Source organism: Amycolatopsis sp. NPDC047767, assembly GCF_040704195.1.
In the GTDB taxonomy this organism is placed as follows: Bacteria; Actinomycetota; Actinomycetes; order Mycobacteriales; family Pseudonocardiaceae; genus Amycolatopsis.
In genome coordinates this window covers 1-112440 of the sequence record NZ_JBEYSJ010000010.1, presented here as the reverse complement: position 1 = coordinate 112440, position 112440 = coordinate 1, and the positions used below count along the sequence as shown (strand labels likewise).

The 112440-nt window shown below is 71.1% G+C and carries 109 protein-coding genes and 5 pseudogenes (1 of these 114 only partly in view); 59 read left to right on the top strand and 55 right to left on the bottom strand.

Annotated elements, in window-relative coordinates:
• On the bottom strand, positions 1-107 hold the 5' portion of the coding sequence (locus tag AB0878_RS20135) for a TIGR03619 family F420-dependent LLM class oxidoreductase (RefSeq protein ID WP_366581752.1). The gene continues 847 nt to the left of window position 1, outside the view; 107 of the gene's 954 nt are visible here — the first part of the coding sequence; the start codon lies at positions 105-107; its stop codon lies off the left edge, out of view.
• 85 nt (positions 108-192) lie between these two features.
• Here AB0878_RS20135 and AB0878_RS20130 point away from each other — a divergent pair, with 85 nt between their 5' ends.
• Complete coding sequence (locus tag AB0878_RS20130) at positions 193-579, top strand: MerR family transcriptional regulator (RefSeq protein WP_366581751.1); 387 nt, start codon at positions 193-195, stop codon at positions 577-579.
• A 19-nt stretch (positions 580-598) separates the two neighbouring features.
• Here the strand turns inward: AB0878_RS20130 and AB0878_RS20125 are convergent, their stop codons facing one another.
• A complete protein-coding gene (locus AB0878_RS20125) occupies positions 599-1378 on the bottom strand; it encodes a FadR/GntR family transcriptional regulator (protein WP_366581750.1) in 780 nt (259 codons plus the stop codon).
• A gap of 145 nt (positions 1379-1523) precedes the next feature.
• Here AB0878_RS20125 and AB0878_RS20120 point away from each other — a divergent pair, with 145 nt between their 5' ends.
• The 4 genes from AB0878_RS20120 to AB0878_RS20105 all read left to right on the top strand — a co-directional run bounded on the left by AB0878_RS20120 (position 1524) and on the right by AB0878_RS20105 (position 4696).
• Positions 1524-2231 carry a class II aldolase/adducin family protein gene (locus tag AB0878_RS20120; RefSeq protein ID WP_366581749.1) on the top strand — a complete coding sequence of 236 codons (708 nt, stop codon included), beginning with the start codon at positions 1524-1526 and terminating at the stop codon, positions 2229-2231.
• 32 nt (positions 2232-2263) lie between these two features.
• Positions 2264-2839 (top strand): cupin domain-containing protein, encoded by a 576-nt coding sequence (locus AB0878_RS20115; protein WP_360605098.1) that lies wholly within the window; start codon positions 2264-2266, stop codon positions 2837-2839.
• An 80-nt stretch (positions 2840-2919) separates the two neighbouring features.
• Positions 2920-3591: a class I SAM-dependent methyltransferase gene (locus tag AB0878_RS20110; protein WP_366581748.1), complete on the top strand. Its 672-nt coding sequence runs from the start codon at positions 2920-2922 to the stop codon at positions 3589-3591.
• A 67-nt stretch (positions 3592-3658) separates the two neighbouring features.
• Positions 3659-4696: a HoxN/HupN/NixA family nickel/cobalt transporter gene (locus AB0878_RS20105; protein ID WP_366581922.1), complete on the top strand. Its 1038-nt coding sequence runs from the start codon at positions 3659-3661 to the stop codon at positions 4694-4696.
• Here the strand turns inward: AB0878_RS20105 and AB0878_RS20100 are convergent.
• The gene (locus AB0878_RS20100) at positions 4693-5508 is read right to left on the bottom strand and encodes an NAD(P)-dependent oxidoreductase (RefSeq protein ID WP_366581747.1); all 816 of its coding nucleotides are present in this window, start codon (positions 5506-5508) and stop codon (positions 4693-4695) included. The genes AB0878_RS20105 and AB0878_RS20100 overlap by 4 nt on opposite strands.
• A 103-nt stretch (positions 5509-5611) precedes the next feature.
• Positions 5612-6637 (bottom strand): cupin domain-containing protein, encoded by a 1026-nt coding sequence (locus AB0878_RS20095; RefSeq protein ID WP_366581746.1) that lies wholly within the window; start codon positions 6635-6637, stop codon positions 5612-5614.
• 139 nt (positions 6638-6776) lie between these two features.
• Between AB0878_RS20095 and AB0878_RS20090 the strand changes: the two genes are divergently transcribed.
• The 7 genes from AB0878_RS20090 (at position 6777) to AB0878_RS20060 (ending at position 16429) form a co-directional block, all read left to right on the top strand.
• Positions 6777-7766 carry a hypothetical protein gene (locus tag AB0878_RS20090; RefSeq protein WP_366581745.1) on the top strand — a complete coding sequence of 330 codons (990 nt, stop codon included), beginning with the start codon at positions 6777-6779 and terminating at the stop codon, positions 7764-7766.
• Positions 7767-8114: 348 nt separating this feature from the next.
• Positions 8115-9206, top strand: coding sequence for an extracellular solute-binding protein (locus AB0878_RS20085; RefSeq protein WP_366581744.1), 1092 nt, complete (start codon positions 8115-8117; stop codon positions 9204-9206).
• Positions 9207-9243: 37 nt separating this feature from the next.
• Positions 9244-11019, top strand: coding sequence for an iron ABC transporter permease (locus AB0878_RS20080; protein ID WP_366581743.1), 1776 nt, complete (start codon positions 9244-9246; stop codon positions 11017-11019).
• A 38-nt stretch (positions 11020-11057) separates the two neighbouring features.
• Positions 11058-12149, top strand: coding sequence for an ABC transporter ATP-binding protein (locus AB0878_RS20075; protein ID WP_366581742.1), 1092 nt, complete (start codon positions 11058-11060; stop codon positions 12147-12149).
• Positions 12150-12171: 22 nt separating this feature from the next.
• Positions 12172-13641, top strand: a complete 1470-nt coding sequence (locus AB0878_RS20070; protein ID WP_366581741.1) for a hypothetical protein — start codon at positions 12172-12174, stop codon at positions 13639-13641.
• Positions 13638-14444, top strand: coding sequence for a CbbQ/NirQ/NorQ/GpvN family protein (locus AB0878_RS20065; RefSeq protein ID WP_366581740.1), 807 nt, complete (start codon positions 13638-13640; stop codon positions 14442-14444). The genes AB0878_RS20070 and AB0878_RS20065 overlap by 4 nt, the downstream gene beginning before the upstream one ends.
• The gene (locus AB0878_RS20060) at positions 14441-16429 is read left to right on the top strand and encodes a VWA domain-containing protein (protein ID WP_366581739.1); all 1989 of its coding nucleotides are present in this window, start codon (positions 14441-14443) and stop codon (positions 16427-16429) included. Before AB0878_RS20065 ends, AB0878_RS20060 begins: the two co-directional genes overlap by 4 nt.
• Positions 16430-16451: 22 nt before the next feature.
• Here the strand turns inward: AB0878_RS20060 and AB0878_RS20055 are convergent, their stop codons facing one another.
• Both AB0878_RS20055 and AB0878_RS20050 read right to left on the bottom strand, forming a co-directional pair.
• Complete coding sequence (locus AB0878_RS20055; protein ID WP_366581738.1) at positions 16452-18758, bottom strand: protein kinase; 2307 nt, start codon at positions 18756-18758, stop codon at positions 16452-16454.
• A 100-nt stretch (positions 18759-18858) separates the two neighbouring features.
• A complete protein-coding gene (locus AB0878_RS20050; RefSeq protein WP_366581737.1) occupies positions 18859-20103 on the bottom strand; it encodes an MFS transporter in 1245 nt (414 codons plus the stop codon).
• Positions 20104-20200: 97 nt separating this feature from the next.
• On the opposite strand from AB0878_RS20050, the gene AB0878_RS20045 reads away from it, so the two are divergent.
• Together AB0878_RS20045 and AB0878_RS20040 are read left to right on the top strand one after the other, a co-directional pair.
• Positions 20201-21271 (top strand): cupin domain-containing protein, encoded by a 1071-nt coding sequence (locus AB0878_RS20045; protein WP_366581736.1) that lies wholly within the window; start codon positions 20201-20203, stop codon positions 21269-21271.
• On the top strand, positions 21268-22146 hold the full coding sequence (locus tag AB0878_RS20040; RefSeq protein WP_366581735.1) for an AAA family ATPase: 879 nt from the start codon (positions 21268-21270) through the stop codon (positions 22144-22146). The genes AB0878_RS20045 and AB0878_RS20040 overlap by 4 nt, the downstream gene beginning before the upstream one ends.
• A gap of 58 nt (positions 22147-22204) precedes the next feature.
• Here AB0878_RS20040 and AB0878_RS20035 read toward each other — a convergent pair whose 3' ends face one another.
• Genes AB0878_RS20035 through AB0878_RS20025 form a run of 3 tightly spaced genes read right to left on the bottom strand, consistent with a single transcriptional unit; the run spans position 22205 to position 24947 of the window.
• The gene (locus tag AB0878_RS20035; RefSeq protein ID WP_366581734.1) at positions 22205-23185 is read right to left on the bottom strand and encodes an ABC transporter substrate-binding protein; all 981 of its coding nucleotides are present in this window, start codon (positions 23183-23185) and stop codon (positions 22205-22207) included.
• 38 nt (positions 23186-23223) lie between these two features.
• The gene (locus AB0878_RS20030) at positions 23224-24078 is read right to left on the bottom strand and encodes an ABC transporter permease (protein ID WP_366581733.1); all 855 of its coding nucleotides are present in this window, start codon (positions 24076-24078) and stop codon (positions 23224-23226) included.
• Positions 24075-24947: an ABC transporter ATP-binding protein gene (locus AB0878_RS20025; protein ID WP_366581732.1), complete on the bottom strand. Its 873-nt coding sequence runs from the start codon at positions 24945-24947 to the stop codon at positions 24075-24077. Before AB0878_RS20025 ends, AB0878_RS20030 begins: the two co-directional genes overlap by 4 nt.
• 178 nt (positions 24948-25125) lie before the next feature.
• Between AB0878_RS20025 and AB0878_RS20020 the strand changes: the two genes are divergently transcribed.
• Positions 25126-25860 (top strand): FadR/GntR family transcriptional regulator, encoded by a 735-nt coding sequence (locus AB0878_RS20020; RefSeq protein ID WP_366581731.1) that lies wholly within the window; start codon positions 25126-25128, stop codon positions 25858-25860.
• Between the two features lie 119 nt (positions 25861-25979).
• Entirely contained in the window at positions 25980-27224 is a 1245-nt protein-coding gene (locus AB0878_RS20015; protein ID WP_366581730.1) for an FAD-dependent oxidoreductase, read from the top strand.
• A 2-nt stretch (positions 27225-27226) separates the two neighbouring features.
• Here AB0878_RS20015 and AB0878_RS20010 read toward each other — a convergent pair whose 3' ends face one another.
• From AB0878_RS20010 to AB0878_RS19995, 4 genes are read right to left on the bottom strand one after another with little or no spacing between them, the layout of a single operon-like run.
• The gene (locus AB0878_RS20010; RefSeq protein WP_366581729.1) at positions 27227-28213 is read right to left on the bottom strand and encodes an ABC transporter substrate-binding protein; all 987 of its coding nucleotides are present in this window, start codon (positions 28211-28213) and stop codon (positions 27227-27229) included.
• A gap of 4 nt (positions 28214-28217) precedes the next feature.
• Complete coding sequence (locus AB0878_RS20005) at positions 28218-29216, bottom strand: amidohydrolase family protein (protein ID WP_366581728.1); 999 nt, start codon at positions 29214-29216, stop codon at positions 28218-28220.
• Complete coding sequence (locus AB0878_RS20000; protein ID WP_366581727.1) at positions 29213-29923, bottom strand: 4-carboxy-4-hydroxy-2-oxoadipate aldolase/oxaloacetate decarboxylase; 711 nt, start codon at positions 29921-29923, stop codon at positions 29213-29215. Before AB0878_RS20000 ends, AB0878_RS20005 begins: the two co-directional genes overlap by 4 nt.
• Positions 29920-31065, bottom strand: a complete 1146-nt coding sequence (locus tag AB0878_RS19995) for a zinc-binding dehydrogenase (RefSeq protein ID WP_366581726.1) — start codon at positions 31063-31065, stop codon at positions 29920-29922. The genes AB0878_RS20000 and AB0878_RS19995 overlap by 4 nt, the downstream gene beginning before the upstream one ends.
• A 122-nt stretch (positions 31066-31187) precedes the next feature.
• On the opposite strand from AB0878_RS19995, the gene AB0878_RS19990 reads away from it, so the two are divergent.
• Together AB0878_RS19990 and AB0878_RS19985 are read left to right on the top strand one after the other, a co-directional pair.
• A complete protein-coding gene (locus AB0878_RS19990; protein ID WP_366581725.1) occupies positions 31188-32129 on the top strand; it encodes a hypothetical protein in 942 nt (313 codons plus the stop codon).
• A 3-nt stretch (positions 32130-32132) separates the two neighbouring features.
• A complete protein-coding gene (locus tag AB0878_RS19985; protein ID WP_366581724.1) occupies positions 32133-32573 on the top strand; it encodes an RpiB/LacA/LacB family sugar-phosphate isomerase in 441 nt (146 codons plus the stop codon).
• Here the strand turns inward: AB0878_RS19985 and AB0878_RS19980 are convergent.
• The 6 genes from AB0878_RS19980 to AB0878_RS19955 all read right to left on the bottom strand — a co-directional run bounded on the left by AB0878_RS19980 (position 32554) and on the right by AB0878_RS19955 (position 37033).
• A complete protein-coding gene (locus AB0878_RS19980; protein ID WP_366581723.1) occupies positions 32554-33135 on the bottom strand; it encodes a 2,3-bisphosphoglycerate-dependent phosphoglycerate mutase in 582 nt (193 codons plus the stop codon). The genes AB0878_RS19985 and AB0878_RS19980 overlap by 20 nt on opposite strands.
• Complete coding sequence (locus tag AB0878_RS19975) at positions 33132-33986, bottom strand: alpha/beta hydrolase (RefSeq protein ID WP_366581722.1); 855 nt, start codon at positions 33984-33986, stop codon at positions 33132-33134. The genes AB0878_RS19980 and AB0878_RS19975 overlap by 4 nt, the downstream gene beginning before the upstream one ends.
• 12 nt (positions 33987-33998) lie before the next feature.
• Positions 33999-34817: a 3-methyl-2-oxobutanoate hydroxymethyltransferase gene (locus AB0878_RS19970; protein WP_366581721.1), complete on the bottom strand. Its 819-nt coding sequence runs from the start codon at positions 34815-34817 to the stop codon at positions 33999-34001.
• 14 nt (positions 34818-34831) lie between these two features.
• On the bottom strand, positions 34832-35293 hold the full coding sequence (locus tag AB0878_RS19965; protein ID WP_366581720.1) for a hypothetical protein: 462 nt from the start codon (positions 35291-35293) through the stop codon (positions 34832-34834).
• A 34-nt stretch (positions 35294-35327) separates the two neighbouring features.
• Entirely contained in the window at positions 35328-36611 is a 1284-nt protein-coding gene (locus tag AB0878_RS19960) for an aromatic ring-hydroxylating dioxygenase subunit alpha (RefSeq protein ID WP_366581719.1), read from the bottom strand.
• Positions 36612-36706: 95 nt separating this feature from the next.
• Positions 36707-37033 carry a 2Fe-2S iron-sulfur cluster-binding protein gene (locus tag AB0878_RS19955; protein WP_360606663.1) on the bottom strand — a complete coding sequence of 109 codons (327 nt, stop codon included), beginning with the start codon at positions 37031-37033 and terminating at the stop codon, positions 36707-36709.
• 116 nt (positions 37034-37149) lie between these two features.
• Here AB0878_RS19955 and AB0878_RS19950 point away from each other — a divergent pair, with 116 nt between their 5' ends.
• Positions 37150-37878: a hypothetical protein gene (locus tag AB0878_RS19950; RefSeq protein ID WP_366581718.1), complete on the top strand. Its 729-nt coding sequence runs from the start codon at positions 37150-37152 to the stop codon at positions 37876-37878.
• A 24-nt stretch (positions 37879-37902) separates the two neighbouring features.
• Here AB0878_RS19950 and AB0878_RS19945 read toward each other — a convergent pair.
• Positions 37903-38726: pseudogene (locus AB0878_RS19945) on the bottom strand (oxidoreductase).
• A 183-nt stretch (positions 38727-38909) separates the two neighbouring features.
• Here AB0878_RS19945 and AB0878_RS19940 point away from each other — a divergent pair.
• The 3 genes from AB0878_RS19940 (at position 38910) to AB0878_RS19930 (ending at position 41646) form a co-directional block, all read left to right on the top strand.
• Complete coding sequence (locus tag AB0878_RS19940; protein ID WP_366581717.1) at positions 38910-39719, top strand: AsnC family transcriptional regulator; 810 nt, start codon at positions 38910-38912, stop codon at positions 39717-39719.
• 302 nt (positions 39720-40021) lie between these two features.
• Entirely contained in the window at positions 40022-40330 is a 309-nt protein-coding gene (locus AB0878_RS19935; RefSeq protein ID WP_366581716.1) for a hypothetical protein, read from the top strand.
• Positions 40327-41646, top strand: coding sequence for a DUF4474 domain-containing protein (locus AB0878_RS19930; protein WP_366581715.1), 1320 nt, complete (start codon positions 40327-40329; stop codon positions 41644-41646). The genes AB0878_RS19935 and AB0878_RS19930 overlap by 4 nt, the downstream gene beginning before the upstream one ends.
• A 9-nt stretch (positions 41647-41655) precedes the next feature.
• On the opposite strand, the gene AB0878_RS19925 is transcribed toward AB0878_RS19930, so the two are convergent.
• Together AB0878_RS19925 and AB0878_RS19920 are read right to left on the bottom strand one after the other, a co-directional pair.
• A complete protein-coding gene (locus tag AB0878_RS19925; RefSeq protein ID WP_366581714.1) occupies positions 41656-41931 on the bottom strand; it encodes a hypothetical protein in 276 nt (91 codons plus the stop codon).
• Between the two features lie 77 nt (positions 41932-42008).
• The gene (locus AB0878_RS19920) at positions 42009-43121 is read right to left on the bottom strand and encodes an NAD(P)-dependent alcohol dehydrogenase (protein ID WP_366581713.1); all 1113 of its coding nucleotides are present in this window, start codon (positions 43119-43121) and stop codon (positions 42009-42011) included.
• Positions 43122-43320: 199 nt separating this feature from the next.
• Here AB0878_RS19920 and AB0878_RS19915 point away from each other — a divergent pair, with 199 nt between their 5' ends.
• From AB0878_RS19915 to AB0878_RS19890, 6 genes are all read left to right on the top strand, one after another.
• Complete coding sequence (locus AB0878_RS19915) at positions 43321-44610, top strand: MFS transporter (RefSeq protein ID WP_366581712.1); 1290 nt, start codon at positions 43321-43323, stop codon at positions 44608-44610.
• Positions 44611-44635: 25 nt separating this feature from the next.
• The gene (locus AB0878_RS19910; protein ID WP_366581711.1) at positions 44636-45589 is read left to right on the top strand and encodes an MBL fold metallo-hydrolase; all 954 of its coding nucleotides are present in this window, start codon (positions 44636-44638) and stop codon (positions 45587-45589) included.
• A gap of 5 nt (positions 45590-45594) precedes the next feature.
• A complete protein-coding gene (locus AB0878_RS19905; protein ID WP_366581710.1) occupies positions 45595-46560 on the top strand; it encodes an amidohydrolase family protein in 966 nt (321 codons plus the stop codon).
• Positions 46557-47666 (top strand): iron-containing alcohol dehydrogenase, encoded by a 1110-nt coding sequence (locus AB0878_RS19900; RefSeq protein ID WP_366581709.1) that lies wholly within the window; start codon positions 46557-46559, stop codon positions 47664-47666. The genes AB0878_RS19905 and AB0878_RS19900 overlap by 4 nt, the downstream gene beginning before the upstream one ends.
• A gap of 27 nt (positions 47667-47693) precedes the next feature.
• Positions 47694-49157 carry an aldehyde dehydrogenase family protein gene (locus AB0878_RS19895; RefSeq protein ID WP_366581708.1) on the top strand — a complete coding sequence of 488 codons (1464 nt, stop codon included), beginning with the start codon at positions 47694-47696 and terminating at the stop codon, positions 49155-49157.
• Between the two features lie 64 nt (positions 49158-49221).
• Positions 49222-50016, top strand: a complete 795-nt coding sequence (locus tag AB0878_RS19890; protein WP_366581707.1) for an IclR family transcriptional regulator — start codon at positions 49222-49224, stop codon at positions 50014-50016.
• Positions 50017-50065: 49 nt separating this feature from the next.
• Here the strand turns inward: AB0878_RS19890 and AB0878_RS19885 are convergent, their stop codons facing one another.
• From AB0878_RS19885 to AB0878_RS19875, 3 genes are all read right to left on the bottom strand, one after another.
• Entirely contained in the window at positions 50066-50920 is an 855-nt protein-coding gene (locus AB0878_RS19885) for a fumarylacetoacetate hydrolase family protein (RefSeq protein ID WP_366581706.1), read from the bottom strand.
• A 1-nt stretch (position 50921) separates the two neighbouring features.
• Positions 50922-51854: a VOC family protein gene (locus AB0878_RS19880; protein WP_366581705.1), complete on the bottom strand. Its 933-nt coding sequence runs from the start codon at positions 51852-51854 to the stop codon at positions 50922-50924.
• Between the two features lie 65 nt (positions 51855-51919).
• Positions 51920-53551: an FAD-dependent monooxygenase gene (locus AB0878_RS19875; protein ID WP_366581704.1), complete on the bottom strand. Its 1632-nt coding sequence runs from the start codon at positions 53549-53551 to the stop codon at positions 51920-51922.
• Positions 53552-53680: 129 nt separating this feature from the next.
• On the opposite strand from AB0878_RS19875, the gene AB0878_RS19870 reads away from it, so the two are divergent.
• From AB0878_RS19870 to AB0878_RS19860, 3 genes are read left to right on the top strand one after another with little or no spacing between them, the layout of a single operon-like run.
• On the top strand, positions 53681-54949 hold the full coding sequence (locus AB0878_RS19870) for an MFS transporter (RefSeq protein WP_366581703.1): 1269 nt from the start codon (positions 53681-53683) through the stop codon (positions 54947-54949).
• The gene (locus AB0878_RS19865; protein ID WP_366581702.1) at positions 54946-55656 is read left to right on the top strand and encodes a class II aldolase/adducin family protein; all 711 of its coding nucleotides are present in this window, start codon (positions 54946-54948) and stop codon (positions 55654-55656) included. The genes AB0878_RS19870 and AB0878_RS19865 overlap by 4 nt, the downstream gene beginning before the upstream one ends.
• On the top strand, positions 55653-57152 hold the full coding sequence (locus AB0878_RS19860) for an aldehyde dehydrogenase family protein (RefSeq protein ID WP_366581701.1): 1500 nt from the start codon (positions 55653-55655) through the stop codon (positions 57150-57152). The genes AB0878_RS19865 and AB0878_RS19860 overlap by 4 nt, the downstream gene beginning before the upstream one ends.
• Before the next feature lie 59 nt (positions 57153-57211).
• Here the strand turns inward: AB0878_RS19860 and AB0878_RS19855 are convergent, their stop codons facing one another.
• From AB0878_RS19855 to AB0878_RS19840, 4 genes are all read right to left on the bottom strand, one after another.
• Positions 57212-57493: a hypothetical protein gene (locus AB0878_RS19855; protein ID WP_366581700.1), complete on the bottom strand. Its 282-nt coding sequence runs from the start codon at positions 57491-57493 to the stop codon at positions 57212-57214.
• A 126-nt stretch (positions 57494-57619) separates the two neighbouring features.
• Complete coding sequence (locus AB0878_RS19850; RefSeq protein ID WP_366581699.1) at positions 57620-58102, bottom strand: hypothetical protein; 483 nt, start codon at positions 58100-58102, stop codon at positions 57620-57622.
• 198 nt (positions 58103-58300) lie between these two features.
• A complete protein-coding gene (locus AB0878_RS19845; RefSeq protein ID WP_366581698.1) occupies positions 58301-58783 on the bottom strand; it encodes a hypothetical protein in 483 nt (160 codons plus the stop codon).
• Complete coding sequence (locus AB0878_RS19840; protein WP_366581697.1) at positions 58780-59328, bottom strand: hypothetical protein; 549 nt, start codon at positions 59326-59328, stop codon at positions 58780-58782. The genes AB0878_RS19845 and AB0878_RS19840 overlap by 4 nt, the downstream gene beginning before the upstream one ends.
• Positions 59329-59645: 317 nt before the next feature.
• On the opposite strand from AB0878_RS19840, the gene AB0878_RS19835 reads away from it, so the two are divergent.
• Entirely contained in the window at positions 59646-62492 is a 2847-nt protein-coding gene (locus tag AB0878_RS19835) for a BTAD domain-containing putative transcriptional regulator (protein WP_366581696.1), read from the top strand.
• On the opposite strand, the gene AB0878_RS19830 is transcribed toward AB0878_RS19835, so the two are convergent.
• From AB0878_RS19830 to AB0878_RS19805, 6 genes are all read right to left on the bottom strand, one after another.
• Positions 62473-63276: a carbohydrate ABC transporter permease gene (locus AB0878_RS19830; protein ID WP_366581695.1), complete on the bottom strand. Its 804-nt coding sequence runs from the start codon at positions 63274-63276 to the stop codon at positions 62473-62475. The two genes, AB0878_RS19835 and AB0878_RS19830, sit on opposite strands and share 20 nt — an antisense overlap.
• On the bottom strand, positions 63276-64091 hold the full coding sequence (locus tag AB0878_RS19825) for a sugar ABC transporter permease (RefSeq protein WP_366581694.1): 816 nt from the start codon (positions 64089-64091) through the stop codon (positions 63276-63278). The genes AB0878_RS19830 and AB0878_RS19825 overlap by 1 nt, the downstream gene beginning before the upstream one ends.
• Complete coding sequence (locus AB0878_RS19820) at positions 64091-65326, bottom strand: extracellular solute-binding protein (protein WP_366581693.1); 1236 nt, start codon at positions 65324-65326, stop codon at positions 64091-64093. Before AB0878_RS19820 ends, AB0878_RS19825 begins: the two co-directional genes overlap by 1 nt.
• Complete coding sequence (locus AB0878_RS19815; protein ID WP_366581692.1) at positions 65323-66069, bottom strand: amidohydrolase family protein; 747 nt, start codon at positions 66067-66069, stop codon at positions 65323-65325. Before AB0878_RS19815 ends, AB0878_RS19820 begins: the two co-directional genes overlap by 4 nt.
• The gene (locus AB0878_RS19810; RefSeq protein ID WP_366581691.1) at positions 66066-66794 is read right to left on the bottom strand and encodes a hypothetical protein; all 729 of its coding nucleotides are present in this window, start codon (positions 66792-66794) and stop codon (positions 66066-66068) included. The genes AB0878_RS19815 and AB0878_RS19810 overlap by 4 nt, the downstream gene beginning before the upstream one ends.
• 103 nt (positions 66795-66897) lie before the next feature.
• Positions 66898-67404, bottom strand: coding sequence for a DUF6630 family protein (locus AB0878_RS19805; RefSeq protein ID WP_366581690.1), 507 nt, complete (start codon positions 67402-67404; stop codon positions 66898-66900).
• A gap of 53 nt (positions 67405-67457) precedes the next feature.
• Between AB0878_RS19805 and AB0878_RS19800 the strand changes: the two are divergent.
• The 3 genes and pseudogenes from AB0878_RS19800 to AB0878_RS19790 all read left to right on the top strand — a co-directional run.
• Positions 67458-68639: pseudogene (locus tag AB0878_RS19800) on the top strand (type III PLP-dependent enzyme); the annotation flags it as partial.
• Between the two features lie 60 nt (positions 68640-68699).
• Positions 68700-69092 (top strand): adenosylmethionine decarboxylase, encoded by a 393-nt coding sequence (speD, locus tag AB0878_RS19795; protein WP_366581921.1) that lies wholly within the window; start codon positions 68700-68702, stop codon positions 69090-69092.
• A complete protein-coding gene (locus tag AB0878_RS19790) occupies positions 69089-69922 on the top strand; it encodes a spermidine synthase (protein ID WP_366581689.1) in 834 nt (277 codons plus the stop codon). Before speD ends, AB0878_RS19790 begins: the two co-directional genes overlap by 4 nt.
• A 57-nt stretch (positions 69923-69979) precedes the next feature.
• Here the strand turns inward: AB0878_RS19790 and AB0878_RS19785 are convergent, their stop codons facing one another.
• Together AB0878_RS19785 and cynR are read right to left on the bottom strand one after the other, a co-directional pair.
• Positions 69980-70201 carry a DUF2180 family protein gene (locus AB0878_RS19785; RefSeq protein ID WP_366581688.1) on the bottom strand — a complete coding sequence of 74 codons (222 nt, stop codon included), beginning with the start codon at positions 70199-70201 and terminating at the stop codon, positions 69980-69982.
• Positions 70202-70344: 143 nt separating this feature from the next.
• A complete protein-coding gene (cynR, locus tag AB0878_RS19780) occupies positions 70345-71211 on the bottom strand; it encodes a transcriptional regulator CynR (protein ID WP_366581687.1) in 867 nt (288 codons plus the stop codon).
• 108 nt (positions 71212-71319) lie between these two features.
• On the opposite strand from cynR, the gene AB0878_RS19775 reads away from it, so the two are divergent.
• Genes AB0878_RS19775 through AB0878_RS19760 form a run of 4 tightly spaced genes read left to right on the top strand, consistent with a single transcriptional unit; the run spans position 71320 to position 75462 of the window.
• The gene (locus AB0878_RS19775; protein ID WP_366581686.1) at positions 71320-71889 is read left to right on the top strand and encodes a carbonic anhydrase; all 570 of its coding nucleotides are present in this window, start codon (positions 71320-71322) and stop codon (positions 71887-71889) included.
• A 28-nt stretch (positions 71890-71917) separates the two neighbouring features.
• A complete protein-coding gene (cynS, locus tag AB0878_RS19770; RefSeq protein ID WP_366581685.1) occupies positions 71918-72388 on the top strand; it encodes a cyanase in 471 nt (156 codons plus the stop codon).
• A gap of 49 nt (positions 72389-72437) precedes the next feature.
• A complete protein-coding gene (locus AB0878_RS19765; RefSeq protein ID WP_366581684.1) occupies positions 72438-73553 on the top strand; it encodes a hypothetical protein in 1116 nt (371 codons plus the stop codon).
• Positions 73462-75462 carry a hypothetical protein gene (locus AB0878_RS19760; RefSeq protein WP_366581683.1) on the top strand — a complete coding sequence of 667 codons (2001 nt, stop codon included), beginning with the start codon at positions 73462-73464 and terminating at the stop codon, positions 75460-75462. Before AB0878_RS19765 ends, AB0878_RS19760 begins: the two co-directional genes overlap by 92 nt.
• A gap of 55 nt (positions 75463-75517) precedes the next feature.
• Here AB0878_RS19760 and AB0878_RS19755 read toward each other — a convergent pair whose 3' ends face one another.
• Together AB0878_RS19755 and AB0878_RS19750 are read right to left on the bottom strand one after the other, a co-directional pair.
• The gene (locus tag AB0878_RS19755) at positions 75518-76771 is read right to left on the bottom strand and encodes an amidohydrolase family protein (protein ID WP_366581682.1); all 1254 of its coding nucleotides are present in this window, start codon (positions 76769-76771) and stop codon (positions 75518-75520) included.
• The gene (locus tag AB0878_RS19750; protein WP_366581681.1) at positions 76768-77904 is read right to left on the bottom strand and encodes an aminotransferase class V-fold PLP-dependent enzyme; all 1137 of its coding nucleotides are present in this window, start codon (positions 77902-77904) and stop codon (positions 76768-76770) included. The genes AB0878_RS19755 and AB0878_RS19750 overlap by 4 nt, the downstream gene beginning before the upstream one ends.
• 164 nt (positions 77905-78068) lie before the next feature.
• Between AB0878_RS19750 and AB0878_RS19745 the strand changes: the two genes are divergently transcribed.
• The 3 genes from AB0878_RS19745 (at position 78069) to AB0878_RS19735 (ending at position 80436) form a co-directional block, all read left to right on the top strand.
• Entirely contained in the window at positions 78069-78296 is a 228-nt protein-coding gene (locus AB0878_RS19745) for a DUF3311 domain-containing protein (protein ID WP_366581680.1), read from the top strand.
• Positions 78297-78305: 9 nt separating this feature from the next.
• The gene (locus tag AB0878_RS19740) at positions 78306-79811 is read left to right on the top strand and encodes a sodium:solute symporter family protein (RefSeq protein ID WP_366581679.1); all 1506 of its coding nucleotides are present in this window, start codon (positions 78306-78308) and stop codon (positions 79809-79811) included.
• An 88-nt stretch (positions 79812-79899) separates the two neighbouring features.
• On the top strand, positions 79900-80436 hold the full coding sequence (locus AB0878_RS19735) for an XRE family transcriptional regulator (RefSeq protein WP_366581678.1): 537 nt from the start codon (positions 79900-79902) through the stop codon (positions 80434-80436).
• A 20-nt stretch (positions 80437-80456) separates the two neighbouring features.
• On the opposite strand, the gene AB0878_RS19730 is transcribed toward AB0878_RS19735, so the two are convergent.
• From AB0878_RS19730 to AB0878_RS19700, 7 genes are all read right to left on the bottom strand, one after another.
• Positions 80457-80807, bottom strand: a complete 351-nt coding sequence (locus tag AB0878_RS19730) for an extradiol dioxygenase (protein WP_366581677.1) — start codon at positions 80805-80807, stop codon at positions 80457-80459.
• A gap of 34 nt (positions 80808-80841) precedes the next feature.
• Positions 80842-81828, bottom strand: a complete 987-nt coding sequence (sbnA, locus tag AB0878_RS19725) for a 2,3-diaminopropionate biosynthesis protein SbnA (protein ID WP_366581676.1) — start codon at positions 81826-81828, stop codon at positions 80842-80844.
• A gap of 24 nt (positions 81829-81852) precedes the next feature.
• Positions 81853-82923, bottom strand: coding sequence for a 2,3-diaminopropionate biosynthesis protein SbnB (gene sbnB / locus AB0878_RS19720; protein ID WP_366581675.1), 1071 nt, complete (start codon positions 82921-82923; stop codon positions 81853-81855).
• Positions 82920-83924 (bottom strand): TauD/TfdA family dioxygenase, encoded by a 1005-nt coding sequence (locus tag AB0878_RS19715; protein ID WP_366581674.1) that lies wholly within the window; start codon positions 83922-83924, stop codon positions 82920-82922. The genes sbnB and AB0878_RS19715 overlap by 4 nt, the downstream gene beginning before the upstream one ends.
• Positions 83925-83946: 22 nt before the next feature.
• A complete protein-coding gene (locus AB0878_RS19710; protein ID WP_366581673.1) occupies positions 83947-87192 on the bottom strand; it encodes an amino acid adenylation domain-containing protein in 3246 nt (1081 codons plus the stop codon).
• Between the two features lie 14 nt (positions 87193-87206).
• Complete coding sequence (locus tag AB0878_RS19705; RefSeq protein WP_366581920.1) at positions 87207-89936, bottom strand: Pls/PosA family non-ribosomal peptide synthetase; 2730 nt, start codon at positions 89934-89936, stop codon at positions 87207-87209.
• A 556-nt stretch (positions 89937-90492) separates the two neighbouring features.
• Positions 90493-90915 (bottom strand): hypothetical protein, encoded by a 423-nt coding sequence (locus tag AB0878_RS19700; protein ID WP_366581672.1) that lies wholly within the window; start codon positions 90913-90915, stop codon positions 90493-90495.
• A gap of 395 nt (positions 90916-91310) precedes the next feature.
• Here AB0878_RS19700 and AB0878_RS19695 point away from each other — a divergent pair, with 395 nt between their 5' ends.
• The 9 genes and pseudogenes from AB0878_RS19695 (at position 91311) to pqqE (ending at position 100723) form a co-directional block, all read left to right on the top strand.
• The gene (locus AB0878_RS19695) at positions 91311-92705 is read left to right on the top strand and encodes a LytTR family transcriptional regulator DNA-binding domain-containing protein (protein ID WP_366581671.1); all 1395 of its coding nucleotides are present in this window, start codon (positions 91311-91313) and stop codon (positions 92703-92705) included.
• A 149-nt stretch (positions 92706-92854) separates the two neighbouring features.
• Positions 92855-94984: pseudogene (gene katG / locus AB0878_RS19690) on the top strand (catalase/peroxidase HPI); the annotation flags it as partial.
• A gap of 354 nt (positions 94985-95338) precedes the next feature.
• Positions 95339-95800: an MSMEG_3727 family PQQ-associated protein gene (locus AB0878_RS19685; RefSeq protein WP_366581670.1), complete on the top strand. Its 462-nt coding sequence runs from the start codon at positions 95339-95341 to the stop codon at positions 95798-95800.
• Between the two features lie 13 nt (positions 95801-95813).
• Entirely contained in the window at positions 95814-97520 is a 1707-nt protein-coding gene (locus tag AB0878_RS19680; protein WP_366581669.1) for a PQQ-dependent dehydrogenase, methanol/ethanol family, read from the top strand.
• A 44-nt stretch (positions 97521-97564) separates the two neighbouring features.
• Positions 97565-97660: a pyrroloquinoline quinone precursor peptide PqqA gene (gene pqqA / locus AB0878_RS19675; protein WP_220239625.1), complete on the top strand. Its 96-nt coding sequence runs from the start codon at positions 97565-97567 to the stop codon at positions 97658-97660.
• A 72-nt stretch (positions 97661-97732) separates the two neighbouring features.
• On the top strand, positions 97733-98617 hold the full coding sequence (pqqB, locus tag AB0878_RS19670) for a pyrroloquinoline quinone biosynthesis protein PqqB (protein ID WP_366581668.1): 885 nt from the start codon (positions 97733-97735) through the stop codon (positions 98615-98617).
• A 3-nt stretch (positions 98618-98620) separates the two neighbouring features.
• Positions 98621-99337 (top strand): pyrroloquinoline-quinone synthase PqqC, encoded by a 717-nt coding sequence (gene pqqC, locus AB0878_RS19665; RefSeq protein WP_366581667.1) that lies wholly within the window; start codon positions 98621-98623, stop codon positions 99335-99337.
• A gap of 5 nt (positions 99338-99342) precedes the next feature.
• Positions 99343-99636, top strand: a complete 294-nt coding sequence (gene pqqD / locus AB0878_RS19660; RefSeq protein ID WP_366581666.1) for a pyrroloquinoline quinone biosynthesis peptide chaperone PqqD — start codon at positions 99343-99345, stop codon at positions 99634-99636.
• On the top strand, positions 99629-100723 hold the full coding sequence (gene pqqE, locus AB0878_RS19655) for a pyrroloquinoline quinone biosynthesis protein PqqE (RefSeq protein ID WP_366581665.1): 1095 nt from the start codon (positions 99629-99631) through the stop codon (positions 100721-100723). Before pqqD ends, pqqE begins: the two co-directional genes overlap by 8 nt.
• A 3-nt stretch (positions 100724-100726) precedes the next feature.
• On the opposite strand, the gene AB0878_RS19650 is transcribed toward pqqE, so the two are convergent.
• Positions 100727-101797 carry a sodium:proton exchanger gene (locus tag AB0878_RS19650; protein WP_366581664.1) on the bottom strand — a complete coding sequence of 357 codons (1071 nt, stop codon included), beginning with the start codon at positions 101795-101797 and terminating at the stop codon, positions 100727-100729.
• A 241-nt stretch (positions 101798-102038) separates the two neighbouring features.
• On the opposite strand from AB0878_RS19650, the gene AB0878_RS19645 reads away from it, so the two are divergent.
• Complete coding sequence (locus AB0878_RS19645) at positions 102039-102794, top strand: hypothetical protein (RefSeq protein WP_366581663.1); 756 nt, start codon at positions 102039-102041, stop codon at positions 102792-102794.
• Here the strand turns inward: AB0878_RS19645 and AB0878_RS19640 are convergent.
• Complete coding sequence (locus AB0878_RS19640; RefSeq protein ID WP_366581662.1) at positions 102791-104176, bottom strand: cytochrome P450; 1386 nt, start codon at positions 104174-104176, stop codon at positions 102791-102793. The two genes, AB0878_RS19645 and AB0878_RS19640, sit on opposite strands and share 4 nt — an antisense overlap.
• A gap of 78 nt (positions 104177-104254) precedes the next feature.
• Between AB0878_RS19640 and AB0878_RS19635 the strand changes: the two genes are divergently transcribed.
• The gene (locus tag AB0878_RS19635; protein ID WP_366581661.1) at positions 104255-104827 is read left to right on the top strand and encodes a TetR/AcrR family transcriptional regulator; all 573 of its coding nucleotides are present in this window, start codon (positions 104255-104257) and stop codon (positions 104825-104827) included.
• A gap of 134 nt (positions 104828-104961) precedes the next feature.
• Here AB0878_RS19635 and AB0878_RS19630 read toward each other — a convergent pair whose 3' ends face one another.
• Positions 104962-105198: a hypothetical protein gene (locus AB0878_RS19630; protein WP_366581660.1), complete on the bottom strand. Its 237-nt coding sequence runs from the start codon at positions 105196-105198 to the stop codon at positions 104962-104964.
• A 33-nt stretch (positions 105199-105231) separates the two neighbouring features.
• On the opposite strand from AB0878_RS19630, the gene AB0878_RS19625 reads away from it, so the two are divergent.
• The gene (locus AB0878_RS19625; RefSeq protein ID WP_366581659.1) at positions 105232-105408 is read left to right on the top strand and encodes a hypothetical protein; all 177 of its coding nucleotides are present in this window, start codon (positions 105232-105234) and stop codon (positions 105406-105408) included.
• Positions 105409-105488: 80 nt separating this feature from the next.
• On the opposite strand, the gene ctaD is transcribed toward AB0878_RS19625, so the two are convergent.
• The 3 genes from ctaD to AB0878_RS19610 are packed head-to-tail and all read right to left on the bottom strand — an operon-like array spanning position 105489 to position 108003.
• The gene (ctaD, locus tag AB0878_RS19620; RefSeq protein ID WP_366581919.1) at positions 105489-107180 is read right to left on the bottom strand and encodes a cytochrome c oxidase subunit I; all 1692 of its coding nucleotides are present in this window, start codon (positions 107178-107180) and stop codon (positions 105489-105491) included.
• A 20-nt stretch (positions 107181-107200) separates the two neighbouring features.
• A complete protein-coding gene (gene hemQ, locus AB0878_RS19615) occupies positions 107201-107866 on the bottom strand; it encodes a hydrogen peroxide-dependent heme synthase (protein ID WP_366581658.1) in 666 nt (221 codons plus the stop codon).
• Complete coding sequence (locus tag AB0878_RS19610; RefSeq protein WP_366581657.1) at positions 107863-108003, bottom strand: hypothetical protein; 141 nt, start codon at positions 108001-108003, stop codon at positions 107863-107865. Before AB0878_RS19610 ends, hemQ begins: the two co-directional genes overlap by 4 nt.
• Before the next feature lie 211 nt (positions 108004-108214).
• Here AB0878_RS19610 and AB0878_RS19605 point away from each other — a divergent pair, with 211 nt between their 5' ends.
• Positions 108215-108505: an amphi-Trp domain-containing protein gene (locus AB0878_RS19605; protein WP_366581656.1), complete on the top strand. Its 291-nt coding sequence runs from the start codon at positions 108215-108217 to the stop codon at positions 108503-108505.
• Between the two features lie 192 nt (positions 108506-108697).
• The gene (locus tag AB0878_RS19600; protein WP_366581655.1) at positions 108698-108952 is read left to right on the top strand and encodes a hypothetical protein; all 255 of its coding nucleotides are present in this window, start codon (positions 108698-108700) and stop codon (positions 108950-108952) included.
• A gap of 35 nt (positions 108953-108987) precedes the next feature.
• Here AB0878_RS19600 and AB0878_RS19595 read toward each other — a convergent pair whose 3' ends face one another.
• Positions 108988-109926, bottom strand: coding sequence for an amidohydrolase family protein (locus AB0878_RS19595; RefSeq protein ID WP_366581654.1), 939 nt, complete (start codon positions 109924-109926; stop codon positions 108988-108990).
• 53 nt (positions 109927-109979) lie between these two features.
• Between AB0878_RS19595 and AB0878_RS19590 the strand changes: the two genes are divergently transcribed.
• Both AB0878_RS19590 and AB0878_RS19585 read left to right on the top strand, forming a co-directional pair.
• Positions 109980-110462: a MarR family transcriptional regulator gene (locus AB0878_RS19590; protein WP_366581653.1), complete on the top strand. Its 483-nt coding sequence runs from the start codon at positions 109980-109982 to the stop codon at positions 110460-110462.
• A gap of 40 nt (positions 110463-110502) precedes the next feature.
• Positions 110503-111207: a class I SAM-dependent methyltransferase gene (locus AB0878_RS19585; RefSeq protein ID WP_366581652.1), complete on the top strand. Its 705-nt coding sequence runs from the start codon at positions 110503-110505 to the stop codon at positions 111205-111207.
• Position 111208: 1 nt separating this feature from the next.
• On the opposite strand, the pseudogene AB0878_RS19580 reads toward AB0878_RS19585, so the two are convergent.
• A pseudogene (locus AB0878_RS19580) lies at positions 111209-111705 on the bottom strand (ATP-binding cassette domain-containing protein); the annotation flags it as partial.
• Between the two features lie 143 nt (positions 111706-111848).
• Here AB0878_RS19580 and AB0878_RS19575 point away from each other — a divergent pair.
• On the top strand, positions 111849-112076 hold the full coding sequence (locus AB0878_RS19575) for a hypothetical protein (protein WP_366581651.1): 228 nt from the start codon (positions 111849-111851) through the stop codon (positions 112074-112076).
• On the opposite strand, the pseudogene AB0878_RS19570 reads toward AB0878_RS19575, so the two are convergent.
• Positions 112069-112440, bottom strand: a pseudogene (locus AB0878_RS19570) (sulfate adenylyltransferase); the annotation flags it as partial. The gene AB0878_RS19575 and the pseudogene AB0878_RS19570 overlap by 8 nt on opposite strands.

Below are 112440 nucleotides of genomic sequence, written 5' to 3'. Positions count from 1 at the left end.
GTCCACAAGCTCGCGTATCCCGCCGCTTCCGCCGTTCTGGCGGCTTCGACCACGTCGCGCTGCAGATCCACTTCCAGCCGCTGGGGCAACCGCAGTCCCAGTTTCATTCGAATCTCCGTTGTAATCGTCACCAGTCCCTACTGCGAGTCTGAACACTCACATCGATGTGAAGGTCAAGGTAGACTGGGTCACATGAGAATCGGAGAGCTCGCTGAGCGCACCGGCGTCTCCCGTCGGCTGCTGCGCTACTACGAGGAGCAGGGCCTGATCACGCCCACCCGCTCCTCCAACGGTTACCGCGAGTACGGCGAGCCGCACGTGGACGTCGTGCAGCAGATCAAGGGACTGCTCGACGCCGGCCTCCCGACCCGCATCATCCAGCAGCTCCTGCCGTGCCTGGACAAGCCGCACACCATCTACGCGCCTTTCGTGACCCCCGAAATGATCGTCACTTTGCAGCGCGAACAAGCCCGGCTTTCCGAACGCATCGAATTCCTGACCCGCAACCGCGACGCCATCACCGACTACCTCGGAACCGTTCTCACCGTCAGCGAACGCCGGGAGCCGGCCGCGTCGTGAATTGACGCGCGGCCCCGTCCTAGACTTCCTCGCCCTTTTCCCGCGACGCCTGCACACGGGCGATGCGCTGGGAGGTGCGGCGGAGGTGCCTGGCCATGATCTCGCGTGCCTTTTCCGTGTCGCGGGCGGCGATGGCCTCGACGAGGTCGCGGTGTTCGGTGGTGCCGCGGTGGCCCATGAGCGGGGCGGCCACCTGGGCCTCGCGCAGGGACATCAGCAGTGGGCCGTGGAACGAGTGGACCAGCATCTCGATGGCGGCGTTGTGGGTGCACTGCGCCACGCGGACGTGGAACGCCGCCGACATCTCCATGTTGTACTCGCCGCGTTTCAGGGCGGCCTGGTGTTCGTGGGTCATCTCGCGTAGTTCGTCGACGTCCGTCTCGGTCGCGCGCTCGATGACGATGTCGAGGATGCCGAGCTCCACCACCTGACGGGCCTCGATGACCTCCGGCCCCGTCATCGGCGAGAGGTTCACGAGGTCGGCGAGGTTCGCGCTGAGCGTGGTCGACGAGGGGGTCGTGACAAACGCGCCGCCGCGGGCGCCGACGCGGATCGCGACGAGGCCGGCGGCCTCGAGGACGCGCAGGGCCTCTCGGACGGTGACGCGGCTGACGCCCATCTGCTCGCACAGGGCGCGCTCGCTCGGCAGCCGGTCGCCGGGACGCAGTTTGTCGGCGCGGATGAGCGAGCGGATCTGCTCGACGATGACCTCCGACATCCGGCTCGACGACACGACGTCGAACAGCCCGCTGTCGGCCCGCGGAGCCGCCGCGGATCCACCCCGCCCTGCTGGTTCCATGCCGCGATCCTCTCACAGGAACGCCGGAACGCCCGCCGTCGCGGCGCCCGCCGAAGGGTTGACCGGCAGCTGGAGGGCGCCTTATGGTCATATCGTCGTTCGGACTAACCAATAGACCAGAGGTTCAGAACAGCCAGGAGGCGCCGTGAGGGAATCCGTCGCACTGGCCTGCCGGGTGCTCGCCGCGACCGGCCTCGTCGAGCACGTGCTCGGCCACATCAGCGTCCGCACGTCGCCGGACGAGCTGCTGGTGCGCTGCCGCGGCCCGCGGGAGTCCGGCCTCCGCTACACGACGGCCGACGACATCCGGCCGGTGCCGCTGTACGGCACACCCGACACCGGTGAGTGGAGCGTGCCCAACGAGCTGCCGATCCACACCGAGGTGCTGCGGCGCCACCCCGAGGTGACGGCCGTGGTCCACGCGCACCCACCCGCCGTGGTCACCATGGCGCTCGCCGGGCTGCCGTGGCTGCCCCTGTTCGGCGCCTACGACATCCCGGCCGCGCGGCTCGCCGCCGACGGAATTCCCGTGTGGCCGCGCTCGGTGCTCGTGAACGACCACGACCTCGCCGGGCAGATGGCCGACGCGCTGGGCGACCGGCCCGTCCTGGTCCTCAGTGGACACGGGCTGGTCAGCGTGGCCGGCGGCGACCCGGAAACGGCGGTGGCCCAGGCCGTGCTGCAGGCCATCGCCGTCGACACGCTCGCCCGGCACACCCTCGCCGTCGCCCAGGCCGGCGGGAAGCCGGTGGCGATCCCCGACGAGGACCTCGCGCGCCTGCCCGACCTGGGCGGGGCGTTCAACGTCACGACCCTGTGGCGGCACGTGGTGCGGCGCACCGAAAACCCCTGAAGTCCCCCGCGAGTACGACAAGGAGAGCAGTAGTGCGTGACGAGTACCTGAAAGGTGTCCTGGCCAGCGAGAAGAAGAACCTCGATTCCTCGGAGATCGCGGCCCGCGACGAGTTCAACCGGCAGCACCCGCCGAACAAGGGCCTGGTCGTGGAGGACGACCTGCGCAAGATGGAGCTGCCGGCCCGGCCGTGGCGCAACAACCGCGGCCACTACTTCGACCTCGCCGACTACGAGGTGCTGAGCGCGCACATCTCGGAGCTCAAGCCGGGCAACAACTCCGTCCGCCACCGTCACACCACCGAGGCCTACCTCTACGTGGTCAAGGGGCACGGTTTCTCGCTCATCAACTACGACGACGAGCCGATCGAGGTCGTCGAGTGGCAGGAGGGCACGCTGTTCGCGCCGCCTCGGTGGGCGTGGCACCAGCACTTCAACCTCGACGGCAACGACACGGCCCGCTACCTCGCGATCCAGGACACGGGGCTGCTGCGCACCATGCGCCTGCACAACATCGAGCGCCACGGCGTGCAGCTCTCCCCCGAGGAGGGCAAGCAGCTGCTCGACGCGGCGGTCGAGGCCGGCACCACGCACGGCGCGCGCAAGTAGCCGGCCCCTCGGCCGTGCTCCCGCACCCCAGGCGGGAGCACGGCCGAGCCACGAACCCATCCGACCTGTGAGGAGTGCCCGTGCCCGAAGGAACACCCGTGTCCGAATGGCTCGACCCGAACGTCGCGACGTCGTGGCTGGAACAGGACAGCCTCGTCGGATTCCTCGTGCTGCCCCGGCGGATCGCCGCCACGCTCGTGGCGGGCGACCGGCCGCGGACGAAGCTGGTGGCCGACATCGGCAGCGGCCCCGGTGACTTCCTGGAGGTCCTGCTCGATCTCTTCCCCGGCGCGCACGGCATCTGGACCGACGTCTCCACCGTGATGGAGGAGGCCGCCCGCGCGCGGCTCGCCCGGTTCGGAGACCGCGTTTCCTACCGGCTCACCGACATGACGGACCTCGCGCAGCTGCCCGGTGACCTCGACGTGGTGATGACGTCGCGGGCCAGCCACCACCTGAACCCGGCGCAGCTGGCGCGCTTCTACACCGAGGCGGCCGAGCACCTGGCGCCCGGCGGCTGGCTGCTCAACCTCGACCACATCGGGCCCGGTCCGGTGTGGGACGCGCGCCTGCGCGCGGCCCGCAAGCAGCTCATCCCGCCGTCCGACAAAGCCGGTGCCCACAAGCACAACGACGCCCTCCCGTCGGTGGCCGACCACTTCGAAGGCCTCGCGAAGGCCGGGTTCACCGACGTCGAGATGCCCTGGCGCGGCCTGTACACCTGCCTGCTGGCGGCTCGTCGTGACGGTTGACGGATCCCGCCGGCTCGCCCGCGTCCGCGTCGCGCTCAGCGGCCGCGAGTGGGCGTCGCTGGGTGGCATGGCCACGGTCGTCCTGCTGCTGAACCTCGTCGGCTGGGGAGTGCTCGGCCTCGTCGTGGCCCCGGAGCACCACGCGCTGGCCGGCGGCGGGTTCTTCGGGGTCGGGCTGGGCGTCACGGCGTTCACGCTGGGGCTGCGCCACGCGTTCGACGCCGACCACATCGCCGCGATCGACAACACCACCCGCAAGCTGATGGCCGACGGCGGACGGCCGCTGTCGGTCGGGTTCTGGTTCTCGCTCGGGCATTCGACCGTCGTGTTCGGACTGTGCCTGCTGCTCTCGGTCGGCGTGCGCGCGCTCGCCGGATCGGTCACGGACGACTCGTCGGCGCTGCACCGGGTGACCGGCCTGATCGGCACGTCGGTGTCCGGGGTGTTCCTCTACATCATCGGGATCGTCAACCTGGTGGTGCTGTTCGGCATCCTGCGGGTGTTCCGCGAGATGCGCCACGGGCGGTTCAGCGAAGCCGAACTCGAGGAGCACCTCGCGAAGCGCGGCGTGCTGAACCGGCTGCTGTCCGGCCTGACGAAGGCGGTCCGCAAGCCCTGGCACATCTATCCGGTGGGTGTCCTCTTCGGACTCGGGTTCGACACCGCGACCGAGGTCGGCCTGCTCGTGCTGGCCGCCGGCGCCGCCACGTTCGCCCTGCCCTGGTACGCCATCCTGGTGCTGCCCGTGCTGTTCGCGGCGGGGATGACGTTGTTCGACACCGCCGACGGCTGCTTCATGAACTTCGCCTACGGGTGGGCGTTCGCGAAGCCGGTGCGGAAAGTCTTCTACAACCTCACCGTGACCGCGCTGTCCGTGGCGGTCGCGCTGGTCATCGGGACGATCGAGCTGCTGTCGATCCTCGCCGACCGGCTCGGGATCGTCTCGGGCCCGCTGGCCGCGATCGCCGGCCTCGACCTGAACAACGTCGGCTTCGCGATCGCCGGGCTGTTCGTCGCGACCTGGCTCGTCGCCGTCCTGGTCTGGCGGATCGGCCGGATCGAGGAGAAGTGGTCGGCCCACCTCTCCCTCGACCCCGACCGTTAAGCGCCCGGCCCGCCGAACAGCTCCGCCACGCCCGCGACGGTGATGCCCTCCATCACCTCGCGGGCGGTGTGCGCCACCGGCAGGTCCTGGCCCACGCCGTCGGCCATGCGGAACGCGTTGGCCAGATCCTTGCGGTACCAGGTGAAGCGCATCAGTTCGAGCTGGGCGAGCGTGGCGCTCGCGGCCACCCCGTCGAGCAGCGCCCGGCGCAGCTTCGCCGGCTCGACGCCGAGGTCACGGCCGAGCCGCATCGCCTCGACGATCGCCGTGATCTGACCCCAGTGGCACAGGTTGTTCACCGTCTTGCCGACCTGGCCGGAGCCGAGCGGACCGAGGTGGTGCACCGCTTTCGTCCACGACGCGAGCGCCGGGCGCACGCGGTCCAGCACGGCTTCCTCCCCGCCGACCAGCAGGACGATCTCACCGTTCTCGGCGCCGCGGACCCCGCCGGTGAGCGCCGCGTCCAGCACGGCCACGCCCGCTCCCCCGGCCTCGGCCTCGACGCGGTGGCAGGTCTCGGGGGTCACCGAGCTGCAGATCAGCAACGTGGACCCGCGCTCGGACCCGGCCAGCACGGCCGACGACACCTCGAGCACGTCCTCATCGGACGGAACGATCACGAGCACCACGTCGCACCCGCCGAGCTCCGCCGGGGACCCGGCCGCCCGCGCACCCGCGGCGACGAGCGTGTCCGCTGTGGATTGATCACGGTCGTACACCACCGTGTCGCGGCCGGCGCCGACGAGGTGCCGGGCGATCGGCGCGCCCATCGCCCCCAGCCCGGCCACACCGACGCTTCCGTGGTTCGACATCAGGACCTTCCTCCCCGCCGGCAGGGCCGCGCCCCGCGGCAGTCGAAGCGAAAGGGCCTGCCTCGTGGTGAGTGCACGAGACAGGCCCCTTCGGACGGACACCTCAGACGGCGCTGGCGGCCTCGGCCAGTTCGCCGGTGTACTCCGGAGCGTTTTCGAAGTAGTGCACCTTGTCGTAACCGAGGTGCTTGAACATGCGGTTCTGCGCGGACAGCAACCGCAGCGGGGTGCCGTCGGCGGCGTAGTGCACGGCGATCGTGTTCTGCGGGACGTAGAGCGTGTCGCCCTTGGTGATCTCGTGCCGGGTCGGCGTCTTCGCGACCCGCGCGTAGTACTTCTCCGCGATCTCCTCCTGGACCTCCCAGTGCAGCGAATAGCCGGAGCCGTCGAGCACGTAGAGGACCTCGTCGGCCATCTTCCAGTGCTTGCCCGAGCGGCTGCCGGCCGGGATGTCGAGCTCGAAGACGTCGACGGAGAACTGGCGCAGGTCCGTCCGATCGGGACTGTTGAGCACGCGGACGCGGCCCATCGGGGTCGTCTCCCAGACCGTGTCCTCCTGGCGCACCACCTTCTTGCGCTCCAGCACACCGTCGGTCCAGATCCGCGACCAGTCCTCGCGCTCGCCGAACTCGTCCGGCCGCTCGATCGGACCGCCGCGGCCCTGCTGCAGCAGGCCCAGGAACATCCAGGTGCACTTGGCCTTCATGACCAGCGCGACGGCTTTTTCGTCGTACGGGTTGTAGTGCCGGTGCACCGAGTCGGTGTGGACGAAGACCAGTTCGCCGGCCTTCCAGTCGTACCGCTGGTCGTCGTGGATCTCGTAGCCGGCACCTTCGAGGATGTAGAAGGACGCCTCGTTCTGGTGTCCGTGTCCCCGGTTGGAGCTGTGCGGCGGCAGCTCGACGAAATGGACCTGCAGCGTCTGGGTCAGGAATTCCTCGTCCCCAGGCCCGATCCGCCACCACGTGCGGGACTTCTCCGAGTCGCCGGAGTGGCCGACCTTCGCGTCGTCGACCACCACCGAGTCGTCGCGGACCCGTTCGGCGGCCAGCTGGGCCTGACGGAACTGACCGAGCCCGTAGGTCTCAGAAGTCAAGCCACGTACGAACACGCGTCCCTTCTTGCCCATGCGTTCCTCGCTTTCCCGCGCCTTGGCGCTTTTCGACGGAGGCAGAACATGTTCCTCCCGGACGCCCGGCCCGGGTACGCTCCGAAGTATAGGCCTAACTGTCCTACCAATCCAGAGCCCGACCGTCCGGGAGGCTTCCTTGAGCGACGTCCACCTCAGCATCGCGACGACCGACTACGACCATTTCCGCGACTTCCGCACCGGCGCCGTGCGCGCCCAGGGCATCGACCACACCTGGTCGACGCTGAGCCACCACGAGATCTTCGCGCGGTTCACCGCGAACCGGGAGTGGGACGTCGCCGAGCTGTCCTTCGCCAAGTTCAGCGCCCAGATCACCCGCGACGAGCCGGACATCGTGGGACTGCCGGTCGTCTGCTCGCGGCTGTTCCGGTTCGGTTCGTTCTACGTCAACCGCAACAGCGGTATTCGTTCCGTGGAAGACCTGCGCGGCAAGAAGGTCGGCTCGCCCGAGTGGGCCCACTCGGCGGCGGTGTACATGCGAGGCTGGCTGCACAACGACATGGGCGTCAAGCTCGACGAGATCGAGTGGTACCAGGCCGGCGCGAACGCCCCGGGCCGCGTCGAGAAGGTGGAGCTGACGCTGCCACCCGGCGTGCGGCTCACCCGCGTGACCGACCGGTCGCTGTCGGACCTGCTCGCCGCAGGCGAGATCGACTGCGCGATCATCGCGCGGCCCCCGACGTGTTTCCTCGAAGGCCACCCCGACGTCGTACGTCTTTTCCCGGACTACCGCGAAAAGGAACAGGAGTACTTCCGCGACACCGGGATCTGGCCGATCATGCACTTGATCGCGATGCGCCGGCAGATCCTCGACGAGCACCCGTGGGTGGCCCGCAACCTCTACAACGCGTTCCTGGAGTCGAAACAACGCAGCGTCGAACGGCTGCTCGACCCCGCCGTCTCGCGTTACCCGCTGCCCTGGCTCGCCACCTACGGCCGCGAGATGCGCGACCTGTTCGCGGGCGACCCGTTCCCGTTCGGCATCGAACCCAACCGCGCCACCTGGGAACAGCTGCTCACCTACGCAGCCCAGCAGGGCATCGCACACCGGCTCGCCACGGCCGACGAGATTTTCCCGGCCGGGATCATGACCGAGGTGGTGGTGTGAACCCGTCGCGGTAATCGGCCATTCGGCCCTACGGTTTCCGCCGGTTTTTGGCAGAATGACTGAACTTCGCCGCTGGGACGCGCCCGTCTGCACGCACCGCACACGGGCCGTCCCGCCCTGCGCTCACCGTCCGAAGTGGATCCGCGCCCCAGGATTTCGATCGGGACCAGCATCGGGTCCAACGGTTGACAAATGGTCATACCATAGGTCCATACTGCTCGGACCGAACGGCCCGCGGCCTCAGGCACCGGGCCCCTCGGCACCCGAAGCTCCGCGACAGTTCCGCACTCACATCGTGGTGAGCCCGCCTTGTTCCCGGCGGCGGTCCGCTCACCGAAGGGAACCGCAATGCTCAAGAGGCGAAGCACCCGACGGACCGTCTCGGCCGTCCTCGCCGGCGGCCTGGCGTTGACGATGGCCGCCGCGTGCGGCTCCGGCGCGGCCAGCTCCACCGACGCGGCCCAGACGACGGCCGACCAGCGCAACCCCCAGCAGCTCGCCGAGGTCGCGGCGAGAGAAGGCGAGGTGGTCTGGTACACCACGTTCGCCGACGCCGACGTCGCGCCGATCATCGCGTCGTTCAACAAGGTCTACCCGAAGGTCAAGGTCAACGCGCTGCGGCTGAGCGCCGACAAGATCCCGCCCCGCGTGATCACCGAACAGCGCGGCGGCAAGTTCAACGCCGACGTGGTCTCCGGTGACTCCCCGCAGATCGCCCAGCTCCTGCAGGCGGGCGCGCTGCAGCCCTACAAGCCGGTCGACGCCGCGCCGCTGCCCGCCGGGCTCAGCCTCCCCGACGGCTACCAGGGTGTCGTGTACGCCGTCACCACCGTGCTCTCCTGGAACCCGCAGGTGCTCGGCCAGAAGGGCCTGACCGCGCCGAAATCCTGGGAGGACCTCACGAAGCCCCAGTGGCGCGGCCAGTTCTCGATCGACCCCGGCGCGGTCAACTGGTACGACAGCCTCATCGCCGCGATGGGCCACGACAAGGCCCTGGCGCTGCTGAAGGGGCTCGGCGACAACTCGCCGGTGTTCGTCGAGAGCCACACCCAGTCGCTGACCAACGTGCAGGCCGGCGAGCCGCTCGCCGCCGCGACCGCGTACGGCTACAAAGCCTCCAGCCTCAAGAAGAAGACGCCGAACACCCTGGACTTCGTCAACGGCACGCCGTTGCCGGCGTCGCTGAACCTCATCGACGTCGTGAAGAACTCGCCGCACCCCAACGCCGCCCGCCTCTTCGACGACTGGATGGTCTCCAAGGCCGGGCAGCAGGAGATCGTCGACGTCACCAACCACACGTCGGTCCGCCCGGACGTCACCAACGACGCACAGGTGTGGGACGAGACGAAGTGGCCGGCCGCCTGGGGCCACCCGAACCTCTCGCAGGCGGACTACAACAACGAGCTCGCGGAAATGAAGTCGGCTCTGAAAGCGCCGTGACCCCCGACGGCGGACACCGCCGGCGAAAGGACCCCCGATGACCCTGCTGGACACCCGACCCCCCGATCCGGCACCCCACGAGACCGTCCGGCCCGCGAAGACCTCGCGGTCCTGGCGCTCCCTGCTGCAGCCGCGCTACCTCACCCTCGCCGTGGCGGCGATCGCGGTGGCCTACCTCGCGCTGGTGCCGGTCGGCACGATGATCTACGCCAGCCTGCAGACGTCGTTCCTCGGCACCGGCGTTTCGACGTGGACCCTGCGCAACTACGCCACGACCTTCACCGCCGACGGGTTCGGCACGCTGGTGCTCAACTCGTTCCTCTACGCGGGGCTCACCGCGATCGTCTGCACGGTGATCGGGTTCGGGCTCGCGTGGCTGGTCAGCCGGACCAACACCCCGTGCAAGACGTTCGCGCAGCTGGCGGCGCTCGTTCCGCTGATCGTGCCGGGGATCCTCAACACGGTGGCGTGGGCGCTGCTGCTCTCCCCCGAACGCGGGCCGCTCAACGGGGTCCTGCGGTCGGTGGGGCTGCCGGCGTTCAACATCTACTCGATCGCCGGCATGGTGTTCGTGCAGTCCATCCACGTCGCGCCGGTCGCGTTCCTCATGGGCACGGCGGCGTTCAGCTCGATGGACTCCTCGCTGGAGGAGGCCTCGCTCGCGTCGGGCGCCTCTCCCGTGCGCACGTTCCGGGTGATCACGCTGCGGATGGCCCGGCCGGCGATCCTGTCGGCCGCGCTGCTGATGTTCATCCAGACCATCTCGACGTTCGAGGTGCCGCAGCTGATCGGCGTGCCGGGCCACACGTACGTGTTCGTCAGCCGGATCTACAGCGCGCTGCAGGCGTTCCCGGCCGACTACGGCACGGTCGGGGTGATCGGGGTGTTCGTGCTGGTGATCGCGTCGATCGGGCTGGCCCTGTCGCAACGGCTGAGCCGGCGCTCGGCCACGCAGACGATCACCGGCAAGGGGTTCCGCTCGACGGTGCAGGACCTGGGCAAGTGGCGCTGGGCGGGGCTGGCCGTGTTCATCCTGTTCTTCGTCATCGCCGTCGTGCTGCCCCTGGCCATGCTGATCTGGTCCTCGCTGCTGCCGGGTTACGAGCCGCCTTCGCTGAAAGCCTTGGGAGACCTGGGATTCGGCAACTACGCCCAGATCTTCCGGCAGCCGGCCCTGATCGAGTCGGTGCGCAACAGCGTCGTCACGGCGGTGAGCTCGGCGGTGATCGTCACCGCGCTGAGCGCCGTGGTCGCCTACCTCACGGTGAAGACGAAGATGTTCGGCCGCGGGCTGCTCGACGGGCTCGCGACGGTGCCGATCGCCGTGCCCAGCATCGTGATGGGCGTCGGCATCCTCTACTGGTACCTCGCCGCGCCGCTGCCCGTGCACCTCTACGGCACGCTGACCATCCTGGTCGTGGCGTTCGTGACGATCAGCCTGCCGTACGCGATGCGCTACCTCGTGCCCGGCATGGCGCAGATCAAGGACGAGCTCGAAGAGGCGGCCACCGCGAGCGGGGCCTCCTGGCTCCAGACGTTCCGGCGGGTGTTCATCCCGCTTCTCATGCCCTCACTGCTGGCGGCGTTCCTGTACACGATGATCGTCGCGTTCCGCGAGATCTCCGCGGCGATCTTCCTCTACTCCTCGGGGTCGGAGGTCGTGTCCGTGAGCATCTACGACCTCTACTCCAACGGGTCGTACCCGGTGGTCGCCGCGCTCGGCGTGGTGATGGTGCTGTTCCTGACGATCCTCGTCGCCGGTGTCCGCCTGCTCGGGCGCCGCTTCGGGATCCAGGGCGCGAATCAGAGCTGAGCAGACCCGACAACCACCGTAGGAGAAGGGATCCGAAGATGATCAGGCTGACCGGACTGACGAAACGGTTCCCGGGCCGGACCGTGGCCGCGAACGCGGTCGACGGGATCGACCTGGAGATCGCCGAGGGCAAGCTGGTGACCCTGCTGGGGCCCAGCGGCTGCGGGAAAACCACGACCCTGCGGCTCATCGCCGGGCTGGAACGCGCCGACGCCGGGTCGATCGAGCTCGACGGCAAGGTGGTCTCCGATCCGCGCAACGGGGTGTTCGCCGGCGCGCACCGCCGTCCGATCGGGATCGTGTTCCAGTCGTACGCGATCTGGCCGCACATGTCGGTGGTGCAGAACGTGATGTTTCCCTTGCGGGTCAACAAGCCGCGGATCCGCGCCGCGGCGGCGCGCAAGAAGGCGCTGGATGCGCTCGACCTCGTGGGCCTGGCCGACTTCGCCGAACGCCCGGCCCCGGCGCTGTCCGGTGGCCAGCAGCAGCGGGTCGCGCTCGCCCGCGCCCTCGTGCGCGAGCCGAAGGTGCTGCTGCTCGACGAGCCGCTGAGCAACCTCGACGCCGGCCTGCGCGACCGGATGCGCGACGAGATCCGCGCCGTGCAGCAACGGCTCGGCATCACCACGGTGTTCGTCACGCACGACCAGGACGAGGCCCTCGCGGTCTCCGACGACGTGGTGGTGATGAACAGCGGCTCGATCGTCGAACGCGGCCGGCCGCAGGAGATCTACACCCGCCCGCAGCAGGAGTTCACCGCGCGCTTCCTCGGGGTCTCCAACACGCTCACCGGCGTGGTCACCGAGGTGTCGGACGCGGGCGTGTGCGTGCAGGTCGGGCCCGGCCGGCTGGTCTGCCGCGCGGGCTCGGGGCTGAGCGCCGGCGACACCGTGAGCGTGTTCATGCGGCCCGAGAGCTTCGGGTTCTCCCGGAAGCAGCACGACGCCGAAGCCTGGAAGGGCACCGTGGAGTTCAGCATCTACCACGGCGACTGCTGGGACTACTACGTCCGGCTCGGCGACGACGTGCTGAAGGTCCGCGTCTACAAGGAGAAGGTCGGTCTCGCCCACGGCGACCCGATCTTCCTGCAGCCCGAGCCCGAGGACGCGATCGTCCTGCCCGCGCACTGACCCGAGAGGAGCACGGCCGCCGATGAGCGCCCCGTACCCCCTGTCCGCCCAAGCCCCCGGTGTCCCCGCCCCGCTGCCCGGGTTCGACTACCCGGCACCGCGGTTCCCGGGCTACCTGCTGCAGGAGCGCACCGACGACCTCGAGGAGCTGATGCCGCTCGCGCGGGCCCACGTGCGGCGCCGGTACGGCCGGTCCGCGCTCGGCGACGTCCGGCCCGGCGACGAGCTGCTCATCGTCACGTTCCCGCACCAGCACGAGCTCGTGTTCCAGGCCATCCGCGAGGCCCTGCTGGAGATCGGCGTCGCGAAGGTCGACCGCATCGACGTGACCGACCTCGGCATGGAGGTGAAGTCCTACAGCGCGGCCGAGGGGTGGCGGGAGATCACCGACCGGCTCCCGCCGATGATCGAGGAGGGCATCGAGTTCAACGTCGCCGCGGCGGCGCTGAAGCGGTTCCTCGACGACCGCCCCGGCTACACCGGCGTCTACGCGGGCGAAGCCGGGCGCTCACACTGGAAACGCGCCGCCGGCAAGCGGATCCGGAACAACTGGGTGTACTCGACCTACGAGGACTTCATCTCCCGCGCCAACGGGATCCCCGACGAGATCTGGCGGACCGTGGACCTCATGGTGGTCGACGCGTTCCGCGACGCCGCCGAGGTCCGCATCACGAGTCCCGAAGGGACGGACCTCGGCTGGCAGGTGAGCGAGCAGCAGGCGGAGCTGTGGCCCAAGGGCGCCTATATCTCCGGGCACATCCTCGGCTCGACGATCCAGGGCATCCGGTTCGGCCACCCGGCGGAGACCTTCCTGCGTGAGGCGAAGACGCTGATGCCCACGCTCAACGGCGTGATCGGCGGGACGAGCAACCACACGGGCTACTTCCCGCACGCGTCGGTGACCATCGAGTCGGGGATGATCACGAAGATCGAGGGCGGCGGCCGCTACGGCGAGCTCTGGCGCGAGGTCGTGGAACGCTACCGGGACACGCACTACCCCGGCTTCCCCTACCCGGGCTGGGCGTACTTCAACGACGCGTCGATCGGCACCAACCCCAAGAGCTACCGCCAGATCGAAACCCTGTGGAACTACAACGACTCCTGGACGAACCTGCCCGAGCGCGCCCAGGCCGGTGTGATCCACTTCGGCTTCGGCGCCGAGCACTGGGACCAGACCTTCCTCTCCTACGCCAAGGAGAACAAGCTGCCGACGATGCACTTCCCGCACGTGCACAACCTGTTCGCCACCTACGAGATCCGGCGGCGCAGCACCGGCGAGTGGGTCAAGCTGATCGACAAGGGCCGGATCACCGCACTCGACTCCGAGCGCGTGGTGCGGCTCGCCAGCAGCCTCGGCGGCACGCACCACCTGGAGTACGACTGGATTCCCGCGGTGCCGGGCATCAACTACCCCGGGGACTACCACCGGGACTACGCACCCGACCCGGTGTCGTGGATCCGCCGCGAGCAGAACGGGGAGTTCGCCCGGTGACCGCGCCCTTCTACCTGCCGGCCGGCGATGAGGTCGACCTCTTCCGCGCTGCCTACGACCAGCGCATCCCGGTGCTGCTCAAGGGACCCACCGGCTGCGGCAAGACCCGGTTCGTCGAGTACATGGCTTGGGAGATCGCGAAACAGCGCACCGGGCCGCCGCCGGACGAGCCGCTGGTGACGATCACCTGTCACGACGACCTCACCGCCGCCGACCTCGTCGGCCGGTACCTGCTCTCGGCCGAGGGCACGACGTGGCTCGACGGGCCGTTGACGCGGGCCGCGCGCACGGGCGCGATCTGCTACCTCGACGAGGTGGTCGAGGCCCGCAAGGACACCACCGTGGTGCTGCACTCGCTGACCGACCACCGGCGGACGCTGCCGCTGGAGCGGCTCGGCACCACCGTGGCGGCGCACCCGGACTTCCTGCTCGTCGTGTCGTACAACCCGGGCTACCAGGTCACGAGCAAGGATCTCAAGCCGAGCACGCGGCAGCGGTTCCTCGCCATCGAGTTCGGCTACCCGGACCCCGATCTGGAGGCCGAGATCATCGCGCACGAAGCCGGGGTGCCCGCGGACGTGGCCGAGGCGCTGGCCGCGCTCGGCGCCCGGATCCGCAACCTCGACGCCGCCGATCTCGTCGACGGCCCGAGCACCCGGCTGCTCGTCCACGCCGGCGCGCTGATCGGCCGCGGCGTCGCACCGCGGCGCGCGTGCGATCTCGCGCTCGTGCTGGCCACCAGCGACGACCGGGACGTGCAGGACGCCGTCCGGCAGGTGACGCACGCCGTGTTCGCGGCATGACGGCGACGCTCGCGCACCTGACCGAACTGACCGGCTCGCTCTCGCTGTACTACCGGGCGTTGTGCGGGCGCGGCTGCGAACTGGTGCCCTACGACGACGAAACCGAGCTCCGCCAGCGGCCCGACACCGCGACGACCGTGCGGCTCCCGTCGCACGTGCACTCGGGACCGTCGTGGTACCAGGTGGCGCTGACGCACCGGGCGCTGCACCACGAGCTCGGCACGTTCGAGCTCGACCTCGCCCGGCCGGAGCCGTTCTTCCGGCGGCTGCGCCCGGCCGGCCTGCGCGGCGGGCTCGACCGCTTCGCCGGCCTGTTCGGCCGGACGGCGCTCGCGGTCGAGGTGTTCACCGTGCTCGAAGACCTGCGAGTGGACGCCGCGGCCCTGCGGCTGTTCCCCGGTCTGGCCCCGGTCTACGAGCGGGTGCGCGACGACGAATTGGCCACGAGACCGGATCCGGCCGAGCTGCCGGCCCGCTCCGCGGCCGCCGAGGCGCTCGTCCGGCTGAGCCTCGGCGCCACCTCGATCCGGCTGCCGCTCTCACTGCACCCGGCGGTCACCCGGATGGCCGCCGTGGCGCGAGTGCTGACCGACCGGGCGTCCACTGTGGAATCGACGGCCGAGGCGGCGATCCGGTGCTACGGCGTGCTGGCGCGGCTGCCCAACCTCGCACCGGCGACGGGCGCGGGCATGGCGGTCGCGTTCACCGAGTCCGAAGTGGACGACGGGTTCACGCTGCCGGGTCAGGAGTTCCGGCTCGAAGGCGACGAGGTGTTCGACGTCCGGTTCGCGCCCGTGCGCTACCGCGACGTGCCCGGTCCCCGGTACCTCGGGTTGTCGGCTTCCGGCATGCCGCTCACGGAGGCAATCCTGCGGATGACCGGCGAGGAAGCGCAGGCGGCCGACGAGTTCACCGAACGCTCGCTGGCGGCCGAGAGCGGACAGGTCGACGTCACGACGGTCGAGCGGCCGCCGGAGCCACTGCCGCACGACCACGGCCCCGACCTGGACGACCACCACCACGGGGGAACCGGCCCCGTCCACGCGAACGGACGGCACGAGTTCACCTACCCGGAGTGGGACCACCGCGCCGGGAAGTACCTGACCGACTGGTGCCTGGTCCGCGAGAAGCGGCCCCGTTCGGGGCGCAGCGGCCGGGCGCACCGCGACGCACTCAAGCGCAACCGCGCGCTGCTGCCCGCGCTGACCGCTCAGCTGGAACGCATGGCGCCGCTCGGACGCCGCCGGCGCACCCGGCTGCGCCACGGCGACGACCTCGACCTCGACGCCTGCGTCGAGGCGATGGCCGACCTGCGGATCGGCCGGACGCCGGGCGAAGCCGTGTACAGCGCGCTCGAACCGGTGGCCCGCGAAGTGGCCGTCGCGTTCGCGCTGGACCTCAGCTCGTCGACGGCCGAACGCCTGCCCGAGCGCGACGACGGGATCCGCCGGATCCTCGACCTGGAGCGGGAATCGGTCGCGTTGCTCCTCGAAGCGGTGGAGCGGGTCGGCGACACCTACGGCATCTACGGCTTCTCCGGCACCGGCCGCGAGGACGTCGTCGTCTCGGTCGTGAAGTCCCTCGACGAGCGCCGCACCCCGGCGACCCTGCGCCGGCTCGACGGGCTCGTGCCGCAGCACACCACCCGGATGGGCCCGGCCATCCGCCACCTCACCCGCCGGCTCGCCGCCCACGGCGCGCCCTCGAAACTGCTCGTGCTCGTTTCCGACGGCCGCCCGTTCGACCTCGACTACGGGCAGCAGTACGGCGAGGACGCCGTGCTCGGCTACGCGCTCGCCGACACCACGCGCGCGCTCGCGGAAGCCCGGCGCGCCGGTGTCCGCCCGTACCTCATCACCGTCGACCCGGCGGGCGGCGACTACCTGCGGACGATGTGCGACCCCGACGAGTACCACGTGATCGCCGATCCGCGTGACCTGCCGGTGGCCCTCGCCCGGCTGTACGTCACCGCCCGGCGCGCGTAGCGGGAATCAGTGCCGCCGGGAATCAGTGCGGCCGGGAGAGGTCGCCGGGCCGGAACCCTTCCACCGTCGAGCTGACGAGCCCGTCGAACTGGTCCTTGTCCTCCCGCGGGTAGACCCAGCGCAACGCGGCCATCGACGCGGATCCCGTGAACCCGCGTTCGTAGAAGATCTTGCCGTCGCCCTGGTAGCCGGAAACCGAGTACCGGTCACCCTCGACCTTCTGGTAGGTCACCTGTCCGCCGTCCGCTTCCACCGCGGCGACCGCGCCGGCCATCGTCTGGGCCGCGGACTGGGTCGAGTTGGCGCCCCAGACCGTCAGCGTCGCGTCGGCGTCGGAGCTGCTGAACGTCATCCCTTCCCCGTTCGGCGGGGCGTACGGGGTGGCGAGGTAGCTCTCGGAAATCAGCGCGGTGAACCCGAACCGCGGGTTCGTGTACGTCGGCCCCTGCGCGGACTGGCCAAGAGAGGGCGTCGTCGGTGTCGGGGAGACCGAGGTCGAAGGCGGCGGCGAAGCGGGAGGCGACGAGGCGGGCGCCGGTTTGCCGAGCATCGTCAGGAACTTCGGCAGCAGCAGGTCGCCGATCCCGTTGTAGGGCAGGGTCACGGTCTCTTTCCCGGACGCCGTGTCGCAGCCGAGGTCGTACCACTGGATCTCGAACTCGGCGCCGGCCGCGGTGAACCCGATGGCCGCGCCCGGTACATGGTCGGTGCCCGAGCCCCGGTCGGCCGCGTCGATGGTGACCTTGTCCCCCGCTCCGTCGATCGTGGGGACCCGGCAGAACCCGTTTTTCGTGACCGGCTCGAGCCGCTGGGTCAGCGTCCGCATCCCGGCCGCGGTCAGCACCTCGGGCCGGAACATGTCCTTCGGGCCGAGCAGCTGTCCCGTGCCGAGGTCGACGTTCACCGTCTCGGGGAACCGCCAGGTCGTGTGCGACAGCACGTCCGAATCCAGATCGTGGTCGTACCGCACGGAAAGCAGGCTCGGCGTCCGCAGCAGGATCCGCGCCGTCGTGTGCGCCGCGGCCGTGTCCCCGCGCTCCTGGAACATCTCGCGATTGCCGGCCACCCCGTCGCGGATCGCCTTCAGCCGCTTGTCGACCGGGGCCCGCAACGCGTCGTTGATCCGTTGCCGGACGGCGGGATCCGGGCCGCCGGACACCTGGGGGAACTGGAGGTCGTAGGTGACGGGCAGCGCCGGATCCCGCCCCGACGTGGTCTGGAGGCCGACGGTGAGCGCCGCCGCCTGCGCGGGCGGATCGTCGTGGTTGGCGAAGATCGCCACTCCCCCGGCGACGAGCGCGCCGACGACCAGCACCGCCGCGGCGATCTTGCCGGCGATCACCGCGGTCGCGCCCACTCCGGACCCGGTGGCCGGCACTCCGCCGCCGACCCCACCCGCGATCCCGGCCGCCGTGCCGGCGCCGACCGGTGCGGCGGCCGTCCCGGCGGTGGCCAGGAGCGCCAACGGCGTCAGCGCCGTGAGCGCGGCGGCCGAGGCGGCCAGCCGCTTCCAGCCGCGCTTCTCCCAGTTCTTCCCGTAGGCCTTGCGCGCCACGGTTTCCAGCTCGCTCACGAACGCGTGCGCCGTGACCGGCCGCCACGCCGGGTCCTTGGCCATCCCCCGCGCGATCAGGGGACGCAACGCCTCGGGCACCGCGTCCACGGGCACGGGCGCCGCCTGGTGCAGCGAGCGCAGCCCTTCGGTCGTGTCCGCCCGGAACGGCGCCTGTCCGGTGACGCACTGGTAGAACACGCAGGTCGCCGCGTACACGTCGGTGGCCGGCATTCCGGGCTGCCCGGACCACTGCTCCGGCGCCATGTACGACGGTGAGCCGGCCGTCAGCCCGTTGTGACCGTCCAAAGTGGCGAGCCCGAAGTCGACCAGCTTCGACTCGCCTTCCCGGGACACCAGCACGTTTCCCGGTTTGTAGTCCCGGTGGACCACCCCGGCCGCGTGGGCGTCGGCGAGGCCGAGCAGCGAGCCCTTCAGGATGGCCAGCGCCGACTCGGGGGCGAGCACGTTCTCCGCCGCCAGCAGCGCGCGCAGCGACACCCCGGGCACGGCCTCCATGACCAGCGCGGCGCCGCCCGGCGTCTCCACGAAGTCGAAGAGCCGGACCACGTGCGGGCTCCGGACGCCGGACAGCAGCCACGCCTCGCGCCGGAAGCCGTCCGCGATCCGCGCGTCGGCGAGGTATTCCGCGCGCAGGTACTTGATCGCCGCCATCCGCCCCGACGCCTCGTGCTTGGCCAGCACGACCCGCCCGAAGCCGCCGGTGCCGAGCACGTCGACCTCGGTGAACCCGGGCACGTGCCAGGTGTCGACCATTCCCCGCCCCCTCCGCGAATCGCGGAGGACATCAGACCACGACCGGCGGTCCGGCACTACCGGAATGTGGCATTCAGTGCGAAACCGTCACACTCGCGGGTCACGCCGGCTCGGGCTCCTCCGCGCGGGCGGCGGCGTACCTGCGCACCGGGTTCGCCCGGCCGAAGTGCCCGACGGCGAAGGCCGCGGTCGCGAGCCCTCCGATCATGAGCGCGAGCACGGGACCGATCGCCGCCGCGACGCCCCCGATCACGGTGTCGCCCAGGGCCGGGCCGCCGCGTGAGGCCATCTGGTAGATCGCGGAAACCCGCCCGCGCAGCGCATCCGGCGTCTCGAGCTGCACCGCCGCCTGCCGGATCGTCGTGGCCATCGCGTCGAACGCGCCGAGCAACAGGCAGGCGACCAGCGCGACCACGAGCCCGGCGGCCCAGGCGAGCAGGACGGCGCTCAGGCCGTAGGCGATCGTCGACGCGAGGAGGACCTTGCCGAGCCGTTTGCTGCGGTCGACGACGCGGAAAACCGTGTACGTCGCGATGAGCGCGCCTGCCGACGGTGCCGCCGAGAGCAGCCCGTACGCCGTGGCTCCCAGGTGGAACCGGTCGATCGCCAGGGAGGGCAGAAGAACCCGGTAGCCCGCGAAGACGGTCGCCACCAGGTCGAGCAGCACCATCTGCCACACGATCCGTCTCCCCAGGACGAACCGGACCCCCTCCGCGAGCTGCTCCCGCAGCGTGATGTGCTCGCCCGCCCCGGGCAGGTGCGGAATCCGCAGCAGCGCCAAGGTGATCATCAGCAGCAGGTAGGTCACCGCGTCGACGGCGTACATCAGGCCCGGCCCGCTGACGGCGATGAGCACCCCGGAGAGTGCGGGGCCGAGGAGCACGGCGAGCTCCCGGGACGGGTTGAGCAACGCGAAGGCCTGCGGCAGCTGGGCCCGCGGGACCAGGGCCGGGATCAGGGCTTGGCGCGCGGGCTGGTCGAAACTGGCGGCCGCGGTGGTGAGCACGACCGAGCCGACCACCTGCACGACGTCGGCGTGGCCGGTGAAGCTCGTCGCCGCGAGCGCGAGCGCCACGACCATGGCCACGGCTTGCGACCACTGGAGGAGCTTGCGCCGGTCCACCCGGTCCGCGTAGACGCCGGCCAAAGGGCTGAGCACCACGAGCGCCACGACCTGGGCGGCACCGACCAGCCCGGTCTGCGCCACCGAGCCGGAGAGTTCGTAGACCTGGTAGAGGTTGGCCGCGATCGTTCCCCGGCTGCCGATCTGCGAGAGGACGACACCGCCCCAGTAGAAGTCGAAGTCGCGGTTGCGCAGGACCTCGGCGACCTTCATGACCGCCATATTGCCTGATGGTATGACCAAAAGTCCATGCTTGCCGCCGCGCGCCCGGCGGACCACAATGCGAAAGGTAAAATGGTCCGCCCAATCAGGAGGCTCGGTGTCGACGAAGACCACGACGAAGACCACCCACTACCACCAGCAGAAAGCCCGGCGGGCGAAGTTCCTCGAGGACTGGCGTGACAACCACCGCACGGTCATCCGGAGCGAGGCCGTCACCCTCCAGCCGACCGCGCGGGGCATGCGCACCGGCGTCTACATGGGCGAGGACGGGGACAACCCGACGCGCTCCATCGACGCCCTCGTGCACGAGGTCGACCACGGCGTGGTCACCACGATCCACCGGCACTCCTGGGACGCCATGGTGCTCGGCGTCGGCGGCCGCGGCTGGATCGAGATCGACGGCGAACGGGTGGCCGTCGCCCCCGGCGACTCGGCCCACATCCCGGCGTGGGCGTGGCACCGCTCGGGCAACGACGGCGACGAGACGTTCCGCTACCTCACGTTCTCCAGCGAGCCGCTGCTCGCCACGATGGGCATGTCGATCCTCGACGACCGCGGTCACGAACCGGTCGAGAACCTCCCGGGCCGGCCCGACTTCAGCGCACCCGACGTGCCGGGAGACGACGCGTACGCCCGGCGCCTGCGCCGGCTCGGCAAAGAGCAGCAGAAGCGGCGCAGCGGCCGGCTCCACACCGACTGGGACGAGCTCGAACTGCTCAACACCCCGCGCGGCACCCGCACGACCTTCCTCCTCGACCGCGCCATCGGGTACCAGGCTTCCGGCATCACGATGGCGATGTTCGAGATCGGCCAGGGCCGGCAGCAGTCGATGCACCGCCACGCCGGCGAGGCCTGGCTGTACGTGCTGGAAGGCGAAGGCCACTCCTACCTCGGCACCGAGCCGGAGGGCGGGGAGAACCACCCGTGGAAGAAGGGCGACCTGATCGTGGTCGACCACTTCCTGTGGCACCAGCACTTCAACGACTCGAAGGAGAACACCGCGCGGGTCGTGCGCATCCACATGTTCGACAGCCTGCTGGAGACGATGCGGGCGCTGATGGATCCCGCGGTGCTCTTCGAAGAGCCGCCGGACCACATCCGCGACGCCCAGGCCGGCGACGTCAGCACGGTCGTGTGGCCCGCCCTCGACCGGCCGTCCTGGCCGTGAGCGAGCGGACGCTCCCGCCCGGAGTCGTCGGACTGCACGCGCTGCCCTCGGACCACCACGACGGGCCGTGGGACTCGATGATCGTGCCGGCGGGCACCAAGGAGAGGCTGCTCGGCACCGCGCTGCTCGTCCTGCGGCAGGGCCGGTTGCTCAGCGGGCTCTCCGGCGCGCCGCACGGCCTGATCGTGCTGGCCGGTCCCCCGGGTACGGGAAAAACGACGCTCGCACAGGGACTCGCGCAGGCCGCCGCACGGAAGATGGCCCCGCGCGGCGCCACCACGCTGGTCGAGGTCGACCTGCACGCGTTCCCGAGCGACATGCTCGGCGAAAGCCAGCGGGCCGTCTCGCGGCTGTTCCTCGACACCCTGCCGGAGATCGCCGCGCGGCGACCGCACACCGTGGTGCTGATCGACGAGGTCGAGGCACTCGCCGTGCGCCGAAGCTCGGCGTCGTTCGAAACCAACCCGGTCGACGTGCACCGCGCGACGGACGCCGTGCTGTCCGGTCTCGACCAGCTGCGCGCGCAGTGCCCGCACCTGGTTCTCGTGGCCACGACCAACTTCGTCGACGCGGTCGACGAGGCCGTGCTCTCGCGGGCCGACCTGGTCATGACCACCACGCTGCCCGACGACGAGGTCGTCGAGCGGATCGTGGCGTCCTCGCTGACCGAGCTGGCCGAGCAGTGGCCCGGGCTGATGCCGCTCGCCCGGGACGCCGACCTCCGCGCGGAGCTGGCCAAGGGCCTGCGGGGCCTCGACGGCCGGCGGGTGCGCAAGTCGATCCTCGCGGCGCTCACGGTGCGCACCGAGGTCGCCCTCGACCCGAACCTGCTCACCGCCGACGACCTGCGCCACGCGACGCAGCTCGAAGCCTGAGGTTCTCCGACGGACGCGCGGTGCCGGGCGACCGACCCGGCACCGCGCGTTTCCCGTACTACTTGGCCCCGAAGGCCTTGTCCACAAAGGACGAGTCGATGAGCGACGCGAGATCGACGTTGTCGACCCCGTTCACCGAGCCTTCGAGGGATTGCTGCGAAGACTTGAGCTGGTCCACCGTCGCCACGGGCGGGTCGGTGAGGACCTCGCCCGCGTAGTACTTCCAGGTCGCGTCGAGCGCGCGCTGGTCGGTGACCCCGAGGTGCGCGCCCAGGATCTTCGTCGAGTACGCCTCGTCGGAGCGCTCGCGGTCGAAGCCCTTCTTGAGGCCCGCCATGAACTTCCCGACGACGTCCGGGTGGTCCTTGAGGTACTCGGACGTGCTGGAGATGCCCACGTTGATGTTGGGGATCTTCTCCTTCGCCATGTCGATCACCATGTGCAGGCCCGCGTCCTCGAACTTGAGGCTGGCCGGCGGGTGCGTGGCGGAGGCGTCGATGGTCTTGGCCAGCAGCGCGTTGTTGACGTTCGTCACCGAGCCCAGCGGCACCAGGTTCACGTCACCGGGATTGATGCCCAGCTTCTTCAACGCCTGCAAGGTACCGATGTACTGGGACCCGCTCTTCGTCGTGTAGCCGATCTTCTTGCCCTTCAGCTGAGCAGCGGTCGGCACGTTCGCGTAGATCTGGTACGGGAGCACCGGGGTGAGCGCGGCCAGCACCTTCACGTCGCCGCCGGCCGCGGTGCCGGCCACGATCTGCGAACCGCCCATCGAGGCGAGCTGCGTCTGACCCGCGATGAGCGCCGGGTACCCCTGGTTGCTGTCGAGCTTGATGAGCTTGACGTCGAGCCCTTGCTCCTTGAAGTAGCCGGCTTCCGACGCGATCCACAGGGGCAGCTCGTCGGCGACCTCTTCGCTGTAGCTGACCGTGATGACGCCACCGGCTCCGGCGTCCGACGAACCACCGCAGGCGGCCAGCGTCGAGGCCGCCAGCGCCACGGAAAGGGCGACGCCGAAGGCGCCAGACTTGAACTTCATTGTTCTGTCCTTCTGGGAATGGGCGGGGACGGGAAACGTCAGTCGCTCAGGCGCCACGCGGCGTAGTGGTTCTCCACCCGGCGCAGCAAAGCCGTGAGGATCACGCCGGCCGCGGCGAAGATGAACAAGCCGGCGAAGACGGTGGCGGTCTGGAACTGCTGGCCGGCGGTGTTCATCGTCATGCCGACACCGTGCTGCGCGCCGCTGAGCTCGGCCACGAAGACACCGATCAGCGCCTGGCCCACGGCGAGCCGCATCCCGCTGGCGATGAACGGGACGGTGCCGGGCAGGGCGACGGTGCGGAACAGCTGGAGGTCGCTCGCCCCGAAGCAGCGCGCCACGCGCACGGTTCCCTGTTCGAGCGACTGGACGCCCTGCGCGGTGTTGATGAGCACCGGGAACAGCGCCATGAGGAAGACGATCGCGATCTTCGAGGAGCTGCCGATGCCGAGCCAGATGATCAGCAGGGGCGTCAAGGCGATGCGCGGCGTGGCGTAGAGGAAGTTGACGAAGGGGTTGAGCGCCCAGGCGATGCGCTTGTACCAGCCGATCAGCAGCCCCACCGGCAGCCCGATCACCACCGCCAGCGCGAGGCCGGCGAGCAGTTCCTGGGCGCTGGTCCACAGGTCGATCCAGATCTGGCCGCCCTGGATCATCGCCCCGAAGGCGTCGATCACGTCGACCGGCCCGGGCAGGATCAGCTGCGGCTGGATCCGCAGCAGCGCGACGATCTCCCACGCGACCAGCACGACGACGACGGCGCCGATGCCGAACAAGCGCTGCTGGCTGAGCCACGACGGCAGCCGGCGACGGGCCGGCCGGCCCGCGCGAGGGCTCCGGGCCGGGCGGGATGCCACCCGCGAGGTCTGCCTCGGCGAAGACGTGACGCTCATCGGGCTCCCTCCCCGGCACCGGCTTTGGCGCCGTAGAGCACGTCGGCGATCTCGTCCCGCAGCTGCGCGAACTCCCGCGTCCGCCGGATCTCGTGTGAACGCGGACGCGGCCACGGCACCGTGATCTCCTTGACGATGCGGCCGGGCCGCGGGCTGAACACGCACACCCGGTCGGCGAGGAACGCGGCTTCGGTGATGTCGTGGGTGACGAACAGAGCCGTCACGTCGCGGGCGGCGCACACCCGCAGCAGCTCGACCTGGAGCACCTCGCGGGTCTGCGCGTCGATCGCGGCGAACGGCTCGTCGAGCAGGAGGATCTCCGGTTCGACCGCGAGCGCTCGGGCGAGGTTGACCCTGGCCTGCATGCCGCCGGAGAGCTGCGCCGGGTACTGCTGGCCCACGCCGGCCAGCCCGACCAGCTCCAGCAGCTCGTCGGCGCGCTGCTTGGCCGCCGGCTTCTTGACCTTCTTCGTGAGCTCGAGGCCGTAGCTGACGTTCGCCTGAACGGTCCGCCACGGCAGCAGGTTCGCGTGCTGGAACACCATCGCCCGGTCGGGTCCCGGACCTGGGATCGGCCGCCCGTCGAGCTCCAGATCGCCCTCGGCGAGCTCGACGAACCCGGCGACCGCGTTGAGCAACGTGGTCTTGCCGCAGCCGGAAGGCCCGACGAGGCAGACGAAATCGCCCCGCTCCAAGCTCAGATCACACTGCTCGACGGCCGTCGTCACCTCTTTCGACCCAGGCTTGGCGTAGTCGATGGCGACACCCCGGGCCTCGAGGTGTGCGATCCCGCCCGTGGCTCCCACATCGATGTGCGCAGCATCACGGCCTGCCGTTCTGGACAGTGCCGGCTTGTCTCGGCTCAGCATGGAGGGGAGCGTAGGACTAATTGTCAGTCCAAAGCAATGGTCCAACTGAGTTTTCTGACCAGGTCGTGACCGGCCGGAGCAGCGCCGACACCCCTGACCAGGCCTGGTGCCGTAAGGTCAGACCATTGACTGTTAAACTACGGTGCATTTCCGGCATCGACCATGACGAGGTGGAGACATGGCTGCAACAGGGCGCGGCGAGAAGGACGACCTCTTCAGCCGCGTGAGCACCTCGCGGGTGTCCCAGGTCATCGTGGACCAGATCAAGGTACTCATCCGCGACGGTTCCCTCACCCCCGGCGACCGGCTGCCGAGCGAGCGCGATCTGTGCCAGCGCTTCGGCGTGAGCCGGGTGACCGTCCGAGAGGCACTTCGCGTACTGGAGGCCACCGGGCTCGTCACCATCAAGGTGGGCGCCCACGGCGGCGCCTTCCTGACCGCGCCGAGCACGGACCGCGTCGGCGAGGGCCTGGCCGATCTCCTGTCGATGTCCGTGCTCACCGCGGGCGAGGTGACCGAGGCGCGCAAGATCGTCGAGATCGGGGCCCTCCCCCTGATCGTCGAGCGGGCGACCGAAGAGGACATCGACGCGCTGTTCAAGCTCGTCGAGGAGGGGCAGCACGCCGTCGACGAGGACCGGTACACAGTGGACATCTCCGCGCGGTTCCACATCCGCCTCGCCGAATGCGCCCACAACACCGCGCTGACGATGCTGATCCAGAGCTTCCACGGCCCGCTCCTGATGTCCCTGCGGGAGGCCCGGGAGCAGGCGCCGATCATGGGCGCACGCGGGACCGGCGAGCACCGCGAGCTCGCCGAGGCCATCCGCGAGCGCGACCTCGCCGCCGCCCAGCGGATCATGAGCGAACACATCGCCCGGACCGCGCAACGCGTGTCGCACGAGGTCGAGTAGCACCCGAAAACCCCGCACCAGCGTCGGAAACACCTCTCGCACTGGACGCTGCCTTCCGCTAAGGTCTAATGGACTAGCCAACGGCGGTTTCTCGTCAACAGAGTCAAGGTGGTGACGGCATGGCGGTGAAGGGAAACGGCACCCTGGTGGTGGGCGCGAGCCAGGCGGGCGTGGAGCTGGCCGCCTCGCTGCGCAAGCTGGGCGACCCGGGACCGATCACCTTGCTGGGCGGGGAAACCCGGCTGCCCTACCAGCGGCCCCCGCTGTCCAAGGCGTTCCTCAAGGGGGAACTGCCCGAGGAGCGGCTGGTGCTGCGGGGCGCGGACTTCTACGAGGCGCAGCGGATCGAGCTCGTCCGAGGCGAGTGGATCGACGCGATCACCCTCACCGATCCCGAGCGCGGTGGCGGTTTCGCGGTCACGCGGTCCGGGCGGACCGTGGACTTCGATCGCCTCGCCCTGACCACCGGAGGCACCCCGCGCCGCCTGGGCGTTCCGGGCGCCGACCTCGCCGGCGTCCACTACCTGCGCGACGTCGACGACGCGATGGCGCTCCGCCACGACCTCGCGTCGGCCCGCGACGTCGTGGTCGTCGGCGGGGGCTTCGTGGGGCTCGAGGCCGCCGCGGCCGCCACCGCCGCGGGCCGGAACGTCACCGTGGTCGAAGCGGCCGACCGGTTGCTCGCGCGTGCCGTCGCGCCGCAGATGTCGGGCTTCTACCTCGCCGCGCACCGCCGGCGCGGCACCGAAGTCGTGCTTTCGACCGGGGTGACCGAGCTCCTCGGCCGCGACCGGGTGACCGGCGTCGGGCTCTCCGACGGCCGCACCCTCCCCGCCGACGTCGTGGTCGTCGGGATCGGCCTGGTCCCCCACACCGAGCTCGCGGAACAGCTCGAGCTCGTGTGCGCCGGCGGGATCCTCGTCGACGAGTCCGCCCGCACCAGCACCCCCAGCGTGGTCGCCGCGGGCGACTGCACGATCGTCGCGCACCCCGACCACGGCACCCTCCGCCTCGAGTCCGTACCCAACGCCATCGCGCAGGCGAAAACGGCGGCCGCGACCCTGCTCGGCCTCGCCGCTCCCGCCACCGGGATCCCGTGGTTCTGGTCCGACCAGGCCGATCTGAAACTCCAGATCGCGGGGGTCAGCAGCGGCTACGACGAGACCGTGCTGCGCGGCGACCCCGGCAGTGAACGGTTCTCGCTCTTCTACTACCGCGGCGGACGTCTCATCGCGATCGACGCGGTGAACGCGCCCCGCGACTACATGGCGGTGCGCAAGCTCCTCGAGGCCGGCCGCACCGTCCCGCCGCACGTGGCGGCCGACACCGAGGTGGCGCTGAAGGAGCTCCTGCGCGCCGCGTGAGGTCAGATGACGAAGGACTCCGTCGACCCGGGCGCGAACAGCTCTTCCGCGGTGCGCAGGCGAGCCGAGAGCCCCTGCTCGTGGTGGTAGCGGAGGAACACGTCGAGCACGTGCCGGTTGGCGTCCAGCCCGTAGGACCAGTAGTCGGGGCCGAGCAGGCTCCGCGCGTCCTCCAGGTGCTGGTTGAGCCACGGCTCCATGAACCGCAGTGCCGAGGCGTCGTAGATCCGGGCGTACGCCTCGTTCTTGGCCGCTGTGAGCGCCTTGGTCAGGGACTGCGCGACCCACGGGTGCCGCTCGTGGACTTCGCGGCGCAGGACGACCACGTGCATGATCGGGAAGATCCCGGTGGCCGCGTAGTAGTCCTTCTCCGCCGCGACGGTGTCGGGGAAGAGCCGGGCGACGCGACCGTCGCCGGCGACGAACGAGCTCGGGATCCGCGGGCTCTGCAGCGCGTCGATCTCGCCGGTGGCCAGCATCTCGGAAAGCGTCCGGTCCGCCGGGATCGGCTGGACGTCGAAGCGGGTCGACACGGCACCCTTTTCGATCCGCCCCGGCGTTTCCTGGCCACCGGTGAGGTAGGTGACGGAGTCGAGCGGCACGTCGTACGCGTCGGCGAGGATGCCGCGGATCCAGACACTCGCGGTCAGCTGGAACTCCGGCGTCCCGATGCGCTTGCCGCGAAGGTCGGCCGGTTTCTCGATGCCCGCCGCGGTGTTGACGAAGACGCCGCCGTGGCGGAACATCCGCGACGTGAACACCGGCAGCGCGACGAACGGCGCCGGGTCGCGGTCGAGTGAGGCGACGTAGGTCGACAGCGACATCTCCGAGGCGTCGAACTCGCCGTGGCGCAGCATGCGGAAGAAGGTCTCCTCGACCGGGAGCCGCAGGTACGTCAGGTCGATGCCGTCGGGCCGGATCGACCCGTCCTCGAGGGCGCGCGTGCGGTCGTAGTCGCCGCACGCGAACGTGATGGGCAGCCGGCTCATCGGATCACCTTCCTGTGGCGGCGAGCCGCCGGTCGAGCCGGGGGTAGACCCGGCGGGCGTTGTTCTCGTACACCGCGGCCAGGTCCTCACCGGTGAGGCCGGCGCGGTCGACGTACTGTTTCGTGTCGTCCCAGGCGATGCCGGTTTCCGGGTCCGCCCCGCGGACCGCGCCGAGCATCTCGGACGCGAAGAGCACGTTGTTCGCGGGCAGGACGTCGAGCAGAAGGTCGATGCCGGGCTGGTGGTAGACGCACGTGTCGAAGAAGACGTTCGGCAGCAGTTCGGCCGGGTCCGGCCAGCCGTTGCGCATCGCCAGGCCCCGGTAGCGGCCCCAGTGGTAGGGCACCGCTCCCCCGCCGTGCGGGATCACCAGGCGCAGACCGGGAAACCGGTCGAAGAGCTTCGCCTCGAGCAGCTGGGTGAAGACGCTGGTGTCGGCGTTGAGGTAGTGCGCGCCGAGCGTGTGGTGGTTCGGGTTGCACGCCGTCGAGACGTGCACCATCGCGGGTACGTCGAGCTCGGCCAGGACCTCGTACACGCCGAACCACGACTCGTCGGTGATCGGCTTGCCCGCCCAGGTGCCGGACGGGTCCGGATTGAGGTTGACGCCCACGAAACCGAGTTCTTCGACGGTCCGGCGGATCTCGGCCGTGACGCCGCCGAGGTTGCCTGCGGGCGTCTGCGGAAGCTGCGCGACCGGGGCGAAGTGCTCGGGGTACAGCTCGGCGACCCGGTGCACGAGATCGTTGGACGCGCGCGCCCAGGCGTTCGCCACGCCGACGTCCTCGACGTGGTGCTCCATGCCGGATGCCTTGGGAGAGAACAGCATCAGGTCACCGCCGCGCTCTCGCAGGACCCGCAGCTGGTTCCCCTCGACACTTTCGCGCAGTTCGTCGTCGGACACCGGCGCCAGTTTCGCCGACGCGCCGTCCAACTGGGCGTCGCGGAACTGTTTCAACGCCGGCGGAGCGGTCGTGTAGTGCCCGTGGATGTCGATGATCACCGGTCGCGCACCTCTTTGAGGTACTCGTCGTGCTCCACGTACCGCAGGCCTTTGCGCGCCAGGCGCTCGCGCATCGAGTTGACGTCGAGGCCGAGCTCGCCCTCGGCGTAGCGCGCCCGCAGGCGCGCTTCCTTGTCCTCCCGCGCCGTCGCGGCCGCGAGGACCTCGTCCGCGTCGGCCCGGCGCACGACCACCACGCCGTCGTCGTCGGCGACGACCACGTCACCCGGCTCGACCAGCCGGCCACCGCAGACGACGGGGGTGTTCACCGAGCCGAGCGTTTCCTTGACCGTGCCCTCGGCCGAAACGGCGCGGGACCAGACGGGGAACGGCAGCGCGCGCAGCTCGGCGATGTCGCGGCAACCGGCGTCGATGACCAGGCCCCGCACCCCGCGTGCCTTGAGCGAGGTCGCCAGCAGCTCGCCGAAGTAGCCCGCGTCCGAGGGCGACGTCGGCGCGACCACCACCACGTCACCAGGCCGGCACTGTTCCACGGCCACGTGGATCATCCAGTTGTCGCCCGGCGCCACGCTCACCGTCACGGCCGTGCCCGCCACGTGCGCGCCCGGGTAGATCGGGTTGAGCGCCGCGGCCATCAGCCCGGTGCGGCCCTGGGCTTCGTGCAGGGTGGCGACCCCGAACCGGCCCAGGCCGTCACGCGTCTCCGGGCTGGTTCGGGGCGGGTTGGTGACGACGATCCCGCTCATCGCGCGACCGCCCCGCCGGCCTGGCCGACCAGGGAGGGCATCAGGGAGATGTGGATCGCGTCCTCGTCGGTCTCGCCGGCGAGCACGCGGATCGCGTGGTCGACCTGGTCGATGCCGTAGCGGTGCGTCGCCAGCTTCTCCAGCGGGAACCGGCGCGAGGCGAGCTGGTCCACGGCGAGCTCGCAGGCGCGGAACGAGTGCCCGCGCGCGGACTTGATCGTGATCGCCTTCTCGGTGACCTTCTTGACCGGGAAGTCCGGGAACGCCGCCAGCTCGCCCTGGATGAGGAGCGTGCCTTCGCGGCGCTTGAGGACGTCGACGCCGAGCAGGACCGGCGCGGTGCCGGCCCGCGAGGTGCAGTCGAGCACGATGTCGACGCCGCGGCCGCTGGTGAGGTCCATGACCTTCTCGCGGGGGTCCTCGGTGAGCACGTCGATGACCTCGTCGGCGCCGAGTTCCTTGGCCAGGTCGAAGCGGTGCTTGTCGCGGGTGGTGCCGGAGACCAGGATCTTGGCGGCACCCGCGGTCTTGGCGGCGACCAGCTGAGAGAGGCCCTGCTGGCCCGGGCCCTGGATCAGCACGGTGTCGGCGTACCCGACGCCGGCGGTGAGCAGCGCCCACTCGATGCCGTTGGACAGCGGCATGACCATGCCGGCGAGCTCGGGCGTGACCGTGTCGGGGACCTTGTGCAGCACCGAGTTCCACGGCAGGTACATGTATTCGCTGAACCCGCCCCACAGCGTGCCCGGCTTTTCCGCGGAGGTGTAGCCGAAGCGCCGGCCGTCGGGGTTGGTCCGCCAGTCCGTCGCCTCGCAGTGCCGGTACTCCCCGAGCCGGCACCACTCGCAGTTGAAGCAGCCGACGTAGTGCTCGACGAACACCCGGTCGCCCTCTTCGAGTCCGTGGCGGCGCTTGAACCGCGGCCCGGCCTGCGCGATGACGCCGACGTTCTCGTGACCCATGATCACCCGGCCCCGGATCACGGCGGGCGGGTCGGCGTACATCTTCACGTCCGTCCCGCAGATCCCCGCGACCTCCACCTGCAGCAGAGCGGAGTCGTCGTCGATCGCCGGAAGTTCGAACTCCTGCATCTCGGTCGTGCCCGGCGCGACGCGGACGGCCGCCTGCACAGTCTGGACCATCGGATCTCCCTCTTTGGCAGAATGGACAGCCCAATATACCATCGGCAGCAGCACTCTCACCGGGTAACTCCGCGACAAGTGACTGCACGACGCGTAACTCCACGACGACGAGGCGAGGACCGATGGCCGAGCACCTGCTGACCGTGACCCGCACCCAGGGCAACAACCGCGCGCTGACGTCCGGCGAAGTCGTCCCGGCCGGATTTCCGTTGGCGTTCAAGGAAGAACCGGTTCTCGTCGCCGGGTTCCGGCGGATGGTCCGCGAGCTCGCCTACGACGTCTGCGAGATGGCGCTGACGACCTACCTCACCGCCCGCGAGCACGGCGTGCGCTTCACCGCGCTGCCGGTCTTCCTGGTCCGCGGCTTCCACCACGGCGCGATCCTCGTGCGGAAGGACTCCGGCATCACCGAGCCGGGCCGGCTCGCGGGGAAGCGGGTCGGCGTGAACCGTGGCTACACGGTGACCACCGGCGTCTGGGCGCGCGCGATCATGGCGCTCGAACACGGCCTCGACCTCGACTCGGTCACGTGGGTCCTCAGCGGCGACGAGCACGTGGAGTCCTACCAACCGCCCGAGAACGTCGAACCGGCCGCCGCCGGGAAAAGCCTGGCCGATCTGTTGCTGGCGGGCGAACTGGACGCGGTCGTCAACACCAAAGTGGACTCGCCCGAGGTCGTGCCCCTCATCGCCGAACCGGCCGAGGCGGGGTTCGCCGCGCTGCGCGAACGCGGTTTCTACCCGATCAACCACCTCGTCGTCGTCAAGGACGAGGTCCTCGACGCCCACCCGGGCGTGGCGAAGGCCGTGTTCGACGCGTTCGCGGAATCCAAGCGCCGCTACGTCGAGCGGCTGCGGGCCGGGGTCGCCGAAACCGCCGACGACCGGATGTACGCCCGGGTCATGGCCGAGACCGGCACCGCCGACCCCCTCCCCTACGGCATCGAACCCAACCGCGCGATCCTCGAGCTCCTCGCCGAACAGGCGGCGGCGCAACACATCCTGGCGAAACCGGTGGACGTCGACTCGATGTTCGCCCCCGCGACCCGCGAACTGGTGGGCTGAGCCGTGCGCATCGCGATCGCCGCCGACCACCACGGCGTCAACCTCAAGCAGCGCCTCACCGCCTGGCTCACCGCCCACGGGCACGAAGTGACCGACCGAGGCTCGCACGGCGAACCGGACGTCGTCGACTACCCGCCGTTGTGCGCCGACGTGAGCCGCCGCGTCGCCGACGGGCGGGCGGACGCCGGCATCGTGCTCGGCGGCAGCGGGCAGGGCGAGGTCATCGCCTGCAACAAGATCCGCGGCGTGCGCGCGGGGCTCGGGCACAGCACGTTCATGGTGGAGATCTCGCGCGGCAACAACAACGCCAACGTGCTCGTGATCGGTACGAAGATCATCACGGACGACGAAGCCGAACGGCTGCTCGCGCTGTGGCTGGCGACTCCGTTCAAGGGCGGCCGGCACCAGGACCGCATCGACCAGATCACCGCGCTGGAAGCCTGACCTCCGGCCGGAGCGGGACGGCGGTCGGCACCTCGGCGCCGATCGCCTCCCCCACGTCCAGGCCGCTCACGTGGGCCAGCAGCATGCGCAGCGAGTTGCCGTGCGCGACCACGAGGACCGGACGGCCCGATTCCAGCAGCGGCAGCAGCACCTCGTGCCAGTACGGCCGCAGCCGCTCGTGCAGCATCTGAAGGCTCTCGCCGCCGGGCGGCACGCCGTCTGGCGACCGCCGCCAGCGCTCCACCGCCTCGGCGCCGAACCGCGCCCGCGCGTCGGCCCGCCGAAGTCCTTGCAGTGCACCGTAATGCCGCTCGACGAGGGCCGGGTGGTACACGGCCGCGACGGTCGGCGCGAGCACGTTCCTGATGATCGCCGCGGTGTCGGCGGCACGGGCCAACGGCGAGCAGTGCACGACGGCCGGACACCAGCCGGCCAATGCTTCCGCCGCGGCACCCGCTTCGCGGACACCGGCCGGCGTCAGCGGGACGTCGAGGTGCCCGGCGAACAGGTCCCCGGCGTTGGCGGTGCTCTCACCGTGGCGAAGCAGGACGAGCCGAGTCACCGGTCGTGCCCGCGCAGGAACTCGAGGACGCGGGCCGGCGCGGTCTCGGCCGTCTGCTCGGCGACCGGGACGTCCCAGTACTCGTGCACCGGCAGGCATTCCTGGAGGTAGCGCGCGGCGGAAGGGGCGTGCGAGCTGTCCTGTCCCGGCACGATCAGCGCGGGCACGTCGCAGGTCATCAGGTCCTCGGGCTCGACGCCGGGGACGGTGTCGCGGTCGAAGAGGCCCCGCACCGAGCCGGTCACGAGCAGGTCGTAGCGAGCCGGGTCGAAAGCCGCGTACGCCTCGGCGAAGGTCTCGTCGCTGCGCAGCGGCGCTGCCCACGGACCCACGCGCGGGTCCTTGCTGAAGCCGGCGTTCGTCGACCGGGCCAGGTCGACGACGGCGGGAAGCCCGTGCTCGGCGACGAAGGCGAGGTGGCGCACGAACCGGCGGTGCTGCGCCATCCGGTACCGGGGCCCGCCGGCCGGCGAGAACAGCACCATGCTGCGCACCCGCTCCGGCGCCGCGACGGCGAGCGCCGCCGCGGTCGAGCAGCCGACGCAGCCGCCCATCGTGTGCGCCGCGTCGATGCCGAGGTGGTCGAGGAGCCCGAGCGCTTGGCGCGTGTACACCGGCCAGTCCAGCCGCTCGACCCGGCCACCCGACTGTCCCGACTCGCGCCGGTCGTAGACCACACAGGTGTAGCCGGCGGCGAACGCGTCGAGGAAACCGAGGTCGCGGTAGCGCCCGAAACCGGTCCAGTTGTCCAAAGTGGAATCGAAGCCGCCCGGGCTGAACATCAGCAGCGGCGGGCCCGCACCGACGGTCTCGTAACGCGTGGCGATCCCGTCCAGCACGACCACGGGCATGCGAACTTCTCCTCAGCTCTGAGGCACCTTGATGCCACCGCGGATCTGCCTGCCGCCGCGGATGTCCGCGGCGCAGTCGGACAGGGCGTCGAACACGATCCGCGCGACGTTCGCGTAGGTGTCGGGCTCTTTGTCCACATTGGCCGCGGTGTAGCCGATGGCCGCGGTCGCCATGCGGATGCGCCCGTCGAGCCACGGACCGCCGCCGAACCCGCCGAGCACGGGGATCGACACCGCGTCCACCACCGCCGGCCCCACCACCGGGCCGGAGTTGGTGAAGTTGAGCGCGACGGCTCCGGCCGATTCGAGGCGCTTGGCCTCCGCCACCAGCTCGTCGAGCATCTCGTCGGGCACCTGCGCGATGCTGGCCGCCGAGTACTCGATGCCGTACTTCAGGGCGGTCTGCGGCGTGATCCCGAACTGCGCGAAGACCGGGATGCCCGCCCGGGTGACGGCCTCGACCGCGTCCGGGAAGTCGGCGGCGCCGTCGAGCTTCACCAGGTCGACGCCCGCCTCCTTGACCAGCCGGATCGCCGCGTCGACGGCACTGGCTGCGCCCTGCTGCAGCGGGCCGAACGGGAAGTCGCAGCTGAGCAGTGCCCGCCGGACTCCCCGCCGCACCGCCTTCGCGACGACGAGGACCTCGTCGAACGTGATCTCGAGCGGGTGCGGCTGCCCCCACAGGTTGACCCCGACGGTGTCGCCGACCGAGACGATGTCCACGCCGACCCGGTCGGCGATGCGCGCCATCTGGTAGTCCCAGGCGACGATGCAGACGCTCTTCTCGCCGCGCGCCTTCATCGCCTGCAGAGCCGGGATGGTGACTTTCACTTCGTTCCCGGAGTTCATGCGCGCGTCGCTTTCAGCAGTTCGAACAGGTCGTCCTCCTCGGCGGGCACCAAGAGGATCCGGGCGTGCGGACGCAGCGAGAACAGCGCGTCGTTCGCGAACCCGTCGGAGGTCACGACCAGGCCGGCCGTCATGATCCCCCGCACCGTGCAGGCCGCGCCGATGATGGCCGCCGCCTCCGCGTTCTCGCCGGTGGTCGACACCAGCACGACGGTGTTGCTGTCCTTGAGCTCGTCGGTCAGCGCCACCCGGTCGCCGGCCATGGTGACCAGCTCGTCGCCGGCACCGGAAACGGAGTAGAACCGCGCCTGCGCCCACTGCTCGGCGGCGGTTCGCGCGACGATGCCTTTCGCCGCGTCGTCGAGCGCCACCACCCGCGTGTTGCGGGCGGCGGACAACGGGTAGTCGATCCGGAAAGCCGCCTCCTCGGCGGTCGCCGCGCGGGCACAACTGCTCACCAAACCTCGTTGCGACACTGCGTTCCCCGCCGTCTCAGACCGTGGTCTGCGGCACGCCCGGCTTGGCGACCATCGCCTCGCCGATGCCGTCCACAAAGGACTGGTCGGCGGGCAGCACGACCGCGACCGAGCGCACCTTCTGGTCCCGGGGCCGGTTGCCCGCGGGCTCGACGCCGTCCTCGGCCAGCGCGAGCGCGGCCTTGCGCAGCTTCTGGCGGGCCTTGATGATGCCCGCGTCGGTGGCGACGAGACGTTCCTTGGTGCGGTCGACGATCGGCCCCATCGACTCCTGCAGCGACGAGTCCTGCAGCGCGATGCCCTTGATGCCGGAGTAGGTCTCGCCGCGCCGCTGAGCGTCGCGGTCCATGAGGTAGTCGTTGTCCTTGTTCGCGAGCGGCCGGTAGTTCTCGTCGTTCGCGCTGTGCACGCCCAGGCCGGCCCGCATGGCCGCGACCTCTTCGCCGTCGAGCTGGCGGGTCGGGTGGTAGTCGAAGCTCCACGCCCAGCAGTTCTCGTCGTCGATCGGCACCCAGAAGTGGCCGTGCATCGGGTGGTCGGCGCGCGGCGGGACCATGGTGAAGTTCGGCAGCACCCACGGCGTCACCCGCCAGTAGTAGTGCCCCTCCTCCGCGCTGCGGCGGGCACCGATGAGCAGACCGCCCTCGTAGTCGACGACCTCGAAGAACGGCTTCAGGTCCGCGCGGTTGTAGGCGTTGCCCTTCGAGCCCTTGAACAGCGGGTCGCTGTCGAGGCTGCCCGAGTGCAGGAAGGTGACGTGACTGGAGTCGATGCCACCTTCGAGCGCCTGCAGCCAGTTGCACTCCTGGAAGCGCTTCGACGTGAACGCCTGCCCCTCCGGGACCGTCACGAACTCCCACTCCGGCAGCGGCGGCTGCGCCTCGGGGTCGCCGAAGTAGGCCCACAGCACGTCGCCGCGCTTGATCATCGGATAGGACTTGAGCTTGACGTTGGCGCAGAAGTTGCTGGTCTCCGGCTCGCTCGGGACCTCGATCGCCTGGCCGGTGTAGTCGTACTTCCAGCCGTGGTAAGGGCAGCGCAGGCCGCCGTCCTCGTTGCGGCCGAACCAGAGCGAGACGCCGCGGTGCGCGCAGAACTCGTCCATCAGGCCGTAGCGGCCCTCCGAGTCGCGGAAGGCGATCAGCCGCTCCGAAAGGATCTTGACCCGCACCGGCGGGCAGTCGTCGGCGGGCAGCTCCTCGGCCAGCAGAACGGGCTGCCAGAAGCGCCGGAACAGAGCGCCCATCTTGGTGCCCGGCCCGGTTTGCGTCAGCAGTTCGTTGATCTCTGTTCGGAGCACGCTGAAGTCCTTTCACGCCGGCGATCGCGAAGCCGTTATAGGATTGAATATCAGACCATTGAACCACTGGCAATGACGAGTTCCCCGTGCCGAGGTCAGACGACCTGCTCCCCCGGCACGTCCACGGTGAGCCCGTCGAGCTGCGGCGTCACCTCGATCTGACACGACAGGCGGCTCCCGGCCCGCCGGTCGCCGACCGCGAGATCCAGGAGGTCGTCCTCCATGTCACCGACTTCGCCGACGTGATCCAGGTACTCCTCCCGCACCCACACGTGACAGGTGCCGCACGACAGGCAGCCCCCGCACTCGCCGATGATCCCCGGCACCCCCGCGCGCACGGCCGCGCTCATGACGCTCTCCCCCACGGAGGCGTCGACCGCCCGCTCCTCGCCGGCGTCGTCGACGTACACGACCTTCGGCATGTCCCACTCCTAGCCGCTGACTAATGGACTTACCAATATACCGGTTCGGTTCGGGTACGCAAGACACCAAGAGCCTGGTGGCCTTCTGCCAGGCCGCCGGCAAGACGAGGCAAAGCGTGGGTAACGAACGGCAGACGCCCGCCGATCCCCTGATCGACATCGCCCTCGCCTCGAAGGACTCGCCCGTGACCCAGCACCTGCCGGTGCTCGTGGAGACGCCGGCACCCCCACGCCGCTCGGTTTCCCCGGTGATCGCCGCCGCGATCGGCCTCGTCGTCGGCGCGGCCGGCGTCGGCGTCCCGTGGCTGCTGACCACCCACGACACCGGAGTCGCGAGTGGACTGCCGCTCCAGGCGCCCGCCACACTGGGCGGCGTCGACAAGGCCGACGTGCAGCCCGTCAAGGTCAAGGACGACCTCGCCCACCGCCAGTTCGCCCAGCGCAACGCCACCTCGGACCGCGAGAACACCAACCGCGTCGCGGCCGCGTACGGTGCGCCGGCGCTGGTGCAGACCTATACCGCGGTGGACTTCGCACACTCGTTCCAGATCACCGCCGTCCGCACACACGCCCCCGGGCTCGCGATCCCGTACGAGCAAAAGGACAACGGCCTCGCCGGGCCCACCAACGAACTCCGCCAGGTCGGCGACGTGTCCTGCGTCCTTCACAACGACCTGGCGCCGTTCGAGGAGCCGACGCCGGACAAGACGTCGGTCCTCCTGTGCCAGCGAACCGATCCCGGCCTGACCGTCCAGCTCAAACCGCTGGGCGACGACACCAGGGAACACAGCGATCCGGCTGTGTGCGCGGCGATGATCGACGAAGCGTGGGCCAAGTTGCACTGACCCCCGTCCCCGGCCGGCCGCGGGTCACCGGCGGTCCCAGGGAGCGGTGGCGCCCTCGCTGCCGACCGTGTCCAGTTTGGACAGTGCCTCGGCGGGCAGGGTGAGGTGTGCGGCGGCGGCGTTCTGGCGCAGGTGCTCGATCGACGACGTGCCGGGGATCAGCAGGGTCGTGGGTGAGCGGTGCAGGAGCCACGCGAGCGCGATCCGCAGGGGCGGGTGGCCGAGGTCGTCGGCGACCTCCTGCAGTGCGGCCGACTGCAGGGGCCGGAAGCCGCCGAGGGGAAGAAGGGGACGAACGCGATCCCGTCGGCCGCGCAGAGGTCGACCAGGGGGTCGTCGTTGCGGACGGCGAGGTTGTAGAAGTTCTGCACCGCGCGGACGGGGGCGACGGTGCGCGCCGCTGCCACCTGTTCGAGGCTGACGTTGCTGACGCCGAGGTGCTTGATCAGGCCTTCCTGCCGCAGCTCGGCCAGCACGGTGAACGGCTCGCGGAGGTCGGCCGCCGGGTCGGTCATGCGCAGGTAGACGAGGTCCAGGGCGGGCAGGTCGAGGTGGTCGAGGTTGTCGTGGACGGCGGAGATGAGCTCGTCGCGGGAAAGCGCCGCGGGCCAGGACTTGTCGGGACCGCGGCGGGCGCCGACCTTGGTGACGAGGTGCAGGCCGGCCGGGTAGGGGTGCAGGGTGTCGCGGATGAGCCGGTTGACCGTGTGCGGGCCGTAGTAGTCGCTGGTGTCGATGTGGGTGAGGCCGAGGGCGACGACCTCGTGCAGGACGGCCATGGCGGCGTCACGGTCGCGGGCCGGGCCCCAGGCCACGGGGCCGGCCAGCCGGATCGCGCCGAAGCCCATGCGGGTCGGGTGGAGGTCCTCGGCCAGGGCGAGGGTGGTGCTCGGGTTCACGGAGGTGTCCGTTCCGGTCGGTGTTCGTGGACAGGACCAGCTTCGCGAGCCCGACCACCATCACTCAGGCCACAGCCGGAATCGCGAGGTGAACCGCCAAAACCGGCGCACGAGCGGCAGTAAACTTCCACCGTGGAGCAGATCGATCGCCGGATCGTGCACTGCCTGCAGCGTGACGGACGGGCGCCGTTCCGCCGGGTCGCCCAGGTGCTGGGGGTGTCCGAGCAGACGGTCGCCCGGCGCTACCGGGCGTTGCACGCCGGCGGCGCGCTGCGGATCCGGGCGACGCCGACCCCGCGCGCGACCGGGCAGCAGCGCTGGTTCGTCCGCGTGCAGTGCCGGCCCGACGCCGCCGACGCGCTGGCCGAGGCGATCGCGACCCGCGACGACGTGTCGTGGGTCAGCGTCACCTCCGGCGGCTCCGAGATCGTGTGCGTCGCGTTCAGCGATCCGGGGGCCGCGCGGGGGTCGGTGCTGGCCCGGCTGCCGCGCACCAGCCAGGTGCTGAGCTTCGCCGCCTTCGCGGTGATGCACATGTACGTCGGCAGCGACGCCAAATGGCTGGCCTACGACGATCCGCTCACCCCCGATCAGCTCGCGCAGCTCGACCCGCCCGCGACCGACGGGCCGGGCACGCCGATCCGCGAGGAGGACGCGCCGCTGCTGGCCGAGCTCGCCCGCGACGGCCGCGCCGGGGTCGTCGCGCTGGCCCGGGCGACCGGCCGGCCACAGTCCCGGGTGTCGGCGAGGCTGGCGGAGCTGCTGGCATCCGGCGCGCTGCACGTCGCGGTCGACCTCGCCCCGCCGCTGTTCGGTTTCCACGCCACGGCCTACCTGTGGCTCACCGTCACCCCCGGCGACCTCGACGCCACCGGACGCGCGTTGTCGCTGTACCCGGAAACGACGTTCTCCGCCGCTGTCACGGGCGCGGCCACCTGCTGATCACCGTCACGTGCCGCGATGTCGAGGCGCTCTACACGTTCGTGACGACCAAGGTCGGCGTGCTGCCCGCCGTGCGGCAGGTCGAGGTGGTGCCGGTGCTGCGCCGGCTCAAGCAGTCGAGTACGCGGGTCCACGAGGGGCGCCTGGTGGTCGGGTGAGCCGAACCGCTTGACCCGCAAGGGAACCGGGAGCGGAATCCCGGCGTCTCAGACCGGACGAGTGTTACATTACCGGCACGGAATGTCACTCGGCCTCGCCGGTGGCCTCCGCCTGGCGAGCGGGACAGCGCGGAAGGAAGCTCTGTGGGGTTCGAGGTCGATGTCGAGAACATCAGCAACGCCGCGGCCAAGCTCGGCCAGGGCACGCCACCGTCGCTGTCCGCGCCGGGGTCGCCGAACGTGGGCGGCACCGATCGGGCCGGCGGCTTCGCGGGCGACTACGAGGTCTGGCTGCTGACCCGGCAGGAAGATCTGGACGCGGCGCGCCAGCAGGTCGAGAGCCTGGTCGAAACCATCGGCAACGCCGCGAAGAGTTACGACAGCAGCGACACCGAAGCACGCGGCGTCTTCCTGAAGGCGCTCGACAGCGGGTTCGAACGGATCGACCGGTGACGGCGGTGTTCGACAAGATCCGTGAGCTCGCCGGCAAAGTGGAAACGGGCAGCACCACCGAGCTGGACGATCGGGCCCGCGCGTGCCGGGCCGCCAAGGAATCGGTCAAGGACGCCCAGGCACTGCTGGAAAGCGTCGGCACCCAGCTGAGCGAGAGCTGGCACGGCGGGGCCGGCGAGTCGGCCCTTTCCTCGCTGGACGCCTTCAAGAAGAATCGCGAGGACCAGGCCGAGGACCTCGAGGAGTCGGCGAAGTCGTTCGAAGTCGTGCGCGACGCGCTGGCGAAGGCGCAGTCCGACGCCAGGAGCAAACGCGAGGACGCCGAGAAGTTGCAGGCGAAGCTCGACAACGTGTGGAACGACCTCTCCCATGGCAAGGGCAACATCGTGTTCGCGTGGGCGCAGGACAAGATCGTCAAGGCCGAGGCCCTCGTCCTGCTCGCCGATCTGCAGCGGGCGGTCACCACCTACGACGCGGTCCTGCTCGCCGAGGGTTTCAAGCTCCGCAACAGAACCGGCCAGGTGTGGGAGCTCGCCGGCTCCGAGAAGCGGAACCCGGCCGAGATCGCCGCGATCATCCTGCGCGAGATCCCCGGCCTCGCCGCGCTCGTGGCGAAGAACCCGAAGCTCGATCTGGCGCTGCTCAAGGGAGATTGGGACACGATCATGCGCGACCCCGAGGTCGCGCAGAAGATCTACGACTACTTCGGCTTCAAGTACGTCGAGGGCGGCGACTTCTACACCACCGGCGAGCACTCCGTGCAGAGCTACCTCGGCTGGCACGACATCTACGACAAGATGGAGAAGCTCATCGGCGCGGACCTCGACCGCACCAGCGCCCAGGGCGACAACATGGAGTTCACCGACCCCAAGACCGGGAAGCAGCACCGGCTGGAATTGTGGAAGGGCAGCTACGGGTTCGGCGGTGCGTTCGGCGGCGAAGTCGGGTTCTACACGCGCGACGCGGGGTCGCAGGACCCGTCCGGCTACTTCTCCGCCGCCCAGGGCGACGACCAGATCAAGGTGACCCAGCAGATCTACGACAAGAAAAGCGGCAAGGTCTACTTCACCAACGACGGCGAGGGCGCCGACGGCACCGACAAGCGGCACTTCTGGAACCTGGCGATCCGCTCGGAACCCGGCGTGCACCCCGAACAGCTGTGCCAGCGAGCCACGATCGAGGTGCGCGACACCGACCTGCGCGACCGGATCTACAACGAGATGACGCGGTACGCGGCCGCGCACCCCGAGGAGAACCTCACCGTCACCAAGGTGTCCGACCACCCGCCCGTGCTCGGCTACGACTGGAAGAAGTGACCCGGGACGTCACAACGAGGTCAGCGGCTTGAACTCCCACGGCTCGTCGTCGTCTTCGCGAGCCCCGCGGCGGCCGCGTGCCGGGACCTCGCGGTCGGCGAGGCCGGCGAACACCTCGGCGACGTCGATCAGCCCGGCGACCTCGTCGGCGACGCCCCGGCCGTGCCGCTCGTCGACCTCTTCCAGCCCTTCGCGCAACACGGCGACCGCGGCATTCCTGGCTCGGGCACGCAGCGCGCGGGCCAGCTTTTCCGCGGCGTCGCCGGCCCGTCTCGACTCAGTCATGGGCACACCCTATCCGGCCAGGGCGGGTGAAAAGGCCCATTTCGCACAGCGTTCCGGGCGGCCCCGCGGCAGCACGGTCAGAACACCAGAACCGGTTTGACCGTCTTCCCGGACGCGGCGTCGGCGGCGGCCTGGTTGATGTCCTCGAACCGGTAGCGGCGCTGGATGCGGTCCAGCGGCAGCACGCCGCGGCGGTAGGCGTCCACGAGGAACGGGACGAACGTCTCCGGCTCGCTGTCGCCGAGGGTCACGCCGCGGATCGTGCGTCCCGGCAGCAGCCTCGGGACGTCGAAGCTGCCGCGGCTGCCGGTGCGGGGCGCGCCGACGACGGCGCAGCAGCCGCCGACGGCCAGCGCCCCGACGAGCTCGTCCAGCACCGGCACCACACCCGTCGTCTCGACGACGTGGTCGGCTCCGCGGCCACCGGTGAGGGCGCGCACGTCCTCGCCGAGGTCACGCCCGCGGGTGTCGACGACGTCGGTGGCCCCCAGTTCGAGCGCGAGCTCCAGCCGCTCCGGCAGCCGGTCGACCACGATGATCCGGGACACCGCCGTCATCCGGGCCGCCATGACCGCGGACAGGCCGACCGCGCCCGCACCCGCGACGACGAGCGTCGCTCCGGGACGGGGGCGGAGCACGTTGAGCACGGCGCCGGCGCCCGTCTGCACGCCGCAGCCGAGCGGGGCGAGCACGGGCAGGTCCGCCTCGGCGAGGTCGGCGGGGAGCACCACCACGCCCCGCTCGTCCGCCAGCACCTCGCGCGAGAACGAGGACTGGCCGAAGAAATGGGCGTTGAGCTCGGCCTCGCCCCGGCGGACCGTCGCCGACCCGTCGGCCCGCCTCCCGCCGAGCAGGTTCAGCGACAGGTGGTCGTCGCAGTAGGCAGGATGCCCGTCCCGGCAAGCCGGACAACGACCGCAGGACGTGAATGTCAGCAGGACCCGGTCGCCGGGCCAGGTGCGCGTGACCCGCTCCCCCGTCTCGACCACCACGCCCACGCCCTCGTGCCCGAGCACCCCGGGCAGCGGGAACGGCGTGACCCCGGCGACGACGCTCAAATCGGTGTGGCACACACCGGTTGCCACCAACCGGACCCGCACCTCTTCGGGACGCGGCGGCGTGAGCTGCACCTCGGCGAGCTCGAAGGCGCCGCCCTGCTCGCTGACCACCGCGGCCGTCGTGGCGCTCATCGGTCGTCCTCACTCATCCTGGCTCCTCTGGCCGCGTCGACAGTGTGCGGCCACAGTAACCCCGATGGTGTCCTAAAAAACAGGTCTTGACCCTCAAAAAATAGGATGCGATGGTCTGAAGGCTTCCCCCAGCACCCACTACCCGCCGCCTCGACGCCGAGCACGCGCGCCAGGGGCCTGTGAATCCCCGGAGGCCACGATGGCCGTACCCGCCCGATCTCCGCTCGCCGGAGCCCCCGCGCCCGCCCCGCCCCGCGAGCGGCGCACGCGCCCGGAAGCCGGCACAGCCGTGGCCGTCCTCATCTGCACCGTCGTCACGATCATGGAGGGCTACAGCCTGATCGTGTACGGCTCCGTCGTGCCGCTGCTGCTGGCCGACGGCTCGCTCGGGCTCACGCCCGCGTCGGCCGGTGTCGTCGGGAGTCTCGTGTACGTCGGCATGTTCTTCGGCGCGTTCGGCGCCGGCGTGCTCGGCGACCGCATCGGCCGCCAGCCCGTGCTGCTGGTCTGCATCACGGTGTTCGGCGCGGGTCTGCTCGCGGCGGGCTCGGCCGGCTCGGGCAGCGGGCTCGGCATCGCCCGGCTGGTCTCCGGACTCGGGGTCGGCGGCGCGGTCGTCACAGCGCTGGCCATCGCCCGCGGCCACGCCCCCGCGCACCGGGTCGGTCTCGTCGTGAACGTGACGATGGCCGGGATCCCGATCGGCGGCACCCTCGCCGCGCTGCTCGGCATCGGGATCATGCCGGCCTTCGGATGGCGCCCGATGTTCCAGTTCGGCGCGGTGCTGACGCTGGTGATCCTCGTGGTCGCCGCCGCGTTCCGGCTGGAGCCCCGGCGCACCGCGGCCGGCCGCGAGTCCGGAGACCACCGGCGCGGCTCCACCTTGCGGGCCGTGTTCTCCGGCCGGGGCGTCCTGTTCGCGGTGCTCGCCGCCGCGGTCGCCATTCCCAACATGTTCACCTGGTTCGGCCTCAACGTGTGGCTGGTCGGCACGATGAGCGCCCTGCAGTACCCGCTGACCTCGGCGCTGGCCTTCTCCCTCACGCTGACGGCGGGCGCCATCATCGGCTCACTCGGCACGGCCGGCTGGGCCGACCGGTGGGGCCCGCTCAAGGTCGGCGCCGTGACCGCTGCCGCGACCGTCGTGGGGCTCGCCGGGGTCCTGGTCGGGGGCCGGTCCCTCCCGGTGTTGTACGCCTGCATCTTCCTGATGGGCGTCGGCGGGCACTCCACCGCGAACCTGGTCAACGCCGCGGTGAGCAACCTCTTCCCCGCCTCCGCCCGCGGCACCGCCATGGGCTGGACGAACGGCATGTCGTACTTCGGCGCGCTCGGTCCCGTGCTCGGCGGGACGGTGCTCGCCGGATCCGGTCCCTACGGTGTCTTCGCCCTCTACGGCGCCTCCGCGCTGCTCGCGCTCGTCGTGATCACCGTCTTCGCCCGCGCGGCGGGGTCCGCCGCCCGCCCGCCCCTGCCCGTCGCCCACTGACCCGTCCGTCCGAGGAGACCGAGACATGAGCACCCACCCGCCCACCGACCGCCCCGCGCCCTACGCCCGGTTCCGCTTCGGCGGCTTCGAATGCACCGTCGTCAGCGACGGCATGCTCGAGATGGGCCCCGCGCGCGGCAACTTCCCCGCCGCCGACCCCGCCGAGGTCGACGCGCTGCTGACCGACCACCACCTCTCGCCCGAAGACGTGCGGCTCAACGAGAACATCCTGATCGTCGACACCGGCTCGGAACTGGTTCAGTTCGACACCGGCGTCGGCACCGATCCGGCGCTGGGGCGCGGGTTCTTCGGACCGCGCACCGGACACGCCGTGCCGGCGATGCGCGAGGCGGGCATCGACCCCGCCGACATCGACGTCATCGCCCTCACCCACGCCCACCCCGACCACGCGTGGGGGCTCGTCGATCCGGACGGCCGCCCCGTCTATCCCAACGCGGTCCTCGCCATCAGCAAAGCCGAGTTCGACCACTGGACCGATCTCGGCAAGGTCGGCTCGGCGCCCGACGAGCACCGCAAGGACCACTTCCGCGGCGCGCACAAGAACCTGATGCCCTACGCCGAGGCCGGCCGGATCCGCTGGGTCGAGGACGGCGACGAGGTGGCCACGGGCATCCGCGCCGTCGCCACGCCCGGCCACAGCCCCGGGCACGTCGTGTACACGATCACCAGCGGCGACGAGACGATGGTGTGCTGGGGCGATCTGTGCCACCACCAGGTCCTGCTGCTGCAACGGCCGGACTGGGCGTTCCAGTTCGACTTCGACGGCCCCGGCGCCACCGCGCAGCGGCGGCGGATCTACGAGCTGGTCGACGAGGGCCGGCACGCCGTGCTGGGTTACCACTTCCCGTTCCCGGGGCTGGGTCACCTGCGCCGCGATCGCGACGGCTACACCTGGCTGCCCAGCGAGCTCGAACGGGCGCTGCCGGTGACCGCCGACGTCGTGACGCCGGGGCGGTGACCGCGATGAGCAGGATCGACGTCCACGCGCACTTCGTGCCCGGCTTCTACCGCGAGGCCCTCGTCGCGGCCGGGCACGCCCGGCCCGACGGGATCAAGGCGATCCCGGAGTGGAGCGCCGAGGAGGCGTTGCAGACGATGGACCGGCTCCGGGTCTCGCGGTCCTACCTGTCCATCTCCTCGCCGGGGGTGCACTTCGGCGACGACGCGGCGGCCGCCCGGCTCGCCCGGCGCTGCAACGAGGAAGCCGCCGAGCTCGCCGTCCGGCACCCCGGCCGGTTCGGCTGGTTCGCGTCGGTGCCCCTGCCGGACGTCGACGCGGCGGTCGCCGAGGCGCACCACTCGCTGGGCCGCCTCGGCGCCGACGGGATCGTCCTCGAGACCAACGCCCACGGCCAGTACCTCGGCAACCCGGCGCTGGAGCCGCTGTACGCGCTCGCCGCCGAAAGGCGCGTGCCCGTGTTCGTGCACCCCACGACGCCGTACGAGGCCGGGCACCTCGCGCTGGGCTACCCGCGGCCCATGCTGGAGTTCCTGTTCGAGACCACGCGCTCGATCACGGACCTGGTGCTGTCCGGTGTGCTGCGGCGCCACGAAGACCTCCGGGTCATCGTGCCGCACGCGGGCGCCGCGCTGCCGATCCTCGCCAACCGGATCGAGCTGCTGCTGCCCCTGCTGGCCGAAGGCGGAGCGACCCCGCCGAGCATGCGGGAAGCGTTGCGCGCACTGCACTTCGACCTCGCCGGAGCTCCCGTCCGGGAGATGCTCGACGCCTTGCTGTCGGTCGCGGACCCGGACCGGATCCACTACGGCAGCGACTACCCGTTCACCCCACCCGACGCCTGCGCGCGGCTCGCCGAGCGGCTCGACACCACCGACCAGCTCGACGGGCCCCTGCGGGCGAAGATCGACTCGGCCAACGCGGAAGCGCTGTTCTCCCGGCGCGCCCGGGAAGCAGGAGTGCTGTCATGATCCCGACGTTCAGCGTGACCACCCGCGTCGTCAGCGGCCTGGGCAGCCTTGCGCTGCTCCCCGACGAGCTCGCGGCCCTCGGCGCCCGCCGGGTGGCGGTGGTCGCCGACCGGGGCGTGATCGACGCGGGCCTGCTGGCGACGGTGCTGCGCCCGGTCGACGCCGGGCTGATCGGTGTGACCGTGGCGATCGACCCCGATCCGGACGTCGCCGAGGCCGAGCGGGCCGCGGAAACCGCGCGGCGGCACCGTTGCGACAGCGTGGTCGCGGTCGGCGGCGGCAGCGCGCTCGGCGCGGCGAAGGCGGTCGCCATCCGGCTCACCAACGACGAGCCGATCGACCGGTACGCCGGCGTCGGCCGGGTTCCGCTCACCCCCGCGCCCACGCTCGCGGTGCCGACGACCGCGGGCAGCGGCAGCGAGGTGTCGCAGGTTCTGGTGCTGCACGAGGCCGGCCGCCCCGAGGAGCTCGTGGTGCGCTCGCCCGGGTGCGAGCCGCGCACCGCTCTGCTCGACGGCACCGTGCTTCGTGGGCTGCCGCAGGCCCCGATGTTGTACGCGGGCCTGGACGCGCTCTCCCACGGACTGGAGGCCCAATGGGCGCGGCGAGGTTCGTCGTTCACCCGCGCGCTCGGGATCGCGGCGGCGCGCGACGTGCTCGACCTGCTCGCGTCCGCAGTGGACGGAGCCGCGTCCGGCCGCAACGCGGAAGGCGGCAACGACGACGTGCTGCAGTCGCTGCTGGAGGCGGCCTGCGCGGCCAACATGGCTTGCGGCAACAGCGGTCTGACCCTCGTGCACGCCCTGTCCACCGCTCCTTCGGTGCACCTGCCCCACGGCCTCCAGAACGGAGTGCTGCTCCCGCACGTGGCCCGCTTCAACTCCGGGTTCTCCCCGCGGGCGGTCACGGAACTGGTCACCGAGCTGCCGCGGCTCTACGAGACGGTCGGGTTCGCGGAGCGGTTCTCCCCCGGCTCCGTGGGGCGGGCCGAGGCGGAGGCGATGGTCACCGCGAGCACCGGGCATCCGTTCCGGGCGAACAACGTCCGCGAATCCTCCGACGAGCAGCTGCGCGGACTCCTGGCCGCCGCCGGTGCCGAACTCTGAACCGGGCCGCACAAGGGAAAGGACGTCATGACGGACTTGCTCGAGACTTCCCGCTGGACCGGCCGGATCTTCTCCGGCGGCTGGATTCCCGGCGAGAACGGGGAAATCCCTTCGGTCGAGCCCGCCACCGGCGCGGTGCTGGGCCACGTCGGCGCGGCGTCCGCCGCCGACGTGCACCGCGCCGCCGCGCGGGCGGCGCAGGCTCAGCGGGCCTGGGCGGCGCTGCCCTATCAGGACCGGGCGGCGGTGCTGCGGCGCGCGGGCCGGCTTTTCGAGGACCACCGCGAGGAAATCGAAACCTGGCTGGTGCGCGAGTCGGGCGCCGTGCGGGCGTTCGCCGGCGTCCAGACGATCGAGGGCGGGGCCGAGGAGTGCCACGCGGCCGCGGCGCTCGCCGCCGCGCCCTACGGGGAAGTCCTGCGCTCGCACCAGGACCGGTTCTCGTTCTCGCGCCGGCTGCCGGTCGGGGTCGTCGGGGTGATCTCCCCGTTCAACGCCCCGGTGGTGCTGGCCATGCGCGCCGTGGCACCGGCGCTCGCGCTCGGGAACGCCGTGGTGCTCAAGCCCGATCCGCGCACCGCCGTGTGCGGCGGGGTCGTGCTCGCGCGGATCTTCGAAGAGGCGGGCCTGCCCGAAGGGCTGCTGCACGTCCTGCCCGGGGGCGCCGACGCGGGCGCCGCCGTGGTCGAGGCACCGCAGATCCGGGTGATCGCGTTCACCGGCTCGACCCGCGCGGGCAAGGCCATCGCACTCGCGGCCGCCCGGCAGCTCAAGCGCGTGCACCTGGAACTCGGCGGCAACTCCGCACTGATCGTGCTGGACGACGCCGACCTCGACCTCGCCGCGTCGGCCGGCGCGTTCGGCACCTTCCACCACGCGGGCCAGATCTGCATGGCCAGTGGCCGGCACCTGGTGCACGCCTCGGTGGCCGAGCGCTACGCGGAGCTGCTGGCCGAGCACGCCGACAAGCTGGCGGTCGGCGACCCGCGCGGCCCCGTCGCGATGGGACCGATCATCGATGCCGGGCAGCGCGACGGGATCCACCGGATCGTGACCGACAGCATCGGCGCCGGGGCCCGGCTCCTGGCCGGGGGCACCTACGAGGACCTGTTCTACCGGCCGACCGTGCTGGCCGACGTTCCGCTGTCGGCACCCGCGTACGCCGGGGAAGTCTTCGGTCCCGTGGCCCCGGTCGTGGCGTTCGCCGACCTCGACGAGGCCGCCCGGCTGGCCGCCGGCACCGAATACGGCCTCTCCCTGGGTATCCTCACGCGCGACGTGGCCAAGGGCATGGCGCTGGCGGAGCGGATTCCCAGCGGCTTGGCCCACATCAACGACCAGACGGTCAACGACGAGGCCACCGCGCCGTTCGGAGGGGTCGCCGAGTCCGGCACCGGCGCCCGCCACGGCGGCACGGCGGCGAATCTGGAAGCCTTCACCGAGCAGCAATGGGTCACCGTGCGCGGGCGGCCTCCGCGATACCCGTTCTGAGAAAACCGCCGGACCCGCCGGGCCGGTGGTGACGGGCCGGCCACGTAACCGCTAGGATTCCCGTATGTCAGGACAGCAGTCGCGATCGAACGGCTACCGGGAGCGGAACTCCACGGCGGACCGCGCCCTCGAGATCCTCGGCATGTTCGGGGACGACACGCCCGTGATCACCGGCACGCAAGTCGCGGCGCAGCTGGGGGTCGCCCGGTCGACCGGGTACCGCTACATCCAGACGCTCGTCGCGAACCGCTACCTCGAGGAAGCTCCGGGCGGCGGCTTCCGGCTCGGGCTGCGGCTGCTCGAACTGGCCCGGCTGGCGCGGCGGACCTACGGCCTGTCCGAGATCGCGATGCCGGTGCTCACCGGGCTCGCCGAGTCGGTCAACGAAACCGTGCTGCTCACCCGCCGCGTCGGTGATCTGGTCGTGTGCCTCGACCGCGCCGAGTCCCAGACCCACCGGGTGCGGATCTCCTACGAGCGCGGCAGCACGCTGCCGGTGAACGCCGGCGCCTCGGCGCTGGTGCTGCTCGCCTGGACCGACCCCGCCGAAGCCCGGGCCCTGCTGGAAGGCTCCCGGCTGCAGCGCTTCACCGCGGCCACCCTGACCGAGGTCGACGACCTGATGGCGCGGCTGGAGCAGATCCGCGCCGACGGTTACTCCATCACCCGCTCCGAGCTCGACCACGACGTCCTCGGCGTCGCCGCCCCGATCCGGGACGGCGAGCAGCGCGTGGTCGCGGCGGTGAGCGTGGCGGCCGTGGCCTCGCGGGTCTCCCGTCAAGGCGAAGACGAGATCCGCACCGAGGTCTGCCGCGCCGCGCAGACGATCAGCAACCGCCTGTCCGCCGCCGACGGCTGAGCCGGGCCGGGCGTGACGCACCTGCCCGGCCCGGCTCAGCTGTCGGGTGTCAATTCCGCGCGGCCGCGGGGACCGGCACCTGCGCGACCTCCGCGCGCACGCGGTTGACCAGCTTCCCGACCCCGCCCACCTCGACGACGACCTCGTCGCCGTCGTGCAGGAACACCTGGGGGTCTCGGCGGTACCCGACCCCGCCGGGGGTGCCGGTGAGGATCAGGTCGCCGGGCAGCAGCTCGGTGAACTCCGAGACGGTGGCCACCAGCGTCGGGATGTCGAAGATGAGCTTCGAGGTGTCCGACGACTGCAGCGTCACCCCGTTCAGCACGGTCGACACCGGGGCGGCCGAGACGTCGGCCTCGTCCGGCGTGACCAGCTCGGGCCCGAGCGGCGTGGACCGGTCCCAGGCCTTGCCCTGCAGCCACTGGTGCGTCTTGTACTGGTAGTCGCGCATCGTCACGTCGTTCGCGACCGTGTAGCCGAGCACGTGCTCGAGCGCCGCTTCCCGGGAGATCCGGCGGCCTGCCTTGCCGATCACCACGACCAGCTCGGCTTCGTAGTCCACCTGCTGCGCTTCCGGCGGCAGCACGATGTCGTCGGAAGCGCCCACGAGGCTGCCGGCGAACTTCGTGAACAGGACCGGGTAGGTCGGCAGGTCGCGGCCGGTCTCCCCCACGTGCGCGTGGTAGTTGAGCCCGACGCAGAAGATCTTGTCCGGGTGCGGGACCACCGGCAGGAGCCGGACGTCGGCGAGGGTGACGGGGCCGCCCTCCGGACGCAGCGTCGCGAGGACGTCGGCCGGCGTGTCCCGGCCGAGCTCGGCGGGCCCGGCCAGCGCCTGGACGAGGTCGCCGTCGACCCGGCCGATCCGGCGCGTGCCGGCGTGTTCGAACGTCACGTACCGCATGTCAGTTTCCCTCCGAGGTCTTGCGCCACTTCGCGAGCTGCCCGCCCCACAGGTTCACGCTGGCGGGGACGGGTTCCCAGCGGCGCGGCGCGCCGTAGGTCACCCGGTCGTCGTGGAACTTCTCCATCTCCGCGGACAGCTCGATGTGGTGCCCCGCGGGGTCGTCGAAGAAGACGAAAAGGTTGTTGCCGGGACCGTGCCGGCCCGGGCCCCAGGTGACGTCGACCCCCTCCTCGGTGAGCCGGTCGCACCAGGTCTTGAAGTCCTCCCACTCCGCGAGGTCGTAGGAGTAGTGGTCCAGCCCGGTGTCCGAAGGGGACGCCACGACCGCCAGCGTGTGGTGGTCGCGGTCGCTGCGCAGCCAGGCGAAGCGGCCGTCGGCGAGCTGGTCGGAGATCCGGAAACCGCACACGTCGGTGTAGAAGGCGACCTTGCGCGCGACGTCGCCGGTCGCCAGGGTGACGTGCTGGTACTTGACCGGGCGCCGGCCCGTGTCGGCGCCGTGCTCGCCCGCGCGGCGGACCGGACCGTGGAAGTGCGCGGTGAGGCCGTCGGGGTCGGTGGTCGCGAACCCGGCGGTGCCGGGCTCGGCCTCGTCGAGCAGATCGCCGTCGAGCGGGCGCACCGCGGCACCCGCCTCGCGCAGCCGCTTCTCCAGAGCGTCGAGGCCACCCTCGTCGCGCACCTCGAAGGCGATGTGGTCTACGGCCGGCTCGCCCGGGCGCAGGTCGAGCACGTGGTGCCCGCTGCCCCAGCCCAGCCGTGCGCCGCCGTCGGGCAGTTCGCCGTACGGGAGCAGGCCGAGGATGCGGCCATAGAATTCGGCGGCGGCCGCGACGTCGGGCACGCGCAGCCCGAGGTGCGACGTGGCGGTGCGCCGGAGGCTGCCCGCGGCGGCCCCCTCCGCGAACGTTGTCCTGGTCGGTGTGGTCATCTCGATTCCTCTCGTGGGCCGCCGGCACCGCAGGCGGGCCGGGGTGGTTCGAAGCGGCAGGTGGTTCATCCGGCCGCGGGCAGGGGCGCGCCGGCGGGCTCACGCGCGGTGGCGTGCAGCGCGGCCAGACCGGCCCCGGGGCCGCCGGCGGAAACCTCGGCGGCTGACCAGGTGGCCGCCACGACGCGGTCGGGCCGCAGCAGCACGACGCGTCCGAGGTAGGGCTCGGCTTCCCGGTCGACGGCGCCGTCGAGGTCGACCAGCACCCGCACTCCCCCGGTCTCGCGGGGCAGCCGGTCGCCTCCGGGGACGAGCGCGACCACCGGTTCGAGCGGCCAGATCTGCGCCGCCGCGCCGGCGAGCACGGCCGCGGGCACGTCGACGCCGAGCAGGGCCCAGCCGGAGCCGAGCACGTCGTCGAACATCCGGGTGCGCCCGGTCCCGGTGTCGTACACCCGCGGCTGGCCGAACGGCACGCCGGCGGCCGGGCCGTTCGCCGGTGCGGGCACGACCAGCCCGTCGAGGTAGCGCAGAGCGGGCCGGTACCGCATCTCCTCGAAGTAGGCACGGCCTTCCGGTTCCCGCAGGATCCGCTCGACGACGCGGTCGCGCCGCTCGGCGAGACGGGCGTCGGTGGTCATGACGATCCGGCCCAGCCGCACCGAAAGCGCGACGGTGGCCCGCGAATGCGGACGGCGTTCGGTGTCGTAGGTGGCGAGCGCCGTCCCGTCGAGCCGCCCGGCCAGCACGTCCGCGATCTTCCAGGTCAGGTTGGCCGCGTCCCGGATGCCGGAGTTCAGGCCCTGTCCGGCGAACGGCGGCATCATGTGCGCCGCGTCGCCCAGCAGGAACACCCGGCCGTGCGCGAACCGCTCGGCGACCAGGGCGTGGAACTTGTAGGCGACGCAGCGTTCGACCTGGTCGGCGGTGATCCGGCGGTGGGGGCGCAGCAGCCGGGCGATCAGCTCGAACGGCGGCCGGGCGCCCGCCTCGCCCTCGCCTTCGTGCAGGAGGAACTCGTAGCGGCACCGGCCGCCGCGGCCGGGCACGATGACCGTGGGCCGCGCCGGATCGCCGTGGTGCATTCCGTAGCGCTCGTCGTGCGGGTCGCCGAGCACGTCCACGACCAGCCACACGTCGTCGAAGCTCCGCCCCGACATCCGGACGCCCGACTGCTCCCGCACCGTCGAACGGCCGCCGTCGCAGCCCAGCACGTAGCGCGCGCGGAAGGTCTCGCCGTCCGCGGTGGCGAGGGTGACCCCGGCGGAGTCCTGGTCGAGCGAGACGACGTCGGTGCTCATCCGCAGCGTCACCTCCGCGCGGCCGCGCAGGTGCTCGGCGAGCTCGCGCTCGAGGTCGGGCTGGGCGAACGGGTTCTTGAACGGGTGCCCGAGCCGGTAGGGCCAGCCGGAGCGGGCCTGGAAGACGGCGCGGCCCGCCGCGTCGTAGTACCGGGTGCCGGTGCCCGGCACGATGATCCGCTCGAGCCGGGTGCCCAGCCCCGCCGCCTGGAAGGTGCGCAGCGCCTCGTCGTCGATGCTGATCGCCTTGGGCTCGTCGCTCGTCGACGCGTTGCGCTCCAGCACCGTCACGCCGACTCCGCGGGCGGCCAGGAGGGCGGCAGCCGTCATCCCCACGGGGCCCGCCCCGACGACCACCACGTCGGTCGTGATCGGTGTCTGCCAGGTCCGTGTCACCACGGGCCACCTCCGTCCGGTCTCGCTGTCGTCGAGATGACGGTAGCAGAGCTTGTCCTACAAACAAGGACTTGTGTCTCGAATTTAGGGACACTACTGTCCGAGGGACTCAGCGGAGAGGGGTTCGTGATGACAGAACCGAGACCCGGGGCCGCCGCGGCCGGCTCGTGGCAGGTGGTGGTGCTCGGCGCCCTGATCGTCGTGGCCGAGGGCTACGACCTGATCGTCTACGGCGCCCTGCTGCCGAAACTCGTCGCCGAGCCGGGTTGGCACCTCACCAGCACGAGTGCGGGCTCGATCGGCAGCCTGGTGTACCTGGGCATGCTGGTGGGCGCCCTCGCCGGCGGCCCCGTCTGCGACCGGGTCGGGCGGCGGAACTTCGTCAACGCGTCCGTCGCGTGGTTCACGCTCTGGACCGCGGCGAGCGCGCTCGCCCAAGCGCCGTGGCAGCTCGGCGGCGCGCGGCTGCTCACCGGTGTCGGCATGGGGGCGGTGATCCCCGCCGCGGTCGCGCTGGTCAAGGAGTACAGCCCCGGCCGCCGCACCGGGCTCGTCGTCACCATCCTGATGGCGGGCATTCCCCTCGGCGGCACCGCCGCGTCCCTGCTCGGCATCGGCTTGCTGGGCACGCACGGCTGGCGGCTGATGTTCCTCGTCGGCGCGGCGATCTCACTGCTGATCCTGGTCTTGTCACTGGTGCGGCTGCCCGAATCGGCGGGCTTCGGGACCCGGCAGGACACCGTCGCCGCGCCACGGCCGTCCGCCGTCACCACGTTCGCCGCGCTGTTCCGCGAACGCCGCGCCCTGCTGACCGTGCTGTTCGCCGTGGCCACGTTCGCCAACATGCTCACCTGGTACGGGCTCAACACCTGGCTCACGACGCTGATGCGGGAGCTGCACTACCCGCTGGGCTCGGCGCTGACGTTTTCGTTGTGCCTCAACGCCGGAGCCATCGCCGGTTCGCTGGTGCTGGTGCTGGCCGCCCACCGCTGGGGACTGCGGGTCGTCGCCGCGGTCTGCGGTGCGCTGACGGCGGCGGGCATCCTCGTCTGCGCCGCGGGGCCGCAGCAGACCGGCACGTTGCTGGCGACGATCACGGTGATCGGGGCGAACACGCAGACGGCACTCACGCTGATCCTGGCGTCGGTCGCCGACTCGTACCCGACCCGGATGCGCGCGTCGGCCGTCGGCTGGGCCAACGGGACCGGCCGGGCCGGTGCGGTGCTCGCGCCCGCGCTCGGCGGCGCCATCCTCGCCGCCGGGCTCGGGCCGCGGGGCGTCTTCTTCGCCTTCGCCGCCAGTGCCCTGGTCGCTGCCCTGGTGATGGCCATGCTGGCCGCGCAGGGCCGGCGCACCGGCCCGGTCGTGGAGCCGGCACTCGCCGAGGCGCGGTCGTGAACCCCGCCGAAGCGGTGGTGCTCGCCCATCACGCGCTCGCCGCCGCGGGCCAGGGCGACCTCGTGTGGGGTCACGCGGCCCTGCGGGACCCGGCCGGGCGGGGCGTCTGGACGAAGGCGTCGGGCTGGGGGTTCGAGGAGATCACCCGCGACCGCGTGGTGCTGGTCTCGCCTCAGGGCGACGTCCTCGACGGCACGGGAAAGCGGCACATCGAGTACCCCATCCACACGGAGATCCTGCGAGCCCGCCCCGACGTCGGCTGCGTTGTCCACACCCACCCGCGCGCGGCCACCGCCTTCGCGGCACTCGGCGTGCCGCTGCGCGCGCTCGACCACGACGGGGTCCTGTTCAGCGAGCCCGACGTGCCCCGGTTTTCCGGGACCGGCGGCCTGATCCGCAGCGCCGGGCTCGGCGAGGCGGTCGCCGGCGCGCTCGCGGACGCCAGGGCGCTCCTGCTCCCACGCCACGGCCTGGTCGCCGTCGGCGCCACCGTCGCCGAAGCCGTGATGCACGCGGTGCTGCTCGACCGGGCGTGCCGCACCCAGCTCACCGCGATGGCCGCGGGTGAGCTGCGGGGCTGGTCCGACGCCGCGGAGTGCGCGGCGAAACGGGCCGAGTGCTGGAACCCCACCCAGATCGAAGCCGGTTGGCAGTACTTGGTGCGCACGGCCGGCGCCACCGACGAACCCTTGGAGGAAACCCGATGACCGAGACCGTGGTCGCGCCCGCCGCGCGACGAGCCGAGGAGCTGACCGAGTCGACGCGCGCCCACGACTGGCGGCTGCTCGTCGGCGGCGAACTGGTGCCCGCACGTTCCGGTGCGACCTTCGCCAACCCGTCACCCGTGACCGGCGAGGTCATCGCGACCGTGCCGGACGCGGACGCCGCCGACGTCGACGCGGCTGTGCGAGCGGCCCGAGCCGCTTTCCCGGCCTGGGCCGCCACGCCGTTGCCCGAACGCGTCGCCGTCGTCCGGGAGATCGCGAACCGGGTCCGCGCGCACGCGGACGAGCTGGGCGCCCTCGACACCTTGGACGGCGGCAACATCATCCGCCTCTCCCGCTCCGACGCGTTCGCGGGCGCGGCGATGCTGGACTTCTTCGCCGACTCGGCGCACGCCCTGACGGGCCAGACCATCCCGGCGTCGGAAGGCGCCGTGCACTACACGACGCTGCAGCCGATCGGCGTCGTCGCGCGGATCGTGCCCTACAACCACCCGATCATGTTCGCCGCGGGCAAGATCGCCGCGCCGCTGGTCGCGGGCAACTGCGTCCTGCTGAAGCCGCCGCACCAGGCGCCCCTGTCCGCGCTGCGGCTGGGTGAGCTCATCGCCGACCTCGTGCCGGCGGGCGTGGTGTCGATCCTGACCGGCGCCGGTCCCGCCACCGGCGACGCGATCGTGCGCAACCCCCACGCGCGGCGCATCGCGTTCATCGGCAGCGCCGCGACCGGCCGCAAGATCCAGGAAGCCGCCGCGCAGACCGGTGTGAAGGACGTCAGCCTGGAACTCGGCGGCAAGAACGCCCTGATCGCCTTCCCCGACGCCGACCCGATCGCCGTCGCGGAGTCTGCCGTGCGCGGGATGAACTTCTCGTGGTCCGGCCAGTCGTGCGGCTCGACGTCCCGGCTCGTCGTGCACCACAGCCTGCGCGAGCGGGTCGTGGCCGAAATCGTCCGGCTGATCGGCGAACTGCGCATCGGCGACCCCTTCGACGAAGCCACGGACGTCGGCGCACTGGTGTCGCAGGAGCAGCACGCCAAGGTTCTGCGCTACCTGGACATCGCCCGCGCGGACGGCGCCACCGCGGTCGCCGGCGGCGCCCCGGCCGAAGGCGTCGGGAAGGCCCTGATCGTGCCACCCACGGTGTTCACCGGCGTCACCCCCGACATGCGGGTCGCCCAGGAGGAAGTGTTCGGCCCGCTGCTGTCCGTCCTCGAGTTCGACACCGAGGACGAAGCCGTGGCGATCGCCAACGGCGTCGAATACGGCCTCACCGCCGCCGTCTGGACCGACGACGTCCGCCGCGCCCACCGCGTCGCCGCCGCCGTGGAAGCCGGCTACGTCTGGATCAACGGCTCCTCCCGCCACTACGTCGGCACCCCCTTCGGCGGCTTCAAGTCCTCCGGCATCGGCCGCGAAGAGTGCGTCGAGGAACTCCTGAGCTTCACCGAAACCAAGGCGGTGCATGTCGTGTACCGGTGAGCGGCGGGGCCTTCGGAAGGACTGTGGCCGGCCCGTTCCCGGGCCGGCCACGCGTCAGTTCACTGCGCACCCAACGCGCACGCACGCCGCGCGTCGGTGGCGGACACCTTGATGGCTTCCAACCCCACTTCGCACACGGCCGGAAACCCGCGGGCAGCGGTATTGCAGGCGCTCGTCGACTTCGGACCGACGACGTACCCGGCGCCGGCCAGGTAGAGCTCACAGCTCAACGCCGTCCGCGGCACGGCCGGTGCGGCCGAGGCGGCCGTCGCACCCGCGGCACAAAGTGTCCCGGTCGCGAGCACCGCGATTCCGAGCTTTGCCAGCAGTGTTTTCGTCATATCCCTCTCCCCTGCGGATTGTGTCCGTGCCAGGGCAACCAGCGGCGGCGAGAGATCTGTGCGATTCGGCGAAAATGGTCATGGCCGTTCACCATTTCGCGGCGCGAATCGCCGCCCGGCCTCCGGTCAGCGGGTGAGGGCGGTGTAACCGGAAGCCAGCAAGGCGCCACTGTGGCTGCTGAACTTGTCCGACCGTGCCCGGAAGGTGTAATGCCCGCTGACCCCGTTGACCTTCGGGGTCCAGCAGCGGCGCTGCGTCGGGGCGACGTGGCCGTTGCCGCCCGTTGCCGTGTTGTCGCACGTGACGTCACTGACCCATGAGCCGTCACGGTAGGTCTGGAGGTAGGCCTGGGCGTACTCGCTGGCCGTCATAGGACTGCTGTAGATCACGAACGCCCAGTACCGATACGCGCTGTCGCGGCAGAGTTCCACGGTGCCGACCCGCGTGCCGCCGGTCAGTGCGGACACGGGCGCGGTCGCGACAATCGTGCCGTATCCGTCATTGCTCTGACAGTCGGGCGCAGCCTGCGGCTGTGCCGATGCCGGCACCGCCAACCCGAGCACCGCCGCCCCCGCAATCCCCAAAGTCGCGATGATCTTTCTGATCATGGTCCCTCCTTTTCTCACGGCCGACTCCGCGTGGTGCGGAAGTACCACGCCAGGATCGAACCTGGTAGCGATCCCGAAATTACCGACCCGTTCTACAAACCCACTACACGCGTTCTACAGTCAATTCCCGAAACAACTACACAAAAAACTGCGGGGCCCGAGAAAACTCCTCGGGCCCCGCAATTCATCCGGCCGCGATCAGCTGGGCACCACGAACAGGTGCGTCATCGCCGAGGTGTGGTTGGGTGTCGAGCCGTTGACGCCGGTTTGGTCGGTGAGGCCGGGGGCCGCGCCGCCGACGGTGCCGGGGTTGCCGCCCAGGTGGGTGGTCGTCACTTTGGCGCTGAGCTGTGTGCAGCCGGGGTTGACGGGCACCTTGGTGTAGAGCGGGATGGCAGCGTGGTTGACGCCCCGCACCACGGTTTCCTCGGTCTGGGCGACGGGTGCGCTCGCGCAGTTCGGGCCGCCGGAGGTGGTGACGGTGAGGGTGAAGCGGGCGGTGGAGTAGTGGATCTTGCTGTCCGGGGTCGGCTCGGGGCCGCGGTGGTACTCGACGTCCGCGATGACGGCGAGGTTCCGGTAGCCCGCGGGCATCGTCGCGTTGACGATCGGGGCGACGGTGCTCGTGGTGACGGGCACGTTCCCCGCCGGCAGCGACCGCTGCATGGCCGTGCCGTTCACGTCGCCGCCGACGGCGGTCGAGCGAACCGCAGGGTCCCCGCCACGGTCTCCTGGGCCACCGACGGCGAGGTCGACGCCGTCCGCAGGTACAGCGTGCAGTTCAGGGCGCCGGTCGTCGACGCGGTGACGAGGAACCGGTTGACGATCGTGATGTCGCGCAGCGCCGGGTTCGGGTTGGTGGCCGGGAGGACGTTCTCTCCCATCACGACGTTCGACGCGCCCGCGCCGGAGCACCGGATCTCGTTGTCGATGAGGTTCGCCTGGTCGGCGTTCCAGGCGCGCAGCTCCGAGTAGACGTAAGCGGTCGCACCGGCGTCGAGTTGCGTGCTGATGGTGGCCAGCGGCACGACCTTCTGGGTCGGCTTCTCGGGCGGCTTCGCCTGCAGGTCGGGTGCATGGGGCACGCCGGTGATGACCGTCGGGCCGAAGTCCTGGCTGGTCGCGGCGGGCGCGGCGACCGCAGGGACGGCACCGAGCCCGGTCAGGGTCAGCGCCACGGCCACGACGGCGGCAGCGGACCGGGCCCGCTGTGCGCGGATTCTCATGCGTTCCTCCGAGGCCAAGGCCGTGGCCTTCCCGGTTGCTCGACACGGGCGGGTGGCGGACCGTCCCCCTCGTCGACGGCCCACCACCCGCACCGGAACCACTGGGTCACGAAGAGCCGACGCGAGGTGGCCGCGTTCGTGAGCCCGGAGGAATCTAGACAGCCGCCCCTACACAGCCCCTACACGTCGCCTACAGAGCAGCGCCGGAGGACGAGCGCTGCGGGTGCCTTCTCTGCTACGCTGCGTTGTCGTTTGCTCAGCTTGGGCGGGGAGCTGTGGGAAACACCGCGAGGTTCGGGATCTTGGGCCCGCTGTGCGTGACGAACGCCGGCCGGCCGTTGAAGTCCGCGGGGCCGCGGCAGCGGGCGCTGCTCGCCGCGCTGCTGGTGCGTACCCGTCAGCCGGTCGGTCTCACCGGTCTCGTCGAGGCGATGTGGGGCGAGTGTCCCCCGAACTCGGCCGTCGCGAACGTGCACACCTACGTGAGCCGCCTGCGGCGCGACCTCGCCGAGATCGGCCTTCGGGACCTGCTGGTCACCGACGGTGGCGGGTACCGGTTGCTCGTCGAGCCCGACCAGCTGGACAGCCACGTTTTCCAGGCGGCGGCCGAGGAAGCGCGCACGACGCTGGCCTCCGGCGACACCGTCAAGGCCGTGGCGGTGTGGGAGGACGCGTGGACAACGTGGCGCGGCGACCCGCTGGAAGACGTTCCCTGCGCCGGGTGGCTGGAAGCCGAGAAGGTGCGGCTGGAGCAGACGGCCGCCGCGGCCCGCGAAGACTTCGCTGACGCGCGCCTGGCAGTCGGCCAGTACAGCACCCTCATCCCCGAGCTGGCGGCGCTGGTGCGGCAGCTGCCGTTGCGGGAAGGCTTGTGGCAGCGGTTGATGCTCGCCCAGCACCGGGCGGGCCGGCGCGCCGAAGCCCTGGAGACGTACCACGCGCTGCGCGAGGTGCTCGTCGACGCGCTCGGCGTCGAGCCGTGCGGCCCGGTCCAGGAGCTGCACCAGGTGATCCTCAGCGGTGAGCCGGCCGAGGCCGACCACAGCGTGCGGCCGATGCAGCTGCCACCCGACATCGACGACTTCACCGGGCGGGCGGCCGAAACGGCCGAGCTGTGCGGCCTGCTGATCCGGCCGTCGAGGTCGGCGGTGGCCGCCATCACCGGCAAGGCGGGCGTCGGCAAGACCGCGCTGGCGATCCGGGTGGCGCACGAGGTCGGCGAGCACTTCGCCGGCGGTCAGCTCTACGTCCGGCTGGGCGGTGCCGGATCGGCGCCGCAGGAACCCGCGACGGTGCTCGCGAACCTGCTCGTCGCGTTCGGCGTGCACCCCCACGCGGTGCCGGAGGACTTCGAGGCCCGCGCCGCGCTGTACCGGTCCCAGCTGGCCGCGCGGCCGGTGCTGATCGTGCTCGACGACGTCACGAGCATGGCCCAGGTCCGCCCCCTGCTCCCGGGTTCGGCCGGGTCCGCCGTGCTCGTCACGAGCCGCGTGCAGCTGGTGGGCGCGCGGACGGTGCACCTCGACGTGCTCGGCCCCCAGGACTCGGTGCGGCTGCTGTCGTCGATCGCCGGCCCGGCGCGCATGAGCGCGGAGCCGGACGCCACGGCCGCGGTGGCGCGCTACTGCGGCAACCTCCCGCTGGCTCTGCGCATCGCCGCGTCCCGGCTGGCCCGCCGCGGCCAGTGGACGGTCGGACGGCTGGCGGACCGTTTGGCCGACGAGGGCACCCGGCTCAACGAGCTGCGCATCGACGACCTCGAAGCGCGCGCCAGCCTGGCGTGGAGCTACGAGGGGCTGGACGAGGTGCAGCAGCGGGCGTTCCGGCTGCTGGGCCTGCTCGACGTGCCCGACTTCCCCGCCTGGGTGGTCGCCGCGCTGCTGGAGGTGGACCTGTCGGCCGCCGAAGACATCATCGACGGCCTCGCCGACGTCCATCTGGTCGAGCTCGCCGGCACCGACCCGGCCGGTCAGGGTCGCTACCGCTTCCACGACCTGCTGCGGGTGTTCGCCCGCGAACGCGCCAACGCCGTCGAGTCGCCCGCCGACCGGACCGCCGCGCTGCGCCGGGCGTTCGGCGCCTGGCTGGACCGGGCGGTGCGCGCGGAGGCGGGTCTGCCGTGCCGGTTCCTCAAGGTTCAGCTCACGCCCGGGCGACCGCCGACGGCCGAGGAGCAACCGGCCGATCCCCTCGTGTGGCTGGACGCCGAGCGGGACGCGCTCGTCGCCGTGGTCGACCAGGCCCTCGCGCTGGAGATGACGGCCCTGGCGTGCGACCTCGCCTGCGCGCTGACCACCTTGTTCGACCTGCGCAGCCACTACGACCTGTGGCGGCACACCCACGAGCTCGCGCTGGCGGCGGCCGTGGCCACCGGGGCGCGGCGCAGCCGGGCGATCCTGCACCAGGGCCTCGGCGCGCTGGCGTTCTACCGGGACCGCTACGGCGAGGCGAGCGAGCACTTCGAGCAGGCAAGGGGAATCTTCGCCGAGATCGGCGAGATCCGGGGCCACGCCTACTCGAACCTCGGCCTCGGCAGCGTGCACCTCTACCACGGCAAGCACGACGAGGCGGCGGCCGAGCTGGGGCAGGCGCGGGCCGCCTTCGGCCGGTGCGCGGACGCCAGTGGCGAGGCCTTCGCCCTGCAGGCGCTGAGCATCGTCCACCGCAACCGCGGAAACCTCGAGGCGGCCGCCGAGTGCCTCGACCGCGCGCTGACGACCTTCCGCGGCCTGGGCAGCCGCTACGGCCAGGCGTGCGCGTTGTTCAGTCTCGGGCTGCACCACCAGGCCCGGGGCGACCGCGAGCCGACCGAGCGCGCGCTGGTCGAAGCCGTCGAGCTGTTCCGCGCGGCCTCCTGCCCGCGGGACGAAGCACTGGCCCTGCACGTGCTCGCCGCCACCTGCGCCGCACACGGCGACGCGGACCGGGCGTCGCAGCTCATGGCCCAGTCGCTGACGGTGTTCTCGCCCGAGGACGAAAGTGTCGGCAAGGCCTGTTCCCTGTACAGCCTCGGCTGGGTGGCGCACCGCAACCAGCGCCTCGACGAGGCCGCCGCCTGCTTCGACGAGGCCTCGCGCCTGTTCGAACGGCTCAGCATGCCGCTGCACAACGCCCGCGCCCTCTCCGCGCTGAACGACCTCGGGCTCAGCCTCCCGGGCCGGTGAAGCTGATCGTCTTCGTCAGGTGCCGCTGCAGCACCACGAAGACGAGCAGGCACGGCAGCCCGGTGATCGTGGCGGCGGACATCAGCTCGCCGGCGGTCGGGTTCCCGGACTCCAAAGTGGACAGCCCGACCGTCAGGGTGCGCATCGCGTCGGAGTGCCCGACGACCAGCGGCCACAGGAAGTCGTTCCAGTGCCACAGGAACACGAACACGGCGAGCGTGGCCAGCACCGGACGGCACAACGGCAGCACGATGCTCAGGTACACCCGCCAGTCGCCGGCGCCGTCGACCCGCGCGGCGTCGAAGACCTCGTCGGGCAGGGCCCGGATGAACTGCCGCAGCAACAGCACGGCCTGGGCGTTGGCCAGCGTCGGGACGATCAGGCCCCAGTAGGTGTCGGACCAGCCGAGCTGGGCGATCACCACCAGCGACGGCATCAGCAGCGCCTGGAACGGCACCATCATCGTCGACAGCATCGACCACAGCAGCACTTCGCGGCCGGCGAACCGCTTCCTGGCGAACACGTACGCGGCCATCGACGACGAGAGCAGCACGGCCACCACGGACACCACCGAGTAGACGACCGTGGTGAGCGTCCAGCGCAGGAAGCTCTCGGTCGAGAGCACCTCGGCGAGGTTGTCGAGGGTGAGCGAGGTGGGCAGCCGGTACGGGATCGTCGGCGCGTTGCCCGGGGAAAGGGCGACGACCAGCATCACCACGAAGGGGCCGATCGCCACCAGCGAGGACAGGGTCAGCAGGACGACCGGCCAGATTCCGCGGCGCATCACGGGTTCCGCTCGAAGGCCCGGCGCTGGGTGAGCGACACCAGCAGCACAATCGCCCACAGCGCCACCCCGATCGCGGCGGCGCCGCCGACGTCGAAGTACCGGAACCCGTAGTCGTACACCGCGTACGCGAGCGTGTAGCTGGCCCGCACCGGGCCACCGCCCGTCATCACGTACACGGTGTCGAACACCTGGAAGGCGGCCATGGTCTCCACCACGACGACGAAGAACACCGCCGGCCGCAGCGCGGGCAGCAGGACGTGGCGGAAGCGTTGCCACGCACCGGCGCCGTCCACCTTCGCCGCCTCCAGGCAGTCGGCGGGGACGTTCCGGATGCCCGCGAACAGCACCAGCATCGCGTACCCGAAGCCTTTCCAGACGCCGACCACGGCCAGCGTGGGCAGGACCAGCGCCGGGTGCTGCAGGAACCCGGTGGGTTCGAGGACCCAGCGCCAGACGACGCCGCTCAGCACCAAGCTGGTGGCGTACGGCGCGAACAGCGCCGCGCGGAACAGGCCGCGGCCCCACGGCACGGCGTGCAGCAGGACCGCGGTGCCCAGCGCCACCACGACGGTGAGCGGCACGTAGACGGCGACGTAGCCGAGCGTGGTGCGCAGGCTGCCCAGGAAGATCTCGTCGTGGGCGAGGCTGACGAAGTTCGCCGCGCCCACGAACCGCGAGCCGCCGCCCGGGTGGTAGTCGGACACGCTCAAGCCCACCGCGCCCAGCATCGGCAGGAACCGGAACAGGGCGAACAGCACCAGCACGGGGAGCAGGAAGACGAGCACCGTCAAGGACTCCCGCCATCGCGCCATCACCCGCTGCCGAGCAACGCGTCGACCTCCTCGGCGGCGTCGGCGAGCGCCGCCTCCGGGGTCTTCTCGCCGAGCAACGCGGCCTGCAGGTGGGGTGCGAGCAGGCCCATCACCTTGCGGGCCTGGGGATGGGCGTCGCCGGCCGAGGCGAACGGCAATGCCCGGGCGAAGCTCCGGTGCACGTCGTCGCCCGCCGGTGGCGACGCGTCGGGCCAGGGCGGGAAGAAGCCGGAGTCGGCGCAGAGCTCGCCGACCAGCGCCGGGGACGTCAGGTAGGCGAGCAGTTCCCGTGCCTCGGCCGGCTTCTTCGTGCCGCGCAGCAACGACACCGCGCCGGGCGTCCCGAACGTCACCTCGCGGCGGTCCCGCAGTGGTGCGCCGACGACGGTGTTCTGCGCGCCGATCGCGGCGATGACGTTGCGAGCCGCGGCCTCGGTCATGGCGGGCGACATCGCGGCCCGGCCCGTGGCCACGGCGTCTTCGGCCACGCCGCTGCGCTTGGTCGCCACGTCGTCCGGCAGGCCGTGCACGGCTTCGAGGCCGACCAGGAACTTCAGCGCCGACACGCCCTGCGCCCCCGCGAACGCGCTTTTCGTGCCGTCTGCGGTGAACACGTGGCCGCCGGCCTGCCACAGCAGCGGGTAGAAGGTGAGGTTCAGCGGCTCCTCGGTGGAACCCGAGTAGTCGACGATCGGGACGCCGCGCGCGGCGAGCTTCGGCGCGTCCGCCTCGACCTCGTCCCACGTCCGCGGGAGCCGGGTGATTCCGGCGTCCGCGAACAGCTTCCGGTTGTAGACGGTGGTCGTCACGGTCCGGTACAGCGGCACGCCGTAGGACTGCCCGGCCACCCGCAGCGCGTCGAGCACCGGCGGCGAGTACGCACGTTCGCTGCCGGCGAGCACGTCGTCGACCGGTTGCAGCGTCTTCTCGGCGACGTACTGGGGAATCATGTCCGACTGCAGCAGCACGACGTCCGGGCCGTCGCCCGCCATGAGCGCGGCGCCGAGCTTCTCCTCCCGGCCCGCCCAGGGCTCCAGTTCGATGTCGAGGTCGACGCCGTACTCGCGTTCGAAGCCGCTCTCGACCTTCTGCCAGAAAGCCCGGCTCTGCGCCTGATCGTCGATGACCGGGTACATCCACAACGTCACCGCGTCGCCGCTGTCCCCGCCGCACGCCGCGAGGGAAGCGGCGGTCAGCACGAGCACCGCGGCGGCTTTGGTGGAGCCGGGTCTCATGCGGCCGGGTCCGTCCCGGCCTCGAGGCCGAAGAGGCGGGCGGCGTTGCGCCCCATCACGTGGTCGTACTCGTCGTCGGTGAGGTCGGCCTCCAGCACCACGCCCATCGCGATGGCGGGATCGACCAGGGTGCTGTCGGTGCCGAACAGCATCTGCCCGAGCGGAACGCGGTCCAGCGCGTAGCGGAACCGGCCGCGGTCGGTGATCGAGCAGCACGGCTCGAGGTAGAGCCGGTCGCTGCGGCGGGCCGCCTCGACGGCCGTGCGCCACGCCGGGCCGCCCATGTGCCCGGCGATCACGCGCAGGTCCGGGTACCGCTCCAGCACGTCGACCAGTCCGAGCACCGTCTCGTCCCACGTGTGGACCAGCACCGGCAGCCCGGCCTCGGCGGCCAGCCCCAGCGCGTCGCGGACCGCCGGCGACATCAGCGGCCGGCCCGGGTAGGTCGTGTGCACCTTGACCCCGACGAACCTTCCCGTGGGCCGGTACTTCTCCAGCTCGCGCGCCGCGGCGGCGAGGTCGTTGGGGTTCACCACGACGTAGCCGAGCAGGCGCGGCTGCGTTTCGAGGACCTCCGCCAGCCGCCGGTTGCCGGAGACCATGTCGTAGGTGACCGCCTCCGACGCCGAGACGACCTGCCGGTCGATGCCGTAGCGGTCCATCAACGCGAGGTTCAGCTCGACGCTCCCCACTTCCGTGCTGAAGAACCAGGGCCCGGTGTGGCCGTGGACATCGATGATCATGCCGGGTCCACCAGCCACGCCGCAGCGGTGCCGCCCGCCACCTGCCGCCATTCCCGGTCGTCGAGCGCGGCCGTGCGCAGCCGCAGCGCCGAGGGCAGGACGTCGTGCAGCGGGGCGCGCGACCCGTAGGCCAGGTGGTGCGCGCCCACCTCCCCCGCGATCCGCTCGATGGAGTCGGGGCCGCACAGCATCCGCGTCGAGGCCACGAACCCCGGCTCGCGGCGCGCCAGCACCACGAAGTCGGCCACTCGGTAGGCGTGTACATCGAGGAAACACACGCGCGCGCCACGGCCGGCGAACGGCCGCCAGAAGCTGCTGAGGTCCCCGCTCGTCAGGAGCACCATCCCGTGGCCGACCGCGACATCCACGAGGTGCGCCAGCCCCGGCGAGTCCGCCTCGACCCACTGCTCCGGCGGGAAGAGCCGCAGCAGCCGCACCCCGGACTCGACGAGCCGCTCGATCTCGGTCTCCGCGGTCAGCGCGTCGCGCACGTCGACGGCGCCGACCGGGACGAACTCCGCTCGTTCCCGGGCTTTGCGCATCTCGTCGTTGCCGGTGCAGGCGTCGAACAACGCGCCCCGCAACGAACAGACGAGGCCGCGCCGGATCCGGTGTTTCTTGTGGAGCGCGGTCAAGGCCTCCAGCGACGCGTCGAGCCGGCGGCTCGGCACCACGCCGAACAGCACGTCGACATCGAGGTCGATCTCCTGCCGTTCGACGGGCACCGGGGGTAAGGGCGATCGGTTCAAGCTTGCTCCCCGTCCGTTGCGGATGGGGGCAGCCTCCTGCGTGGTGCTACAAGATCACTACACACGGGTGCCCGGTCGGCTAGCGCCCGTACACCGCGGCGGTGAAACCGGCCTCGGCCGCGAGCGTGCCGAGGCCGGCGGCGTGGGTGGCCGGCAGGAGGACGAGGGGGTAGCAGTCCGACTCGATGTCGAGGACCGCGAGGGCCGTGCCGGTGGTGAGGAGCTGCTTTCCGGCCGCTTCGAGGAATTCGTAGGTGGGCAGGTCGAGCTCGGCGAGGGCCTTCCAGAGCTCGTCGGCCGCCGGCGCGGAGCGCAGGGCGAGCAGCCGCCCGGCGATCTCGTCGGGGGCTTCCTTCCAGTCGATCTCGGCGAGCAGGCCGTGGTCGGTGAGGGCGTCGACCAGGGCGATCCACGGCAGGAGCTCGAACGGTTCGTCGATGCCGCGCTCGTCGAGGCGGCCGGCGTGGTCCCGGACGTAGGCGTCGGGGTCGTCGTGGGCGGCCAGCGCTCGCTCGGCCACCTGCGGGGCGTTCGGTGCCAGCAGGGTGGCGACCTCGGCGAGGGCGGCACGGGTCGGGGTGGTCATCGACGTCCTCCGCGGGGCCGGGTGGTTCAACGCCAGGATGATCGCACCCCGGCGTGGCCGGGCGTCGCCTCGCCCGGGGTGTCGGCCGCGCAGGCACGGCGACGGCACGTGTGAGACCCGCCGAATCCGGCCCGACACCAGCGGAAACACCCCTATACTCGGCGCCTGTGATCGACGTCCGACCGCCGGCGCCGGAACGAGCTCGGGCGTTCCTGGACGACCGGAGACCCCCGACGCCCTGCCTCGTGATCGACCTCGACGCGGTGCGGGACAACCACGACCGGCTGCGCGAGGCGCTGCCCGAAGCGCGGATGTACTACGCGGTGAAGGCGAACCCGGCGCCGGAGGTCGTGCGGTTGCTCGTCCGGGCCGGCGCGGGGTTCGACGTCGCCGGCCGCGAGGAGATCGAGCTCTGCCTCGCGCAGGGCGCCCGGCCCGAGCTGATCTCGTACGGCAACACCGTGAAGAAGGCGCGGGACATCGCGTTCGCGTTCCGGGCCGGGGTTCGCCGGTTCACCTTCGACAGCGCCGAAGACCTCGGCAACCTGGCCGAGCACGCGCCCGGGTCGACGGTGTCGTGCCGCGTGCTCGTGGACAGCTCGGGCTCGCAGACGCCGTTCGGCCGGAAGTTCGGCTGTGCGCCGGAGATGGCGGCAGACCTGCTCACGCGCGCGGCCGCCCTCGGGCTGGACCCGGAAGGCGTCGCGTTCCACGTCGGCTCCCAGCACCTCGACCCGCGGGCGTGGGACGCCGGGATCGCCACCGCCGCGAGGGTCACCCGCGAGGTGGCGGCGCGTGGCATCGCGTTGCGCGGCTTGAACATCGGCGGCGGGCTGCCGGGCCGGTACACCGCCACTCCCCCGCCGCTCGCCGACTACGCGGCGGCCATCCGCGCGTCGATCGCACGGCACTTCCCCGTGGCGCCGGACCTCGCGTTCGAGCCCGGGCGGGCGGTGGTGGCCGACGCCGGGCTGATCCGCAGCGAGGTCGTGCTGGTGTCGCGCAAGTCCGCGGCCGACGAGAAGCGCTGGGTGTACCTGGACATCGGCCGGTACGGCGGGCTGGCCGAGACCGAGAACGAGGCCATCGCCTACCGCCTGGAGACCGCGCACGACGGAACTCCCGACGGCCCGGTCGTCGTCGCCGGCCCCACGTGCGACGGCGACGACGTGCTCTACCTCCGCACTCCGTACCGCCTGCCGCTCGGGTTGGCGGCCGGGGACCACGTCGACATCCTGAGCGCGGGTGCGTACACGCAGAGCTACTCTTCGGTGTCGTTCAACGGGTTCCCGCCGTTGAAGACGTACTTCGTCGGCGGAGAACCGGACGAGATCGGCGAGTTCGCCGGCCGGCACGTGCTCGCGGAGTTCTCCGGAGTCACTGCCGCGCTGCTCGACGACGTCGAGTTCCTGTGCGAAAGCTTGGAACGCGCGCTGCGCAAGGCGGGCGCGACCGTGCGCGAGGTGACGTCCACGCGCTTCGCCCCGCAGGGCGTGACCGTGGTCGCGCTGCTGTCGGAGTCGCACGCGTCGATCCACTCCTACCCCGAGCGTGGGTCGGTGTTCGTCGACGTGTTCACGTGCGGGCGCCGCGCGGACCCCGAACTGGCCGTGCAGCTGCTGCAGGACATGCTCGGCGCTACGGCGGCCCGGACCAGCACCATCCACAGAGGACAGGACACCCGGTGAACATCACGGAACCGATCGGCGCCGGCCTGACGCGGGTCTGGCAGGTCTCGGACGTGCTCGTCGACACCCGCACCGACTACCAGCACCTGGTGATCGGCAAGACCGCCCAGGGCATCTCGCTGTTCTGCGACGACGAGCGGCAGAGCACCGAGCTGAGCCAGCTCGTCTACCACGAGGCCCTGCTCGTGCCCGCGCTGCTGCTGGCCGCCGAGGTGAACCGCGTGCTGGTCGTCGGGTCCAGCGAAGGCGTGGTGTGTCAGCTGGCGATGCGGGCGGGCGCGTCGGTCGTCGACCACGTGGACATCGACGCCCAGGCGGTGCGGCTGTGCGCGGAGCACCTGCCCTACGGCTACTCGGCTGAGGAACTGTCCACCGCCGAGCGCGGCGACGGCCCGATCCGCGTGCACTACGCCGACGGCTGGGAGTTCGTCCGCACCGCCACCGCGAAGTACGACATCGTGGTGGTCGACCTGCCCGACGAACAGGACGGCACCGACGCACAGCACAACCGCTTGTACGGCACCGATTTCCTGCGCCTGTGCCGGAACCTGCTCACGCCCGGCGGGGTCGTCGCGTACCAGGGCGGCTGCCCGACGTTGTGGCGCAACTCGACCCTGGTGAAGTGCTGGCGGCGGTTCACGGAGACGTTCGCCGCACCGGTGTACTTCGGCTCGGACGAACACGAGTGGGCATTCCTCTTCGGCACCCGACTCGACAAGCCGGTGGACACCATGGTGCGCCGCTGGCCGACCCTGCCGTACCGCCCGCAGACGATCGACGAGCTCACCCTGCGCGGAGCTACGGTGCCACCGCTCGGTCTCCGCCGCTGATCGGCTGGTGCTCCCCCGCTCGCGCAAGGAGGCGCCGGGCGAGTCCGAAGGTCCGGATCAGACCTGGGCGAGCTTCCGTTTCGAAGCAACCACCTGCGGAGCACCGCATCGCGCGCACATCACGGCGCGCCGGGCGCGTTTGGCGACCAGTACGCCGGGCGCCGCGGCCTCGAACTCCTGCACCACGGCGTGCGACTTGCACGTGGCGCCTCCACAGTGGACGCAGCAGCCGATCGCCGGGGTGGTCGTGTCGGTTTCGGTGCAGTCGATACAGATCACAGCAGGTTCTCCTGTCCAGAGTGGTGCCACGGGGTCACCCGGCCGGCATCGGGGTGCCGGGGCGGAGGTTCACTTCCGTGGTGAGGTGCCTTCAGCCTCGCGGCTGAATTTGATTCAGTCAAGAAAAGGCGAGTTGTCCTCCGTCACAGCAGATTCGCGACGACGTCGGGCAACAGGCGGAGGAACGCGCCCATCGCGGCGCTCTCGTAGGCGCCGGCGCGGCGCAGCAGGACGACCGTGCGCGGGGGAAAGCCGGGGTCGAGCGGGATCGTCGTGAGGTCGGGGTGGTCGTGGGCCAGGACGTCGGGCAGGACGGTCGCGACGGGGCTGCGCCGCACGATTTCCAGCAGTGCCTGGATCGAGTGGGCTTCCACGGTGATCCGGGGGTTGACGCCGTGCCGCGCGAAGTACGCGTCGATGTGGGTGCGGGTGACGAAGTCGCGGGTGAGCAGCGCGAGTTCCGGATCTTCGAGCGAAGCGGCCGCGCGGCCGCGGACGAGGCTCAGCGTCTCCTCGAACAGCGCCGTGGCACTGATGCCCGGCGTGGCGCTGGCGCTGTCACCGAACCCGATGCCGGCGTCGAGGTCGTCGGCGAGCAGGCGGGCCTCGATCTCGTCCTGCGCGCGCTCCTCGATCGTGAGGGTCACGCCCGGGTGGCGGGTGCGCAGTTCGGCTGCCAGCGGGCCGACGAGGTAGGTGGTGAACGTCGGCGTCGTCGCCAGGCGCAGGTGGCCGCGGGAGAGGTCCTGCACGTCGTGCACGGCGCGTTCACCGGACGCCAGGTCGCGCAGGGCTTCCCGGACGTGGCGCACGTAGGCCTCGCCGGCGTCGGTGGGCCGCACCGCGCGGCCCGTGCGGTCCAGCAGCTGCACGCCCAGCGCGCGTTCGAGCTGTTTGATCTGCTGCGACAACGTCGGTTGCGAGACGTGCAGTTCCTCCGCGGCACGGGTGAAACTGCCGCACTCGACGACAGCGAGCAGGTAGCGAAGGTGCCGCAGTTCCGGTGCCATGAACCCCACTATAGGCGGCAGCAATAGGGATCATTCGATCTGCGACTTGGCGCCTATACGGGCTCGTCAGGCATCGTGAAAGCCAAGCCCACCACGGAGGTGATCCGAATGCAGGACACGGCAGAAGGCGTCCGGCACTTTCAGCAGGACGTCTACCCGCACAAGGCCCAGTTGTTCGAGCACCTGGCCACCCACCACAAGCCGGACACGCTGTTCATCGGCTGTTCCGACGCGCGGGTCGTGCCGGAGCTCATCACGAGCAGCGAGCCCGGTGAGCTGTTCGTGATCCGCACCGCCGGCAACCTGGTCCCCGCCTACCACCCCGGCGCGGACCCGGTCACCGCCAGCATCGAGTACGCCGTCGCCGCCCTGGGTGTCACCGACGTCATCGTCTGCGGCCACAGCGCCTGCGGTGCCATGACGGCTCTGGCCGAGAACCACGACCTCTCGGCGACCCCCGCCGTCGCCGGCTGGCTCGAACAGGCCGACGCTTCCCGGGCCCGGGTGAAAACCCCGGGCAACGTCCCGGAACTGGTGCGCCAGAACGTGCTCGCCCAGCTGGCCACCCTGGCCACCCACCCCTCGGTCGCCCGCGGCCTCGCCACGCGGACGCTCGGCCTCCACGGCTGGGTCTTCGACATCCCCACCGGCCACGTCGACGTCCTCGACGCGGCCTGAAAACCCACCACGAAAGGAAAACCGTCCCGTGCTGCACACCCAGATCGACCCCACCGCCCGCGAAGTCCTCGCCATCGCCGCCGTCGAGGCCAAGACCCGCAAGGACCTGTCCTGGCAGCAGATCGCGGACGCCGCCGGGCTTTCGGTCGCGTTCGTCACCGCGGCCGTGCTCGGCCAGCACCCCCTGCCCGAGCCGTCGGCCCGGGCGGTCGCCGAGCTGCTGGACCTCGACGCCGACGCCGTGACCCTGCTGCAGGCCGTGCCCACGCGCGGCTCGATCCCCGGGGGCGTGCCCACCGACCCGACGATCTACCGCTTCTACGAGATGATCCAGGTCTACGGCACCACCCTCAAAGCCCTGGTGCACGAGCAGTTCGGCGACGGCATCATCAGCGCGATCAACTTCAAGCTCGACGTGCGCAAGGAAGCCGACCCCGAGGGCGGCGAGCGGGCCGTGATCACGCTCAACGGCAAGTACCTGCCGACCAAGCCGTTCTGATCCGTCCGATGTGGACAAACCCGGGCCTCGTCGCCCCGAGGAAGGACCGGTGAGGAAACCGATGTCCGGTCCGCTCGGCGGGTTGCGGAAACCCTTTCCCCTCAACCTGTTCGGCGTCGCCTTCGGACTGTCGGGCCTGGCCGGGACCTGGACGGTCACCGCCGGCGCCACGGCCGCGATCACCACCGCCTGGTGGCTGGTCGCGGCCGCGGTCTGGCTGGGCAGTGCGCTGCGCTACGGCCTCGCCGCCGGAACCGCGCGGCGGATGCTCGACGACCACGCCCACCCCGTGCTCGGTCCCTTCGCCGCGCTCGTGCCCGTCACCGGAATGCTGCTCGGCAGCCAGCTTTCCCGGTTCGCACCGCAAGCCGGACGAGTCGTGGTGCTCGTCATGGTCGCCGCGGCCGCCACGATCGGCGCGCTGTACCTGACCAGAGCCCTGACCGGCCGGCACGACCTCGACAGCCAGCACGCCGGCCACCTGCTCCCCACCGTCGCCGCCGGGCTGATCGGCGGCCAGTCCCTCGCCACCGTCGGCCTCCACGACGCCGCCCTCGCCGCCTTCGCCGTCGGCATGCTGATGTGGGTCCTCCTCGGCGCGACGATCCTCGCGCGCCTCGCGTCCCGGCCACCACTGCCCGACGCACTCGTCCCCACCCACGCGATCTTCGCCGCCCCACCAGCGGTCGCGGGCAACGCGTGGTTCACCCTCAACGGCGGCGCCCCCGACCTGTTCGAACACGCGCTGCTCGGCGTGTTCGCCCTGTTCTTCCTGTCCCAGCTGACCCTGCTCCCCCGCTACACCCGCCTGCCCTTCACCCACGGCTTCTGGGCCCTGACCTTCACCATCGCCGCCGGCGGCACCTACGGCATCCACTGGCTCACCGCCACCCACGCCGCCGGCGCCACCACGTGGACCGTCCTCGCCGTCACGACGGCGCTCATCGCGTCGATCGCGGTGCGGTCGATCGCGCTCGCGATCCGCGGCACCCAGCCGGCTGTCCGACGCGTGCGGGCGGCACGGTTGCCGGCGGTCTCGCTACGTTGGCAGCACACAAGAGGGGGTAGTGCTGATGGTGGACTGGGCCCGGTTGTCCCACACGTACGGACCGGCGACGGACGTGCCGGCCATGCTGGCGGGAATGGTGTCGGCCGACGAACTTGACCGCGGCGTGGCACTCGACCAGTTCGAGGGCGCGGTGTTCCACCAGCAGTCCCTTTACGACAGCACGGTCGCGTCCCTGCCTTTCCTGCTGGACGCCGTGGCCACGCCGGGGCTGCCGGGGCGCGGCGAGATCCTGGAGCTGCTGGCCGCCATCGGCCGGGGCGCGGCGACCGGTAGCAGCCGGCATTCGTCCGAGGCGGCGCGCACATTGGCTGCAGCGGCGCCGCGGCTGCGCGGCCTGCTCACCGACGCCGACGCCCGCGTCCGGGCCGCCGTCGCGGAGGTGCTGGCGCTCGACGCGGACAGTGCACCCGCGCTGGTGCAACGGCTGGCGGCCGACCCGGATGCCGAAGTCCGAGCCGCGTTGGCGCGGGCGCTGGCCGGCGCCGTGCGCGCCGGGCACGTTTCCGAACCGGACGCCGAGTCGATCGGCGAAGCCTTGTCCGCGGCGGGAACCGACCCGTCGCCGCTCGTGGGCATCGCCGCGCTCGCGGCGGCCGGCGGCCTGCCCGGACCGCTACCGGCGGGGTTCGTCGCACGGCTGACCGAAGTGCTGGACGCCGCCTACGGCGAAGGGGAACCGCCACCCCCACCGCCGGAGGCGGTCCCCGGGACGTTGCGCGGCATGCTCGCCGAGCGCCGGAACGCGGAACTCGCCCTTCGGCCGTCGCCGCACCTGGCGGACCTGACCTCGGAAACCAGCTGGGTGATGGGTGATCACGTCGGCGAACGCGTCGCCTTCCTGGCGGCCCAGCTGCGCGCACCCCGCTGGGTGCAGCGGGGCGACGCGCTGCACTCGGTCCACGCGCTGGCCCGGGGCTGGCGCGGGGACTACCGCGAATTGGCCGCGCTGACCGGCGAGCAGCTGCGGGACCGCCGGTTGATCGAAGCCGCCGCGAACACGTTGTGGTTCCTGCGCGAGCTCGCCGCCCCCGCGGCAGATGACCTCGTCGCCTGTCTCGCCGAGATGGCCCGCGAGGTGACGGGCTACGTGCCCGGCGGCGAGCCCGCGTGGCTGCGGCTGTGGCCGGGTGCGCGCGATTCCGAGCCCAGCCAGGTCATCACCGCCCTTGCCCTGATCGGCGACGTCCGGGTGCTGCCCGCGCTGGGTTGGCTGCTCGACCACGAGGACATGCCGCCGTACCTGGGCAGTTCCCTCGAGGTGTTCGGGCCGGCGGCCGCCGAGCTGCTGCCGTCGATCCGCCGCAGGTTGCGAGACCTGCCCGTGCTCGAACACGACGTCCGGCGCGACCGGTTGCTGGACGCCGTGGGCGCGATGGGAGCCGCTGCCGCGCCCGCGGTACCGGAACTGCTGGGGCTCGAAGCGAGCTACCCGGTCGTCAAGGCGCTCGGCCGGATCGGCCCGGCGGCCGCCGAGGCCGGACCGATGCTGCGCACTCTCGCCGAACGCGGCGACCGGGCGGCAGCCCTGGCGTTGTGGCAGATCGAAGGCGACGCCGACCTCGCCCTGCGGCTGTCCGGGCCCCAGCTGGAACCCGGCGCCCCGGATGCCGCGGCCGGCGCGTCCACGTGCAAGACGCTGGGGCCGGCCGCGATCGCGTACGCACCGCAACTGCGTCGGTTGCTCGACCACGAGGCCGACTGGACTCGCCACCACGCGGCGTACGCCTGGTGGCGAGTCACCGGGGACCCCGAGCCGGTTCTGCCGGTGTTCGCCGCCCTGTGGGAGGCCAGTGTCGCCCAGCGGCCCGCGATCGCCGCGTGTCTCGGCGAAATCGGATTCGCGGGCGAAGCGGAACCGTTGCTGCGCAACGAACTGGCGTCCACGCGGCGAAGTGGGGTGACGCGGATCGCCGAACCGTTCGACATCGTGGACGCGCTCATCATCTCGGCCGACGAGACCCTCCTGGGCGACTGCCGTGCGGCGCTGGGGAACCGGGCACCCTGAAGCCCGGTCAGGTGGCCTCGCCACTGCGGCCGTGATCACGGCGGCAACCGGAACCTCAGGAAGACCGGCCCGCCCCCTCCGTCATGGTGCGGCGCAGGCGTTCCCGCTCACGGTCGTCCGACGTGTCCGCGCAGGCGGGGCGCGGGTGGTGCCGCCGGCCGGCGGCGAGGACGAAGCGGGGCCGGTGCAGGGTCGACAGGTCGGTGGTCGGGTCGCCGGTCACGGCGATGAGGTCCGCGCTCAGGCCGGGAGCCAGCCGGCCGGTCACCGCGGACAGGCCGCAGACCGAGGCGGCGACGTCGGTGGCGCTCGCCAGGACGCCGCGGGGTGGCAGGCCCGATTCCGCCAGCAGGTCGAGGCCGTCGGCGTAGCGGTCGAAGTGGACGAGGGGGATCCCGGCGTCCGTGCCGGCCACGATGGTCGCGCCGAGGGCCACCAACCGGCTCAGGTTGTCGAGCACGGCGTCGCGTTCGTCCCAGGGGCAGAAGTACTCCGCGGCGGTGCAGGCGGAGTTCATGGTGGGGCTCACGGCGATGCCGCCGGCGACGATGCGGGCCGCGATGGCCGGGTCGAAGCGCGTGCCGGTGCGGGTGACCCAGCCGCAGTGTTCGATGCAGTCGACGCCGGCCGTCACGGCGCGGTCGATGCCCTCCACGCCCAGGGCGTGGGTCGTCACCGGGAGGCCGAGCGCGTGGGCCTCGGTCACCAGCGCGGTGAGCTCCGCGGTGGTGTAGCGCGCTTCCGACGGGTGACTGCCCGGCGTCATGAACCCGCCGGTGGTCATGACCTTGATCAGGTCGACGCCGTCCTCGGCGTGGCGTTGCACCCGCATGCGCAGTTCGGCGACGCCGTCCGCGACGCCGCCCATGGACTCGGCGTGGCCACCGGTCACGGTGATCGGCGCGTTCGCGGCGAGGATCCGGGGTGCCGCCTCGGGCAGGGTCGGCAGGAGGTCGCGGATCTCGGTGCCGAGCGTGCCGGGCGCGCCGAGATCACGCGCGGTGGTGACGCCGGCGTCCAGCAACCGCCGGGCATTGGCGATCATACGGTGGCGCAAGGTTTCCTCGTCGTCCGGCCCGGCGAGGCTGACGGCGCCGGCGGCGGGTTCGAGGGCCAGGTGCACGTGGCAGTCGATCAGGCCCGGCATGAACGTCGTGTCGCCGAGGTCGGTGGTGTCGTCGGCCCGCGGCGCTGAAGCGCGCGGGCCGGCGTAGGTGATCAGGCCGTCCTCGACGCACACCGCCGCGTCCTCGATCAGCGGTGCCGCCGAGCCGGTCAGCAGGCGCGCGGCCGTGTAGCGCTCGCTCATGCCGACCGCCGGTACTCCGCCAGCGCCGCGCAGAACCTCTCGACGTCTTCGCTGGAGTTGTAGTAGTGGAACGCGGCCCGCAGGATCGACCCGCGCGGCGACGTGACGATCCGCCGCTCGGCGAGGAACCGGCCCAGCGCGTCGGGATCGGCGTCGACGACGGCGACCTGCGGCCCCGGCCGGGCGTCGGGCATCGGACGGCTGAGCACCTCGCCCGCGTCGGCCAGCCGCGCGGTGGCCTCCTCGACGAGGCTCGCCACGTGCCGCCAGCGGGTCACCGGGTCCACCTCGGCCAGCACCTGGAGCCCGGCCTGGGCCGCGTACACCGCGGGAATGCCCGGAGTGCCGGACTCGAAACGGCGCGCCGCGGCCGGGCCGTCGAGCGCCACCGGGTCGAAGCCGAACGGGTCGGTCCGGCCGAACCAGCCGGTCATCGTCGGCCGCTGCTCGTCCTCGACGCCGGCGCGGGCGTACAGCGCGGCGACGCCCGGCAGCCCGAGCAGGTACTTCAGCGTGCCGGTCACCAGGTAGTCGCAGTCGATCTCGGCGACGTCGACCGGCACGACACCCGTCGCCTGGTACGCGTCGACGAGCACCCGCGCGCCGACCTCGCGGGCCAGCTTGGCGATCTCGTTGACCGGCTGCAGCGATCCGTTGGTGTAGAGCGCCAACGGAACTGACACGAGCCGCGTCCGCTCGTCGATCTGCGCGCGGTAGGCCTCGACCACACCGAGCTCGCGCATCGCCGCGTCGTCGACCCAGCGCATCTGCCCTTCGCCCGGCCGGCCCGCGTGCAGCACCTGGCCGACGCTGGGGAACTCGGCCGACATCGACACGACGACGTCCTCGTCGGCGAACCGCAACGCGCCGACGGCCTGGTACGCGGCGTGCGAAGCCGAAGGCACCAAAGCGATCTCGTCCGCGCTCGCGCCGAGGAAGGCCGCGATCGACGCCCGCAGACGCTCCACTTCGGACATCCACGGTCCCCACGGCGCTCCCTGGTCGCGCAGCAGGTACGCGAACTCGGCCAGCGCGGCGGTCACCCGGGTGGCGATGGCGCCCTGGCTGCACGACGCGAGGTGCGTCGTGTCGACGAGACTGGGGAACTGCTCTCGGAACCGCTGCGGGTCCACGAGTCACCTCCGTGCACGCTGATGGTCTTGGTCAGTCACAGTGAACATGCGAAAGCCTGGCTGCGCAATACCCGGGATGCCGGTTGACGGAGCAGGGGCCATCACCCACACTGATGCGAATTCATCACAGCTGAACACCTCGCCGTGTCCCCTCAGGAGCGCCCATGTCCGAACCCAAGCACCCGGCCCGCCGCCGGTGGCACTGGTTACTGCTGCTGATCCCGTTCGTCTGGTGCATCGCCGCCATCCCGCTGGCCAACCGCGTCGGCTACCTGTTCGGCTCGATCCCCTTCCTGCTGGCGTGGATGACCCTCGGCGTCCTCGCCGGGTCCGCCGCCATCGGCGCCGTCTACGTCATCGATCGCCGCAACGGCGATCTGGACCGGTTCTAGGAGCGCGCGATGGCCCTGATCCTGGCGTTGGTGATCGCGGTCGGCTCGATCGCGTGGGGCACGGTCGCCGCGGCCCGCGGCCGGAAGATGAACCTGCAGGAGTGGTCGGTCGGGAGCCGGCGCTTCGGCACCTGGCTGTTCTGGTTCCTGATGGTCGGCGAGACGTTCACGACCTTCGCGCTGCTGGGCGCGTCCCAGAGCGTGTTCAGCAACGGCGCGCCCGGCTACTACGTGCTGGGCACCATGGTGCTCACCGCGGCCGTCGGCTACTGGGTGGTGCCGCGGATCTGGCGCGCGGGCAAGCAGCACGGCCTGGTCACCATGGGCGACTACTTCACGACCCGGTTCTCCGCGCCGTGGTTCGGCGGGCTGATCGCGGTGTTCGGCATCGTCTCGCTGCTGCTCTACGCACAGGTGCAGCTGACCGGCCTCAGCCTCATCCTGGGCAGCCTGTTCGGCGACAGCCTGCCGTCGCTGGCCTACGTCGTCGCCGGCGGCGTGCTCGTGGCCGCGTTCGTGCTCGTCGGCGGGATGCGCGGCGCGGCGTTCACCGCCGTGGTCAAGGACGTGCTGCTCATCGCCGTGCTGCTGGTGATCGCGGTCGGCGCGGCGAGCGCGGCCGGGGCGAGCGGGCCGCTCGGGGTGTTCGACACCCTCAAGGACACCCAGCCGCACGCGGCGACGCTGCCCGGTATCAAGGGCACCGCGGCGACGAACACGTGGTGGTGGATGAGCTTCCTGCTGATCACGCCGCTCGGCTCGTTCGCGCTGCCGCACATGTTCCAGGTGTCCTACACCGCCAAGGACGTGGCGACGATCCGGCGCAACCAGGTGATCCAGCCGCTGTACTCGCTGTTCTACGTGCTGATCGTGCTCATCGCGCTGGCCGCCGTGCTGGCCCTGCCGAACCTGCCCGACAAGCAGGCCAACGCGTCGCTGCTGATCTTCGTCCACGACAAGTTCCCGAGCTGGGTGATCGGGCTGCTCGGCGGCGCGGGGATTCTCGTCGCGCTGGTGCCGACCGCGGTGCTGGTGCTGACCGCCAGCAGCCTGTTCACGCGCAACGTGGTGGGCGGCGTCTCGAAGAAGCTGGCCGGTTCGCTCACGATCTCCCGGGCCGGCGTGGTGGTCTTCACCGCGATCGTGGTGCTGCTCGTGGCCCAGAGCAGTTCGAAGCTGCTGACCATCATGACCAACGTGTACAGCGCCGTCGGGCAGCTGGCTCCGGCGCTGTTCCTGTCCATGCTGTGGCGGCGCGTCACGGCCGTCGGGCTGGCCGCGGGGGCGGTGTGCGGCGGGCTGATCGTCGGCGTTCCGCAGCTGGGGGCGCTCTTCGCGCACACGGTGCCGCCGGGCACGGTCATCGGCCTGCCCGCCCTGGTGGTCAACGTCGTCGTCACGGTGCTGGTCAGCCTGGTCACGCGAGCGCCCGCCGCGGCGGCGGTCGACACCGGGACCGGCAGCAGTGCGCCGGCCGAGGACCGGCAGCCCGTCGGTGAGGCCGCGCTGCGTTGATGGCGGCTCCGGACACCTTCCGGCCCCGGGCGCGCGCCCGGGGCCGGACACACCGCGGCCCGGCCGGGCGACCGACGATAATGGCCGGATGACCATGACCCGGATCCGTGAGTTCCGCACCCTCCGGGGCCTGACCGTCCGCGAGCTGGCGGACCGGGCCTCGGTGTCCACCGGGCTGATCAGCCAGGTCGAACGCGGCGTCACCGACCCGAGCCTGGAGACCATGCGGCGGATCGCCGAGGTCCTCGAGGTGCCCCTGTTCAGTCTCTTCCAGGACGGCGAGCACGACACCGTCGCCGTCATCCGGCGCGAGAACCGCTACCGCATCTCCTCGCCGCACCACGCGATCACCTACACCCGCGTCTCCCCCGGCGGCGCCAAGCTCGAGGTGCTCGAAGGCCGGCTGGAGCCGGGCGCGGTCTCGGCGGACACCCTGCGCTCGCACCCGTCGGAGGAGTGCGTCGTCGTGCTCACCGGCCGCCTGACGGTCGAGGTCGGGGACCAGGTGCACGAACTGAAGACGGGCGACAGCTGCCACTTCGACTCGAACATCCCCCACCGCTTCCGCAATGACGGGCGGACGAGCGCCCGGTTCATGGTGAGTGTGACGCCGCCGAGCTACTGACGACGGGCTCGCGGCCGGGCCTAGAGGTCCGTGGCGCGCGGGTGGTGCGGTTCGTAGATCCCCACCTGACTGCCGCCCGGGAGCCGGAAGCCGCTCAACCGCCCCCACCGTTCTTCTTCGACCGGTGCGCACGCGACGCCGGCGGCGGCCAGGTCGGCCAGCGTCGCGTCCAGGTCGTCGCACATGAGGTACAGCTCGTGGGACGGCGGGCCGTCGGTGGGGTGGACGGCGAGCTCGGCGGGCGGGAGCTTGAAGATCAGCCAGCCACCGCCGGCGTCGACGTGGGGGAAGCCGAGGACGTCGCGGAGGAAGGCGCGGTCCGCGTCGGCGTCGTGGCTGGAGACGATCACGTGGGCTCCGCTGATGGGCATGCGGTCACTGTCGCACACCCCACCCCGCGAAGGCTCATTCCCGCAGGAAACCCGCGGTCACCTCGTCGTCGGCGAGCACGTCGTCGCCGTAGAGGTCCTGGAGCCAGTTCGTCTGGTAGATCGTGTCGAGGTAGCGCTCGCCGAGGTCCGGCGCGATGGCGACGGCCGTGAGCCCGTGCCCCTCGTGTTCGGGGAGCCAGCGCATGGCGCCGCTGACGACCGTGCCCGTGGAGCCGCCGAAGAGGAACCCCCTGCGGGCCAGGCGGTGGCAGCTGCGGATGGTGTCGGCCTCCTCGACGGCGATCACCTCGTCCACATAGGACTCGTCGAGCAGCGCCGGCCGGACGCTGGTGCCGAGGCCGGGGATCATCCGGCGGCCCGGCGCGCCCCCGAACGTCACGGAGCCGGCGCTGTCCACCGCGACGATGTGGACCGGCCGGGGCCACTCGCGGAAGAACCGCGCGCAGCCCATCAGCGTGCCCGTGGTGCCCGCGCCGACGAACAGCACGTCGAGTTTCGGGAACTGGCGGGCGATCTCCGGCGCGGTGGTCCGGTAGTGCGCCTTCCAGTTGCCCGGGTTGGCGTACTGGTTGAGCCACACGTACCGCTCGTCGGTGGCACACAGCTCCCGCACCAGCGCGAGCCGCGCCCCCAGGAAACCACCGTCGGCGGCGGGCTCCGCGATGATGTGCACGCGGCTGCCCAGCGCCTCCATCAGGCGCCGGCTGGCCAGGTTGCAGCGCGAGTCGGTGACGCAGAGGAACCGGTAGCCCTTGCTGGCGGCGACCATGCTGAGCGCCACGCCGAGGTTGCCCGACGACGACTCGACGAGGATCGAGTCCCGCGTCAGGAGTCCCTGCCACTCCGCGGCCTCGACCATCTCGGTCGCGGCCTTGAGCTTGATCGACCCGGCGAAGTTGAACCCCTCGCACTTGAGGAACAACGAGTGCCCGAAGATCGACTCGAGGTCGACGTAGAGCTCTTCCTCGTTGAAGTCCGTGGGATCGGATATCACGGTCACGATGACCCCCTCCCTGGTGGCTCGTCAGCCGTACCGGCGCAGTTCGTGGAAGAAATCCGGGATGACGGTCAGCTCGCCGGCCCGGACCACCTCGTCGTAGACGTACTTGCCCACCGCGAGGTCGAGGACCCCGAGCCCGAACGGCGAGAACACCACGGGCCGGTCGACCGGCACGGAGACGCGGCCGGCCAGCACGTCGTCCAGCGTGCCGTCGAGGAACTCGCGCCCGCCCGTGAGCTGCTCGGCCAGGTGCGGCGAAGTACCGGCCTTGAGGCAGTGCTCGACGTCGTCGACGAAGTTGGCCGTGCTCAGCAGGAGCTCCGGCGCGAGATCACGCAGGGAAACGTGCAGCACCACCGGATCGTGGTCGAACCACGACCGCTCGGACACGTGCGGCCGGCCCGCCACGGTGGCGAACACGACCAGGTCGCTCGCGCGGATCAGCGACTCCGCCGACTCGTGCACCGTGATCCGCCCGCCGGAACCCGACCGCTCGAGGTACCCGCGGAACCCCGCGCCGCTCTCGGCCGACAGGTCGTGCACACCGATCTCGGCGAACTCCCAGCCGGTCCCGGCCAGGAAGGTGTGCACGTAGCGCGCGATGAGCCCCGTCCCGACGAACCCGACCCGGGTCGGCCGCGGCCGCCCCCGGCTGAGCGCCTCCGCGGCGCACGCGGCCAGCGCGGCGGTCCGCGTGGCGCTGATGATGGAACTTTCCAGGCACGCGAACGGGTATCCGGTGTCGTGGTCGTTGAGGATCAGCACCGCGGATGCGCGCGGAATGCCGGAAGCGACGTTCTCGGGGAAGCTCGAGATCCACTTCAGACCGTCCACTCGCACCTGTCCGCCGATCGAGGCCGGCAGCGCGATGATCCGGGACGCCGGGCGGTCGGGGAAGCGCAGGAAGTACGACGGCGGGTTCACCGTGCCGCCCGAGCTGTGCAGCCGGTAGGTGGCCTCGACCAGGTCCACGATCTCTCGCTCGCGCCCCGCGAGCGTTTGCCGCACCTGGCCGCCGCCGATCACGGCGAACGGGGGCACCGCGGTCGGCCCGCCGGCTTCGGCGCGGGCCGGGGTGGGTCGGATCGCCGTCATCTCGCACCCGCTTCGGCACTCGGCCCGAGGTCGGCCAGCCGCACCGGCTCGGCCAGCCCCACGAGGACCTCGCGGGGACCCTCGAACGGCTCCCGGCTGTGCGCGGTCCGGATGTTGTCCACCAGCATCAGGTCCCCGGCCTGCCACGGCTCGCGCACGGTGTTGGCCTCGTAGACCTGGTTGAGCAGCGCCACCACGTCCTCGCCGATCGGGTCGCCGCCCCCGAAGCTCGTGTTGAACGGCAGCGCGTCGGCGCCGTAGACGTCGACCAGGTACTCGCGGATCTCGGGATCCATGGTCCACTCGTTGAGGAACGCGACCTGGTTGAACCAGCAGCGCCGGCCGGTGACCGGGTGGGGCACGATCGCGCTGCGCCGCTGCCGGGTCCGCAACCCGCCGTCGGGCTGCCACTCGAACTCGATCGCGTTGCCACGGCAGTAGTCCTCGACTTCCGCCCGGTCGTCGGTGCCGAACGACTCGGCGACGGTCGCGCCGATCTCGTCGTTGTAGCTGCGGGTGAGCAGCCAGCCTTCCTGCTCGAACCGGCGGACGAGGTCCGCGGGCAGCGCGTCGAGCACGGTCGGCGAGTCGGAGACCGCCGTGGCGCCGCCTTCGGTGGGCGCGCCGAGGCAGGCGAACAGCAGCAGGCCGGGGAACTCGAGCCGGTAGCTGAGCTCGTGGTGCATGCACATCGGCTGGTTCGACGGCCACGCCGACGACGAGTACACCCCGGCCGAGTAGACCTCGCGCGCCGCGAAGGCCTCGCGATCCTTCATGCGGCCGCCGGCGAGCCGCTCGAACACGACGGCGACGTCGGCGGGTCCGCTCAGCCCGAGGCCGCGCACGAGCACGCAGCCGTGCTCGGCGACAGCCGCGCGCAGCGTGTCGCGGTGCTCGCTCGCCCAGTCCGGAGCACCGGCACCCGGTTCGGCCGGCAGCAGTGGAACCCCGCCCGGGCTCAGCTGCACTTCGGCGAGCGATGCCGACGTTGAGGAAATCATCTCTTGTCCTTTCGGCTCGAAGTCACGTGACGGGTACCGGTTCGACGGCGCGCAGCACGATCCGCGCGGTCTCGGCCGGGTTGGTGCGCGGGAAGTAGTGGCCGCCGCCGGCAATCGCCCGCACGTCGACGTGCTCGGCCAGCAGCCGCCATTCGCCGTGGCGATCGCGGAAGTCCACGGTGATCGGGTCGTCGTCCGCGGCGACGACGGTGACCGGGGTGGCCAGCTTCGCCGCCGGCGGGTTCGCCAGCGCGGAGGCGAGGTAGCTGTGCGCGGACACGCAGTCGTGCCGGAACGCCGCGCCGACCTGCTCGGCCCGCTGCGCGTCGAGCGCGCCGAGCGCGGGGTCGCCGCTGTCCGCGGCCAGCTCCGCGGCGATCGCGGCGTCGCTCAGCCGGCCCAGCTCGCTGATCGAGGCCCGCCGTTCGTCGGCGTCGCCGAGCAGCTGCGCGCCCACGAACAACCGCCGCACGTCCACCCCGCGCCCGGCGAGCCGCCGGGCCGTCTCGAAGGCGAACGCGGCGCCCGAGGAGTGGCCCCACAACACCACACGTTTCGGGGCGAGGTGCTCGATTTCCGCGACGACCTGGTCGACCACCCGCACCATCGGCGCGAACGCCTCGCGGTCGGCGGCCAGGTCGTGCCCGGGTAGCTCCACGGCGTACACCGCGAGGCCGCTCCCCCGCAGCGCCGACGCCAGCGGCCGGAAGTTCACCGAGTTGCCGCCGGCGTGCGGGAAGCAGACGAGCACGGCGTCGGGCGCCGCGGCCGGCTCGGTGAGCGGCTGCAGCAGCCCGCCGGCCTCGTCGCCGGCCTGGTCGTCGAGGAGCGCGGCCTGGTCGGCCAGCACCGGGTGCCGGGTGATCTCGGCGAGCGACAGCGCACGGTCCAGTGCGACGGCCAGCTTCACCGCCGAGAGCGACGTGCCGCCCCGGTCGAAGAAGTGGTCCCGCCGGCCGATCTTCTCCGGCGCGAGCCCGAGCACACCGGCCCACGCGGCCGCGAGCCGTTGCTCGGCGGGGGTCGCCGGAGCGTCGTGGACTTCGTCGGCGCCTTCGAGTTCCGCGGCCAACGCGGTCAGCGCCTTCTTGTCGATCTTTCCGTTGGCGGTCAAGGGAAGCTGCTCGCGCCAGTGGAACGCCGACGGGACCATGTAGGCGGGCAACGAACTGCTCAACCGAGCGTGCAGCGTCTCGTCGGACAGCGCCTCGGCGGCGGAGTAGAACGCGACCAGGTGCTTGCCCTGGCCGTCGCGCTCGGCGACCACCACGGCGCCGTCGCCGACCCCGGGCACGCGCAGCAGCGCGTTCTCGACCTCGCCGATCTCGATCCGGAAGCCGGAGATCTTCACCTGGCTGTCGCGACGGCCCAGGAACTCCAGCCGGCCCCCGGGCAGCCAGCGGCCACGGTCCCCGCTGCGGTAGAGCCGTTCGCCGACCCGGTGCGGATCGGGCAGGAACGCCGCGCGGGTGCGGGCGAGGTCGTTCACGTACCCGCGGCCCACGCACACGCCGGAGAACACGATCTCGCCGGGCGCGCCCAGCGGCACCGGCTGCAGGTGCTCGTCGACGACGTAGACGTGCACGTTGTTCACCGGCCGCCCGAGCGGGACGCGGCCTTCCGGCGGCCGGTCCATGACCTCGTGGTTGGTGTCGTCCGAGGTCTCGGTGAGGCCGTAGGCGTTGACCAGCCGGACGTCCGGGTACGCCGCGAACCAGCGCTGCACCAGCTCCTTCTTCAGTGCCTCGCCGGTCACCGACACGCACCGCAGGTCCGGCAGCGGGCGCGGATGACTCTCCACAAAGGACAGGACGGCTTCGAGGTACGACGGAACGACCTGCGCCACCGCGACCCGGCCCCGCGCGATCCGCTCGACGAACCGCTCGGCGTCGAGGATCACCTCCTGCTCGACGATCAGCGTCCGCCCGCCGACCACCAGCGGCGCCAGCAACTGCCACAACGAGATGTCGAAGCACTGGGGCGCGGTCTGCGCCACGACCTGGCCCTCGGTGATCCCCAGGTCGTCGATCTTGGCGTGCAGGTGGTTCAGCATCCCCGCGTGCTCGCACATCGCGCCCTTGGGCTCACCGGTCGAGCCCGAGGTGAAGTAGATGTAGGCGAGCTGGCGCGGCGTCACGTCGATCCCGAGGTCGGTGGCGGACCGGTGCTCGGCGCAGGCCGCCTCGACGTCCATCCGCACCGCGCCGGACAGCAGCTCCAGCGCGTGGTCCAGCGTGTCGCTGCTGCCGCGTTCGGTGAGCACCAGTTCGCAGCCGGCCCGCCGCAGCGTCTTCGCGATCCGCTCGGGCGGGAAGTGTGGTTCGACCGGCAGGTACACGCCCCCGGCCTTGAACACGGCCAGCACGGCGGTGAGCCAGCCGAGGTTCCGCTCGGTCACCACGGCCACCACGCTCTCCCGGCGCAGCCCCCGCGCGAGCAGTGCCCGCGCCAGCCGGTTGGCCCGCTCGTTGAGCTCGCGGTAGGTCCACGACTGCTCGCCGTGCACGGCCGCGAGCGCGTCCGGGTGCTCCCGCACCCGGTGCTCGAACAGCTCGTGCGCCCGCCGGTCGGGCAGCGGCCGCCGCGGGCCGGCGAGCCCGTCGAGCTGGAACCGCAGCTCGTCCGGGGCGAGCAGGCTCTGCGGCGCGTGCTCGGTGTCCGGGGCCGCCACCAGGCGTGCGAGCGCGGCGACGTGGTACCCGGCGATCCGCGCCGCCGCGGCCGCGTCTAGCACGTCGGCGCGGTAACGCACGTCGAGACGCCTTCCCCGGTTCGCGAAGCCGACGCGCAGCACCGTCGTCCCCGTGAGCTCACCGTCGCCGGAGGGGTCGAACACGGTCTCCGTGACCGGGCCGGGCACCCCCAAGTCGCGCCGCAGCTCGTCCACCGGGAAATACCCGTGCTCAAGCAGCTGTGACTCGGCCCGGTACGTCTCCGTCACCAGTTCCCGCCACGTCTCCGGCTCCGTCGTCAGGCGGCACGGCACCGGCGCGCCGGCCCGCACCGCGTAGCCGGTCACGACCTCGCGTTCACCGGTCAGCGCCGCGAGCACCCTGGCGTGCGCGGCGAGCAGCACCGCGCTGCCCGGAATCCCCAGCTCCCGAGCCAGCCGGCGCACTCCGGCCGCCACCGGGCCGGGCAGCCGCACGGTCGTCGTCCCCGCGCCGGTATCCGAACCCGAGGTCCAGCGCGGCACCGTCGTGGCCCCGCCGGCCACGAGCACGTCGCGCCAGAACCGGAAATCCGCTCTGGGCAGTGGCTCTCCCATGTGTTCCCCTCCGCTCACCGTGGCCACGGGCTCGGCCGCCACGTTCCGTCGGCGATGATCGCTTTTCCGTTGTGTCCGTCCGGGACGCGGCGCCGTGGGCTCGGGCGCCGCTTGCCGTTGGTACCGGCGAGGTGCTCGATCGACTTGCCGTTGGTGCCGGCGAGGTGCTCGATCGACTTGCCGTTGGTGCCGGCGAGGTGCTCGATCGACTTGCCGTTGTGGCCTTCCCGTCGCCGGTGCCGGCCGGCCGCGACCCGGCCGTCGGTTTCCCGACCGGACCCGATCTCCCGGGCCGGGTTGCCTTCCCAGCGGGTGTGCGGCGGGACGTCCTCGCCCTTCATCAGGAAGGAGTCGGCCGCGAGCACCGATCCCTCGCCCATGGTCGCTCCGTAGTGGACCCACGCGCCGACCCCGACGGTGCTGCGCGAACCGACGAGGATGCGGTCGGCCTTGAAGGCACCGTCCTCCTGGGAATGGCATTGCACGTGCGAGCCGACGTTGAGGGTGACCTCGTCGCCGAACGTCACGAGCGTCTTCTCCGGCATCGCCGCGCCGTCGTCGAACACGCGCTTCCCCACCTTGACGCCGAGCAGCCGCCAGGCCAGGTTCTTGAACGGCGTGCCGTTGAGGGCCTGGACGTGCACTGTGGACGCCGCCGCCTTCCAGAACCGCTCGTGGCGCCAGAACCGGCGGTCGTAGATCGAGCAGTACAGCGGCCGCAGCGGGTGGACGACGATGGACGCGCGTTCCACCAGCGTGAAGTACAGGGAGCTGAACAGCAGCGCGGCGACCGAGGCCAGCGCCACCGCCGAAACCCCGAAGCGCGGGTAGAGCTCCGCCGAGGCCCAGCCGAGGAGCGTGACCGCGAAGAAGTAGAACCAGCGCACCAGGAAGAACATCACGGCGGTGACGGCGTTGTGGCGGTTCTTCGCGGCCAGCCGGCGGCGGAACTCCTCGCCCGTGCGCAGGTGGTCGAACTGGTGGTCGCGGGCCACCGTGCGCGGGATCTCGAAGCTCGGCGAGCCAAGCAGCCCGACGTTCTCGCGGACGGGGCCGTCGACCGGCACGAGGACCTTGGTCGCGAGCAGGCAGTTCTCCCCCGTCCGGCCCTGCGCGGGGTAGACGATCACGTTGCCGAGGAAGTTGTGCGCGCCGATCGCCGCGCGGGACACCTTGAACGACGAACTCGAGTAGTCGGCGTTCACGATCGACAGCCCGTCCGCGACCATCGTGCCGCCGCCGACGGAGCTCTGGAACGGCGTCTCGTGCTTGATCGCCGTGCCGAAGTTCGAGCCGGTCTGCTCGACATCAGGCATCCGGTAACCGAGATAGCGCAGGTAGTGCACGATCGCGGAGCTGTCGCCGAAGACGGTCATGAAGAACTTGAGGTTGGTGATCAGCCGGATCGCCCGCAGGATCGAGTAGCGCAGGGTGTACATCCGGTAGACCTTGTCCGGTTTGAGCGCGAGGCTGAGCACGCGCGGCACGACGGCGACGAACAACAGCCCGAGCAGCGAGAAGCCGAAGAAGATCACGAAGGTGATCGCCAGCGCGCTGCCGTAGAACGCCCAGCTCCCGAAGGAGATCGCGGGGGCGCCGAGCATCGGGGTGAGCTGCGGGACCTTGTCGATGAGCAGGTCCGCGCCGCCGACCGCCAGCGGGAGGTACACGAGCAGCGTGGTCAGCAGCTGCGAGACGCCGTAGGAGAACCGGCGCACGCGGCCGCAGCGGGCGGGCCCGACCCCGCGGTAGTCCGCCTCCGCGCGCAGCGCCGGCGAGCCGTGCCAGCGCTCGCCGGCCGGCACCGCCTGGCCGGGGTGCAGCGACGACACGTGCCCCAACTGGGAGCCGTCGCCCATCGAGGTGCCGATGTCGAGCACCGACAGCTCACCCACGAAAACGTCCTTGCCCAGCGTCACCGAACCGGTCTGGAGCACACCGGCTTCGGCCCGGTAGCCGGTGAAGAAGGAGTCCTTCCGGATCACCGAGCCCGCGCCGATCGTGAGCAGGTCGGTGCACACGGGCACGTTGCGCGAGAAGATCGCGACACCCCGGCCGATCTTCGCGCCCAGCGCCTTCAGGTACAACACGTACAGCGGCGAGCCCAGGAACAGCAGCGCCACCAGATTCCGCTGCACCAGCGTCTTGACGAGCCAGAATCGGAAGTAGTCGAGCGTCCACACGCGAATGCGCCGCGGCTTCCACCGGCCGACGAGCACCCACTTCGCCACCACCGGCAGCAAGCACAGGCCGATCAGGCTCGCCCCGCCGAACAGCACGAGCCGCAGGTAGACCTCCAGCAGGTTCGCCGAGCCGTAGACCCACGAAGCACCGCGTACCACCAGGAGTGCGGCGAGATAGGAATAACCCAGGAAAGTCACGAACTGGAGCAGTCCGCAGAGGACGTACGCGACCGCACCGGCGCGGGGGCGATCGGCGGCCGCCGGCTCGGCCAGTTCCCGGCTTTGCGCTTCGGCGTGTTCTTCGCCCTCCGGCTCCGCCTCGGCGGGCTCGTCGTCGTGCAGCGCGGTCGCCAGACTGCGCGCGGTCGGGTTGGCGTAGACGTCTTTCATCGACACTGACGGCACGTCCGCACGCTTGCGGACCCGCGCACAGAAGTGCGCCATCACCAGCGAGTTCGCACCGAGGTCGTCGAAGAAGTGGCTCTCGGCCGACACCTGGTCGACCTTGGCCACGTCCGCGAGCACCTCGGTGTAGACGCGCTCGGTGCGATCGGGGGTGATGGCGTGCCGGCCACTCCCCCGTCGAGATTCTGCCCAGTCCCCCGTCAGGAATTCGTCAGATTTCCCCAGGCGCCGGGCTTGGTTCTTCCCACCTGTTTTCTCCCGCCTCCACGTCCCCGACCGGCCGGACGTACCGGCGTCGTCTCGGGTCCGTTCGCCACCCACTGTAATCCCCACCCGCGTGCCGTCGACCCCGAAACAGTCCTTACGAGCACATTACGTCGCCCGGTCCGGAGTTCTCCCGACAACGTCTTCCGAGGTAGTGGATAATTTCGGCGGCATCCGGGCCGGGCGAGCGGACCCGCGGACAATCTTTTTGATCCACCAGGGGGTTTGCAGACCGTGCCGGATCCGTCGCGTCGGGTGCAAGATCACGACCGACGCGGCCGGGAAGCGTTTCCCGACCGGGCCGTTACATTGATTCCGGATTTGTTTTTCAAGCGGCGACGCCGGTTTGATCATTCACCAACGCGAATTTGATCTTTACTGTCCGTCACCGGCGAGTCTGCGCAAGGAAGAAACGGGGGACGAAATACTCCAACCCACCGGACCCGCTCTATTCGCGGCGTTGCACGAATGTGATCCCGGGGGCCGCCCGGACGCCCGCGGAACCCGTTGTGTCCGCCGTGGACACCGGCTTTCCGACTGCACCGGTCCGGCCGGCGCCCCGCGACCGCGTGGCCTCGTCGGTGACCAGGTCGTCGACGAACAGGACGCGGCCCCGGCTGGCCACGAGTGTGCGGTACCCGACCGGCGGCCGTCCGGACGGCGTGGAGGCGATCAGGTAGCGCAGCCCCTGCACATGTCCTTCGGTCACCAGTTCCTCGAACAGTTCGTCGGACAACGCGGGCGGCGGCAGCAGCAGGTCGTCGGTCACCCGCGGATCGTCGGCCGGTCCCAGCTCCCGGAACACCAGCTCGGCGTCGACGTGCGGCTCCTCGCTCTTCCAGCCCGCCGCCGGTGCCGGCGCCTGGTCCACTTCCCCACCGGCCCGGTGGACCGGTTCCCCGCGGAAGCAGTGACTTCGACCAGCAAAACCTAGATCCGTCAAATCCAGGATGTGCACCATCCAGGAATTCCGGCCCACCCGCGAACTCGTCACGAACTCCACCGGACAGTCGAAAGGATTTTTCGCCGCACCGCAACCACATTCCCCTTCCCGCCCCCGGTCACGGGACGTGCGCGGCCCGGCAACCGTCCCTAGACTGGCGGTACCGGTCGGTGACACAACCTGGAACGAGTGACGACGCCACGGACGCGCGGGGCAGTGGCCGATCCGCTGCCGGCAAGACCAGGGCCCGGACGAACGGGAACCGGTACGGGCCGAGCGCTTGCCGTCGGACGTCGGTGATGGACCGGAGGTGGTTCCGCACGATGAACGATGCGCATCGGTTCGATCCGAAGGCGGCGGGTCCCGCCGGCGGCGCCGTGTTCGCGGCGTGGGAGCGGTTCGTGCAGGGCGAGGACCAGGTCCCCGGCGTCCGGCCGGTGGTGGCGATCTCCTGGCACCGGTGCCGGGAGCGGTACCGCGTCGATCCGCACCTGACCGAGGCCCCGGTCGCCGTCGCCGAACGCGGGCACAACCCCGAACACGATGCCGTCTTCGCCGAGCTGGGTTTCCGTGCCGCCTCCGTGGCCCACGAGATGGGGAGCATGCCCGGCGTCGTCAGTGTCACCGACGCGGCCGGGCGGATTCTCGGCGACTGGGGCGACCCCGGCACGCTCGCCCGAGCCGCCGACCTCAACCTCGCGCCCTGGTTCTGCTGGTCCGAATGCGCGGCGGGCACGAACGGCATGGGCACGGCGCTGGAGGCGCACGGCCCGGTGCTGATCAGCGGCGCGGAGCACTGGTGCCAGGCGTTCCACAACTGGGTCGGCGCGGGCATCGCGGTGCGCGACGTGGTGACCGGCGAGCCGATCGGGGGCCTGAACCTCTCGTGCTGGCGCAGCCAGCTCCCTCCGAGCGCCGGCGGGTGGCTGGCGAACGCGATCGCCCAGACCCAGAGCGCGCTGAAGCGGCGCGCCCGCGACAGCGGCGCCGAGCTGGTCGCGGCCTACACCCAGGCCAGCGCCCGCTCCGGCACGCCGCTCGCCGCGGTCGACACCGCGGGCAAGGCCGTGATCGCGGACGACACGGCGAGCGTGCTCATGGGCGTCCCGGCCTCGACCCCGGCGATCGACTCCACGCTGCGCTGGAACCCCGGGCTCCCGGAACTGATCGCCGCCGCCCGGCACGCCACCAAGCAGGCGGCACACAACCCGGACTGGGTCGGCTCGACGCAGATCTTCACCCACCTCTCCGACGAGCCGGCCGCGATCAGCATCCGGCCCGTGTTCTCCTCCGCTCGGCTGATCGGGCACCTGGTTTCGTTCGGGGTCTCCGACGGAGTGCCGCTGCCCCCGGCGGACGCGGGCACGCGCCCGCGCGTGCGGCCGCGCCGGGTGGTCGGGATGCGGGACAGCCGGATGGTGCTGCTGCACCTGCCGGAAGTCTCCTTCGCCGAATCGGAGGGCAACGACGTGTGGCTGTCCACCGCGCAGGGCCGGTTGCGAGCCGCTTCGCCGAGCCTGGACAAGCTCGACACCGAACTGGCCGAGGCCGGCTTCCTGCGGGTACACCGCCGGTACGTGGTCAACCTCAGCCGCATCCGCGAGATCGAGCGCGGCCACAAGGGCGAGCTGCGGCTCGTCATGGACGACCGCGCGAACGAGATGGTGCCGGTCTCCCGTCGCAACGCTCCGGCCGTGCGCCGCGCGCTGGACCTCTGAGCACCACCCGCACCACCCGGAAGGATCCACCGGTGTCCGACAGTCCCGAAGCCGTTGCCGGCGAGCCGGCCGACCGCAGCGCGGGCGGCCTCGGTCTCCCCGGCGCGGCCGCGCGAAGCGGCCGCCCTGCCGCGCCCGCGGGCAACCGCGACTGGTGGCCGAACCGACTCGATCTGAACGTCCTCCGGAAGAACCCCGCCGCGGCCGACCCCCTGGGACGGGACTTCGACTACGCCGCCGAGTTCCGGACCCTCGACCTCGACGCCCTGGCGAACGACATCGACGAGGTGCTCACGACCTCGCAGGCGTGGTGGCCCGCCGACTTCGGCCACTACGGCCCGCTCGTGATCCGCATGGTCTGGCACTGCGCCGGGACCTACCGCATCGACGACGGCCGCGGCGGCGCCGCGACGGGCATGCAGCGCTTCGCCCCGCAGAACAGCTGGCCGGACAACCGCAACCTCGACAAGGCGCGCCGGCTGCTCTGGCCGGTGAAGAAGAAGTACGGGCGCAAGATCTCCTGGGCCGACCTGATGGTCTTCGCCGGCAACCGCGCCCTGGAGACGATGGGCTTCACCACCTTCGGCTTCGCCGGCGGGCGGGCGGACGTCTGGGAGTCCGACGACGACGTCTACTGGGGTCCCGAGCACGTCTGGCTGGGCGACGAGCGGCACGGCGGCGTCCGGGACCTGGAGAGCCCGCTCGCCGCCGCGCAGATGGGTTTGATCTACGTCAACCCCGAGGGACCGCACACCGTCCCGGACCCGCTCACCGCGGCGCACGAGATCCGCGAGACGTTCCGGCGCATGGCGATGAACGACGAGGAGACCGTCGCGCTCATCGCCGGCGGGCACACGTTCGGCAAGACCCACGGTGCCGCCGAGCCCGACACCCACCTCGGCCCCGAACCCGAAGGCGCCGCACTGGAGGAGCAGGGCCTCGGCTGGCGGAGCGGGTACGGCACCGGCAAGGGCGCGGACACCATCTCCAGCGGGCTCGAGGGCACGTGGACCCCCACTCCGACGAGGTGGGACAACAGCTTCTTCGAGACCCTGTTCGGCTACGAGTGGGACCTGGAGCTGAGCCCCGCCGGGCTGTGGCAGTGGATCCCACGAGACGGCGGCGGCGCCGGAACCGTGCCCGATGCCCACGACCCGGCGAAAACGCACGCCCCGACCATCCTGACGACGGATCTGGCGCTGCGCACGGACCCGGTCTACGAACCGATCGCCCGGCGTTTCCGGGAAAACCCCGATCTGCTCGCGGACGCGTTCGCCCGGGCGTGGTTCAAGCTGACGCACGTCGACCTCGGCCCGGTGCAGCGCTACCTCGGACCGCTGGTCCCGCACGAAACCCTGCTCTGGCAGGACCCGATCCCCGCGGTGGACCACGAACTCGTCTCCGCGACGGACATCGCCGCGCTCAAGCGCGAGATCCTCGACTGCGGGCTGTCGATCTCCGACCTCGTTTCCACGGCGTGGGCGTCGGCCTCGACGTTCCGCGTCAGCGACAAGCGGGGTGGTGCGAACGGGGCGCGCCTGCGGCTCGAACCGCAGCGGAGCTGGCCGGTCAACGAGCCCGACCGGCTGGCGCGGGTGCTGAGCGCCCTGGAGGAGATCCAGAAGTCTTTTGCCGGCCGGCAGAACGGCGACAAGAAGATCTCGCTCGCCGACCTCATCGTGCTCGGCGGGGCCGCCGCCGTCGAGCGGGCCGCCGCGAACGCGGCCCACGACGTCGAAGTCCCCTTCACCCCGGGCCGCATGGACGCGACGCAGGAGTGGACCGACGTCGAGTCTTTCGCCGCACTCGAACCGGCCGCCGACGGATTCCGCAACCACACGGCGAAAGGCGGCCGGGTTCCGCCGGAACACCGGCTCGTCGACCGCGCGAACCTGCTCAGCCTGAACGTGCGGGAGATGACGGTTCTCGTGGGCGGTCTGCGAGTCCTCGGGGCGAACCATCGGCAGTCGCCGCTGGGCGTCTTCACCTCCCGCCCCGGGTCGCTGACCAACGATTTCTTCGTGAACCTCCTCGACCCCGGGGTGGAGTGGCGGCCGCGATCGGGTTCGCTCGCGGAAACCTTCGAGGGCCGCGACCGGACCACCGGCGAGCTCAAGTGGACAGCCGGTCGCGTCGACCTCGTTTTCGGTTCGAACTCCGAGCTGCGGGCACTCGCGGAGGTCTACGCGAGCGATGACGCGGAGGCGCACTTCGTGCGTGACTTCGTTGCGGCATGGGACAAAGTCATGAACCTCGACCGGTACGACCTCCGGCCGTGACCGGGCCGCACATTCGGCAGGGCGAATTTTTCACCGGCAGCCACGGGCGGGACCCAGGACGAAATTCCGGAGACCCAGACCTGGCTCAACGGAGCCGAATCGCGGGTGAACGGTCGTCGATTCGGGGTGAACGGCGCGCGCCGAGCCGGCCACCCCGCTCGCTTGTCCGCGTGTTTTCTCCGGCGTAGCGTGCCTGTCGAGGACCGATTTCGGATCGGACGTCGGATGACGCGGGGAAAAGTGATCGAAATCTGAAAAATTTCCGTGCGGAAATGCGCGTCGCCGCGCCCGAGCACCTTCGATGCGACCGATACGAAATCGGCATGAAGATCGGGATGAGGAAGGTGAAGGCCGATGACGACAGCGCCGGAGCGGACCGACTTGCTCAAAGAGCTCGGGCTGGACGTGCAGAACCACGCAACGCTGGGTCGCGTGCTGGGGACCGGGAAGATCGCACGGGCCAGCGAAGGAGCGGATGGCCGAATGAAGGCCACCATTCGCATCAACGAGGACGAGCTGATGTGGGATCCCTCCATTCTCGTGATGCCCCACGGCGGGGATATCGACCTGGAGCTCGTCAACGACGACAAGAACACCCACTGCGCGCTCCTGCCCAGCAACGGCGACCGAAAATTCATCTGGCTGGTGAACCATTCGCGCGGCCGGGCGACGCTCAACCTCGACGGCCCGGGCTACTACTGGTACAGCTCGCCCACCGGCAACGACGAGGGCCGCGGGCTGACCGGCGCCATCGTCGTCCTGGGCGACGCGCCACCGGAGGCGCGCCTGGACCGACCCGACCAGCCGCAGCCGTAGGGAGGAAGAGGACATGACGACCTCGGAAGACTACGTCGACGCCGGAGAGGCCATCGACCAGGGAAACCTGAGCTACAAGATCCCGGGCGGTGACAACGCTCCGCCCGTCACGGCCGGCGTGAACTACGAGCGCATTCTCAACGCCCGCAACGAACCGCACAACTGGCTGACCTACTACGGTGCCTACGACGGGCAGCGCTACAGCCCGCTGGACCAGATCAACACGGAGACCGTCAAGCGACTCGCCCCCGCCTGGGTGTTCCAGGCCGGCACGACCGGCCTGATCGCCGGCGCGTCGACCTACTCGTTCGAGGCCGCCCCGATCGTGGTCGACGGGATCATGTTCGTGACCGGCTGGGACGGCTGGATCTGGGCCCTGGACGCGAAAACGGGAGTGGAGATCTGGCGGTACAAGCACGCTGTGCCGTTCGACGTGTCGCTGTGCTGCGGGAACGTCAACCGCGGCTGCGCGGTGGCACAGGGCAAGGTCTTCTTCGTCACGCCCAACGCCCGCCTCCTCGCGCTCGACGCGATCAACGGGAAAATGGTGTGGGCCCAGACCTACGGCGACGTACGGGCCGGCGAGAGCGCCACCGTCGCGCCGCTGATCGTGAAGAACATGGTCATCGTGGGCAGTTCCGGCGGCGAGTTCGGCGTGCGCGGTCACCTGGACGCGTTCGACCTCGAATCCGGCGAGCACCAGTGGCGCTGCTACATGGTGCCGAAGCCCGGCGAACCCGGCTCCGAGACCTGGCCCGCCGACGGTGAGGCCTGGGCGCGCGGCGGCGCGAACTGCTGGGTCACCAGCACGTTCGACCCGGAGACGAACCTGCTCTACGTGGGCACCGGCAACCCGGCACCCGACTTCGACGGTGAGGTCCGGGAAGGCGACAACCTCTACACCGACAGCATCGTCGCCGTCGACGTCGACAGCGGGCAGATCCGCTGGCACCACCAGTGCACGCCGCACGATCTGTGGGATTACGACAGCATCGCCGAGAACATCCTGTTCGAGAAGGACGGCCGCAAGCTCCTCGGGCACTTCGACAAGAACGGCTACTTCTACGTCCTCGACCGCACGAACGGCGACCTGATCCAGGTCACCCCGTTCGTGGACCGCATCACGTGGGGCGCGGTCACCCGGGACGGCCGGGTGACGGCCAAGCTGTACCCGGAGAAGGAGGGCGAACCGGTCCACTTCTACCCGGGTCCGGCCGGTGCCAAGGAGTGGACCCACGCGTCCTACAGCCCGAAGACCGAGCTCTTCTACGTGCCGGTGCAGGACACCGGGGCCACGGCCACCCGGCGCCGCCGGGAGTTCAAGGAGAGCATCCCCTATTGGGGCGCCGGGGTTCAGGTGGACGCCGACGACATGACCGGGTCGATCAGCGCGTTCGACGGCAACGGCGAGGAGAAGTGGCGCTGGCGCAACGAACTGCCGATGTGCGCCTCGACGCTGGCCACCGGCGGCGACCTGGTGTTCGCCGGCGAAGCCACCGGCGAGCTCAACGCGCTCGACGCGCGCTCCGGGGAGCTGCTCTGGCAGTTCCAGTGCGGAAGCGGCCACCACAGCAGCCCGACGACGTACTCGGTGGACGGACGGCAGTACATCGCCGTGCCCGTCGGCTGGGGCGGATGGGCCGAGGGGTTCCTCCCCGGCATGTTGGGTGCGGGACACGGAAGCGCCCTGTTCGTCTTCGCCCTTCCGGAATCCGCATGAGACACGGGAGAACCCGCCCCGATACGGGCAGAGGAGGTGAGTCCATGGAGTCTCGACTCGATGTGTGGGAGACGCCCGAGTTCGACGAGATCGGAGTCGCACCCGAGGTGACCATGTACATCGCTCAGCTGGACGACTAGAGGACACGGGCGGCGCCGGGCTTCGGCCCGGCGCCCTCCGCTCGTTCGGACGACCACGGACGGAGTGCCGGGATGTGGCTGCGGGTGCTGGGCTCGGCTGCGGGAGGCGGTTCCCCGCAGTGGAACTGCGGCTGCCCGGTCTGCGCCGCCGTCCGGTCGGGGGCCGCGCCCCCGCGTACCCAGTCCTCGGTCGCGGTGAGCGCCGACCGCCGGTCCTGGTTCCTGATCAACGCCTCACCCGACGTCCGCGGCCAGATCGAGGCGTTCCCCGGGCTGTGGCCGGACGAGGACCGGGTTTCGCCACTGAAGGCGGTACTGCTCACCGACGCCGAGCTGGACCACACGCTGGGCTTGCTGTTGCTGCGCGAGGCCCGTGGTCTGCGGCTGTACGCGACGCCGGCGGTGCACAAGACGTTGCGCGACGGCTCGGGGCTGCTCCGCACACTGGAGCTCTACTGCCCGGTCGAGTGGCGCGCGGTGGTCCCCGGCGCGGACATGCCGCTGGCCGACGGGCTGTCCTGCCGCGCGTTCGACGTGCCCACCACCAAACGGGATCGCTTCGGCCCCGCGGCGGACCACGGCCGTGTGGTGGGCTACCGGCTGACCGACGAACGCGGCGGCGGTCTGGTCTACCTGCCCGGGGTGCAGGCGCTGACCCCGGCGCTGCGGGCGGAGATCGCCGGCTGCGCGTGCCTGCTGATCGACGGGACCTGCTGGCGGGACGACGAACTGGTGCGGCTCGGCCTGGCCGGCAAGACGTCACGCGAGATGGGCCACCTGCCGATCGACGGCCCGGACGGCACGCTGGCGCAGCTCCCGTCGCTGGACATCGGGCGGGTGATCTTCGTGCACCTGAACAACACCAACCCCGTACTGCTGGAAGACACGGCCGAGCGGCGCCTGGTGGCGGCCGCCGGCATGGAGGTGGCCGTGGACGGACTCGAGGTCGAGGTGTAGGGCATGACAACGACAACCGGGAACACAACCGGGACAACAGCCGCGACGACCGACGAGTTCGTCGAGACGCTGCGCGCCCACTCCCGCCGCTACCACGACCAGCACCCGTTCCACGTCCGGATGAACGCCGGCCGGCTGAGCCGCGCGCAGATCCGGGGCTGGGTGGCCAACCGGTTCTACTACCAGGAGAACATCCCCCGCAAAGACGCGGCGATCCTCTCCAACTGCCCCGATCTCGAAGTCCGCCGCCGCTGGATCCGCCGGATCCTCGACCACGACGGCCGCCACGCCGGGGAAGGCGGCATCGAGGCGTGGCTGCGCCTCGGCGAGGCCGCCGGGCTCACCCGCGAAGAAGTCCTGGACCACCGGCACCTGGTCCCGGGGGTGCGGTTCGCGGTCGACGCCTACGTCACCTTCACCCGCACCCGCCCCTGGGTGGAGGCGGTCGCGTCGTCGCTCACCGAGCTGTTCGCCCCCGACCTGATGGCCGAGCGGCTCGCCGCGTTCGAGCGGTGGTACCCGTGGATCGCGCCCGGGGGCCTCGCCTACTTCCGCGCCCGCCTGGAGCAGGCTCCGCGCGACTGCGAGCACGCTCTCGAAGTGGTCACCGCGCACTGCCGGTCCGCCGAGTCCCAGGCCCGCGCCGTCGACGCGCTGTCGTTCAAGTGCGACGTCCTGTGGAGCCTGATGGACGCGATCGACCGAAGCCACCCGGAGTGAACGCCATGGACTCGACCACCCGCACCGAAATGTCCACATCGGACCGGCCACGACTGGCGCGCCACGTCCGGCTGGCGTTCAACCCGGCCCGGCAGCAGCACGTCCTGCAGCTCCCCGAGACCGTGGTGGTGCTCAACCGCACCGGCGCGGCCATCCTCCAGCTGTGCGACGGGCGGCGCACGGTGGCCGAGATCGTGGCCGAGCTGGGTGAGCGGTACGAGAGCGTCCCCGCCGACGAGGTGCGGCGGTTCCTGACCCGGCTCGTCGCCCGGCGCTGTGTGGAGCCGTCCGATGGATAACCCCTTCGGCCTGCTGGCCGAGCTCACCTACCGCTGCCCGCTGGCCTGCGCGTACTGCTCGAACCCGCTGAACCTCGCCGACTACACCGACGAACTGGCGACGGACGAGTGGCTGCGCGTGCTGGCCGAGGCCGCCGAGCTGGGAGTGCTGCAGTGCCACCTGTCCGGCGGGGAACCGTTGCTGCGCCGCGATCTGGTGGAGATCGTGGCGCGGGCCCACGAGCTCGGCCTCTACACCAACCTCGTGACGAGCGCCCTCGGGCTCTCGCGGCCGAGAGCGGAGCAGCTGCGGGCCGCCGGTCTGGACCACGTGCAGATCAGCGTCCAGGCCGACGAACCCGTCGTGTCCGACCGCATCGCCGGGACCCCGTCCTTCCGCCGCAAGATCGAGGCCATGGGCGTGGTCAAGGAGCTGGGGTGGCCGCTCACCGTGAACGTGGTGCTGCACCGGCAAAATATCGACCGGATCGCCGACGTGCTCGCGCTGGCCGAGCAGGTGGGCGCCGACCGGGTCGAGCTGGCCAACACCCAGTACTACGGCTGGGCGTTGCGCAACCGGGCCGCGCTGCTGCCGAGCCGCGAACAGCTCGACGCGGCCGAGGTCGTCGTGCGGGCCGCCCGCGAGCGGCTGCGGGACCGCATGGACGTGCTCTACGTCCTGCCCGACTACTACAGCCGCTACCCGAAGCCCTGCATGGGCGGCTGGGCGTCGCGGCAGCTGACCGTGACGCCGAACGGCGACGTCCTGCCGTGCCCGGCTGCCCAGTCCCTGCCGTTGCCGCGGGCGAACATCCGGGAGGATCCGCTGGGGCGGATCTGGGCCGAGGCCCCGGTGATGACCGCGTTCCGGGGCACGGACTGGATGCCGGATCCCTGCCGCAGCTGCGATCGGCGGGAGATCGACTTCGGTGGTTGCCGCTGCCAGGCGTTCCAGCTCACGGGCGACGCGGCCCGGACCGACCCGGTGTGCCACCTGTCACCCGACCACGACCTCGTGGCCCGGGTGGTCGAGACCGCGAACGCCGATGCGCGGACCGACCTTCCGGTGGTCCCCCGTCCGCACCGCGCCGGCCGTTCGCGCGTGTGACGCTCAATCCGCTTCGACCGGTGCGCCGCCGAACACGGCGAAGCTGACGGCCCAGTAGGCGATGTAGAGCGCGAGCAGCACGAACCCGTGCCAGCGCTTGAGCTGTCGGGTGGAGAGGAAGTACGCCGCGAGCGCGGTCATCCCGACGAGGACCGGGAGGTGCCAGGACAGCACATTGCCGTCGACGACGATGCTGCCGCCGGCGAGCAGGACGATGCCGAGCTTCGCGGTGACGCCGAAGACGACGCTGCCGATGACGTTGCCGACCCCGAGTTCGGGCGCGCCTTTGCGGGTGGGTTCGACGGTCAGGAAGATGTCTTCGAGCGTGAGCACGAGGGTCGCGATCGTCGCGCCGAAGAGGGCACCCTGGATGTGGTAGTCCTCCAGGATGCCCTTGGTGCCGTAACTGGTGATGGCGGCGCCGGCGACCAAGCCCGCCAGCGCGACCACGGCCAGCGTGATCGCGGCCCAGCCCGGGAGCGGGCGTTCTTTGGTGAACGGCACCGTCACGACGAACGGGGGCTTGTCGGTGGGCACGTCGGCGGGGTCGCGCGGGGCCGAGGTCGCGTCGGCGCTTCCGCCGGAGCCCGCCCCGACTTCCAGCTTCTCGAGGATCTCGGCGTTGCGGAAGACCGGCGTGCTCCGCTTGAGCTCCCGGGTGGCCACGTAGCCGATGAAGAGCACGAACAGCAGCACGAGCACCACGCCGTAGATCGGCGTGAGGGGCGCGAAGACCAGGAAGGGAATCAGCACCAGCGGCGCGACGGCGAACAGCGCGAGGTACGGGCGCGGAATGTTCACCTTCGTCGGCGAAATGATCGCGGCGAGGGCGAGCACGATTCCGATCATCGAGATGGCCGTGCCGAATACGGTGCCGAGCGCGACGTCACCCAGATCTTCGACGTTCAGCGCCACGCCGAGCGCGACGTCGTCGAATTCGATCCCGGTGAAGACGATCGCGAGCAAGAACAACGAGATGTGCAGGCCGGCCGCGGCGCCGACGAGGTAGGTGATCAGCTTTTCCGCGCTGTAGATCAGCAACGCCGCACCGGCGACGAAGATCAGGATCGACATGGTACCGGCATTCCTTTCCGAGAGGGCCGAAAAGGTCAGTGCTCGGGTAGACCGGCAGCCGGTCAGTTCCCCAGGCATCGATCGTCGCAGGTCGCCGTCGATTCGGCTACATTCAATCGCCCCTGTGAAATTGTGGAGAACAATGCGCCCGTTCGGCGGTGGATTTCGCCGGTTTCGCAGTGTCGGCCGCAATGCCGGTGGCGCCGCCGGGACACGCGTTCGCGGGTGGCAGGATGCCGGCATGCGAGTGACGCGCTACGACGCGGCCCAGGAGGTCCGGCGAGGGCGGGTGGACACGAACACCGTGGCGCGCCTGGACGAGGTCGGCGGGTTCGCCGAGGTGCTCGACGTGCTCGGCCAGTTACGCGGTGAAGACGCGACCGCGCGGGTGCTGTGCACGCTCGACGACGTCGACCAGTGCCTGTACACGAGCCTGCACGCGACAGAGGACGAACGGCTCTGGTTCGACGACGGCGAAGACGAGGACCCGGCCGTGCGGCGAAAGGTGGACGACGCGCGGGCGGCGCACGTCGCCGCGGCCCTCGAGGCGTCGCGGGTTGCGTGGGAGGAGCTGCCGGGGCAGCGCATGGGCGGTGAGGTCGACGTCGCGGCGCTGGTGGCGGTGAACCGGGCGCCGGACGGGTTCCTGGACGACGTCGTGCTCGTGCAGCGGGTGCCCGTGGCGCGCGACGACCTGGCCATCGCGGGAATCCCGAACGGCTACTTCACCTCCGACTGGAGCGTGTTCCAGAACCACGCGATCTTCGGGCTGATGGCGGCGCACGGCTACCGCCACTTCGGGATCGGGGCCTCGCTGCTCGGGTTCGACCGCGCGGTCGCGCCCTCGCCCGAGGAGGCGACCGCGGTCGTCGCCGACCTGACGCACCTTTACGGCGCGCCCGGCGTGGCCGCGTGGGACGAGCTCGCCGGGCTGCTGCCGGAGCAGCGCCTGCTGCTGCTCGGCTACACGGAGAACTTCCCCGACCTGGTCGGCTAGCTCGTCCGGACCGCCGCGCGCGCCCGGGCCCGCGGGTGCACCGTGAAGCCGCTCGGCTTGAGCGTGAGGGACTCCGCGATCTTCAGCTCATAGGCCGGATCGGCCTCGAATTCGTAGCGCTGCACCACCATGCCGAGCGCCAGCACCGCTTCGTGCAGCGCAAACTGCCGACCGATGCACGCGCGTTCCCCCGTGCCGAACGGCTTGTACGCCTGCGCCGGGCGTTTCTTCACCGCCGCGGGCTCGAAGCGGTCCGGGTCGAACTTCTCGGGGTCCGGCCCCCACACCGCCGGGTCGCGGTGGACCAGCGGCAGCGGCACGATCACCCAGTCGCCCTTGCGCATCCGGTACTTCCCGCCGAGCAGCACGTCTTCGCGGGCCTCGCGCGAGTAGCCGGGCGCGGTCGGCCAGAGCCGCATGGCCTCGTCGAGCACGCGGCGCACGTAACGCAGCTTCGCGACGTCGCCGAACCCCGGGTCGCGATCGCCCCACACCGCGTCGACCTCGGCACGCGCCTTGGCGAGGACCTCGGGGTTGCGGGTGAGGTAGTACAGCGCGAACGACAGCGCGCCGGACGTCGTCTCGTGGCCCGCGACGACGAACGTGATGGCCTGGTTGCGGATGTTCACCGGGTCGAGGCGCTCGCCCGTCATCGGGTGGCCCTCGGTGAGCATCAGGCCGAGCAGGTCGCGGCTCTCGCCCCCTTCGCGGCGGCGGGCCTCGATGACCTCGTCGACGAGGTTGTTCATCGTCGCGATGTCCGCCTTGTTCTGGGCGGGCGACCCGGCGAACGCGCGCCGCACGAACGGGAGCTTCACGTTCTGCAGCTGCGCGAACCGCAGCGCACGGAGCATCGCCGTGACGAAGGGGTGCGGCTCGGCGCGCTCGAACGAGCCGAACCGGTAGCCGAAGCCGGCGCGCCCGATCGTCTCGAGGGTCAGGCGGGTCATGTCGGCGGCGACGTCGACCGGGCCGCTCGCGCGGTCCCACGCGTCCGTGAGCTCGTGCGCGACCTCCAGCATCACCGGGTGGTAGCGGCGCATCGCGTCGGCCGAGAACGCCGGCTGCAGGATGTCGTGGGCCAGCCGCCAGTTCGGTTCGTGCGTGTGGGCGGTGAACAGCCCGTCGCCCGCCACCGCGCGCAGGTTCTCGATGCCGAGGCCGACGTGCTTGCCGAACTTGGTCTCGTCGTTGAGCTGCGTGACCACGTCGACGCCGCCGGCGAAGACGATCTCGAACCCGAAGATCTTGCGCGTGAAGACGGGCCCGACCTGCTGCCCGACGCGCAGGGTGTCCTGCAGCGGCGTGCGCGGGTTCGACCCGAGCAGGTCGCCGATCACCGGCAGCCGGCCCGGCCGGTGCGGAATCCCGGTGGTGTCCACGTTCGCTCCCCTATTGAACCCAGATCCAATAACGTCACGATCCCCCGCTACTGAACCCATGTCAAGTAAGCTCGCGTGATGCGGACACGGCTGAGCACGCAGCAGCGGCGCGAGCAGCTCCTGGGCATCGGCGCCGGGCTGTTCGCGAACCGGCCGTACGACGACGTCTGGATCGAGGAGGTCGCCGAGATCGCCCACGTCTCGCGCGGCCTGCTGTACCACTACTTCCCCACGAAAAAGGACTTCTTCGCCGAGATCGTCCGCCGCCAGCGCGACCAGCTGCTGGCCATGAGTGAACCCGACCCGGCCCTGCCGGTGACCGACCAGCTCAGCGCCGGGCTCGACGTGTACCTGGAGTTCGCCCGCACCCACCCCGACGGCTACCGCATCGTCCACCGCTCCGCCGGCGACGCCGACCGCGAGATCCGGGAAATCCGCGAAGCCGGCATGGCCGCCAACACCGAACGCATCCTGACCGCGATCGCCCTGCTCCGCCCGATCACCGACGCGACCCGGCTCGCGGTACGCGGCTGGCTCGCCTTCGTGTCCACCCTGATCCTCGACTGGCTCGACCAGCCGAAGGTCACCCACGAGGAACTCCGCGACATCTGCGTGCGAACCCTGTTCGCGGCGGTCGACGTCACGGTGTGACCGGCGGGTCAGTCCACAGTGGCGGGGGCCCGGTCACCGAGCGGACCGGCTGTTCGCGGTGCAGCACGTCCGCTCGGATCCCGGCGAAGGGCTCCTCGCTGTCGTGCACGGAACGCGGCGTGCGGAGGGTCGGACTATCCGCGCGTAGTGGCATCGCCGACCACCATTTCGAAGAGGCGTAAGTACGCCTCTTCCTCACTTTCGAAGCACTGCTCGCCTATCCGCTTTCCCCGTTCGGCATAAGACACACACCACCTCGACCCCCGCCGTTCCATGACGTACTGCTCGTCCGCGTAACCATCGTTGATCGAGTAGGAATTCTGCGCGACGCCTTCTTCGGCCAAGGCCCGCACAAGTTCGTCGCGGTTCACCGTCCTTGCCTACCAGTGCTCGGCAGTGAGTGGGTGACGTGGTCCTCCCACGCCTGCAGCGCCTCGGCCGGTGCGGAGGCGCGGGAGGCCGGCGAGGCCCTCGTCCGCGATGCGCAGGGCGGCCCATTCGGCCGCGTCGCCGGCGTCGGCGAGGATCGGTTCCTTGATCCGCCGATGGCGCTCGTCGACGAGCGAGGGCGGGCGGGGTGATGCGGTCGAAACTCCGGGACTCCGGGATTCCACGATCGACATCGTAACGGGATTCGCCGACAGTCGGCAGAAACCCCGGGTCAGACCTCCTTCTGGTGGCCGGTCAGCGTGATGTGACCTTCGGCGCGGATCCGCTCGATCATGTGCGGGTAGTGGAGCTCGAAAGCCGGACGCTCGGACCGGATCCGCGGCAGCTCGGTGAAGTTGTGCCGCGGCGGCGGGCACGAGGTGGCCCATTCGAGGGAGTTGCCGTAGCCCCACGGGTCGTCGACCGTGACGATCTCGCCGTAGCGGTAGCTCTTGAACACGTTCCACAGGAACGGCAGCATCGAGGCGCCGAGGATATACGCGCTGATCGTCGAAACGGTGTTGAGCACGGTGAAGCCGTCCGTGGACAGGTAGTCGGCGTAGCGGCGGGGCATGCCTTCGGCGCCGAGCCAGTGCTGCACCAGGAACGTGCCGTGGAAGCCGATGAACGTGGTCCAGAAGTGCCACTTGCCGAGCTTCTCGTCCATCATCCGGCCGGTGAACTTGGGGAACCAGAAGTAGATCCCGGCGAAAGTCGCGAACACGATCGTGCCGTAGAGCACGTAGTGGAAGTGCGCCACCACGAAATACGTGTCGGACACGTGGAAGTCGATCGGCGGCGCCGCCAGCATCACGCCGGTGAGGCCGCCGAAGAGGAACGTGACGATGAAGCCCATCGAGAAGATCATCGGCGTCTCGAACGAAAGCTGGCCCTTCCACATCGTGCCGATCCAGTTGAAGAACTTCACGCCCGTGGGCACGGCGATCAGGAACGTCATGAACGAGAAGAACGGCAGCAGCACCGCACCCGTGGCGTACATGTGGTGCGCCCACACCGCGGCCGAGAGCGCCGAGATGGCGATGGTCGCGAAGACCAGGCCACGGTAGCCGAAAATCGGTTTCCGGCTGAACACCGGGAAGATCTCCGACACGATCCCGAAGAACGGCAGCGCGACGATGTACACCTCGGGATGACCGAAGAACCAGAACAGGTGCTGCCAGAGGATCACCCCGCCGTTGGCCGGGTCGAAGACATGCGCGCCCAGGTGCCGGTCGGCCAGCAGCCCCAGCAACGCGGAGGTGAGGATGGGGAACGCGACGAGGATCAGGATGCTCGTGATGAGGATGTTCCAGGTGAAGATCGGCATCCGGAACATCGTCATCCCGGGCGCGCGCAGGCAGATCACCGTGGTGACCATGTTGACCGCGCCGAGGATCGTGCCCAGGCCGCCCACCACCAGCCCGGAGATCCACAGATCGGCACCGACGCCCGGCGAGTGGATCGCGTCCGACAGCGGCGTGTACGCGAACCAGCCGAAGTCGGCCGCGCCACCGGGGGTCAGGAATCCGGAAAGGACGATCAGGCTCCCGAAGAGGAAAAGCCAGTAGGAGAACGCATTCAGCCGCGGGAACGCGACGTCGGGTGAACCGATCTGCAGCGGCAGCACGAAGTTCGCGAACCCGAACACGACCGGCGTCGCGTACAGCAGCAACATCACCGTGCCGTGCATGGTGAACAGCTGGTTGTACTGCTCCTGCGACAGGAACTGCAGCCCCGGCCGCGCGAGCTCGGAGCGCATCAGCATCGCCATCGCGCCGCCGATGAGGAAAAACGCCATCGACGTGACGAGGTACATGATGCCGAGCTGCTTGTGGTCCGTCGTGCGCAGCAGCCGGACGACCAGCGAACCGCGGGGCGCGTCCCGGCGCGGATGAGCGCGGACCGCCACGGGAACCGGGGTCACGCGCGCGGGTGAATCAGTGCTCAAGACAGGCTCCTGACCAGATCGTGGATCGACACGCGCTGCCCGGTGAAGAACGGCGTGTCGAGCCGGACGTGCATGCGCGCCTCGGTCGCGCGGAACTCGCGCATCAGATCGACGATCCGGTCGAGGCGATCCGCCTCCAGCGCGAGGATCCACTCGTAGTCACCGAGACCGAAGGCGGCGAGGGTGTTCGACAGGACGTCGGGGTAGTCGTGCGCCGCGGCGCCGTGGTCGGCGAGCATCCGGCGCCGTTCCGCCGCGGGCAGCAGGTACCACTCGTACGAGCGCACGAACGGGTACACACAGGCGAACCGCGCCGGCGCCTTCCACTCCAGGTAGGCCGGCAGGTGGCCGGGGTTGAACTCCGCGTCGCGGTGCAGCCCGGCCGAGCTCCACACCGGCCGGGACACGGCGCCCCACGTGGTCCGGCGCAGCGCGAGATAGGCCTCCTGGAGAGCCTCGGGTGACGCGGCGTGCCACCAGATCATCCAGTCGGCGTCCGCGCGCATCCCGGTGAGCAGGTAAACCCCGCGGACGGTGGCGCCGCCGGCGAGCGCCTGCTCCACCTCCTGCGCGACTGCTGCCTGGTCGCGCCCCGATGCCGCCGGGCCGGCCGCGAAGACCGACCACATCGTGTAGGCCTGCTGGGCTTCGCGGCCGGTCATCGCGGCAGGACGGTGAACGCGACCGTCAACACGAAGACCAGCGCCCCCTTCACCACCAGCGCCAAGGCGAACGGCCGCGGGCCGACGCCGGGCGGCCCGGCCACCTCGCGGCTCGGCTCCGGAATGCACTCGTCCATCACCACTCCTTTACGCACGCCTGACCGCCCGGATGGATAGTACGCTGATAATTAGTGCACTAATCAACGGAGCGAGACGTACCTCACGACGCTTTTTCGCCACTGAGCGTGAGAGGACGACCGCGGTGCGCCTTCATGCGTGGCAGGTGATGCGCGAGCGACGGGCGGCTGGTGCTGTTCGCGGCAACGCCAGCGAGCGAAGGAGCCAGCCATGTCCGACGTCGAGGTCAAGCGCGAGGAGAAGCTTTCGCGCGAGGACGCCGCCGAGCGGCTCGCCGCGCTCGCCGCCGCGCTGGCGGCCGGGGGCAAGGTGGAGCTCGCGCTCGGCGCCAGCACCGTGAAGGTCAACGTGCCCGACGAGGTGCAAATCGAGGTGGAGATCGAGATCGACGGCCGTGAGGTGGAGCTGGAAGTGGAGCTGAAGTGGTCGACCGGGAAACCGGCCCGCGCGGTGGCCACGCGGCGCACCGGCCGGCGATCGGCCGCCGCGGCCGCGAAATGACGCCGCCCGCGAAATGACTCCGGCGCCTGCGCGACACCGGTGCCGGTGGCGGGCAGCCGTACCCACCCGATACCGGCCAGCCGGTACGGACGTTACCGGCTGGCCGGTATCGACGTATTCCCGGCAGCACCGGGCCCGCAACGGCCGCTGGCGGCAATGTGCACGGGCGGCGCCGCTGCGACGCTGGGTTTCATGAAATTCACTGAGCGGTCCGCCGGGCGCTCCGAACCCGAGGACCTCACCACGGTGACCGGGCACACCGGCACGTCGTACCTCTGCCCGGACCTGTCCGCGGTCGACCAGCACATCACCTTGCTGTACCAGGAAATCGAGCGCACTCCGCCGGCAAGCCGGCGCGAGGTCGAGCAGGCCGTGTGGGCCGACATCGACCTCCTGCTCGACCGTCGCAAGTGGCTCGAGGTGACCACCCTCACCGCCGCGGGCTGACCTGACCGGCGGACCGCCTCCGTCGTCCCGCCGGATCAGCCGGCCAGGCGCGGGAAGAGAACCTCCGCGTTGCCGCGGTCGATCGCGGCGCCCTCGCCCTCCGCGAAGCGCGGGTACTGCTCCAGGTACCGGTTGTAGTACGCGCCGGCCTGTTCCGGCGCGAACGGCCAGTCGCTGCCGTAGAGGACGTGCCCCGGTTCGGCGAACTCCAGCAGCGCGGGCAGCGCGCTCGGGCTGGCCGAGAGGGCCGTGTCGAAGTAGAAGCGCTTGAGCTCGCGGATCACGTCGTCGGCGTCGCGTGTGGTGTCCACGACGGTCGACGTCAGCCCGGAGAACCGGTAGGCCGCGTACGGCAGGAACCCGCCGCCGTGCGAGAGGATCACGCGGACGTCCGGGAAGCGCCCGAGCGTGCCCGTGAGCACCAGGTCGAGCGCGGCTCGCGTGGTGTCGAAGACGTAGTCCGCCAACGGCGCCGGTGTGCCGGCCAGCAGCGGCATCGGCGGCTGTGCCGGGTGGACGAAGACGACGGCGCTCCGCCGGTCCAGTTCTTCCCACAGTGGCGCGAAATCGGGGTCGCCGAGGTAGCGACCCTCCACATTGGACATCAGGATGACGCCGTCGGCGCGCAGCGTGTCCAGGGCGTGGACGGCCTCCGCGACGGCCCCGTCGACGTCGGGCAGCGGGACGCCGGCGAAGTGACCGAAGCGGTCCGGCCGGTCCTTGACGAGCTCGGCGCAGTACTCGTTCACCGCGCGCGACAGCGTGCGCGCCTCGGCGTCGTCACCGAAGTGCGTGCCGGGCGCCGTGACGGACAGGATGCCCGTGGCGATGCCCTGGCGGTCCATCATCGCGACGGCGTCGCCGGCGCTCCAGCCGGGGATCGCCCAGCCGCCGGAGTCGAGACCGCGTTCGGCGAGCGCCTCGGCCCAGAGCGGCGGGACGACGTGCTGGTGGACGTCGATGCGGGCGGTCATGGCTGTCACCTCTGTTAGCTTGCTAAGTATATTTATTTAGTAAGCTAACAACCATGACGCCGAAGGACAAGCGTGTGATCGACGACGTGGAGGCCCTGGCCCAGGCCGCCGACCGGCTGTTCTACGCCATGCGCCGCTCCCGCACGGCCATCGGCGACCGCGCCGCCGGCGGCCTGTCGATGGCCCAGCTCGCCCTGCTCGAGCCCCTGGCCGAGGCCGCCAACACCGCCGGGCTGCCCGTCAGCCGCCTCGCCGCGGGCGCCGAGGTCAGCGTCCCTACCGCGACCCGCATGCTCCAGCAACTCGAGGCGAAGGGCCTGATCACCCGCCACCGAGCCCCGGACGACGAGCGGAAGGTCCTCATCCGCCTCACCGCCGACGGCGCGAACCGCCTCTTGGCCCTGCGCACCGAGCTGCGCGCCCGGCAGTTCGAGGCGCTGTCGCGGTATTCGCCACGGGAGCGGCGCGAACTGACCGCTCAGCTGCAGGGACTGGCCGACGTCATCGGCGGGAGCCTGGCCGGCCCGCCGCGTTAGGCCGGTTGGGTGACGATCACGAGCTGGGTTGGATGGGCGCATGCCTGCGCACGTCACCAACGACTACGACGGTTTCGCCGAGGCTTACACGGCCGAGAACGAGACCAACCTCATCAACGCCTACTACGCGCGGCCCGCGATCCTGGACCTGGCCGGGGACGTGGCCGGCCGGCGGATCCTCGACGCGGGCTGCGGGGCCGGCCCCGTCTCCGCCGCGCTGCGCGAACGCGGCGCCGAGGTGAGGGGCTTCGACGCCAGCGCCAAGATGGTCGAACTCGCGCGACAGCGGCTCGGCGCCTCAGCGGACCTGCGGGTCGGCGACCTGAGCCGGCCCCTGCCGTATCCCGACGCGGAGTTCGACGACGCCGTCGCGTCGCTGGTGCTGCACTACCTCAAGGACTGGTCCGCTCCCCTGGCCGAGCTGCGGCGCGTCCTGAAACCCGGCGGCCGCCTGATCCTGGCCGTCAACCACCCGATCATCTTCAAGCTGCTCCGCCCCGAGTCGAGCTACTTCGGGCTCACCGAGTGGTCGGAGGAGTACGACTTCGCCGGGAAGAAGGCCACGCTCACGTACTGGCACCGGCCCCTGCATGCCATGACCGACGCCTTCACCGCCGCCGGCTTCCGCACGGCCGTGATCAGCGAGCCGTACCCGGCGCCCGGCGCGCGCGAGCGGTTCCCCGAGGAATTCGGGGACCGGCACGCGTTCCTCTGTTTCCTGTTCTTCGTCCTCGAGGCCTGCTGACTCACGCGCCGCGTGTCTTGTATTCGGCGAGAACTTCGTCGAGCGAGCCGTGCGCGCGGATGCGGCCCTCGTCCAGCCAGAGGGCGGTGGTGCACAGCTCGCGCAGCAGGTCGTCGGCGTGGGACGCGAACACCAGGGCGCCGGACCGGCGGGCGAGGTCGACGAGGCGGCCGCGGGCTTTTTCCAGGAACGCCGCGTCGATGGCACCGAGGCCCTCGTCGAGGATGAGGATCTCGGGGTCGATGGTGGTCACCACGCCGAGCGCGAGCCGACGCGCATGCCGGCGGAGTAGGTGCGCAGCGGCAGGTGGAGGTAGTCGCCGAGCTCGGTGAACTCCGCGATGTCGTCGAGCCGGCGCTCCATCTGCCGGCGGCTCATGCCGAGGAAGAGGCCGCGGATCAGGATGTTCTCGCGGCCGGAGACCTCGGGATCCAGGCCCACCCCGAGGTCGAACACCGGCGCGATCCGCCCGACGACGCGCGTGCTGCCGCGGGTCGGCCGTAGATGCCGCACCCGGGCTTCGCGGGGCCGTCGCCGCGTTCACCGAGGCGCTGGCGCAGACGTTCACCCGCCACGGCCGGGTCTTCCCCGAGTTGCTCGACGCCCAGCGCACCGAGGGCCGCGACCGCGGGCTCCGGGCGATGGCTGCGATCCAGCGGACGTTCGTCGACGGCGCGGAACCGTGCCTCGCCGAGATCCGCCGGCCGGATGGTGCGCTGGCCCTCCGGATGGCCGCGCGGACGATCATCGGCTCGTGTGTCCACCGGGCTGCGTCCGGACGGTTCTGGCCTGACGACTTGACGTGGGGCGCGTGGGCGAGCGAGTCGGCCGAGATGGCGTTGGCCTATCTGAGGTCTGCCGTCAGGTGATCACCCCCGCGGCGAGGGTGTCGCCGTCGCGGGGGTCGATGACGAGGAAGGAACCGGTGCGAGGGCTGACGGCGTAGGGGTCGACGGCGAGCGGCTCGGCGAGGCGGAGGGACGCGTGGCCGATGTCGTTGAGCTCCAGGGTGGCCGGGGCGTCGACGGTCAGCAGGGACTGTTCGTCGAACCGCGCGGTGATCTCCGTGACGACCGCGGGGGTCGTGCGGGCGCCGTGTTTGACGAGGACGCGCGCGGCGGGTGCGAGGGGTTTCGCGGAGAGCCAGCACAGCGTCGCGGTGAGCTCGTCGGTGACGCGGGGCGCGCGATCGGCCACGGCGATGAGGTCGCCGCGGGAGATGTCGAGGTCGTC

Bases quoted from the DNA above. Each gene is read 5' to 3' on its own strand.
- AB0878_RS20125 (WP_366581750.1), bottom strand. From the start codon at position 1,378: ATGGAACCAGCAGGGCGGGGTGGATCCGCGGCGGCTCCGCGGGCCGAC.
- AB0878_RS19840 (WP_366581697.1), bottom strand. From the start codon at position 59,328: ATGAGAATCCGCGCACAGCGGGCCCGGTCCGCTGCCGCCGTCGTGGCC.
- AB0878_RS20050 (WP_366581737.1), bottom strand. From the start codon at position 20,103: ATGGCGGTCATGAAGGTCGCCGAGGTCCTGCGCAACCGCGACTTCGAC.
- AB0878_RS19760 (WP_366581683.1), top strand. From the start codon at position 73,462: ATGGTGGACTGGGCCCGGTTGTCCCACACGTACGGACCGGCGACGGAC.
- sbnB (WP_366581675.1), bottom strand. From the start codon at position 82,923: ATGACGGCGATCCGACCCACCCCGGCCCGCGCCGAAGCCGGCGGGCCG.
- AB0878_RS19915 (WP_366581712.1), top strand. From the start codon at position 43,321: ATGGCCGTACCCGCCCGATCTCCGCTCGCCGGAGCCCCCGCGCCCGCC.
- AB0878_RS20015 (WP_366581730.1), top strand. From the start codon at position 25,980: ATGGCGGTGAAGGGAAACGGCACCCTGGTGGTGGGCGCGAGCCAGGCG.
- AB0878_RS19860 (WP_366581701.1), top strand. From the start codon at position 55,653: ATGACCGAGACCGTGGTCGCGCCCGCCGCGCGACGAGCCGAGGAGCTG.
- AB0878_RS19715 (WP_366581674.1), bottom strand. From the start codon at position 83,924: ATGATTTCCTCAACGTCGGCATCGCTCGCCGAAGTGCAGCTGAGCCCG.
- AB0878_RS19850 (WP_366581699.1), bottom strand. From the start codon at position 58,102: ATGATCAGAAAGATCATCGCGACTTTGGGGATTGCGGGGGCGGCGGTG.
- AB0878_RS19925 (WP_366581714.1), bottom strand. From the start codon at position 41,931: ATGACTGAGTCGAGACGGGCCGGCGACGCCGCGGAAAAGCTGGCCCGC.
- AB0878_RS19730 (WP_366581677.1), bottom strand. From the start codon at position 80,807: ATGCCCATCAGCGGAGCCCACGTGATCGTCTCCAGCCACGACGCCGAC.
- AB0878_RS19905 (WP_366581710.1), top strand. From the start codon at position 45,595: ATGAGCAGGATCGACGTCCACGCGCACTTCGTGCCCGGCTTCTACCGC.
- AB0878_RS19885 (WP_366581706.1), bottom strand. From the start codon at position 50,920: ATGCGGTACGTGACGTTCGAACACGCCGGCACGCGCCGGATCGGCCGG.
- AB0878_RS19710 (WP_366581673.1), bottom strand. From the start codon at position 87,192: ATGGGAGAGCCACTGCCCAGAGCGGATTTCCGGTTCTGGCGCGACGTG.
- pqqE (WP_366581665.1), top strand. From the start codon at position 99,629: ATGGATAACCCCTTCGGCCTGCTGGCCGAGCTCACCTACCGCTGCCCG.
- AB0878_RS19650 (WP_366581664.1), bottom strand. From the start codon at position 101,797: ATGTCGATCCTGATCTTCGTCGCCGGTGCGGCGTTGCTGATCTACAGC.
- AB0878_RS19645 (WP_366581663.1), top strand. From the start codon at position 102,039: ATGCGAGTGACGCGCTACGACGCGGCCCAGGAGGTCCGGCGAGGGCGG.
- pqqC (WP_366581667.1), top strand. From the start codon at position 98,621: ATGACAACGACAACCGGGAACACAACCGGGACAACAGCCGCGACGACC.
- AB0878_RS19605 (WP_366581656.1), top strand. From the start codon at position 108,215: ATGTCCGACGTCGAGGTCAAGCGCGAGGAGAAGCTTTCGCGCGAGGAC.
- AB0878_RS19740 (WP_366581679.1), top strand. From the start codon at position 78,306: ATGGCCCTGATCCTGGCGTTGGTGATCGCGGTCGGCTCGATCGCGTGG.
- AB0878_RS20070 (WP_366581741.1), top strand. From the start codon at position 12,172: ATGAGCGCCCCGTACCCCCTGTCCGCCCAAGCCCCCGGTGTCCCCGCC.
- AB0878_RS19595 (WP_366581654.1), bottom strand. From the start codon at position 109,926: ATGACCGCCCGCATCGACGTCCACCAGCACGTCGTCCCGCCGCTCTGG.
- AB0878_RS19815 (WP_366581692.1), bottom strand. From the start codon at position 66,069: ATGATCATCGATGTCCACGGCCACACCGGGCCCTGGTTCTTCAGCACG.
- AB0878_RS19895 (WP_366581708.1), top strand. From the start codon at position 47,694: ATGACGGACTTGCTCGAGACTTCCCGCTGGACCGGCCGGATCTTCTCC.
- AB0878_RS19745 (WP_366581680.1), top strand. From the start codon at position 78,069: ATGTCCGAACCCAAGCACCCGGCCCGCCGCCGGTGGCACTGGTTACTG.
- AB0878_RS20100 (WP_366581747.1), bottom strand. From the start codon at position 5,508: ATGTCGAACCACGGAAGCGTCGGTGTGGCCGGGCTGGGGGCGATGGGC.
- AB0878_RS19805 (WP_366581690.1), bottom strand. From the start codon at position 67,404: ATGACCACCCCGACCCGTGCCGCCCTCGCCGAGGTCGCCACCCTGCTG.
- AB0878_RS20095 (WP_366581746.1), bottom strand. From the start codon at position 6,637: ATGGGCAAGAAGGGACGCGTGTTCGTACGTGGCTTGACTTCTGAGACC.
- pqqD (WP_366581666.1), top strand. From the start codon at position 99,343: ATGGACTCGACCACCCGCACCGAAATGTCCACATCGGACCGGCCACGA.
- AB0878_RS20075 (WP_366581742.1), top strand. From the start codon at position 11,058: ATGATCAGGCTGACCGGACTGACGAAACGGTTCCCGGGCCGGACCGTG.
- pqqA (WP_220239625.1), top strand. From the start codon at position 97,565: ATGGAGTCTCGACTCGATGTGTGGGAGACGCCCGAGTTCGACGAGATC.
- AB0878_RS20085 (WP_366581744.1), top strand. From the start codon at position 8,115: ATGCTCAAGAGGCGAAGCACCCGACGGACCGTCTCGGCCGTCCTCGCC.
- AB0878_RS20060 (WP_366581739.1), top strand. From the start codon at position 14,441: ATGACGGCGACGCTCGCGCACCTGACCGAACTGACCGGCTCGCTCTCG.
- AB0878_RS19685 (WP_366581670.1), top strand. From the start codon at position 95,339: ATGACGACAGCGCCGGAGCGGACCGACTTGCTCAAAGAGCTCGGGCTG.
- AB0878_RS19585 (WP_366581652.1), top strand. From the start codon at position 110,503: ATGCCTGCGCACGTCACCAACGACTACGACGGTTTCGCCGAGGCTTAC.
- AB0878_RS20025 (WP_366581732.1), bottom strand. From the start codon at position 24,947: ATGCTGAGCCGAGACAAGCCGGCACTGTCCAGAACGGCAGGCCGTGAT.
- AB0878_RS19680 (WP_366581669.1), top strand. From the start codon at position 95,814: ATGACGACCTCGGAAGACTACGTCGACGCCGGAGAGGCCATCGACCAG.
- AB0878_RS19775 (WP_366581686.1), top strand. From the start codon at position 71,320: ATGCAGGACACGGCAGAAGGCGTCCGGCACTTTCAGCAGGACGTCTAC.
- AB0878_RS19635 (WP_366581661.1), top strand. From the start codon at position 104,255: ATGCGGACACGGCTGAGCACGCAGCAGCGGCGCGAGCAGCTCCTGGGC.
- AB0878_RS20030 (WP_366581733.1), bottom strand. From the start codon at position 24,078: ATGAGCGTCACGTCTTCGCCGAGGCAGACCTCGCGGGTGGCATCCCGC.
- AB0878_RS19890 (WP_366581707.1), top strand. From the start codon at position 49,222: ATGTCAGGACAGCAGTCGCGATCGAACGGCTACCGGGAGCGGAACTCC.
- AB0878_RS19880 (WP_366581705.1), bottom strand. From the start codon at position 51,854: ATGACCACACCGACCAGGACAACGTTCGCGGAGGGGGCCGCCGCGGGC.
- AB0878_RS19695 (WP_366581671.1), top strand. From the start codon at position 91,311: ATGAACGATGCGCATCGGTTCGATCCGAAGGCGGCGGGTCCCGCCGGC.
- AB0878_RS19920 (WP_366581713.1), bottom strand. From the start codon at position 43,121: ATGAGCGCCACGACGGCCGCGGTGGTCAGCGAGCAGGGCGGCGCCTTC.
- AB0878_RS19870 (WP_366581703.1), top strand. From the start codon at position 53,681: ATGACAGAACCGAGACCCGGGGCCGCCGCGGCCGGCTCGTGGCAGGTG.
- AB0878_RS19990 (WP_366581725.1), top strand. From the start codon at position 31,188: ATGGCCGAGCACCTGCTGACCGTGACCCGCACCCAGGGCAACAACCGC.
- AB0878_RS19900 (WP_366581709.1), top strand. From the start codon at position 46,557: ATGATCCCGACGTTCAGCGTGACCACCCGCGTCGTCAGCGGCCTGGGC.
- AB0878_RS20105 (WP_366581922.1), top strand. From the start codon at position 3,659: ATGGCCACGGTCGTCCTGCTGCTGAACCTCGTCGGCTGGGGAGTGCTC.
- AB0878_RS19755 (WP_366581682.1), bottom strand. From the start codon at position 76,771: ATGAGCGAGCGCTACACGGCCGCGCGCCTGCTGACCGGCTCGGCGGCA.
- AB0878_RS19590 (WP_366581653.1), top strand. From the start codon at position 109,980: ATGACGCCGAAGGACAAGCGTGTGATCGACGACGTGGAGGCCCTGGCC.
- cynR (WP_366581687.1), bottom strand. From the start codon at position 71,211: ATGGCACCGGAACTGCGGCACCTTCGCTACCTGCTCGCTGTCGTCGAG.
- AB0878_RS19600 (WP_366581655.1), top strand. From the start codon at position 108,698: ATGAAATTCACTGAGCGGTCCGCCGGGCGCTCCGAACCCGAGGACCTC.
- AB0878_RS20080 (WP_366581743.1), top strand. From the start codon at position 9,244: ATGACCCTGCTGGACACCCGACCCCCCGATCCGGCACCCCACGAGACC.
- AB0878_RS20000 (WP_366581727.1), bottom strand. From the start codon at position 29,923: ATGAGCGGGATCGTCGTCACCAACCCGCCCCGAACCAGCCCGGAGACG.
- AB0878_RS19825 (WP_366581694.1), bottom strand. From the start codon at position 64,091: ATGGCGCGATGGCGGGAGTCCTTGACGGTGCTCGTCTTCCTGCTCCCC.
- AB0878_RS20010 (WP_366581729.1), bottom strand. From the start codon at position 28,213: ATGAGCCGGCTGCCCATCACGTTCGCGTGCGGCGACTACGACCGCACG.
- AB0878_RS19995 (WP_366581726.1), bottom strand. From the start codon at position 31,065: ATGGTCCAGACTGTGCAGGCGGCCGTCCGCGTCGCGCCGGGCACGACC.
- AB0878_RS19855 (WP_366581700.1), bottom strand. From the start codon at position 57,493: ATGACGAAAACACTGCTGGCAAAGCTCGGAATCGCGGTGCTCGCGACC.
- AB0878_RS19610 (WP_366581657.1), bottom strand. From the start codon at position 108,003: ATGGACGAGTGCATTCCGGAGCCGAGCCGCGAGGTGGCCGGGCCGCCC.
- AB0878_RS19975 (WP_366581722.1), bottom strand. From the start codon at position 33,986: ATGCCCGTGGTCGTGCTGGACGGGATCGCCACGCGTTACGAGACCGTC.
- AB0878_RS20020 (WP_366581731.1), top strand. From the start codon at position 25,126: ATGGCTGCAACAGGGCGCGGCGAGAAGGACGACCTCTTCAGCCGCGTG.
- AB0878_RS20130 (WP_366581751.1), top strand. From the start codon at position 193: ATGAGAATCGGAGAGCTCGCTGAGCGCACCGGCGTCTCCCGTCGGCTG.
- AB0878_RS20035 (WP_366581734.1), bottom strand. From the start codon at position 23,185: ATGAAGTTCAAGTCTGGCGCCTTCGGCGTCGCCCTTTCCGTGGCGCTG.
- AB0878_RS19955 (WP_360606663.1), bottom strand. From the start codon at position 37,033: ATGCCGAAGGTCGTGTACGTCGACGACGCCGGCGAGGAGCGGGCGGTC.
- AB0878_RS19830 (WP_366581695.1), bottom strand. From the start codon at position 63,276: ATGCGCCGCGGAATCTGGCCGGTCGTCCTGCTGACCCTGTCCTCGCTG.
- AB0878_RS20055 (WP_366581738.1), bottom strand. From the start codon at position 18,758: ATGGTCGACACCTGGCACGTGCCCGGGTTCACCGAGGTCGACGTGCTC.
- hemQ (WP_366581658.1), bottom strand. From the start codon at position 107,866: ATGACCGGCCGCGAAGCCCAGCAGGCCTACACGATGTGGTCGGTCTTC.
- pqqB (WP_366581668.1), top strand. From the start codon at position 97,733: ATGTGGCTGCGGGTGCTGGGCTCGGCTGCGGGAGGCGGTTCCCCGCAG.
- AB0878_RS19575 (WP_366581651.1), top strand. From the start codon at position 111,849: ATGGCTGCGATCCAGCGGACGTTCGTCGACGGCGCGGAACCGTGCCTC.
- AB0878_RS19820 (WP_366581693.1), bottom strand. From the start codon at position 65,326: ATGAGACCCGGCTCCACCAAAGCCGCCGCGGTGCTCGTGCTGACCGCC.
- AB0878_RS19735 (WP_366581678.1), top strand. From the start codon at position 79,900: ATGACCATGACCCGGATCCGTGAGTTCCGCACCCTCCGGGGCCTGACC.
- AB0878_RS19910 (WP_366581711.1), top strand. From the start codon at position 44,636: ATGAGCACCCACCCGCCCACCGACCGCCCCGCGCCCTACGCCCGGTTC.